Annotated in this window: 89 protein-coding genes and 1 pseudogene; 52 read left to right on the top strand and 38 right to left on the bottom strand. The window is 42.2% G+C overall.

Annotated features, from left to right (window positions below; genetic code table 11):
* Positions 1-121 precede the first annotated feature (121 nt).
* A pseudogene (locus tag HGJ91_RS02960) lies at positions 122-649 on the top strand (IS3 family transposase); the annotation flags it as partial.
* A 91-nt stretch (positions 650-740) separates the two neighbouring features.
* Here HGJ91_RS02960 and HGJ91_RS02955 read toward each other — a convergent pair.
* From HGJ91_RS02955 to HGJ91_RS02940, 4 genes are all read right to left on the bottom strand, one after another.
* The gene (locus tag HGJ91_RS02955; protein ID WP_291346203.1) at positions 741-1,889 is read right to left on the bottom strand and encodes a PLP-dependent aminotransferase family protein; all 1,149 of its coding nucleotides are present in this window, start codon (positions 1,887-1,889) and stop codon (positions 741-743) included.
* Between the two features lie 123 nt (positions 1,890-2,012).
* Positions 2,013-2,492: a YbhB/YbcL family Raf kinase inhibitor-like protein gene (locus HGJ91_RS02950; RefSeq protein WP_291346202.1), complete on the bottom strand. Its 480-nt coding sequence runs from the start codon at positions 2,490-2,492 to the stop codon at positions 2,013-2,015.
* Between the two features lie 59 nt (positions 2,493-2,551).
* Positions 2,552-2,785 (bottom strand): hypothetical protein, encoded by a 234-nt coding sequence (locus HGJ91_RS02945; protein ID WP_291346201.1) that lies wholly within the window; start codon positions 2,783-2,785, stop codon positions 2,552-2,554.
* Positions 2,757-2,948, bottom strand: a complete 192-nt coding sequence (locus HGJ91_RS02940; RefSeq protein ID WP_291346200.1) for a hypothetical protein — start codon at positions 2,946-2,948, stop codon at positions 2,757-2,759. Before HGJ91_RS02940 ends, HGJ91_RS02945 begins: the two co-directional genes overlap by 29 nt.
* 165 nt (positions 2,949-3,113) lie before the next feature.
* Between HGJ91_RS02940 and HGJ91_RS02935 the strand changes: the two genes are divergently transcribed.
* The 35 genes from HGJ91_RS02935 to HGJ91_RS02765 all read left to right on the top strand — a co-directional run bounded on the left by HGJ91_RS02935 (position 3,114) and on the right by HGJ91_RS02765 (position 41,028).
* Positions 3,114-3,572 (top strand): gamma carbonic anhydrase family protein, encoded by a 459-nt coding sequence (locus HGJ91_RS02935; RefSeq protein WP_291346199.1) that lies wholly within the window; start codon positions 3,114-3,116, stop codon positions 3,570-3,572.
* 225 nt (positions 3,573-3,797) lie between these two features.
* Complete coding sequence (locus HGJ91_RS02930) at positions 3,798-4,253, top strand: DnaJ domain-containing protein (protein WP_291346198.1); 456 nt, start codon at positions 3,798-3,800, stop codon at positions 4,251-4,253.
* 90 nt (positions 4,254-4,343) lie between these two features.
* Entirely contained in the window at positions 4,344-5,252 is a 909-nt protein-coding gene (locus HGJ91_RS02925; protein ID WP_291346197.1) for a S1-like domain-containing RNA-binding protein, read from the top strand.
* Positions 5,249-5,761 carry a DUF1456 family protein gene (locus HGJ91_RS02920; RefSeq protein ID WP_291346196.1) on the top strand — a complete coding sequence of 171 codons (513 nt, stop codon included), beginning with the start codon at positions 5,249-5,251 and terminating at the stop codon, positions 5,759-5,761. The genes HGJ91_RS02925 and HGJ91_RS02920 overlap by 4 nt, the downstream gene beginning before the upstream one ends.
* 1 nt (position 5,762) lies before the next feature.
* Positions 5,763-6,488, top strand: a complete 726-nt coding sequence (locus HGJ91_RS02915; protein ID WP_291346195.1) for a spermidine synthase — start codon at positions 5,763-5,765, stop codon at positions 6,486-6,488.
* A 49-nt stretch (positions 6,489-6,537) separates the two neighbouring features.
* Positions 6,538-7,146: a DUF2284 domain-containing protein gene (locus tag HGJ91_RS02910; RefSeq protein WP_291346194.1), complete on the top strand. Its 609-nt coding sequence runs from the start codon at positions 6,538-6,540 to the stop codon at positions 7,144-7,146.
* A 346-nt stretch (positions 7,147-7,492) separates the two neighbouring features.
* Positions 7,493-9,352, top strand: a complete 1,860-nt coding sequence (locus tag HGJ91_RS02905; RefSeq protein WP_291346193.1) for a thiamine pyrophosphate-dependent enzyme — start codon at positions 7,493-7,495, stop codon at positions 9,350-9,352.
* A gap of 21 nt (positions 9,353-9,373) precedes the next feature.
* Positions 9,374-9,961, top strand: coding sequence for an indolepyruvate oxidoreductase subunit beta (locus HGJ91_RS02900; protein ID WP_291346192.1), 588 nt, complete (start codon positions 9,374-9,376; stop codon positions 9,959-9,961).
* Complete coding sequence (locus tag HGJ91_RS02895; protein WP_291346191.1) at positions 9,948-11,138, top strand: CoA transferase; 1,191 nt, start codon at positions 9,948-9,950, stop codon at positions 11,136-11,138. Before HGJ91_RS02900 ends, HGJ91_RS02895 begins: the two co-directional genes overlap by 14 nt.
* Positions 11,139-11,153: 15 nt before the next feature.
* On the top strand, positions 11,154-11,960 hold the full coding sequence (locus HGJ91_RS02890) for an electron transfer flavoprotein subunit beta/FixA family protein (protein WP_291346190.1): 807 nt from the start codon (positions 11,154-11,156) through the stop codon (positions 11,958-11,960).
* A gap of 33 nt (positions 11,961-11,993) precedes the next feature.
* On the top strand, positions 11,994-13,187 hold the full coding sequence (locus HGJ91_RS02885; protein WP_291346189.1) for an electron transfer flavoprotein subunit alpha: 1,194 nt from the start codon (positions 11,994-11,996) through the stop codon (positions 13,185-13,187).
* Positions 13,184-14,350: an acyl-CoA dehydrogenase family protein gene (locus HGJ91_RS02880; protein ID WP_291346188.1), complete on the top strand. Its 1,167-nt coding sequence runs from the start codon at positions 13,184-13,186 to the stop codon at positions 14,348-14,350. Before HGJ91_RS02885 ends, HGJ91_RS02880 begins: the two co-directional genes overlap by 4 nt.
* On the top strand, positions 14,347-15,033 hold the full coding sequence (locus tag HGJ91_RS02875; RefSeq protein ID WP_291346187.1) for a GntR family transcriptional regulator: 687 nt from the start codon (positions 14,347-14,349) through the stop codon (positions 15,031-15,033). The genes HGJ91_RS02880 and HGJ91_RS02875 overlap by 4 nt, the downstream gene beginning before the upstream one ends.
* Complete coding sequence (gene meaB, locus HGJ91_RS02870; RefSeq protein ID WP_291346186.1) at positions 15,026-16,015, top strand: methylmalonyl Co-A mutase-associated GTPase MeaB; 990 nt, start codon at positions 15,026-15,028, stop codon at positions 16,013-16,015. Before HGJ91_RS02875 ends, meaB begins: the two co-directional genes overlap by 8 nt.
* 13 nt (positions 16,016-16,028) lie before the next feature.
* The gene (locus HGJ91_RS02865; RefSeq protein WP_291346185.1) at positions 16,029-16,430 is read left to right on the top strand and encodes a cobalamin B12-binding domain-containing protein; all 402 of its coding nucleotides are present in this window, start codon (positions 16,029-16,031) and stop codon (positions 16,428-16,430) included.
* 5 nt (positions 16,431-16,435) lie between these two features.
* A complete protein-coding gene (locus tag HGJ91_RS02860) occupies positions 16,436-18,082 on the top strand; it encodes a methylmalonyl-CoA mutase (protein ID WP_291346184.1) in 1,647 nt (548 codons plus the stop codon).
* Between the two features lie 25 nt (positions 18,083-18,107).
* On the top strand, positions 18,108-20,237 hold the full coding sequence (locus HGJ91_RS02855) for a hydantoinase/oxoprolinase family protein (RefSeq protein ID WP_291346205.1): 2,130 nt from the start codon (positions 18,108-18,110) through the stop codon (positions 20,235-20,237).
* Complete coding sequence (locus HGJ91_RS02850; protein ID WP_291346183.1) at positions 20,237-21,961, top strand: hydantoinase B/oxoprolinase family protein; 1,725 nt, start codon at positions 20,237-20,239, stop codon at positions 21,959-21,961. Before HGJ91_RS02855 ends, HGJ91_RS02850 begins: the two co-directional genes overlap by 1 nt.
* 12 nt (positions 21,962-21,973) lie before the next feature.
* Positions 21,974-23,263, top strand: a complete 1,290-nt coding sequence (locus HGJ91_RS02845) for a phenylacetate--CoA ligase (RefSeq protein WP_291346182.1) — start codon at positions 21,974-21,976, stop codon at positions 23,261-23,263.
* Between the two features lie 14 nt (positions 23,264-23,277).
* Complete coding sequence (locus HGJ91_RS02840) at positions 23,278-24,159, top strand: xanthine dehydrogenase family protein subunit M (protein ID WP_291346181.1); 882 nt, start codon at positions 23,278-23,280, stop codon at positions 24,157-24,159.
* A gap of 14 nt (positions 24,160-24,173) precedes the next feature.
* A complete protein-coding gene (locus HGJ91_RS02835) occupies positions 24,174-24,653 on the top strand; it encodes a (2Fe-2S)-binding protein (protein ID WP_291346180.1) in 480 nt (159 codons plus the stop codon).
* Complete coding sequence (locus HGJ91_RS02830; protein WP_291346179.1) at positions 24,646-26,928, top strand: xanthine dehydrogenase family protein molybdopterin-binding subunit; 2,283 nt, start codon at positions 24,646-24,648, stop codon at positions 26,926-26,928. The genes HGJ91_RS02835 and HGJ91_RS02830 overlap by 8 nt, the downstream gene beginning before the upstream one ends.
* A gap of 79 nt (positions 26,929-27,007) precedes the next feature.
* The gene (locus HGJ91_RS02825) at positions 27,008-28,018 is read left to right on the top strand and encodes a TRAP transporter substrate-binding protein (protein ID WP_291346178.1); all 1,011 of its coding nucleotides are present in this window, start codon (positions 27,008-27,010) and stop codon (positions 28,016-28,018) included.
* Between the two features lie 63 nt (positions 28,019-28,081).
* Positions 28,082-28,573 (top strand): TRAP transporter small permease, encoded by a 492-nt coding sequence (locus HGJ91_RS02820; protein ID WP_291346177.1) that lies wholly within the window; start codon positions 28,082-28,084, stop codon positions 28,571-28,573.
* Complete coding sequence (locus tag HGJ91_RS02815; RefSeq protein ID WP_291346176.1) at positions 28,570-29,874, top strand: TRAP transporter large permease; 1,305 nt, start codon at positions 28,570-28,572, stop codon at positions 29,872-29,874. The genes HGJ91_RS02820 and HGJ91_RS02815 overlap by 4 nt, the downstream gene beginning before the upstream one ends.
* A 71-nt stretch (positions 29,875-29,945) precedes the next feature.
* Positions 29,946-30,950 (top strand): FAD binding domain-containing protein, encoded by a 1,005-nt coding sequence (locus HGJ91_RS02810; RefSeq protein ID WP_291346175.1) that lies wholly within the window; start codon positions 29,946-29,948, stop codon positions 30,948-30,950.
* 22 nt (positions 30,951-30,972) lie between these two features.
* Positions 30,973-31,482 (top strand): (2Fe-2S)-binding protein, encoded by a 510-nt coding sequence (locus HGJ91_RS02805; RefSeq protein ID WP_291346174.1) that lies wholly within the window; start codon positions 30,973-30,975, stop codon positions 31,480-31,482.
* Positions 31,483-31,485: 3 nt separating this feature from the next.
* On the top strand, positions 31,486-33,831 hold the full coding sequence (locus HGJ91_RS02800; protein WP_291346173.1) for a xanthine dehydrogenase family protein molybdopterin-binding subunit: 2,346 nt from the start codon (positions 31,486-31,488) through the stop codon (positions 33,829-33,831).
* Between the two features lie 19 nt (positions 33,832-33,850).
* A complete protein-coding gene (locus tag HGJ91_RS02795; protein ID WP_291346172.1) occupies positions 33,851-34,870 on the top strand; it encodes a molybdopterin-binding protein in 1,020 nt (339 codons plus the stop codon).
* Between the two features lie 17 nt (positions 34,871-34,887).
* A complete protein-coding gene (locus HGJ91_RS02790) occupies positions 34,888-35,736 on the top strand; it encodes a sulfite exporter TauE/SafE family protein (RefSeq protein ID WP_291346171.1) in 849 nt (282 codons plus the stop codon).
* Positions 35,737-36,459: a DUF364 domain-containing protein gene (locus HGJ91_RS02785; RefSeq protein WP_291346170.1), complete on the top strand. Its 723-nt coding sequence runs from the start codon at positions 35,737-35,739 to the stop codon at positions 36,457-36,459.
* Positions 36,460-36,463: 4 nt separating this feature from the next.
* Positions 36,464-37,273 (top strand): selenium-dependent molybdenum cofactor biosynthesis protein YqeB, encoded by an 810-nt coding sequence (yqeB, locus tag HGJ91_RS02780; RefSeq protein WP_291346169.1) that lies wholly within the window; start codon positions 36,464-36,466, stop codon positions 37,271-37,273.
* A 59-nt stretch (positions 37,274-37,332) separates the two neighbouring features.
* Complete coding sequence (locus HGJ91_RS02775; RefSeq protein ID WP_291346168.1) at positions 37,333-38,520, top strand: thiolase family protein; 1,188 nt, start codon at positions 37,333-37,335, stop codon at positions 38,518-38,520.
* 90 nt (positions 38,521-38,610) lie between these two features.
* Entirely contained in the window at positions 38,611-39,753 is a 1,143-nt protein-coding gene (locus tag HGJ91_RS02770) for a saccharopine dehydrogenase family protein (RefSeq protein WP_291346167.1), read from the top strand.
* Positions 39,754-39,774: 21 nt separating this feature from the next.
* Positions 39,775-41,028 carry an aminotransferase class III-fold pyridoxal phosphate-dependent enzyme gene (locus tag HGJ91_RS02765; protein WP_291346166.1) on the top strand — a complete coding sequence of 418 codons (1,254 nt, stop codon included), beginning with the start codon at positions 39,775-39,777 and terminating at the stop codon, positions 41,026-41,028.
* A gap of 87 nt (positions 41,029-41,115) precedes the next feature.
* On the opposite strand, the gene HGJ91_RS02760 is transcribed toward HGJ91_RS02765, so the two are convergent.
* The 3 genes from HGJ91_RS02760 to HGJ91_RS02750 all read right to left on the bottom strand — a co-directional run bounded on the left by HGJ91_RS02760 (position 41,116) and on the right by HGJ91_RS02750 (position 43,061).
* Positions 41,116-41,652 carry a hypothetical protein gene (locus HGJ91_RS02760; RefSeq protein ID WP_291346165.1) on the bottom strand — a complete coding sequence of 179 codons (537 nt, stop codon included), beginning with the start codon at positions 41,650-41,652 and terminating at the stop codon, positions 41,116-41,118.
* Between the two features lie 95 nt (positions 41,653-41,747).
* Positions 41,748-42,437 (bottom strand): aspartate/glutamate racemase family protein, encoded by a 690-nt coding sequence (locus HGJ91_RS02755; RefSeq protein WP_291346164.1) that lies wholly within the window; start codon positions 42,435-42,437, stop codon positions 41,748-41,750.
* 417 nt (positions 42,438-42,854) lie between these two features.
* A complete protein-coding gene (locus HGJ91_RS02750) occupies positions 42,855-43,061 on the bottom strand; it encodes a hypothetical protein (protein WP_291346163.1) in 207 nt (68 codons plus the stop codon).
* A 71-nt stretch (positions 43,062-43,132) separates the two neighbouring features.
* Here HGJ91_RS02750 and ltrA point away from each other — a divergent pair, with 71 nt between their 5' ends.
* The gene (gene ltrA, locus HGJ91_RS02745; protein WP_291346162.1) at positions 43,133-44,473 is read left to right on the top strand and encodes a group II intron reverse transcriptase/maturase; all 1,341 of its coding nucleotides are present in this window, start codon (positions 43,133-43,135) and stop codon (positions 44,471-44,473) included.
* 85 nt (positions 44,474-44,558) lie between these two features.
* On the opposite strand, the gene HGJ91_RS02740 is transcribed toward ltrA, so the two are convergent.
* From HGJ91_RS02740 to HGJ91_RS02710, 7 genes are all read right to left on the bottom strand, one after another.
* On the bottom strand, positions 44,559-45,320 hold the full coding sequence (locus HGJ91_RS02740; RefSeq protein ID WP_291346161.1) for a hypothetical protein: 762 nt from the start codon (positions 45,318-45,320) through the stop codon (positions 44,559-44,561).
* Positions 45,317-45,748: a hypothetical protein gene (locus HGJ91_RS02735; protein WP_291346160.1), complete on the bottom strand. Its 432-nt coding sequence runs from the start codon at positions 45,746-45,748 to the stop codon at positions 45,317-45,319. The genes HGJ91_RS02740 and HGJ91_RS02735 overlap by 4 nt, the downstream gene beginning before the upstream one ends.
* A gap of 110 nt (positions 45,749-45,858) precedes the next feature.
* Positions 45,859-46,263: a hypothetical protein gene (locus HGJ91_RS02730; RefSeq protein ID WP_291346159.1), complete on the bottom strand. Its 405-nt coding sequence runs from the start codon at positions 46,261-46,263 to the stop codon at positions 45,859-45,861.
* A 129-nt stretch (positions 46,264-46,392) separates the two neighbouring features.
* Positions 46,393-46,797: a CBS domain-containing protein gene (locus HGJ91_RS02725; protein WP_291346158.1), complete on the bottom strand. Its 405-nt coding sequence runs from the start codon at positions 46,795-46,797 to the stop codon at positions 46,393-46,395.
* 34 nt (positions 46,798-46,831) lie between these two features.
* Positions 46,832-47,179 (bottom strand): P-II family nitrogen regulator, encoded by a 348-nt coding sequence (locus tag HGJ91_RS02720; protein ID WP_291346157.1) that lies wholly within the window; start codon positions 47,177-47,179, stop codon positions 46,832-46,834.
* The gene (locus HGJ91_RS02715) at positions 47,169-47,963 is read right to left on the bottom strand and encodes a DUF1538 domain-containing protein (protein WP_291346156.1); all 795 of its coding nucleotides are present in this window, start codon (positions 47,961-47,963) and stop codon (positions 47,169-47,171) included. Before HGJ91_RS02715 ends, HGJ91_RS02720 begins: the two co-directional genes overlap by 11 nt.
* A 16-nt stretch (positions 47,964-47,979) precedes the next feature.
* Complete coding sequence (locus HGJ91_RS02710; protein ID WP_291346155.1) at positions 47,980-48,714, bottom strand: DUF1538 domain-containing protein; 735 nt, start codon at positions 48,712-48,714, stop codon at positions 47,980-47,982.
* A 364-nt stretch (positions 48,715-49,078) separates the two neighbouring features.
* Between HGJ91_RS02710 and HGJ91_RS02705 the strand changes: the two genes are divergently transcribed.
* Positions 49,079-49,741 carry a small multi-drug export protein gene (locus tag HGJ91_RS02705; RefSeq protein WP_291346154.1) on the top strand — a complete coding sequence of 221 codons (663 nt, stop codon included), beginning with the start codon at positions 49,079-49,081 and terminating at the stop codon, positions 49,739-49,741.
* A 27-nt stretch (positions 49,742-49,768) separates the two neighbouring features.
* On the opposite strand, the gene HGJ91_RS02700 is transcribed toward HGJ91_RS02705, so the two are convergent.
* Positions 49,769-50,899, bottom strand: a complete 1,131-nt coding sequence (locus HGJ91_RS02700; RefSeq protein WP_291346153.1) for an iron-containing alcohol dehydrogenase — start codon at positions 50,897-50,899, stop codon at positions 49,769-49,771.
* 205 nt (positions 50,900-51,104) lie between these two features.
* On the opposite strand from HGJ91_RS02700, the gene HGJ91_RS16480 reads away from it, so the two are divergent.
* Positions 51,105-51,323, top strand: coding sequence for a SelT/SelW/SelH family protein (locus tag HGJ91_RS16480; RefSeq protein WP_367142567.1), 219 nt, complete (start codon positions 51,105-51,107; stop codon positions 51,321-51,323).
* 380 nt (positions 51,324-51,703) lie between these two features.
* On the opposite strand, the gene ahcY is transcribed toward HGJ91_RS16480, so the two are convergent.
* Both ahcY and metK read right to left on the bottom strand, forming a co-directional pair.
* On the bottom strand, positions 51,704-53,149 hold the full coding sequence (gene ahcY / locus HGJ91_RS02695) for an adenosylhomocysteinase (protein WP_291346152.1): 1,446 nt from the start codon (positions 53,147-53,149) through the stop codon (positions 51,704-51,706).
* A 163-nt stretch (positions 53,150-53,312) separates the two neighbouring features.
* Positions 53,313-54,488 (bottom strand): methionine adenosyltransferase, encoded by a 1,176-nt coding sequence (metK, locus tag HGJ91_RS02690; RefSeq protein WP_291346151.1) that lies wholly within the window; start codon positions 54,486-54,488, stop codon positions 53,313-53,315.
* A gap of 222 nt (positions 54,489-54,710) precedes the next feature.
* On the opposite strand from metK, the gene HGJ91_RS02685 reads away from it, so the two are divergent.
* Positions 54,711-55,691: an adenosine kinase gene (locus HGJ91_RS02685; protein ID WP_291346150.1), complete on the top strand. Its 981-nt coding sequence runs from the start codon at positions 54,711-54,713 to the stop codon at positions 55,689-55,691.
* 55 nt (positions 55,692-55,746) lie between these two features.
* Here HGJ91_RS02685 and lon read toward each other — a convergent pair whose 3' ends face one another.
* The 4 genes from lon to HGJ91_RS02665 form a co-directional block, all read right to left on the bottom strand.
* Positions 55,747-58,146 carry an endopeptidase La gene (lon, locus tag HGJ91_RS02680; RefSeq protein WP_291346149.1) on the bottom strand — a complete coding sequence of 800 codons (2,400 nt, stop codon included), beginning with the start codon at positions 58,144-58,146 and terminating at the stop codon, positions 55,747-55,749.
* 171 nt (positions 58,147-58,317) lie between these two features.
* Positions 58,318-58,479 (bottom strand): FeoB-associated Cys-rich membrane protein, encoded by a 162-nt coding sequence (locus tag HGJ91_RS02675; RefSeq protein WP_291346148.1) that lies wholly within the window; start codon positions 58,477-58,479, stop codon positions 58,318-58,320.
* Between the two features lie 17 nt (positions 58,480-58,496).
* On the bottom strand, positions 58,497-60,734 hold the full coding sequence (feoB, locus tag HGJ91_RS02670) for a ferrous iron transport protein B (protein WP_291346147.1): 2,238 nt from the start codon (positions 60,732-60,734) through the stop codon (positions 58,497-58,499).
* 1 nt (position 60,735) lies between these two features.
* Entirely contained in the window at positions 60,736-60,969 is a 234-nt protein-coding gene (locus HGJ91_RS02665; protein WP_291346146.1) for a FeoA family protein, read from the bottom strand.
* 171 nt (positions 60,970-61,140) lie between these two features.
* On the opposite strand from HGJ91_RS02665, the gene HGJ91_RS02660 reads away from it, so the two are divergent.
* The 7 genes from HGJ91_RS02660 (at position 61,141) to HGJ91_RS02630 (ending at position 66,450) form a co-directional block, all read left to right on the top strand.
* Positions 61,141-61,560 (top strand): metal-dependent transcriptional regulator, encoded by a 420-nt coding sequence (locus HGJ91_RS02660; RefSeq protein ID WP_291346145.1) that lies wholly within the window; start codon positions 61,141-61,143, stop codon positions 61,558-61,560.
* A 166-nt stretch (positions 61,561-61,726) separates the two neighbouring features.
* Entirely contained in the window at positions 61,727-62,332 is a 606-nt protein-coding gene (locus HGJ91_RS02655) for a DUF1007 family protein (protein ID WP_291346144.1), read from the top strand.
* Positions 62,332-63,222: a hypothetical protein gene (locus HGJ91_RS02650; RefSeq protein ID WP_291346204.1), complete on the top strand. Its 891-nt coding sequence runs from the start codon at positions 62,332-62,334 to the stop codon at positions 63,220-63,222. Before HGJ91_RS02655 ends, HGJ91_RS02650 begins: the two co-directional genes overlap by 1 nt.
* A gap of 493 nt (positions 63,223-63,715) precedes the next feature.
* Positions 63,716-64,810, top strand: a complete 1,095-nt coding sequence (gene yedE, locus HGJ91_RS02645) for a YedE family putative selenium transporter (RefSeq protein WP_291346143.1) — start codon at positions 63,716-63,718, stop codon at positions 64,808-64,810.
* Between the two features lie 2 nt (positions 64,811-64,812).
* Positions 64,813-65,031, top strand: coding sequence for a sulfurtransferase TusA family protein (locus HGJ91_RS02640; protein WP_291346142.1), 219 nt, complete (start codon positions 64,813-64,815; stop codon positions 65,029-65,031).
* Positions 65,000-65,596, top strand: coding sequence for a DUF3343 domain-containing protein (locus tag HGJ91_RS02635; protein WP_291346141.1), 597 nt, complete (start codon positions 65,000-65,002; stop codon positions 65,594-65,596). Before HGJ91_RS02640 ends, HGJ91_RS02635 begins: the two co-directional genes overlap by 32 nt.
* Positions 65,581-66,450, top strand: a complete 870-nt coding sequence (locus HGJ91_RS02630) for an NAD(P)H-hydrate dehydratase (RefSeq protein ID WP_291346140.1) — start codon at positions 65,581-65,583, stop codon at positions 66,448-66,450. Before HGJ91_RS02635 ends, HGJ91_RS02630 begins: the two co-directional genes overlap by 16 nt.
* A 34-nt stretch (positions 66,451-66,484) precedes the next feature.
* On the opposite strand, the gene HGJ91_RS02625 is transcribed toward HGJ91_RS02630, so the two are convergent.
* From HGJ91_RS02625 to ugpB, 10 genes are all read right to left on the bottom strand, one after another.
* Complete coding sequence (locus tag HGJ91_RS02625; RefSeq protein ID WP_291346139.1) at positions 66,485-67,558, bottom strand: DUF2117 domain-containing protein; 1,074 nt, start codon at positions 67,556-67,558, stop codon at positions 66,485-66,487.
* On the bottom strand, positions 67,555-68,121 hold the full coding sequence (locus HGJ91_RS02620) for a hypothetical protein (protein WP_291346138.1): 567 nt from the start codon (positions 68,119-68,121) through the stop codon (positions 67,555-67,557). Before HGJ91_RS02620 ends, HGJ91_RS02625 begins: the two co-directional genes overlap by 4 nt.
* A gap of 12 nt (positions 68,122-68,133) precedes the next feature.
* A complete protein-coding gene (locus HGJ91_RS02615) occupies positions 68,134-68,901 on the bottom strand; it encodes an ABC transporter ATP-binding protein (protein ID WP_291346137.1) in 768 nt (255 codons plus the stop codon).
* A 1-nt stretch (position 68,902) separates the two neighbouring features.
* The gene (locus HGJ91_RS02610) at positions 68,903-69,931 is read right to left on the bottom strand and encodes an iron ABC transporter permease (protein WP_291346136.1); all 1,029 of its coding nucleotides are present in this window, start codon (positions 69,929-69,931) and stop codon (positions 68,903-68,905) included.
* Positions 69,928-70,929: an ABC transporter substrate-binding protein gene (locus HGJ91_RS02605; RefSeq protein ID WP_291346135.1), complete on the bottom strand. Its 1,002-nt coding sequence runs from the start codon at positions 70,927-70,929 to the stop codon at positions 69,928-69,930. Before HGJ91_RS02605 ends, HGJ91_RS02610 begins: the two co-directional genes overlap by 4 nt.
* The gene (locus HGJ91_RS02600) at positions 70,930-73,071 is read right to left on the bottom strand and encodes a TonB-dependent receptor (RefSeq protein WP_291346134.1); all 2,142 of its coding nucleotides are present in this window, start codon (positions 73,069-73,071) and stop codon (positions 70,930-70,932) included.
* 359 nt (positions 73,072-73,430) lie between these two features.
* Positions 73,431-74,222, bottom strand: a complete 792-nt coding sequence (locus HGJ91_RS02595) for an HAD-IIB family hydrolase (protein WP_291346133.1) — start codon at positions 74,220-74,222, stop codon at positions 73,431-73,433.
* Between the two features lie 44 nt (positions 74,223-74,266).
* On the bottom strand, positions 74,267-75,187 hold the full coding sequence (locus HGJ91_RS02590; protein ID WP_291346132.1) for an ABC transporter permease subunit: 921 nt from the start codon (positions 75,185-75,187) through the stop codon (positions 74,267-74,269).
* 5 nt (positions 75,188-75,192) lie between these two features.
* Positions 75,193-76,083: an ABC transporter permease subunit gene (locus HGJ91_RS02585; RefSeq protein WP_291346131.1), complete on the bottom strand. Its 891-nt coding sequence runs from the start codon at positions 76,081-76,083 to the stop codon at positions 75,193-75,195.
* A gap of 68 nt (positions 76,084-76,151) precedes the next feature.
* The gene (ugpB, locus tag HGJ91_RS02580) at positions 76,152-77,480 is read right to left on the bottom strand and encodes a sn-glycerol-3-phosphate ABC transporter substrate-binding protein UgpB (RefSeq protein WP_291346130.1); all 1,329 of its coding nucleotides are present in this window, start codon (positions 77,478-77,480) and stop codon (positions 76,152-76,154) included.
* Positions 77,481-77,709: 229 nt separating this feature from the next.
* On the opposite strand from ugpB, the gene HGJ91_RS02575 reads away from it, so the two are divergent.
* Positions 77,710-78,807, top strand: a complete 1,098-nt coding sequence (locus HGJ91_RS02575; RefSeq protein WP_291346129.1) for an ABC transporter ATP-binding protein — start codon at positions 77,710-77,712, stop codon at positions 78,805-78,807.
* Positions 78,808-78,864: 57 nt separating this feature from the next.
* Here HGJ91_RS02575 and HGJ91_RS02570 read toward each other — a convergent pair whose 3' ends face one another.
* Positions 78,865-79,638: a DeoR/GlpR family DNA-binding transcription regulator gene (locus tag HGJ91_RS02570; protein WP_291346128.1), complete on the bottom strand. Its 774-nt coding sequence runs from the start codon at positions 79,636-79,638 to the stop codon at positions 78,865-78,867.
* Between the two features lie 157 nt (positions 79,639-79,795).
* Between HGJ91_RS02570 and glpA the strand changes: the two genes are divergently transcribed.
* From glpA to HGJ91_RS02550, 4 genes are read left to right on the top strand one after another with little or no spacing between them, the layout of a single operon-like run.
* Positions 79,796-81,406, top strand: coding sequence for an anaerobic glycerol-3-phosphate dehydrogenase subunit GlpA (gene glpA / locus HGJ91_RS02565; RefSeq protein ID WP_291346127.1), 1,611 nt, complete (start codon positions 79,796-79,798; stop codon positions 81,404-81,406).
* Complete coding sequence (gene glpB / locus HGJ91_RS02560) at positions 81,403-82,686, top strand: glycerol-3-phosphate dehydrogenase subunit GlpB (RefSeq protein WP_291346126.1); 1,284 nt, start codon at positions 81,403-81,405, stop codon at positions 82,684-82,686. Before glpA ends, glpB begins: the two co-directional genes overlap by 4 nt.
* Positions 82,686-84,302 carry a 4Fe-4S dicluster domain-containing protein gene (locus HGJ91_RS02555; RefSeq protein WP_291346125.1) on the top strand — a complete coding sequence of 539 codons (1,617 nt, stop codon included), beginning with the start codon at positions 82,686-82,688 and terminating at the stop codon, positions 84,300-84,302. The genes glpB and HGJ91_RS02555 overlap by 1 nt, the downstream gene beginning before the upstream one ends.
* Positions 84,299-85,144, top strand: a complete 846-nt coding sequence (locus HGJ91_RS02550; RefSeq protein ID WP_291346124.1) for a CoB--CoM heterodisulfide reductase iron-sulfur subunit B family protein — start codon at positions 84,299-84,301, stop codon at positions 85,142-85,144. The genes HGJ91_RS02555 and HGJ91_RS02550 overlap by 4 nt, the downstream gene beginning before the upstream one ends.
* Here the strand turns inward: HGJ91_RS02550 and HGJ91_RS02545 are convergent.
* The 6 genes from HGJ91_RS02545 to HGJ91_RS02520 form a co-directional block, all read right to left on the bottom strand.
* Positions 85,130-86,053: a bifunctional 2-polyprenyl-6-hydroxyphenol methylase/3-demethylubiquinol 3-O-methyltransferase UbiG gene (locus tag HGJ91_RS02545; RefSeq protein ID WP_291346123.1), complete on the bottom strand. Its 924-nt coding sequence runs from the start codon at positions 86,051-86,053 to the stop codon at positions 85,130-85,132. The two genes, HGJ91_RS02550 and HGJ91_RS02545, sit on opposite strands and share 15 nt — an antisense overlap.
* On the bottom strand, positions 86,010-89,249 hold the full coding sequence (locus HGJ91_RS02540) for an efflux RND transporter permease subunit (protein ID WP_291346122.1): 3,240 nt from the start codon (positions 89,247-89,249) through the stop codon (positions 86,010-86,012). The genes HGJ91_RS02545 and HGJ91_RS02540 overlap by 44 nt, the downstream gene beginning before the upstream one ends.
* Positions 89,250-89,252: 3 nt before the next feature.
* On the bottom strand, positions 89,253-90,554 hold the full coding sequence (locus HGJ91_RS02535) for an HlyD family efflux transporter periplasmic adaptor subunit (RefSeq protein WP_291346121.1): 1,302 nt from the start codon (positions 90,552-90,554) through the stop codon (positions 89,253-89,255).
* A gap of 327 nt (positions 90,555-90,881) precedes the next feature.
* Positions 90,882-91,784: a GGDEF domain-containing protein gene (locus tag HGJ91_RS02530; RefSeq protein ID WP_291346120.1), complete on the bottom strand. Its 903-nt coding sequence runs from the start codon at positions 91,782-91,784 to the stop codon at positions 90,882-90,884.
* 457 nt (positions 91,785-92,241) lie between these two features.
* A complete protein-coding gene (locus HGJ91_RS02525; RefSeq protein ID WP_291346119.1) occupies positions 92,242-93,540 on the bottom strand; it encodes a hypothetical protein in 1,299 nt (432 codons plus the stop codon).
* Positions 93,541-93,777: 237 nt separating this feature from the next.
* On the bottom strand, positions 93,778-94,530 hold the full coding sequence (locus HGJ91_RS02520; RefSeq protein ID WP_291346118.1) for a sulfite exporter TauE/SafE family protein: 753 nt from the start codon (positions 94,528-94,530) through the stop codon (positions 93,778-93,780).
* Positions 94,531-94,868: the final 338 nt, after the last annotated feature.

Raw genomic sequence — 94,868 nt, 5'->3', positions numbered from 1 at the left:
GACAATCCACTCCTATATAATTCATCAGGGTATCTCCTTTCTGGGTTGGGATTATTTTTTTTAAGCAAAAAATAATAACATATTCCAACCTGGGAGGGATACCCGTTGTTCCATAGTCTCATATCCGTATTTGCTTCGCAATTTGCGTATTGATCACCCGAACCAGGTTTGGGCCGCCGACATTACGTATCTCCCCTTAGAGAAAGGATTTATGTATCTTGTAGCCATAATGGACTGATACAGCCGCAAGTTGCTGTCCTGGAAAGTAACAAATACAATGGAAAGTAACTTTTGTGTCGAGGCCCTGGAAGAAGCGATCCACAATTATGGTCACCCTGAAATTTTCAATACAGATCAAGGCAGTCAATTCACCAGTGACAAATTTACAGGTGTCCTCAAAAACAATGACATACAAATCAGTATGGATGGTCGTGGCCGTTTTCAAGATAATATTTTTATCGAGCGATTATGGTGGACATTGAAGTATCATTATTTTTACTTAAGAACGTTTGAAAATGGCTCTGAGCTCCGTATCGAATTGAAAAAATGGTTCCAGTATTATAATCAGGAACGGTTTCACCAATCCCTGGGGGACTGGACACCGGATGAAATATATTTTATGAAACAGGAGTTAAAGAAAGTAGCATGAAAAACCCTTCGGCTTCTGGCTTACTTTTTCCAAACTGGATTAAAGTTCCAATAAAAAATAAATCCCTGTTGTTTTTCTTTCCGAGTAAGAATCAAGACAAGTGTTTTAACAGTATATTCCCGAGCCGCTTGATTCCTTCTCTTAATATTTCTTTTGGATAAAAAGCAAAGGACAAGCGTATATAATTTTTTAATCTATTCTTAGATGAAAAAAAACTACCGGGCAGAAAATCAACATTGTCTGTTTTTGCAGCCTGTCTTAAAAACTTTGTATCAATATAATCTGGTAATTCAACCCAAATAAAGTAGCCGCCTGACGGGTACTGAAATACCACTTGTTCCGGGAAACTTTTGGTACTCTGCTCTACAAAAACTTCAATCCTTTGCCTGTAGACATCTTTAAGCCTGTTTATGTGGGTGGTCAGTATTCCTGAACGAATAACTGAGTTGACAATTTCAGATGTAAACGGATTGAAACCGCCCCCGCTTTCTAAAATTCCAGCTTTTGACAATTTCTGGATCAGCTTTGAGTTTGCCTGCATCCATCCAAGGCGCAGTCCCGGTGCCAAAATTTTGGAAAATGATCCCAGAGAAATCAGTAAGCATTGGTCTGCCCAATATCCCATTGAGGGTGGCGGTTTTTCAGTATAACTTAAACAATGATATACTTCATCTGCAACCAACAGAATATTGTTTTCAGAACATATCCGGACCAGTTCTTCTCGCCTTTGTAATGAAAGGGTGACACTGGCAGGATTATGATAGGCGGGGATAGTATAAACAAATGTTGGTTTTTTACTGTTAAGAAATTTTTTGAGGGCATCTATATCAAGTCCATAGCCATCCATCGGAATGCCCACAATATTAAGTTTTCGATCTACAAAAATCTTTAAGGCCAGAAAGTAGCTTGGTTCCTCTACAAATACCGTATCTCCCGGATGGGTAAAATGAGTGCAGATAAAATCAAGAGCCTGGGAGTTTCCGTTGGTGATTAGTAATTGATCCGGTCCAACAGTATACGCATATTGTCCGGTTAAAAATTGAGCCAGAGTTTCCCTGAAATTGATATTTCCTTGTTCTTTCCCATACGCAAGAAAAAATGGGTTGTTTACTGAGAGAGCGTGGGCAGCAGCATTCTTTATGTCATTCAAGGGGAGTAAAGAATTGGTTGGCTGCCCTAATCCCAAATGAATCATATTTGCAGGAATATTAACCTGCGGAAGTAGCGTATGATCATTCATGGCATAAACCTCATACTGAGTTTAAGACAATTCTCTCATCTGTTTAATTCCATATGTTTTAATAAATATCACAACATATGCGACTTTTATAATAACAAGGAAAGTTGAAAGATAACCATTCAACTAATCTCTCATATAACGACCGACCAGTCGATTCATTCCAATGAGTTGGGGTTCAATTTTTTTCAGAAGCTGCCACATTGTTAATTCCGCTTCAAACTCAACCGATTCTTTGAGTGCCAGCACCCAAAAGTAATAGCTGTGAAGTCCATGTCCATTGGGGGGCATGGGGCCATTATATCCGGTTTGGCCGAAGTCGTTCCTGCCGCTTGTATACTGTTTAGTGTCTTCATCCAGGCTGGTGACATTACCCGGGATATTGTATAATATCCAGTGTACAAAACCATAGGTGCCGTCACCGGTCACAAGAGGAGCATCTGGATCATGACAGATAATGGCAAAAGCCTTTGCATCCTGAGGTGGATCAGTCCATGATAATGAAGGTGAAACGTCTGCGCCTTCACCAGTGAATTTAAATGGAATTAAACCGTCTTGCTCAAATGCCTCGCTTTTTAACTGCATTACAGATGGTGCAAAACCCATAATTTACCTCCTTCTTAATTTGCTCACAAATTCTTTTGTGGGATATGTTTTTTCCAGTTTCAATTATCTGGACTTAATTGATAACTCCCGTCCAATCGCTTCCACATTTCTTCAAGTTTTTTATCCAGGATACCCACTGTTGCATCATATTCATGCTGTGTTATTTCACCGATTTTTAGTTTTGATTGAATTAAATATAATTCGTTATCATACCATTTATCCGGATCAAAATTATAAGTCATGTCGGTTAAAAACCTTTTTCGGCTAAAACGGTGTAAAAACTTCTTTCCCATCCCTGGCGTCAAATAAAATCTGGGAAACTTTCCTTCCCTCGGCTGTATCTTGAAACCCTTTGATATGATTCTCTTTATTTTTTCCAGGATTGAGCCCTGAGCCGGATTGATGCTTTTCAATACATTCCCTGATCGCTGCTCGTTTCTCTTCAGATAGATACATGAAATTTCTCCCGTTTCAGGTTATGACGAATTTGGAAAATTGAATCTGTTATTGGTTTATTGCACTTGGGGAAAAAGATTTCAAGAATTTTTGAATTGAGATGAACAATGTTTTTTGATAATTCATAATCTGTAAGAATAATCGTATTTAAAAAACAGGAGAGCCATGACCCTTTACACATATAAAAACAATCAACCCGAACTCCACCCAACAGTTTATGTCGCCCCCACAGCTCAAATCATCGGAAATGTCCATATCGGTAAAAAATCTTCAATATGGTTCCAAACCGTCATTCGTGGCGATTTTGATAAAATCAGTGTGGGAGAAAGAACTAATATTCAGGATTTATGTATGTGTCATGCTGATGAAAATATTCCTTTAAAAATTGGGAATGGTGTTACTATTGGTCATCGGTGCGTGATCCATGGATGCACAATTGAAGATGAATGCCTGATTGGAATGGGAGCTGTTGTTATGAACCATTCTGTTATCGGGAAAGGATCTATTGTCGCTGCTGGTACTGTCGTGTTGGAAAAAACAATTATTCCGCCATATTCGTTAGTAACAGGTTCACCCGGGAAAATTAAAAAACATATGAAGATCATGAGGCAATTAAACGAATGATAAGAACCATGTCTGAGGATTATATGGGGATTGCTGAAAATTTTGGTTCAGATCAGATTTTTTATGAAAGAAAGGATTAATATGCCGCCAAAAAAATCACCCAGAAAACCAAAACAATAAAATAAGGTATAAACATCAATTATAGAGATAATTTTCATTTGGCATAATTGATGTCTTAAAATAGATATGTTACAGGGGTATCTTAAAATGGATGTGCTATAAAAAATGAATATATTTGCTAAAATAATATTAATAATATTTGCTTTTGCTTACTTTATCAGCCCTATTGATATTATCCCCGATTTTTTAATCCCATTTGTTGGTTGGATAGATGATACTCTTATCATTGGGGTTATTATATATTTATTAAGATATGGAAAGTTGCCCTATTTTTCCGGTAAAAATGGAAAGTATATTAACGCTTTTATAAATATGTTCAATACTAATAAAAACCAATCTGCAAATACCAAACAAAAAAATACCAAACAAAAAAATCCTTATGAAATTTTAGGCATCAGAACAAATGCAACAAAAGATGAAATCCAGGCAGCATACAGACAAAAAGTCAAACAATATCACCCTGATAAAGTTTCACATCTTGGTGAAGAATTACAAAAAGTTGCAAATGAAAAATTCATTGAAATTAAAAATGCCTATGACCATTTAATGAAATGTTCATAACTGCTATTTCCCTGTCAGGTGACGAACGTGTGGCAGTATATTCTTAAGTATGGTAGGATGGATGCATAAATTTACAGAGAGGCAAGACCAATGTCGGACATTAAAAATGCGTGGACGAATTCTCGTAAAATTGCCCAGGGTAAACAGAGAGCCCGGGGACAAAAAAACGGGCTTCAAATTGGAAGGTATAATCATCTGGTTATTGAAAGCAGGTCTGATTTTGGTTTGTATTTAAGTTCTCATGAGGAAAGAATTCTGCTTCCCAACAAATATGTTTCCAGCGAATTCAATATTGGTGATTCCATTGAAGTGTTTGTGTACACCGATTCCGAGGATCGTCTGGTTGCCACCACATTAAACCCTGCCGGTATTGTTGGAGATTTCGTTTTTCTCAAAGCAAAAGATGTGGCTTCGTTTGGAACATTTATGGAGTGGGGGCTTGAAAAAGACCTGTTAATACCCAAAAATGCACAGCAGGACTCCATGTCGCCCGGGGAAAAATATCTGACAAAGATCTGTTTGGATCAAAAGACACAACGGGTGTACGGAACAACTCAAATATCTGTGAATTGTGATCAAAATATCAAGGGTCTTAAAGTGGGTCAGCAGGTCGATCTTATTATCCATTCTATTACCAAGATTGGTATAATGGCCGTAATCAATAACCGATATTATGGTATGTTGTATCTCAATGAAATTTACCAGGATCTATCTATTGGTGATACCTGTACCGGCTATATCATGCGGGTTCGTGAAGATAAGAAAATTGACCTGACTTTGAAAAAACCAGGGTATGAATCTGTAAAAGGATCTGCTCAAAAAATTGTAACCGTTTTAAAAAAGGCAGGAGGATTTATACCCTGTTATGATAAAAGCTCGCCCGAAGATATTAAAAAATTTTTTTCCATGAGCAAAAAAGAATTTAAAAAAGCGGTGGGAGGATTGTACAAAAAAGGAATTTTAGAATTGAAAAAAGACGGGATTAGCCTAAAAAAATGAATAATAATGATATTCTACGCCGTATTCGGTATGCCTTTGACCTTAGCGATTCAAAAATGATTTCTATTTTTGATCAGGTGGATCATCAAGTCACACGAACGCAGATCAGCGACTGGTTAAAAAAAGATGATGCGCCTGCCTATCAAAAATGCAGTGATAAACAGCTGACATTTTTTTTGAACGGGCTAATCAATGATAAGCGGGGCAAAAGAGACGGGCCCCGGCTTAAGCCGGAAAAGTGTCTAAGTAACAATGCTGTTTTCATGAAACTGAAAATAGCATTAAACTTGCAAGCAGATGATGTGATAAAGATTCTATCCTTGGCTGGTGTGAAAATCAGCAAACATGAATTAAGTGCTTTTTTCCGCAGGCCGGGGCATAAGCATTACCGTGAGTGTAAAAATCAGATGTTACGTAACTTTTTAAAGGGTGTGCAACTTAAATACCGACCTGGTCCCGAGGGGATGTCTGAAGATCCTTGGAACCTTACCTCACCGAAAAGGTTTTAAAATGAGTTTGATGTACGAGGAATTAGATTTTCGGCCGACGCCTATCGGAGACCTGATGTTGCGACGGCGCCGTTTAATTCAACTCAGTGGCCTTGATATTTATGAGGTGAAGCTTGGTGAGCATTTTTTAATGACCAGCTTGTTTCATGAGGCAGAAGCCCAGCTTTCCAAGCTTAGCCTTGGCGTGTTGGAAAAAGAGAATCTCGATGTTGTGGTCGGTGGACTTGGGCTCGGGTATACGGCTGTTTCTGCATTGGAAGACACGCGTGTAACATCGCTCATCGTTGTGGAGTATTTAGAGGGGGTAATCGAATGGCACCAAAAAGGATTGGTCCCGTTGGGCAAAACGCTGATGGGAGACGAGCGGTGCCGACTGGTAAATGCTGATTTTTTTGCCCTGTCCCGGGACGCGTCGAAAAACTTTGACCCTGAATATCCTGCGAATAGACATGACGCCATTCTTTTAGATATAGATCACAGTCCGACGAACGTATTACACCAAACGAATTCACGTTTCTATACCGAGGAAGGGCTGGCAGAACTGGCACAGCATTTGAAACCTGGTGGAGTGTTTGGCCTCTGGGCAGATGGTTTCCCGGAAGACTCTTTTACCCATCTTCTGGGTAAGGTATTTAAAAGTGCTGAATCACACACGATTGAGTTTGATAATCCATTAACCGGTGGTTTGTCGGAAGGTGCTGTTTACGTAGCACGAATGAGCCTTTAATGAAAATATTACAGGACTTCTCGGAAGACGGGCCCGGTTTGAACAAAGAATGGCAAATAAATTGAGATCAAAACAGCAGCTTGAACAGTTAACCCAGAAAGCAAAAAGGCTTGGGGCAAATGCTTCCGCCATTATATCGTCTAAAGAGATTCAGGTAAAAGATAAATTAGCAGCACTTTGTAATGGAGAATATGCCTGTCCGAATTATGGCCTTGCAGCAAGTTGCCCACCCAATGTTGAAGGTCCTATCGAATTTAGGAAATGGCAGGCGAAGAGCGAATATTCAATTACCGTAAAAATAGAATTGCTCACATCCGTCATGTTTTCCAATGAGCAAAAGGGTGTGATGCAATTGCTTCATCAGATTGTAGCGGCAATAGAGCAAAAAGCCATCGAAATAGGTTTTAAAAAGTCAAAAGCTTTTGCCGGCGGGTCATGTAAAAAATTGTTTTGCGACGATCAGGAAAAATGCTGCGTTGTAGCAGAAAATAAACCCTGCCGTCATATAAAGTTTGCTCGCCCGTCAATGTCAGGTTTTGGTATCGATGTCACCCAATTGATGAAATCTTCCGGATGGTCATGCCAAAAGGCGGACAATGCTAATTCTTCGGAGAAAGATGCTATAAGCTGGGTAGCCGGCCTAATCATGCTGGCCTGAAGTTCATGAGTTTATAGATACGTTTATGTTCAAATGACAAAAAACATCCGGTTTTAAGCAAAACAGGACATTGGGGGTTTTTGTTGCTGCAGATCAATTTTACCAGGTCTTCAATTGTCAAAAATGCTCGTTGCCGTCTTGATAATTTTGAACAGAAAATATCCGTTTGGGGCAAGTTTTTAAAGAAAATAGCGCTTGACATAAATTGATTGTATACCGTATACAGTATACTAGTTATTATTGCAGTAAACTCTGATCTGTTTAAAAAATGGAGCTGTTCATGAAACCTTGCAGAATCTGCAATGTTTTAACCCTTTTGACTTAAGATTTTATTGAGGATCTTGTAATGAAAGAAGAGTTTTTATTAGGAAACGGCGCAATGGCTCTTGGACTTTTAGAAGCCGGCTGTCAGATCATGACATCATATCCGGGCACGCCAAGTTCTGAAATCCTTCCCGAGATGGTAAGGTTTTCAAAGGCAGCCAACCTGAACACCGGTATTGAATGGTCTGTAAATGAAAAAGTGGCGTTTGATAATGCCTTTGCTGCTGCCATATCCGGCAAACGGGCTGCCTGCTGCATGAAAATGGTGGGCCTGAATGTGGCTGCGGACTCGTTTATGTCAGCAGCCTATATCGGCAATATTGGCGGATTTGTTATTATTTCGTGTGATGATCCCGGTCCCCATTCATCCCAGACCGAACAGGACTCAAGAATGATGGCGCGGCTGGGCAAAGTGCCGGTGTTTGACCCGGCAAGCCCTGAAGAAGCAAGAGAAATGATAAAAGCTGCTTTTGACCTGTCCGAAGAATTCCAGGTACCCGTATTAGTAAGACCTGCCATCAGGATCTGTCATGCCCGGCAGAACATCAAATATGACAGGCTTGAAAGCAATATGACCAAAGCCGAGTTCAAACGGGAACCCTCACGATGGGCATCCACGCCCAAATTCAGATTTATGCAGCACAAGGCATTGAATGAAAAACATGTACAGATCGCGGAAAAATTCAGCACCCTGACACCCTACAATATCCACAATCTTGCAAAAGGAAAACATTATCCGTTCGGCATTGTCACCGGCGGTGTGCCGTCCAGTGTTGTCCGGGATCTGTTTGAAGAATATGAAAGAGATGATATCCCGGTTTTAAAACTCGGGGCGCCCTATCCTTTCCCGGAAAAACTCAGCGACGAATTCATGGATGCCTGCGACAAGGTTCTGGTCATTGAAGAGACCGACACGGTTATTGAATATATGTTAAGGGATAAACATAAAACACTGGGGCGCTTGTCCAGCCATGTTCCCATGGAAGGTGAACTTTTGCCTGAAAAAATTGAAGTGATGTTGAACAAGGCTCTTTTAGATTGCGCCCTGGACCCATTGTCAGGCAGCGACTGCGGCATGGAGGCCTTCGGGCTTGTGGGAAGCCTTGAACTTCCCATAAGAAAACCCACCCTTTGCCCGGGCTGTCCCCACAGGGCTTCTTTTTATTCCATCAGAAAAGCACTGCCAAAGGCCATTTTTCCGTCTGATATCGGATGCTACACCCTTGGGATCAATTTAGGTGTTGTGGATACAGTCCTTGACATGGGAGCCGGTATTACCATGGCATCGGGATTCTGGAACGCTTATATCCAGGATGATGTAAAAAAGCCCATTGTGGCCACCATGGGGGATTCCACATTTTTTCATTCCGGCACCACAGGCCTGATCAATGCGGTTTACAATGATGCAAGGTTTATCCTGGTCATCCTGGACAACCATATTACGGCCATGACCGGTATGCAGCCGGCCATTACCCAGGGAGACCGGGTGGACGGCAGGAAAGGAAATGCCATCTCCCTTGAAACCATTGTAAAAGGATGTGGCGTTGAATACTTGAAGGTGGTTGATCCCTATGATACCCGACATATGATCAAGGTGGTTAAGGAAGCTGCCGAGCATGTTAATGACCCTGACGGCGGTGTTGCAGTGGTTATTGCCCGCCATCCCTGTGTTATCGCCTTCAAGGACGAGGCCATTCCTGAAAAATTCGAGATTGAAATTTCCGATGAATGTGATGACTGCGGTTTCTGCCATCTCAGGTTTGAATGTCCTGCCATGGTCAGGAACGAAGAAACCGAAAAGACTGAAATAAATCCGGTCCTCTGCGCCCAGTGCGGTGTCTGTCTGACCATCTGCCCAAAGGATGCGATTGAAACAGTATAACCAGATATGGAGAACATCAATATGAGAACTATGAATTATGTATTAAGCGGTCTGGGCGGCCAGGGAATTTTATTCATGACCAAAATCTTTGCCACAACTGCTTTAAATAAAGGATATAATATATTGGGCGCAGAAACCCACGGCATGGCCCAGCGGGGAGGTTCTGTTGTGTCCCATCTGAGGATCGGAGATGCAGCATCCAGCCTGATCCGGGCAGGTGCAGCAGACTTTCTAATATCAATGGATGAGTCAGAAGCCTATCGGCACCTGCCCTATCTGAAGAAAGGTGGGAAGCTCTTTGCCAATGCATCGTCCGATGCCTTCCCGGATGAACGGGTGGCAGGCTATCTTGATAAAATGCAAATTGAGCCCTATGCCATGGAAGCGGGTAAAACCGCCATGGAACTCGGATCTCCCAGATCCACGAATCTTGCCATGATTGCTTTTTACTCCGCCTTTGAAGTGGGACCTCTGAGCGCAGATGATTTAAGGGGTACGGTGGATAATATCAGCCCCGGGCCGTTTAAGGAAAAGAATTTAAAAATTTTTGATACCTGCCATGACGTCGGCAGGAAAATAATTTCAGGAGACATTTATGGAACTTTTTAAAAATCTTACGGTACTATCACTTGAACAGGCAACCGTTGCCCCATATCTCACCTACAGACTGGCCCAGGACGGAATGAATGTCGTAAGACTGGAACACCCGGTATATGGAGATCCCAACCGATTCATCGGCGAAAATGTTCTGGGTGAAAAAAGGATGAACTCCTATTTTCTGTGCATCAATTCCGGGAAAAAAGCCCTGTCATTGAACCTGGCTGACCCCCAGGGCCAGGAAATATTTAAAAAACTGGTCCGGCAGCTTGAGGTCGACATCTTTGTGACCAACCAGTTACCCAAAAATTATGAGAAACTCGGCTTTGCCTATGAATTAATGAAAGAAATCAAACCCGATATTATCTGGCTGGGACTGACCGGGTTTGGCCCGGATTCCAATGAGGGCGCCTATGATCCGATTCTACAGGCAAGATCAGGCTTAATGGAACTTACCGGTGAAGCAAACGGAGATCCCCAGGTTACGGGTATTCCTTTGCCGGACATGGGAACCAGTGAACACGGATACGGACTTTTGATGAAAGCACTCTTTAAACGGGCAGCCACGGGAGTTGGCACACGGATTGACCTGTCCATGTTTGAATCCTCTGTATCCTGGCTGACTGTGCCCATTGCTCTTTCAAAAAGCTTTGGTGCGAATATTTCCAGACGCGGGAACACCCATGAATTTTTCAGCCCGGTATCGGTTTATAAAACCAGCAACGGGTTTGTATATCTCGCTGTAGGCAATGACCGGCAATGGAAATCCGTGGTATCCCAGGACATGTTCAAATCCCTTGCAAAAGAAGCGTATAAAAAAAATCAGGGCAGGATTGCCGATGTAACAAATCTGAACAATGCCATTAATGCCATAACGGAACAGCACACTTCTGAAGAAATCATTGAGTTGTTCAATTCAATTACCGTGCCCATCTCAAAGATCAAGAATGTCAATGAAGTGGTTGAAGATCCTTTGGTTGCCAAGCGGATTCTTACTTCAACAGATCCGAAAACAGGCACAAAAATAACCCTTGCCCCGCCGCCCAACATGACACCCTTTCTTGAGGAATGTGACCAAAAACTCTCCTTTCCTCCCAGGTTCGGCGAACAGAACCGGGAAATATACGGCAATCTGCTGGGGTATGATGAAGCCACGCTTGCAGAGTTTAAAGAAAAAGGGATTATTTAAGGGAGATACAAGATTATGAATATCATCGTACTTGTAAAGCAGGTTCCCAATACAACGAATATCAAGCTGGACCCCAAGACTGGTAATCTTATCAGGGAAGGCCTGGAAAGCATTATGAATCCTGATGATCTGCATGCCCTTGAAGCCGCAGTAAAGATCAAGGATAAAACAGGGGGCAAGGTGATGGCTGTTTCCATGGGGCCGCCACAGGCTGTGGATGTGTTGACCCAGGCCATGGGCATGGGTGCGGATAAGGCATTTTTGCTTTCTGACAGAGCCTTTTCAGGTGCAGATACCTGGGCGACATCTTATACCTTGAGCAAAGGGATAGAAAAAATCAAGGACTATGATCTGATTATCTGCGGTCACCAGGCCATCGACGGTGATACCGCACAGATCGGCCCCCAGGTGGCAGACTGGCTTGATATTGCCCAGGCAACCTATGTCAATGATATCGAATCTGTGGATGAAAATGAAATTGTTGTTAAAAGAAGGCTTGAACATGGCTTTGAACGACTTGCCTGTAAAATGCCGGTGCTTTTGACCGTGATTTCAGAGCTGAACGAGCCAAGATATCCCCATATGGAGCAGCTTATTTCTGCATGTGAACAAAAGGCACCCATCAAGGTATGGAATGCTGCAGATATTGGTGTAAAGACGATTGAAGTGGGCCTGGAAGGGTCTAACACCCATGTGATCAAAACTTTTACACCCAATTTCAAGCGCCAGAATGAATTATTGGAAGGTTCAAACAAAGAGGTTGTGTCAGATCTTATTGATCGGTTGAAAAAAAGTGACACGACCATTGCCTATCGTTTGTAACCTTTAAGAGAGCCGGATCTTTCGGAGGAAAAAATGACAATCTGGATTATAGAAGAGAAATGTGACGGATGCCGGAGATGCATTAAAGCGTGTCCTTATGAAGGTATTAAAATAAAGGACGGTATCGCATCTGTTACAGAACGCTGCACATCCTGCGGCGCATGTATTGAAGCCTGTAAAAAGCAAAACGCCATAGAATCTGATATTGAACCAAGAAAAATTCCCGACTTTTCCGACAGACAGGGTGTCTGGGTCTTTGCAGATCAGACCGATGGAAAACTTGCCAGGGTTTGCCTGGAACTTTTAGGAAAGGCACAGGATCTTGCCAAAGATATGGGCCATAAAGTTTCTGCTGTACTTCTTGGCAAGGATGTTTCTCATCTTATACAGACCCTGCACGACCATGGCGCCCAAAATGTCTATCTTGTTGAAGATGATCTTCTGAAAAATTTCAGGACCATAGCATATACAAATGTTATTGAAGATCTTGTTCTTACCTATAAGCCCAATATTTTATTAATGGGGGCGACGGCCCTGGGCCGTGATCTGGCGCCAAGGGTTTCAAGGCGTGTCGGCACCGGTCTTACAGCAGACTGTACCCAGCTTGCCATTGATCCTGATGAAAAACTCATGTTCCAGACAAGACCTGCCTTTGGTGGAAATGTCATGGCAACCATTGCCTGCAAATACGCAAGCCCGCAGATGGCAACGGTAAGACCGGGCGTTATGGAAGCTGCCCCCTGCAAACCTGAAAATCCAACTCTTATCAGGCATAAAATTTCTCTGAAAGAGCAGGATATCAGAACAAAAATTCTTGAAAGAGTAACTCAGAAAAAACCAGGAACCGATATCATAGATGCAAATGTAATTGTAGCAGGCGGCAGAGGGGTGAATGGCGAACAGGGCTTTGCCATGCTCAAGGAACTGGCTGATATTCTGGGAGGCGAGCTTGCCTGTACCCGATTAATTATTGAGCAGGGTATTCTTCCCCATGATGCCCAGGTAGGCCAGACAGGAAAGACTATCCGGCCGGAAATCTATATTGCATGCGGAATCTCGGGTGCTGTCCAGCATACAGCAGGTATGACGGGATCACGCTATATCATTGCCATTAACAATGACCCTTTGGCCCCTATTTTTAAACTGGCAAACTGGGGCATTGTCGGCGATGTCCATGAAATTGTACCGGAATTCATAAAGCAGCTGTCCTGTGGAGGTGCATCATGACCCAACCCAATAAAAGTAGATCTGGTAAGATCAGATCCAATGCCGAAGATATGGTAAGATTTACCATGGCCAACTTTGTTGACAAAGAAATTATTCCCGTTGCAACGGAATATGATAATAAAGGCGAATTCCCTCAGCATCTTTTTAAGAAACTGGGGAAGATGGGAGTTTTCGGTATACGATATCCTAAAAAAGCGGGGGGTTCGGGGGGGAATACAACCCTTTACTGCATTGCCATGCAGGAACTTGCAAGGGGGTTGTTGAGCCTTGCTGCCACCACTGCAATGCAATGTCTGATGGCAACCAATGGCCTATATCTTTATGGCACAAAAAAAATGCATGAAGAATTTCTCTATCCTGCCCTGAAAGGTGATAAGATGGGGGCTTTTCAGCTCACCGAGCCTAATGCCGGATCTGACTTAAGTGCGGTGCGGACAAAAGCTGAGAAAACCCGTGACGGTTATGTTATTAATGGCATGAAAACATGGTCCACCAGTGGCCCAAAAGCAGATTTTCATACGGTTTTGTGCCAGACTGACCCTTCCATCGGACTGAGAGGGCTGGCTTTTTTCCTTGTTCCTGCTTCTACTCCCGGATTTTCATACTCCAAACCATTTGACCTTTTGGGTACCAGGACCTCTGCCATATCAGAAATATATTTTAAAGACTGTCATGTGCCTGTTGAGTACAGGCTGGGAAAAGAAGGACGGGGTCTGGGCGTACTTCTGAAGATCCTCTCTGAAATCAGAATCATGACGGCATCTTTAGCCCTTGGGCTTCACAGGGCTGCCATGGACGATGCCATCAGATATTGCAAGGAACGCGAACAGTTTGGGAAACCCATCAGCAAATACCAGCTTATCCAGGCAAAAATTGCTAACATGGCGGTGAATCTTGAGGCAGGCCAGCTTATGGTGGACAAGGTTACCCATATGATCGATCAGGGTAAGGAATGTCTCAATCTTGCTTCCATGGCAAAGTACTTTACGGTTGAATCTACCTGTAGCGCCTGTGATGAAGCCATGAGAATTTTTGGCGGATATGCATACTCCATGGAGTATTCAGTTCAAAGATATTACCGGGATAACCGTTTTCTGCTTTCCGGGGGCGGAACCCATGAAGTCTTACAAACTACAATTGCAAGGGAAATTTTATCCAGATGAAATTGGACAACAATTTTAAGGAAAGAAAATCCTTGGGCCAGGACGTATTCGAGTATTTGAAAAACGCCATCATTGACCAGACCATTGAACCAGGCTCACGGCTTGTGGAAAGCAAAATTGCTGATATGCTGGGTATCAGCAGGACCCCGTTGCGTGAAGCCTTGCACAAACTTGAAAGAGAAGACTGGATTGAAAAAACTCCATCCGGCGGATTCCAGGTGGTCACCCTGACAAAAGATGATATTGAGCAGACTTTCGGCGTCAGGAGTGTTCTTGAAGCCTATGCGGCACGACTTGCTGCCGAAAACCATATGAACAAGGATCTGCTTCCTTTAGAAAAAAAGATAAAAGAATTTAAGATTTGTCTTGAATTAAAAAAAGACGGCGACAAACTTCAAAAAATTAATACCCAATTTCATGATCTTCTCTACGCTTTGAGCAAAAACCCGAAACTGATCAAAATGATCAACCAGCTCCGGGCACAGATCTCAAGATTCAGACAGATTATCTTAAAGCAGAGCGAATATGCCCATAAGAGTAATGAAGACCACATTAAAATGCTTGACGCCATTAAAAACCGTGATGGCGAAGCGGTTGAGAAGCTTGTCAGAGCGCACATCATTAAAGGGAAGAACGCTGTTTTAAGTCAATTAAAACAAGAGGAAGAAGAAAAGAGTGCTTAAGGTCAAGGAAATACTGGCCGGGAACCAGAGATCAGGAGCAAGGATGATCCGTCTTATTGAAGACAATGATCCAAACGTCTTTGAACTGCTCAAAGAGTTGTATTCCCATGCAGGCCATGCCTTTATTATTGGTATTACCGGGTCTCCCGGCGTGGGAAAATCCACCCTGATTGATGCCTTGATATCAGAATTTCGCAAACTTGACCTTATGGTTGCCGTCATTGCCGTGGACCCCACAAGCCCTTTTTCCGGCGGTGCTATTTTAGGAGATCGGCTGCGCATGCAGCGCCATGCGACAGATAAAGGAGTGTTTATCCGATCCATGGCATCAAGGGGGCAAAAGGGAGGGCTTTCACGGGCCACAAAAGATGCTGCAATTGTTTTGGATGCCATGGGATATGAAATGATTATCATTGAAACCGTAGGCGCAGGCCAGGCAGATTTTGATATCACCACCCTTGCCCATTCAACCGGGATTGTCACTATCCCGGGAACAGGAGACGGCATCCAGGCGGTCAAGGCCGGTATTCTTGAAACCGGGGATGTCTTTATTGTCAACAAGAGTGACAAACCTGATGCTGACGCCTCTGTATACGAACTTAAAATGATGATCAGCATGCGCAAACCACCTAACCTTAAGGTCACACGTGAAACAGACTGGACACCCAGGGTTCTGAAAACCATTGCACAAAATGGAACCGGGGTAAAAGAACTTGCCAATGCCTTTTTATCCCATTTTGATTTCATGAAAAAGAACAGCCTTATGGACCAAAAAAGAAAAGAACAGGAACTGCTTTATTTTAAAACCATTTTAAAAGATTTGACCCTTGAAAAACTACTTTTATTCATGGAAACATCAGAAGAATACAGGGAGGTTTTAAAAAAAATCCAGTCCTGTGCAATAGATCCTTTAAGTGCGGCCGAACTTGTGTTTAATAAAGTCTGTGCTTTTGAAAAAAAATTAATAAAGGACGAGATATAAAGGAAAAGACCAAATGGAAACAACAAACAAAATTCGGGTACTGATTGCAAAACCCGGCCTTGACGGACATGACAAGGGCGCAAAAATTGTAGCCCTGGCCTTGAGGGATGCGGGTTACGAAGTGATCTATTCAGGACTTCACCAGACCCTTGACCAGATCATACAGACTGCCGGCCAGGAAGCCGTGGATGTCATCGGGTTAAGCATCATGTCAGGGGCACACCTGCCCATATGTGAGAAACTCATCGCCATGATGAAGGAGCAGGGGCTCAACGAAATCCGTCTGACCGTGGGCGGGGTCATTCCCTTTCAGGATATTCCCAAACTCAAAGAGATGGGAGTCGCCGCAGTGTTTCCCGGCGGAACCTCTTTTGAAGAGATCACCAAAGGGATGAATAGTCTAATAGAGAGGTAAAAACAATGGGTGTAGCAAAATATATCAAGGATGAAAGAGGAGCGATAAAAGAGGTGGTCTATCAGTCCGGCATAAAGATAAAACCGGCCTATGGTCCTGAAGATCTTGAGAAAGCGGGATTTACGTATGACAAAGATCTTGGAAGTCCCGGTGAATATCCGTTTACCCGCAGCCTTCATCCGCAAAGCTATCGCAGCCGTGCCTGGACCACGAGGCAGTACACGGGATTCGGCACTCCGGAAGAAACCAACGAACGGTTCAAGCTCATGATCGCTAACGGCCAGAACGGCCTGAACGTGGCCTTTGACCTGCCCACCCAGATGGGCTATGACTCGGATCATCCCCTGGCTGAAGGTGAAGTCGGGCGGGTGGGTATGGCTATTGACTCTCTTAAAGATTTTGAAACCGCTTTTGCTGGCATTCCTTTGGACAAAATTGGCTCAGGCTTGACCATCAATGCTGTGGCAACAATTATGATGGCTATGTATCAGGCGACTGCAGAAAAATTTGGGTATAAAAAAGAACAGATTTCCACCACTCCCCAGAATGATATTTTAAAGGAAATGATTGGTCGGGGCGCCTGGATTTTCCCTGTTGAACATGGCGTAAGGCTTGTCGGGGACTCAATCGAATACGCAGTCAAGGAACTGCCCAAATCCAACCCTGTGAGCCTGTGCGGATACCATATCCGTGAATCCGGGGCCACACCGGCCCAGGAAATTGCCTATGCATTCGAGATTGCCAAAGCCTACATCGACAATGTAGTGCAAAGAGGTATCAAACCTGAAGATTTTGTAGGTCGTTTTTCCTTTAATTTTAATGTGTACGGCAACCTGTGGGAACAGATTGCCAAGTTCAGGGCAGCAAGGAAACTCTGGGCAAAAATGCTGAAAAATGAATATGGCGTTACGGAAAAGAAAAAACTCTTTTTAAGAGGACTGTTTGGCGGCGGCGGTTCCGGCCTTACTAAAGAACAGCCGGAAAATAATATCATGAGAGGCGCCTATTATGCGCTCGGTGCAGCTCTGTCCGGCGCCCAGACCACAGCTCTGTGTTCCTTTGATGAAGCCTATACCATCCCCACCCCGCGCTCTGCCCTTCTCTCGCTTCGAACCCTTGAAATGCTCATGGATGAAGTGGGTTTAAGGGATACGGTTGATCCTCTTGCAGGGTCCTATTTTATTGAAACCCTCACCCTTGAGATGGAAGAAAAAATTCTTGAGGAGATGAAAAAGGTCCAGGAACTGGGTGGCATGGTCCAATGCATATCCAGCGGCCTTATCCAGAGAAAGGTATCCAGTCAGGCCTATGAGTATGAAAAAGGACTCCAGTCAGGTGAGTATAAAAAAGTAGGCCTCACTCCCGGAAAAACAGATAATGAGGCAGAGCAAACCGACGCTGGCGCTGTGGAACTTCATGAATATAACGAAGAATGGGCCAAAAAATCCAAAGCCAATTTAAAAGAACTTCGCCGCGCCAGGAATGACAAGGAAGTGACGGATAGCCTTAAAGCTCTTGAGAAAGCAGCCAGGGGTGATGAGAATGTCATGCCCTATCTGGTGAAATGCTGCCATGCCTATGCCACGGTGGGAGAAATGGCAGGTGTATTCAGGGATACTTTTGGAGAATGGAATGAGCCTGAATTTTACTAAAAAAAGGAGGTGCTAGTTGGAGCAAGTGACTTACCGTCTGGGGTGTGATATTGGCGGCACTTTTACTGATTTTGTTCTTGTGAATAATATAACAGGAGAGTTTCATACAAATAAATGCCTGACCACCCCGTCTGATCCATCGGATGCTATTGAACAGGGCATCAGGGAACTTGCCCAAATCCTGCCCGGGTTCATGGATAATGTTGAAGAAATCATCCACGGGACAACTCTGGTTATCAATGCAATTATTGAAAGAAAAGGAGCCAGAACAGGCCTGATAACAACTAAAGGATTCCGGGATATTTTAGAACTTGGAAGAGAAAAACGCTATGATGCCTATGATATTTTCAGCGAATACCCGGAACCAATTGTTCCCAGAGCAGACAGAGCAGAAATAGATGAACGGCTGACCTTTGACGGCAGAGTACTTAAAAATGTGGATACAAATGAAGTTCTCAAAGTTCTTGAAAAATTTAAAAAGGACGGGATAGAATCCATTGCTGTCTGCTTTATCAACTCCTATGAAAACTCAGTCAATGAAAAAAAGATAAAAGAAATAATTGAAAAAGAGGCGCCAGAACTATTTCTTTCCACATCATTTGAAGTACTGCCGGAAATCAAGGAATATGAACGAACCTGTACAACAGCTGTCAATGCCTATGTAAAACCTATAACTTTTTGGTATTTAAATAAACTTATCACCCGCCTTGGAACAATCGGTTTTGATGGTAAATTTTTTATCATGCTATCCTCGGGCGGGATCACTTCTATTGAAACGGCAAAAAATTTCCCTGTCAGAATCATTGAATCAGGACCGACTGCAGCTGTTATTGCTTCCCAGCATTATGGACAGATGTTTAATATTGCGGACATGTTCTGCTTTGATATGGGTGGGACAACAGCCAAGTCATGCCTGATTCAGGATGGCCATGCAGGACTTGTGTCCACCTTTGAGGTCGGACGTGTACAGCGCTTTCAAAAAGGCAGCGGTCTCCCCATCCAGGTGCCTGTTGTGGATTTAATGGAAATTGGTGCCGGCGGAGGAAGCATTGCTAAAATCAGCAGCCTTGGCCTTTTACAGGTTGGCCCTGAAAGCGCCGGCGCTGATCCCGGACCCGCCTGTTACAAACAGGGAGGAGATAATCCGACTGTAACAGATGCTGATCTTGTCTTAGGATATCTTGATCCTGATTTTTTCCTGGGCGGCACTATGGCCCTTGATATAGAACTTTCCAAAAAAGCAATTCAAGAAAAAATTGCCAGACCATTGGGCACAACAATGGTTGAAGCAGCTTTTGGTATCCATGATCTTATCAATGAAACCATGGCATCGGCCGCCAAAACCCATATCGCGGAAAAAGGCGGCAACCCCAACATAGTTACCGTGTCAGCCTTTGGTGGCGCAGGACCGGTTCACACCTATGGGCTTGCCAAAAAAATCGGCGCTGGATCCATTCTTGTGCCTCCTCTTGCAGGAGTCGGATCAGCACTTGGTTTCTTTACAGCTCCCGTAGCATTTGATCTTTCAAGAAGCCACAGGAAAGTACTTGATGAAGCAGATTTTAAAGGGATTGAACTTCTTTTTAATGAACTTGAACAAGAGAGTGCAAAAATTCTGGAAGGCGCTCAAAGCGGTGATGAAATCATTTTCGAAAGAACGCTTTTAATGCGCTTTGTAGGTCAGGGAGCTGAGATTGATCTTGGAATTGAACTCAAAGATTTTACGATGTTTTCCAAGGATGAAATCAGAACCATGTTTGATGAGGAATATAAACGACTCTATGGCAGGACCTCTGTTGAATCACCTGTGGAATTTGTGACGTTCAAGGTACGGGCAAGTCTTCCTAAAAAGCCGTTTTCAATTTCAAAACTATCAACCCAAAACCGTAATCTTGAAACCTGTATCAAGGGTGAGCGCCAGGCATTTTCTGTAATTAAAAAAGAGTATATTCCTTTTACAGTTTATGACCGATCTAAACTATTTGCCGATGCACAATTCAACGGACCTGCCATTATTGAGGAACGTGAATCCACAATAGTCATTGGGGAGGATGCTAAAGCTAAGGTTGATGACTACGGTTTTATCTGGATCAAGATTGTTAAATCAGGCGGCCCTATTAAATCAGATATTGGTCAGGTGGGGGGGTACAAATAATGAATAAAAATAATAGCAAATTCGACCCTATTACCCTGGAGATTCTCTGGAAACGGCTTGTTTCCATAGTGGATGAATCTGACGCATCTGTTATCAGAACAGCTTTTTCAAGTCTTTTAAGGGATGCCCACGATTATACCTGCATGTTTACAGATAGCCGTGGACAGGAGCTTGTACAAGGGACATTATGTACGCCGGGTCAGGCAGGTGCCATGGCGCTTGGTATGAAAAAGATTGTCAACTCCATTCCTCTGGAAGATTACAATGAGGGTGATGTCTTTATTATCAATGACCCCTGGCTTCTGGCCGGACATCTTAATGATGTCTGCGTGTGGAGCCCTATATTTTTCAAGGGCAGGCCTGTAGCATTTACAGCATGTGTGTTCCACCATACTGATATTGGAGGAAGAACCGCTTCCGACAATCGTGATGTCTATGCAGAAGGCCTTTATATTCCTTTAACAAAGCTCTATGATGCAGGCAGACTCAATGAGAGTCTTGTGAACATGATCCGCTGGAATGTAAGAACAGCAACAGAGTTTGACGGAGATATCCGTTCCCAGGTGGCAGCAAATCATATTTGTTCCCAGAAAATTATAGAAATGATGGAAGACGAGGGCTTAGATACCCTTGATGATCTTGCTGACGAAATTATAGACAGAACTGAAATAAGCATGCGCAAAGCCATTGAAAAAATTACCGATGGTACCTATGCACACTCCGGCATTATCGAAGGCGCAGGGAACAAACCGGATATTCCCATCAAACTTACCGTTAAAGTAGATGGCTCTAACATTCATGTTGATTTTGACGGCACATCCCAACAGGTAGACTGGGGTGTGAATGTGGTTTATAATTTTACCTATGCATATGTGTTCATGGCAATTAAATCCGCTTTTGATCCTGGAATTCCTATTAATGAGGGGGCGATTCGTCCCATATCAATGACAGCCCCTGAAGGGACGATTGTCAATTGTACATTTCCGGCAGCCGTAGCTGCAAGAATGGTAGTGGGTCATTTTATGACTGAAATGGTTTTTAATGCGCTTGCCAAAGCTGCTCCCGACAATATTATTGCAGGTTCCGGCGGAACCCCAGCCCAGACCAATATTTTTCATGGCTCCTTTGCCAATGGTAAGCCATGGCACACCATGATCATCCGTGGCGGTGGAATGGGAGCTTCTTCAAGATTTGACGGCCATCACTGTGCTATTTTCCCGGCCAATGGTGCGAACACACCCGTTGAAATTCTTGAAAGTGATACAACAATGATTGTTGAATCAAGAAGCCTGATTCAAGACTCAGGAGGGCCGGGGAAACAGCGAGGCGGCATTGGCAGACAGATGGTCATACGGTCTCCGGATGATGGGGATAATTCTCCGGGAACAACTTCCATTGCAGTGCAGGCAGGACGCTATATTTATCCACCCGATGGCATATTCGGCGGGAAAGACGGCTCAAAAGCAAAATATCTTAAAAATGGAAAAAATGCTGATCCAAGTGGACTTACCTTTTGTGATCCGGGAGACCGAATTTCATTTATCAGTGCCGGCGGTGGCGGATATGGAGATCCCTTTGAGCGGGACCCCGAAGCTGTCGAACGTGATGTACAATATGGGTATGTAAGTATTAAAAAAGCAAAACAGGATTACGGTGTTATTATTGAACCTGACTCTCTCAAACTTGACCTTACAGCAACCCTGCAACTCCGTGAAAACAAATAAGGGAAGGATACAATGAAAAAAAGCTTTATGCCGCAGTTCAAAAATATTGACCACCTCTTTGAACATCAACTTGAAGGACTTAAATGGACCGTTGCCCATGCTTACAAAGGTTCACCCTTTTACAGAAAACATTTGGAAGCGGCAGGTGTGACGCCCTCGGATATAAAGTCTCTTGACGATCTATCCCGTCTTCCCTTTACCACAGGAAACGATCTCAAGGAAGGCTATCCCCTGCCCTTGCTGTCAGTACCGGAAAAAGACGTGGTTCGTATTCATGCTTCCTCCGGCACCACGGGGAAACGAAAAGTTCTCTCTTATACACAGAATGATTTAGACGTATGGTTTGACATGTTTGCCCGATGCTATGAAATGGCAGGCCTTACAAAAGAGGACAGAGTACAGATTGCCGTCGGATACGGTGTCTGGACAGCCGGCATGGGGTTTCAGCTGGGATGTGAACGCTTAGGCGCCATGGCAATTCCCGTGGGTCCCGGCAACATTGACATGCAATGCCAGTTCCTTGTTGACATGCAGTCCACGGTCTTTTGTTGCACCGCATCCATGGCGCTTCTCATGGCCGAAGAAGTCAACAAACGAGGCATTAAAGACCAGATCAATTTAAAGAAAATTATCCTGGGATCGGAACGGTGCAGTTCTGCCATGCAGACAAAAATAACAAGGCTTCTTGGACTTGAAGACATGTTTGACATCACCGGAATGACTGAACTTTACGGACCGGGAACCGGCCTTGACTGCCCTAAGCATGAAGGAATTCACTACTGGGCAGACAAATATATCCTTGAAATTTTAGACCCGGACACCCTGAAACCAGTTAAGGACGGAGAAGTCGGTGAAATGGTGGTAACAACCCTGTGCAAAGAAGCAGCCCCTCTTGTGCGGTACCGGACAAGAGACCTCACCCGCAAGATCTCCAAATCCTGTTCCTGTGGGAATATCCTTCCCATGCATGACAAAATCATGGGGCGTTCCGATGATATGATCATCTTGAGAGGGGTTAATATCTATCCCGGACAGATTGATGAGGTATTGTCTTCCATATCTGAAATGGGAAGTGAGTACCAGCTGTATCTTGACAGAAAAGAGGACGGCAAAGAGTACATGACGATCAAGGTAGAAACACGGCAGAGGATTGGTATAGCAAATTTGGAAAATATCAAGACTAAAATTAAAAAAACGATAAAGGCAAAAATCATGGTCAGTTGTGACGCTCACATCTGTGCATACGGTGAACTACCCCGATATGCGGGTAAGGCACAGCGTATCTTTGATAACCGCACCTAAAAAAAGGAAACCATATGAAAGCATTTAAATATTTATCCCCCACAACCGTTGAAGAGGCCATTGCTTTCCATAGCCGGCACAGCGAGACAGCCAAATATATTGGCGGGGGAACAGATGTGATTGTCAAAGTTAAGGAAGGCTGGATGGAACCGGACTACCTGATTTCCCTGAAAAAAATAGGCGACATGAGTGAGCTGCATAAAAATGATGCCACCGGCGAGCTTTCCATTGGTGCCATGGTCACCCATGCAACCCTGGAAAAATCTCTTATGATCCGGAACGAGTATCCCATTATCCATGATGCTGTCTCCAATATCGGATCTTTACAGGTGAGAAATGTAGGAACTATCGGCGGCAACCTGATCAATGCCGTACCATCGGCTGACGGGGCCATCCCCTTGATTGCCCTGGACGGGATGGCGCTTCTTCACGGCCCTGACGGTGAACGGTCCGTGGAAGTGAAAGATCTGTTTATTGCACCCTATAAAACTATTTTAAAACCCAGAGAAATCCTGAAAAAAATCACCATTCCGCCCCAGGCACCCCATACCGGAAGTGCGTATATAAAATTCGGTCGCAGGGCTGCCATGGAGCTTCCCTTGATCGGTATCGGGGTTTTGTTAACCCTGGATGATGATCTTCAAACATGCCCCAGGGCAAGGATCTGTTTAGGTGTTGCCGCTCCTACCCCAATGCGGGCTTTTGATGCCGAGAATTTTCTGGTCGGGAAAAAGATTGATGAGAACATCCTGATAGAAGCCGGCAAAATTGCAGCAGACGAATCCAAGGTCAGGGACAGTGTCAGGGGAAAAGCCTGGCACAGAAAAGAAATGATACTGGTCCATGTAAGACGAATGGGACTTAAATGTCTGAATATGATAAAAGACAACAATTAGGAGAAACTTTACCCATGACAACAAATATATCTTTTTTATTAAATGGTGATGAGATCTCTTATGATATCAAGGACCATTGGACCCTGTTACACCTGTTAAGGGAGGAAATGGGGCTTATCGGAACAAAAGAGGGATGCGGAAATGGTGAATGCGGTGCCTGCACTGTTATTGTTGATAAACTGGCTGTAAATTCCTGTCTTTATCTGGCTGTAGAAGCCGATGGAAAAACAATTGAAACCATTGAGGGACTTGCCTCAACCGAGGGCAGCCTTCATCCGCTGCAGCAGTCTTTTGTGGACAACGGCGGTATCCAGTGCGGATTCTGCACGCCGGGTATGATCATGTCTTCCAAAGCATTGCTGGATGAAAACCCTGATGCAGATCGAGAAGAAATAAAGCATGCCCTTGCCGGAAACATCTGCCGGTGTACGGGATATATACAAATTTTTGAATCTGTTGAGGCTGTCAAAGGCATGGGAGGACAAAATGAGTAAAAATAACAGCGAGTTCAGTGTGGTTGGAAAACGAATTCCCAAACTGGATGCAGCCCAGAAAGCTATGGGCAGAGCAGAATATATTCAGGATGTCAAACTCCCCGGCATGCTTTTCGGAAAGATTCTTTACAGTAAACATGCCCATGCAAATATTGTTAAAATTGATACATCAAAAGCAAAAGCTTTGGCCGGAGTCCATGCAGTTCTCACTGGAGAAGATGTTCCCAAGAAAATGAAAATGGGATTTATCAAGGACAATCCTCCCATAAAAAAAGGAAATGTCTGCTCCCTTAGAGATGAAGTGGCTGCTGTTGCAGCTATAAGTCCTGAAATTGCAAAAAAAGCCCTTGATCTTATTGAAATTGAGTATGAAGAACTTGAAGGTATTTTTGATCCTGAAAAAGCAATGGAAAAAGATTCTCCGCTTGTGCATGAGCACCTTAAATCAAATGTACTTAAAATGCCATGGAATATTCATTACGGAGATGTAGAAAAAGCAGAAAAAGAATCTGCCTTTGTGGTTGAAGACCGGTTTACCACCACATGGGTAACCCATTGCTGTATGGGAACAAGTGGTGCTGTCGCTTTGTTTGATGCATCGGAAAACCTGACAATTTACACCAATACACAAATTCCATCCCTTGCCCATAAAGACTTTCTTGAAGCCTTAAAAGCCATGGGGCTTGAAAACAAACGTGTCAGGGTCATTAAACCTGTTATCGGCGGTGGATTTGGCAGCAAGCTTGATACCTATGCTTATGAGCATATTGCTATTCTTCTGGCATACAAATGCCGCAAACCTGTAAAAATTGTTTTTGACCGCGTGGAAGAGTTCAAGGCAACCTCTACAAGACAGCCCACAGTGACTTACATCAAACAAGGCTGCGATAAAAACGGAAAACTGACTTTCAGAGATATGAGAATGGTATTGGACAATGGCGGGCATACCTCCTGGGGAGCAACAACGCCTTCGGTTATGTTGATGCCTATAAGTTCTCTTTACAGAGTTGAAAATGTAAAATACAATGCAAAATGTGTTTATACCAATAATACCTATTCCCAGGCCATGAGAGGGTATGGAAACCCCCAGGCCACATTTGCCATTGAAAGCAGCATGGACATGCTGGCGGAGAAAGCAGGCATTGATCGGATTGAATTCAGAAAAATAAACAAAAATCAATCTGGAGATGAAACTCCCCAGGGTCTTAAAATAACCTCCTGCGGTCTTGAAGAATGTATTGATGCCGTAAAGGAAGAACTTAAGTTTGACGGAAAAAATGAAAAAGGTATTGGAACAGGCATTGCTTCTTTAATTCATGTAGGTGGTGGAGCAAGGATTTATGGTTCAGACGGATGCGGTGCTATTTTAAAAATGGATGACTACGGCAAGGTAGATATCTTTACCGGTGGGACAGATATGGGCCAGGGACTTGACAACATTACCGCCCAGATTGTGGCAGAAGAACTCGGGCTTTTGGCTGAAGATATCAATGTGGTGCATTCAGATACGGATATCTGCCCCTGGGATGTCGGTGCCCATGCCAGCCGAAGCACCTTTGTGGCAGGAAATGCAGCGCTTGGTGCGGCTAAGAAAGTTAAGAAAAAAATTCAGGTCTTTGCTTCAAAACTTTTTGATGTACCTGCCCAGGAGATTGAATTAAAGGATAAGCTTGTATTTGTTCCAGGGGATCGGGAAAAAAGCATGCTCATCGGCAAACTTTTAAGGAAAGCCCATTTCAGGCCCGGCGGAACTATGCTCATGGCAGAGCATTTTTATGATCCTGACAATGAAAACATGGGTAAGGAACTTAAAGGAAATATGTCCATGACATACTCTTTTGGTGCCCATGGGGCAAAAGTCAAAGTGGATGAAGAAACCGGCAAAGTAGAGGTCCTTGAATATGTGGCAGCCCATGATGTGGGCCGGGCCATCAATCCCCTGCTCCTTGAAGGCCAGGTCTATGGCGGCGTTATAATGGGACTTGGTTATGCCTTGACAGAAGAAGTCACAGTCAAGGACGGAGAAATTATGAACGCTAATTTCAGGGACTACAAATTGTTTACTGCCAAAGATGCCGTAAAAATCAAAGCTCCGGTAATTGAAACCGACGATAAGGACGGTCCTTTCGGTGCCAAGGGAATTGGAGAACCCGGATGTGTTCCCACTGCTCCGGCCATTGCAAATGCGATTTATGATGCTGTTGGTGTCAGGATTAAAGATCTCCCCATTACGCCCGAAAAAGTGCTGGCTGCTTTAAAGGATAAAAACGGTTAATGTGAATAGGAACAGATTTTAAATCTGTCCCTGAAACTTATAACAGAGCAAATGTGCTCTCAATAACGGAGGTTAAACCATGGTAAAACGATCAATTTTTTCAGCAACACTTTTTTTATTTGCTATTGTCACCTGCCTTTTAATATTTCAAACTCCTGTAATGGCAGGCAAAATCAAACTCAATTATGCCAATTTCCCACCGGCTCCCACATTCCCCTGTGTTCAAATGGAAAGATGGAAAGTTGAAGTTGAAAAACGCACCAACGGACAGGTCCAGATCAATACATTCCCCGGCGGAACCCTTCTGGGTGCCAAGGGAATGATGGATGGTGTTATTGCAGGGCAGTCGGACATCGGAAATATCTGCATGGCCTATCAACCGGGAAGATTTATTGTCACCAATGCCACAAGTCTTCCGCTTGGCATCAAGGATGCCAAAAAAGGCAGCATCGCCCTTCTCAAATTATATGAAAAATATCAACCCAAAGCTTTTAAGGATGTCGTTGTTCTGGCCATGTTTACCAATGCCCCCGGAAATGTCATGTCAAAAGTTCCGGTAAGAACTCTTGCCGATATCAAGGGGCTGGATTTAAGAGCATCCGGCGGTGCCGCCCAGATTCTGAAAGCCTGGGGAGCCAATCCTGTGGGAATGCCCATGCCGGCAACTGTTGAAGCTTTGCAGAAAGGAACGGTTAAAGGCCTTTTCTCTTCGCTGGAAGTCATGAAGGACTTTAAATTCGCTGAAAACTGCAAATATGTTACCATGACCGATACGGTATTATACCCCTTTTCTGTTATTATGAATAAAACGAAATGGGCTTCATTACCTGCTGATGTACAGAAAGTCATGATGGATCTTAAAGAAGAACAGTCTCTCTGGACCGGGGCTTACATGGATGAGCAGATTAAAAAATCGATTGCCTGGTCAAAAGAGGCCAACAATGTTGAATTTATCTCTCTTTCAGCCGGAGAAAAAACCAAATGGGATGCTAAACTTGATTTTATAACTGAAAAATGGATTGCAGGTGCCAAAGAAAAGGGCCTTCCTGCAGAAGAGATTATCAAGGATATTAAAGCCTTTGCCCAATAACTTTCTTGTTTACAAATTACCTCTAACCGCCATGCGGCGGTTAGAGGGTTTCGGAGACTCCACATGGATCTTTTAATGAGAATCAATAAATTTTTGAATAAGCTGCTCACGCTGACCGGAGGTGCATTTCTCCTGGGCATGATTCTTCTGACCTGTGCCAACATCTTTATCCGGCAGTTTTATATCCCCATCAGAGGCACTTTTGAACTCATGGGATATGCCGGGGCGGTTGTAACGGCGTTTGCCCTTGGATACACCCAGTTTACCAATGGGCATATCTCCGTAGATGTTCTGGTCAATGCCTATCCTAAACCGCTTAAACGGATTGTATCCATTATTAACCACGGGGTTTGCTGTGCCTTCTTTTCCATTGCTTCCTGGCATATTGTTCAAAAGGCCTTGACACTGAAAAATGCAGGTGAACTCTCCGAAACCTTGAGAATTATCTATTATCCCTTTACCTTTGCCGTGGCATTCGGCTGTTTTGTTCTTGCCCTGGCGATCTTTACAGATTTTTTAAAGGCCATTTTGCCGCAAAAGGAGATCTCCAGATGAGCCTCACCCTGATCGGCATTATCGGTATCTTTGCTTTACTGTTTATCCTGTTTGTCTTCGGCATCCCTGTTGGATTTGCCATGGGCCTTGTGGGATTCTGCGGATTTTCCTATGTCATTTCTCTTACTGCAGGATTCAACATGCTGGCAACGGTCACATGGGATACCTTTTCCAAATACGGGCTGACAGTAATCCCGCTGTTTATCTTTATGGGCCAGATTGCCTTTTATTCCGGAGTCAATGAAAAACTTTACACTGCCGCCTATAAATGGGTGGGCCACGTCAGGGGCGGTATTGCCATGGCAACTATCCTGGCATGCTCTGCCTTTGCAGCCATCTGCGGTTCCAATGCAGCTACGGCAGCCACCATGACCACGGTTGCCCTGCCCCAGATGAACAAATACAAGTATGAACCCATGCTCAGCACAGGAGCCATTGCCTGCGGGTCAACCCTGGGAGTAGTTATTCCACCAAGTGTTGTCCTGATTATTATCGGGCTTTCCACGGAACAGTCCATTGCCAAACTCTTTTACGGCGGGCTTGGTGCCGGCATTCTGCTTGCCCTGCTTTTGACCCTCACCGTCTACGTGCTTTGTACCATCTATCCTGAATGGGGGCCTGTGGGGGGAAAAACCACATTTAAGGAAAAGATAAAATCCCTTACCGGTGCCGTTGAAATGCTCATTCTTTTCCTGGTCGTCATGATCGGACTCTACTTCGGACTGTTCACCCCGACAGAAGCAGGCGCCATTGGATCATTCTTTGCCGTTGTCATCGGCGTGGTGCAAAAAAATCTTTCCTGGAATGATTTTTATAATTCCATTTTCGACACCCTGAAAATATCCTGCATGGTCATTGTGATCATCACAGGCGCCATGATATTCGGACGGTTTCTGGCCATTACAAGAATACCCTTTGATATTGCCTCCTGGGTGGTCGCCCTTCCCTTTTCCAAACTGACCATCATGGCCATCATCTTTTTAATTTACATGATCGGTGGGGCTGTCATGGATGCCCTGGCCCTTTTGCTCATCACGATTCCCATTTTCTTTCCTGTGGCCGTAGAACTCGGGTATGATCCCATCTGGTTCGGGGTCACCATTACCATTGTCACCACACTGGGTGCTGTGACACCGCCTGTGGGGGCTACCACCTATGTGGTTGGCGGCATGGCAAAAGATGTGCCTCTTGAACGGGTGTTTAAGGGTGTTGCCTATTTTCTGCCGGCCTATATTATTTGTGTAATTTTAATGATGCTTTTCCCGAAAGTGGTCCTGTTTTTACCGAACCTCTTGAATTAATAAACGGGGTCAAGCTTGGCTTATTGATGCAATAAGCCAAGCTTGACCCCAAATAAAAAGGAGAAAAAACCGTGCGGTTACCAAGGTTTGACTATTTAGGACCTGAAACGCTTGATCAAACCCTTGACCTTTTAGCCACTCACAAGGATGATGCGAAAATCCTTGCAGGGGGAACGGATCTTCTGGTCAGGATGAAAAAAGGGTTGTTAAAACCAAAAACTCTCATCAGCCTCAAAGCCTTGAACGAATTATCCTATATTAATAAAAAAGACGGATGTATTAAAATCGGTGCCAGAACATCCATAGCAGATATTATTGCTTCGGATCTTATTCAAAAAAAAGCCAAAGCGCTGTTCCAGGCATGTGAAAAAATCGGGGCCATTACCATCCAGCATGACAGGGGTACCATTGGCGGAAACATCCTCCAGGACAATAGGTGCCATCACTACAACCAATCGGATTTCCATAGATCCGGGCGCCAGGCCTGCCACAAGGATGGTGGAAAAATCTGTTATGCTCGAGAAGAAGCAGACCGGTGCAACTCCACCTGCCAGTCAGACGGTGCCACGGCTCTCATGACCTTAAACGCCAAAATCATTTTGGCAAGAAAAGGCGGGGAGAGAACCATGGATCTTGCCGACTTTTACACCACTGACGGCATCATGCCCTTTGCCATGGAATCCCATGAACTCCTAAAAGAAATTATCATACCCATAGGGGGTGCCCAGAGTGCCTATAAGCGCCTTGCCTACCGGTCTGCCATTGATTACCCCATTGTCTGTGCCGGCGTTCTTTTAAAACTATCCGACACTCAAAAAAATGAAATAGATGACGTGCGAATCGTTGTCGGTGCCATGGGAAGGTCGCCTCTCTTCCTTGCCCAGGCATCATCTTCTTTAAAAGGAAAAAAATTATCTGATACAGTCGCCTTTAAAAGGGCAGCCGATATTGCAATGGATAATGCATCAACATTTGCCGTTCACAATGTGGGCGCAACCCTTGAGTACCGATGTGCCATGGTGTCGCAAATGGTATTCCAGGCGCTTGAGCAGGCAGCCTTGGCTGCAAGGGAATAACCGAATAACGGAGTTTTTAAACATGGAAAAAATAAAGATCACCTTAAATATAAATGATAAACCCTATGACGTCCGGGTCTTTCCCAATGACACCCTTTTGGAAGTATTGCGGGATGAGCTTGATCTGACCGGATCAAAAGAAAGTTGCGGTGAAGGCGTTTGCGGGTCCTGTACCGTTCACATGGACGGAAATCCTGTCCGGTCCTGCCTGACTCTTGCCATGGAAGCCACAGGAACAAAGATTAAAACAGTGGAAGGGCTTGCCACCGAGGATGATTTGTCAGATCTTCAGCAGTCCTTTATCGACCACGGGGCTGTCCAATGCGGATTCTGCACCCCGGGCATGCTCATGTCAGCCGATGCACTGCTGAATAAAAATTCCAAGCCCGATGAAAAAACCGTCCGAAAAGCCCTTGCCGGAAATATCTGCCGGTGTACCGGTTATGCAAAAATTGTTGAAGCCGTGGCCCATACAGGCAATCCACAGGACCATTGCCCAGACTGTAAGACTGGTGGTAAAACAAAGGAGTAAAAAATGTCTGATTATACCTCAGATTATACTATTGTTGGAAAAAGAATGCCCAGAGTTGATTCCAGAGCCAAGGTCATGGGAAAGGCAAAGTTTACTGCTGATTTGAAACTGCCCGGCATGCTGGTGGGAAAAATCAAAAGAAGCCCCTATGCCCACGCCCGTATTCTAAATATTGATACCTCAAAGGCCGAAGCACTTCCCGGAGTCAAAGCGATTGTTACCGGAAAAGAGACCAAAGGCGTTAAATGGGGAGTATTTGCTTATACCCGGGACCAACAATTTATCCAGATAGAAAAAGTCAGATATATTGGGGATGAAGTGGCAGGTGTGGCGGCTGTGGATGAAGACACCGCTCTTAAAGCCCTTGATCTCATTGAAGTTACGTACGAGGAGCTGCCGCCCGTATTTGATCCCATGGAAGCCATGGTATCGGAAACCGAACTCATCCATGAGGATTTTCCCAACAATATTAATGTCCATGTGAATATTGATACGGGAAATGTGGACGAAAACTTTGAAAAGGCCTACTATATCAGGGAAGATACCTATGTGGCACCGGAAGAATCTTATTTCCAGGCTGAGCCCTATGCAGTTGCCGCAAGATTTGACCATGAAGACTGCCTGGAGGTCTGGTGTCCTAACGGCGGACCCCATATGAAATCCAAACCGTTATCCAATGCTTTCAAACTTCCGCTTCACAAGGTAAAAGTAAAAAAAATAGCCATTGGTGGTGCATTCGGGGGCCGGTCCGAAATCTGCCCGGTAGACTATATCTGTGCCCTTCTGGCAAAAAAGACCAAACGGCCTGTCAGAATTCAGTTCACACGAGAAGAAAACACCATTGCCACCCGACAGGGGCATGCCATGATCACCACCCATAAAACAGGGGTGGACAAGGACGGAAGGGTCCTGGCAAGAGAAACCACCTGCTATATGGATGGAGGTGCCTATTCCAGTACTGGGCCCATTGCCACAAGCGTGCCCTTTCTTTCCATGGAACAGGCTTACAGGATGGAAAGCGTTCGGTACAACGGGTACAGGATTTATACCAACAAACCCATCAGGGGCATGATAAGAACCCACGGACGGGGATTTGCCTGTGGGCTCGATACCCAGCTGGACATGATAGCAGACCATCTTGGCATTGATCCCGTGGAGATGAGGTTAAGAAATTCCCGGCAGCCGGGTGAATATACCAGTACAAAATCCTATGTCGATTCCTGTGCCATGGATGAGACCATTCATAAGGCTGTTGAAAAGTCCGGGTTCAAGGAAAAATGGGGAAAACTACCCCCATATCATGGTATCGGTATCGGGACAAACTCTGTACAGACCGGATTTCCCATGGGAATCCGCGGTGGTTCCCAGTCTTTTATCAAGTTTAATGAAGACGGGGAGGCAACGGTCATGTCAGGGGTTGTGGATAACGGCCAGGGAAATGACAACATGCTGGTCCAGATAGCCGCCGAAGAGCTGGGACTTTTACCCGAAGACATCCATCTGGTTTCGGCCGACACAGAGACCACGTCTTCTGATCCGGGGTCCTATTCCCAGGTCTCCACCTTTGTGGGCGGTCATGCTGTGAAGATCGCAGCACAGAACTGTAGAGAAAAACTCTTTGAGGTGGCTTCAAAATTGTTGAAAGTGGAACCTGACAAGCTTGCGGCAAAAAACCGCCTGATTTTTGTCAAAGATGACCCTGGCTCGAAGAGATGCAAAGCATCAAAATCCATCCCTATTAAAAAGGTGGTGCGAATCAGCCTTTTGAATTTTAATTCCGTTAATGCTGAAGGCGGATACTGGCCCAAAGTGGACATGAAACGCGAATGGGTTAAAAATCCCTACGGCCAGATGTGTGAAGCCTTTTCATTCGGCACCACTATTGTTGAAGTCAAAGTGGACCCTGACACGGGTCAGGTTGAGGTGCTGGAGGCAACCGCTGCCCAGGATGTGGGATATGGTATAAATCCCCTGGTTCTGGAAGGGCAGTTTGAAGGCGCCCTTACCATGGGCGGACAGGGCGGTATGCTCACTGAATATCATGAATGGAAAGACGGCAGATGCATCAACCCCACCATGCTGGATTATAAACTGCCCCTGGCCTGTGACATGCCCAAAATCAATACTATCATTGTGGAGTCCATTGACCCCAAAGGGCCATACGGGGCCAAGGAAGCCGGCATGTCCATTGCCATGTCGGCGGCACAAGGCTACAGCGCAGCTGTCAGTAATGCCATCGGTGTCTATATGGACTCATTTCCTTTAACCCCGGACAAAATCCTTGCCGCCATTAAGGGAAAAAAAGCCCAGGCTGAAAAAAAAACATCAAAAAATAATGCGGTCAATTGATCACGACCAGGATATATAAATGAAAAAGCTCAAAGTTGAAGATGCAGTTGGAACCGTTCTCGCCCATGATATGACACGGATCATCCGGGGAAAATTCAAAGGGGTTGGATTTAAAAAAGGATATGTCATACAAAAAAAAGATATTCCGGAACTTTTAAAAATCGGGAAGCAGTATCTCTATGTCCTTGATCTTGGAAATGATCAACTCCATGAAGATGATGCTGCAAAAAGGATAGCAAGTGCTATTTCAGATCAGGACCTTGAATTTTCTGAACCCCGGGAAGGTAAAATAAATATAAGTACAAAGCATGCAGGCCTGCTAAAAATCAATGTTGATGCCCTGCTCCAGGTCAACAAAATGGAAAACATTATTGTGGCCACATTAAAAAATAATTTTCCCTGCAAAAAAGGAGAAATCATTGCAGGCACTCGGATCATTCCATTAACTATCCCGACAGAGAACATTGAAGTTTTGGAAACACTGACAAAAAAGACAGGAACCCTTCTTTCAGTCAAACCCTACAAATCCTTAAAAATTGGTGCTGTGGTAACGGGTTCTGAAGTCTTTAACGGCCTGATCACAGATGATTTTGGCCCGTCCGTCGGGAAAAAAATTACAGATGCCGGATGTACACTCATCAAAAAAATCATCGTACCCGATGAAGAGAAGGCCATTTCCAATGCCATCCTGGAATTAAAAAAACTGGGATGCGAAATGATTATTACCACGGGAGGACTTTCCGTTGACCCGGATGATGTCACCCGCCAGGGGGTTATCAGGACGGGTGCCGATGTTACATTTTACGGCAGTCCTGTTCTTCCCGGGGCCATGCTCATGGTCTCACGGCTTGCTGACATACCCATTATCAGCCTGCCGGCCTGTGTGTTTTATTACAAGCAGACCGTGTTTGACCTGATTTTCCCAAGGGTTCTGGCCGGAGAAATAATCACTGAAGATGATATTGCAGCCATGGGTCATGGCGGATTGTGCATGAATTGCAAGGTCTGTCATTATCCTGTCTGTTCATTCGGAAGATAAAATGTGAGGCGGCCATTATGTCCAGAGTAAAGACATCTAAAAATTTTCCTAAAACAGCGTTAAGACTGCTGGGCTTTTTTGTGGCACTTTTCAGTGCCGGTATCGGTATTGGCGGGGGAACCATATTTGTTTCCACATTCATATCGATTTTTAAATTTGATTTTAAGCAGGCGGCAGCAACTTCCCTTGCAACCATTATCCCCATCACATTTGTAGGGGCTGTATCTCATTTGTTTATTTTTCCCAATCCCCCTTCAGGCAAATACTTTCTTGTTTTTATTCCCATGTGTGTCATTGGTACCATCATAGGCTCAAAATATATCCATAAATGGAACAACCAGTGGCTCAAGTGGATTTTTGCCGTTTTTCTTCTCATTGCAAGCCTTCGGATTTTAAAATTTGTGGACTTTCCATTTTTAATGTTTTCAAATCTCAATGAGATCTCCTGGGCCCATGAAGCCCTTTTTATCATGGCTTTCGGCATTATTATCGGCATCATCGCCACATGGCTGGGGATTGGCTGCGGACTGCTCATTGTACCGTTTTTTGTGATTGTAATGAATTTTAACATGCACCAGGCCATCTGCCTGTCTTTAACAACCATGTTTTTTTTATCACAATCTGCCACACTCATGCACCACAAACTTGCAAACTTGAATTTCAAGGTGTTTAAGGCGTTGTTTCTCCCGTCTCTTGCAGGCGCTGTGACAGGCTCTGCCATATCCGGTCTGCTGCCGGGTTTTTATCTTAAACAAGTATTTGGCATTATCCTGATGATGATTGCCTTTACCTATCTGTTGCAACCGACTTTAAAGGCAATAAAAACTCACAAAGAAAAAAGAGATGCCCTCTATAAGGAGATATAAATGTCAGTTATCCTATATGATGCCTTAAAAAAAGCTCTAAAAGAAAAAATAATCTTTCATGATCTTGCAGACCAGCCTATCAACATCACGTGCAAGGCGCTTTCGGCTGAACAGGCCATTGGGAATCCTGATCATGATGACTACCCCATTATCAAAGGCAAAGAAGTCATGGTTGAGGCTGATTTTCTCAATGCAAAGGGCCAGAGCTTTACGGATGAATTTGAAAACAGGGCATATCGCGTTAAAGATCTCTTGACTATGGACCTTTCCACAAACAGGGAACGAGCCTCTTTTATTGCAGGGTTGAATGCTGTTTACAGACATCTTGGCCTTGCTGACAAAACCATTCACTGCAAAGATAAGGAACCAGTTTTTTGCGCCGAGAAACTGCCTGACATTATTCCGAAAGATTCAAAGGTGCTTCTGGTGGGACACCAGCCAAGATTTCTTGAGACACTCGCTTCCCATTGCCAGGTGCGGGCCGTTGATCTGGACAAGGACAATATTGGGAAAAAATTTTTCAATATTGCCATTGAACCACAAAAAAATACCCAAGAGGCGATCAAGTGGTGTACCATGATATTTGCAACCGGTTCAACCATTGTCAACAACACCATTTCAAACTTTATTAATGCGGACAAGCCTGCTGTTTTCTATGGGGTGACCATTTGCGCACCCGCAAAAATTCTTAACCTTACAACCTTTTGTGAATACGGGCATTAAAACAATGAAACAAAATATCTCAGAACTTATCATCGCAATAAAAGGTGCAGGAGAAATGGCAACCGGTCTTGCCTGCCGTCTTTTTCAATCAAATTTTAAACATATCTTCATGCTGGAGATCGAAAACCCTGTGGCTGTCAGAAGGCGGGTTTCCTTCTGCGAGGCAATCCATGATGGAAAAATCATCGTGGAAGGTGTTACGGCCAAAAAGGTCTTTCACCTTGATGACATCCAAACCGCCTGGGACAGCAATAGTATCCCTGTCATTGTTGACCCGTATTGGGAAAGTATAAAGGCGATTCGGCCCCATGTGGTGATTGATGCAATTATTGCCAAAAAAAACCTGGGGACAAACCTATCCGAAGCCCCTTTGGTTATCGGACTTGGGCCTGGATTTGAGGCAGGAAAAGATGTGCATATGGCCATAGAAACCAACCGGGGCCACAACCTTGGGCGACTCATTTTAAAGGGTTGTCCCGAACCCAATACCGGAGCCCCCGGCAATATAAACGGGTATACTATAGAAAGGGTTCTTCGCTCTCCCTGCTCCGGCATATTCACCTCTTCTTTAAGCATCGGCACCCCTGTCAAAAAAAATGATGTAGTGGGACATGTTGACGGCAAACCCGTCATTGCTCAGATTGACGGCGTTTTAAGAGGCCGGATAAGAAATAATATCAGTGTCACAGACAAGCTGAAACTTGGTGACATTGATCCCAGGGGAAACAGGCAATATTGCACCACAATCTCGGAAAAAGCACGGGCTATTGGCGGCAGTGTTCTGGAAGCTATTTTAAAAAAATATAATCATTGACCCAGTCATAGACCAAATCATGGACTTGGTGAGATGATATTCATACGGAGGATTTAATCATGTTAACAAAAGCGTTTATCCCATACAAAGGTTATTATTCAAGCCCTTTTTCCAAATGGCAGGGCAGCCTGGCCAATGAGCATTCCATTGTTCTTGGATCTGAAACTGCAAAGGCATGGCTGCAAACAAAAAAAATAGAACCCGATCTGTTCGACTATCTGATCCTTGGTGCAACTATAGGGCAGCCCTATACATTTTACGGAGGTCCATGGGCATCTGCTTTGATCGGCGCTCAAAATATTCCAGGTTGTCTTATCAGCCAGGCCTGTTCCACCTCAACCACTGTTATATTCCAGGCAGCCATGGGTATTGAGACAGGACTTTATCAAAATGTCTTCACTTTGATGACAGACCGATGTTCCAACGGTCCCCATACCATCTGGCCCAATCCAAACGGCCCCGGCGGACAGGTGATTTCAGAAAACTGGCTCATGGACCAGTTCAACAATGATCCCTGGGCAAAAAATGCCATGATCCAGACCGCTGAAAATGTTGCCAGAAAAACCGGAGTGACAAGGGAGCAATGTGATGATGTTGCCTTGCGACGATATGAACAGTACACAGACAGCCTTGCCAATGACAGAGAATTCCAGAAAAAATATATGTTTCCGGTAAGCATACGAATATCAAAAAAGAAAACCCTTTCACTGGATGCAGATGAAGGGGTTATGCCCACCACAAGACAAGGTCTTGAAAAACTCAGGCCGGTACTGCCGGACGGTTCTCATACTTTCGGGTCCCAGACCCACCCGGCTGACGGCAACTGCGGTCTGATTGTCACCTCAAGAGAAAAAGCAAAAGAACTAAGCCAGGACAGATCAAAGGATGCACAGATTATTTCCTATGGATTTTCAAGGTCAAAAAAAGGGTTCATGGCCATGGCAGTAGTACCTGCCGCCCAAATGGCCCTGGACAAGGCTGGCATCTCCATCAAGGATGTAAAAGTGATCAAGACCCACAATCCCTTTGCTGCCAATGACATCTATCTGGCCAGCCAGATGGATATCGATGTAAATTCATTCAATAATTTCGGGTCTTCTCTTATATTCGGCCACCCCCAGGCACCCACGGCAGGACGGCTGATCATTGAAGGCATAGAGGAACTGGCAGACAAGGGCGGAGGATATATGCTCTTTACCGGCTGTGCGGCCGGGGATACAGGAGCGGCTCTGGTTCTTAAAATATAAGAGGAGGGAGACCGGGAGGCAGCGGAAACAGATAATAGACAATAAATATTAATAACATTTATTATATAAAGAATAGCAGGAGAAAAAAACATGCGTGCAGTGATAATAGGCGGCGTCGGCGGTATGGGTCAGGGAGTGGCAAGGGATCTGATAAAACAGGAACAGGTTACACATGTTATTTTAGCTGACTTGTATCCGGACCCGGAAAGACTGTCAAAAAAATTACGCGAAAATGAAAAAACAACACTGATAAAAATGGACGTAAACAACCACGATGTCATGGTGACTGCATTCAAAGAGGTTGATGTGGTGATTAACTGTGCCGGACCCTTTTACAAGACTGCCGTGCCGGTCGCAAAAGCAGCGGTTGAGGCAAAGGTAAACTATATTGATATCTGTGACGATTATGAAGGGACCGAGATTCTTTTCAACTCCGACATTGATAAAATGGCAAAAGAAGCAGGCATCACCGTTCTCACTGGCATGGGCTCTGATCCCGGAACCAATAATATCCTGGTAAAATGGTATGCAGACAAATTGGACAGTGTTGATGATATTTATCTTTACTGGGTGGTCAGCATTGCCGAACTTGCAGGCGCTGCATGGGACCACAGCCTTCATATGACCCTGGGGAAAATCCCCCAGTATATTGATGGAAAACTGGTCCATGTGGAAGGCGGAACCGAAGAAACGGCAGAACAGTTTCTTGACCCCCTTGGCACCTGCCATGTCCGCTACGTGGGACATCCCCAGCCATTAACCCTTCCAAGATATATTAAAGGGGTTAAAAATGTCATCATCAAAGGCGCTCTTATTCCTTTATGGGTGGATGAACTGATACAGGAGCAGAAAAATACGGGTTTATTAAGCACCGAACCTATGGATATCAAGGGAACCAAGGTCACTCCCTATGATATTGCATTAAAACTTTGGGAGACCATCCCTGAAGGAAGGGATAACGGCCCCCAGTCTTCGGGCCTTAAAGTCATTGTCAAAGGAAAAAAAGATGGTAAAAAAGTTACTTACACCGCCGATATGGTGGGAAGAATGGCTCCCGGAACAGGACTCCCCGCCTCCATAGCATCACTTATGATGGATGCCGGTGATGTGAGCGTAAAAGGGGTTGTGGCCCCGGAAGGCTGTATTGACCCTGCCAAATTCATTGGTGCGTTTTTAAAGAGGGGTGCCAGAATCCACCAGACCCAAAAAATTTCATCCATGTTTGAAATTTAAGTTTAGCACAGGAGGTATTCCATGAAAGAGACAGAAAAACTAAATATCACGAAAAGCCGGGAATTATTTGAAGAGGCAACCACACTTATCCCCGGTGGGGTTTTGGGTGCCAGAAAGCCGGGCGATTTTATTGACGGAGAATATCCCATCTTTCTTGATGAGGGCAAAGGCTGCCATCTGACTGATGTTGACGGCAATGAATTTATTGATTTTCTCTGCGGTTACGGCCCCATCATCCTGGGTTACCGGGAAGAAGAGGTGGATGCAGCGGTTTACAAACAAATAAAAGAAAAAGGTTTTTGTTTCACCCTGACCCAGAAGTTTCAGAACAAACTTGCCAGAAAGCTGACCCAGATTGTTCCCTCTTCTGAAATGAGCATTTTTTTAAAAACAGGTTCTGACGCCACCACCGCCAGCATCCGTATTGCAAGGGCCCATACAAATAAACTCAAGGTGATGCGGTGCGGTTACCATGGCTGGCACGACTGGTGTATTGAGATGAAAGGGGGGATTCCGTCAAAATTTTATGAAGACGTTTTTGAATTCCAGTACAATAAGCTTGAACAGTTAGAAGAGCTGATGGCCACTCATGGAGGTGATACCGCCGCCATCATTATGACCCCATTCGGCCATCCCAACCATCAAAAAATGGAGACCCCGACCCCGGGATTCCTTGAAGGGGTCAGGAAAATTTCAGACAAGTATGGAGCAGTCCTTATCTATGATGAAATCCGTACCTGCTTCAGGCTTAGAATGGGCGGCGCCCAGGAACTTTATAATGTAACCCCTGATTTAACAGTCCTTGGAAAGGCCATGGGCAACGGATATCCCATCTCTGTTGTGACCGGAAAAAAAGAGGTCATGATGGCGGCTGAATCCAAGCTGTTTATTTCTTCCACATTCTTTCCCAACAGCGAGGCCTTTATTGCCGCGCTGAAAACTATAGAAATCCTGGAGCGGGACAATGTGCTGGAGAACATATGGGAAAAAGGTGAACGGTTCATGAAAAATATCCAGACCGTGATTGACAAACATGGTGTGGGTGCCGAACTGACGGGTGTTGCCCCCATGTTCTACATCACCTTTAAAAAGGATGAAACCGGTGCATACAAAGGCAAGCGCAGGGATTTTTATACCCAGCTCATCCGGAAAGGTTTCTTTTTCACCCCCTTTCACCATGCCTATATCAGCTACAGACACACCGAAGAAGACCTGGATCTCACCTTGACCGCGATCGATGAATCCCTTGCCTTTATAAAGAATAAGTATCCATAAAACAATACACTCTGCCCTGATCCACAGGGCAGATTTAAAATTTATTTTAACATCCAAACTTGAAAGCGAACAAAAGCCGATCCCATATCAATCTTGCTGCTTCTGAAGCAACTTCTCTATCTGTATAAAAAATTCATTTCGTATCTTTTCTATATTCAATGCTTCCTTGTAATCAAATTTAGCTCTGTCTTCCTGCTTGAATCTGTCAGGTTCAACCTGCAGCACATAAGAATTGACCTGTCTTTTCCAAAACCACTCTGCGCAACAGAACTGGATGTTTTCCGGATCAATAACCACGATTTTCTTCAGAGCCTCTAAGAGGCACCTTCCCGAATCACTGTTCTCAATGCAAAAAGCAATGTAGGATATCTTGTACTCCACCCTGGCAATAGTATTTGTAGCCGGCAAGGGGCGAAAGTTATATGGATCCTTCTGACCGTTGTAAAGAAAATGTCCATAGCAGCTTTGCATGGTAAAACAATACGGCAGTTTATTAAAAAAGTTGATCAGTTTGACTATGGGCACATCAATCATATCATCACTGAGCCCGGCCAGGCTTTTCTGCCTTTGCTCTTGATAATGCAGATTTTCCACCAACGCTTTAGGGTTTGTGAAGGTCTTCACCTATACCATCCTTCTCTAAGATCGCTAATATTTGTACCATAAAAACCGGGCCCGCCACTAAGACCCATAAATTCACCGAGGGTGGGGCCGATGCGTTATATTGCATATGCGACTGCCTTTTCTGCATGAACAGCAGTGGTATCAAACAGCTTTACAGTGGTATCGCTCTGGTTCACAAGCATCCCTATTTCAGTACAGCCGAGAATCACTGCTTCGGCTCCCTGGTCAGCCAGGGAATCAATGATATGAAGATATGTTGCCTTGGAATCGATTCTTATTTTCCCCAGACAAAGCTCTTGAAAAATTATTTTGTGGACAGCCTTTCTGTCTTCTTTATTGGGCACCAAAACAGTGAGTCCGTATTTCTGAATCAACCGACCTTTGTAAAAATCTTGCTCCATTGTAAACGCTGTACCCAGCAGGCCCACTTTTTTTATACCGTTGTGCACAAGCGATTCGGCTGTCGCATCAGCAATATGCAGCAAGGGTATATCAATTGTATCCTCTATCTGGGGAGCAACCTTATGCATAGTGTTTGTGCAGATAACCAAAAAATCAGCACCGGCAGACTGAACGCTCAAGGCTGCTTCTGAAAGTATTTCAGCTGTACCTTCCCAATCGCCTTTTCGCTGCAGCTTCTCAATAGGGTCAAAGTCAACACTGTACAATACGATCCTGGCGGAGTGCAAACCGCCAAGAGCATTTTTTACCCCCTCGTTTATCGCTCGATAATAACTCACCGTGCTTTCCCAACTCATTCCACCCAAAAGACCAATTGTTTTCATGCTACCTCTTTGTACTTTTGCAATATGTTAATATTCAGTAACCCAAACGACTTTTTCCAACCCACTGCGCATTGATTCACGATTTTATTTTTTTCTAACGTGGCGTTCACTGGCCCGCGCTGTTTGCGGGTCCAGTGGAACAGTTGGCGTACGCCCGGCATGGGCGTGAACTTATGGGGTGCAAGTCCCCTATACGTGAGTCCTGTTAGCATATGTTTTTGTTAACACAAGTATTAGCCGAAAACAAGGGCGGAACTGTGAGGAACCGTCCGAAGGAAGTTGGAGTGCAAAACTATGAGCCGACGAACAGAAACAGCATATAAGGCCTGGTCTCCGGGTAAGTCAGCACAACATGACAAAGCCCAGGATTCAAGAGACAGGGTAAATGCTGCGGTTGTGTAGTGACAGTTCACGCTCTTATCCGGGGAGATCTGCCTTGCATGCATTGAGCATCTTTTGCAACAACTCCCGGCTCGGACCATACCGGGAAACCAAGGTCCAGGCATCACCGGCTGTTGCCGACGGTGATGAGACACGAACAATGGGCAACACCTGCAAAAGAAGTTTCATTGCGCTGGTCAGGGTAACCTGATTAGTGATGAAGCAGAAGTCAGCAGACGTCATAGTAGCCAAACGCCGGGAGTAATGCCCCGGACAGGGTGAAGGACAGAACATCAAACGAAAAGGAGGTATCCATGAGCTTTGTATATACCGTGAATCCGAATGGAGGAGTAATTTACAAGCGCGCTGTGGAAGTACCTTTTTCAAAGAATCATCTACTGGAACGTATTCTTTCGGCAGAGAATATACGTCGTGCCTGGAAACAGGTGCGGGCCAACAAGGGTGCCCCTGGAATCGACGGTGTAACCGTTGAGCAATTTCCGGACGCCTTTCGTGAGTTATGGCCTAAGATACGTTCAGACCTTTTTGAAGGGACATATATCCCTTCTCCTGTTCTAAGGGTTGAAATACCAAAACCGGATGGAAGTAAACGTCCCCTGGGTATCCCAACCGTGCTGGATAGAACGATCCAACAAGCCATTGCCCAGGTTATGGGGTTAATATTTGATCCCTTGTTTTCGGAATCAAGTTGCGGTTTCAGGCCTGGCAGATCGGCCCATGATGGTGTCCGGCAGGTAAAACAATTCATAGGGCAGGGCTACAAAGTGGCCGTTGATACTGATTTGTCGAAATTTTTCGATAAAGTTAATCACGATGTCTTGATGAATAGAGTATCCCGCCAGATACAAGATAAGCGAGTACTGAAGCTTATCGGTAAATATCTCAGGGCCGGTGTTGTGGTCAAAGGCCGCCTTCAGGCAACTCCTACGGGTGTTCCCCAGGGAGGCCCACTTTCACCTTTGCTCGCTAATATCCTTCTTGATGACCTTGACAAGGAACTGGAAAAACGAGGCCACCATTTTGTCCGGTATGCAGATGATTTCATCATTATGGTGAAAAGCCTGAGTGCCGGCAAACGGGTGATGGCAAGTATACGTCGGTTCCTTGAGCTAAAGCTTCAACTCAAAGTCAACGAGAAGAAGAGCAAGGTGGCACCAGTGGAAGAATGCGGTTTTCTTGGTTTTGTATTTGTAAATGGCAAAATCAGATGGAGTGATAAATCCTTTCTGGAATTTAAGCGGCGGTTACGCCTGTTTACCGGAAGGAGCTGGTTTGTCTCTATGGAGCACCGATACAAGAAGTTAGCGGAATATATCCGGGGTTGGATGAACTATTACGGGATATCGGAATACTACCGACCAATTCCGGGAATAGACGAATGGCTTCGCCGCCGGACACGGATGTGCTACTGGAAACAATGGCGGTATACCCGTACCAAAGTCCGAAATCTTCTCAAATTAGGCACCTACAAAAGAGAGGCAATCATGACATCCCTCAGCCGAAGAGGGCCATGGCATCTGTCCAGAACCATGGCAACACAGGCCGGTATGACAAACAAATGGCTATCTGAACAAGGGTTAATATCTGTCAAAGAACAGTGGGTGAAAATACATTACCCGGCCACAGCCCGGTAATCTTGATGAAACGCCCTGTGCGGACCCGCATGCAGGGTGTTGTGGGGGCTGGGGGATTAAAACCCCCGGCTACCCGATTAGCTTTTTATAATCTAATTTTTTCTTTAAGTTCGCTTAGTTTCACTTTTCCATTTGTTGTAAATTTTTCAATTAGACTTTCAACAATAATTTGCTCAGGATATTGACAACTTGGGCCAAGAGTAACTTCCATTTTATTGAATATATTTTTGTCTATTCTGATATCAAAATAGTTATCTTTAGTCTTTGAATAATATGGTTCCTGCTTAAGTTCAAATTGTTTTGTACTGCTATTCCATTCATGATTTGCCAGAGCTAAAAAACGGGATTCATTTTCGAATTTCCAATGTTCTAGTTTTTGAGTTCCAATTTTTTCTACAATTAAAGAATTATTATTTCCTATTACATAAACAGCAACATTTTTTGCATAATTTACTTTAATTGGTCCGAATAGATACTTTACCCATTCATGATCCCCATCTCTTTTTATAAAATTGCTGATATTTTTTAAATTCATAATGTTGCAGTGGTGATTCTCAACATTGTATGCAACAGATGCACCTTCAAAAATCGGATATCTCAGCTTTATTCTAACTCCTTTTGATATACCACCATATAAATTCCACATCGGTATTGATTCATTATTTTGGCTTGTCCAGCATGAAATAAAGGCAGATTTTTTTATCTCAGGTTTATCGATAATATTTATTTCCTCTAAATCATTAACTAAATCAGCTCTGGTGAATCGAATATTTTGACTGTTTAATATTAATGTAAGTTTTTCGATTGAAGTGTAGTGATAAAAAAATCCCCGTATTAATTCATTCAACTTTTTTGACTCCAATTGTCACAAGTTTCAAAAGTATCTGTTTTGTTTTTAGTTAATTTACATTTATACCCCGAAAAGCCATGGTATCTATTATTTGAACAATTATGACAAAATTTTGTTTCTTTATTTGTTTCTTTAGTTGATACTGGCAATTCTTCCTGATCTGATGGTAGCTCTCTGCTACAGTATCGACATACAGTTGCTTTGGGCTTTATCAATTCATCACAATAGGGACAATGTTTCTTTCCTTCTCTAATTAGTTGTTCTTCGTTTGGTTTTAATACAATTGCATGAATCATAGCAAAGACAAACAATGATGTGCCATAAATCCACCAAAGAACAAAATCTCTCCCTTTACTTGATGCAATAAAGGCAGGAATGATACCAATAATAACAGCAACAATTAAAATTATACCAAAACTATCCATTTGTTCTTTCTCCTTTTATCCAGCTGAGAACTGGACAAGCTAACGCTGCAAATAACCGGTGCAAATGGAGCGCAACGGAATTTGCATCCGAGTTAATTTGCCTTCTGTGTTTACTTATTTTTAAAAGATATAATTCCATCAAAATTTTTAATTGCCACATACTCACCTTTTTTTTCCATACTGCGAAGATGTGAATTGATTTTATTCATTTTTGTTCCAGCAAGAATTTTTATTTGATCTTTTGTAAAAATACCAAGCTGAACACAATAATCAATGGTATTGCCAATCGTTCCTTCAGAATGTCCCCAAGGATTTATCTCTCCGGGTGTTCCAACTATACTATGTTGGTTCCGATTGCGCCCGTGCACAATTGCCTTGGTTCCTGTATCTCGTACAGAAATGGTTTTTTCCAATTGCTTCCATTTACTCCATTGCTCCAAACTTAAGCAAGCTTTTCTTTCTTCTTTGGTGGAGTAAAAACCACTAATAATTCTTCTGCCATCTTCTGTTTCCATTCGTAAAACCTTTTTTTTAAACAAAAAAATGCTTTGGGTTCATCATATTTACACAGAACCATTTATTATCACGTCTAATTGCCTTGATAATTTGAAAAAATATCAAGGGGAAAAAATAAAAACTTAGCACTAAAAAAGCTCATTATCGAGAATCAACGAAGAAAGAGAAATCATTCCGATAAGCTCCCCTCCATCTTCGACGGAAGCTCTTCGTATGCCGGCCCGGTTAATCAGGCGGGCAACATAGCGGATGTCCATGTCAGCCGGTACAGTGATAACAGGCTTTGTCATGATTTCATAGACATGTACATTTTCCGGAGAGCGGCCCGGTATTATCACCCCTTTAAGAAAATCCTGAACAACTACTATGCCCCAGGCATCATCATTATCCCTTCTTTTGACGATAAGACAGGAAACTTTTTCAGCCCGCATTTTAGCGGCCGCCTCTTTGGCCGTGGCCATGCCGTCAATGGTAATGATTCCCTTACGCATCACATCCCTTGCCCTTATTATTGAGGTGTTGTCAGGTACCATGATTTTTTCTCCCAGTAAAAATAAATGTTATTGTTTAAAAATAAGATTTCCGAACGTCTTCTTTAAATTTTTCCATTTGACTTTCCAGGCCCACAACATGCTCAACGGGAAGCACAAAGGCGATGCCTGTTCCAGGTTTATGGAATTTCCCTGCTTTCTTTATAGCTTCCAAAATCTGGGTAATAAGATGTTCTTCAACAAGGAGCAGGACAATATCGGTCTGTGCTTCCAGAGAAAGTCCAAAAAAGGTTTTTGCCTCCTTGATGCCGGTTCCTCTGGCCGGTATGATGGTTGCCCCTGTGGCTCCTGCCTCTTTTGCAGCATCAACAATGCCGTCCGTGATATCTGCCTTTACCGAGGCTAAAATAAGTTTAAAGCGCATTTTTTTTCTCCATAAATTTTGTTTTGTATATAGTACGCCAGTGCATTAACTGTGCATAGCCCATAACGGCTATAATCGGAAAAAGACTGGCAAAGGCAATAAGGCCGAAACCGTCCAGGGCGGGATTTCGTCCTGGTACTGTTGAAGCAAGTCCTATACCAAGGGCTGCCACCAAAGGTACTGTGACTGTTGAAGTTGTGACCCCGCCTGAATCATACGCCAGAGCGATGATGCTTTTGGGGGCAGATAAGGTCTGTATTATAACAATCATATAACCGGCAAGAATGTACAGATAAAGCGGGGTGCCGGTGATAATACGAAAGGTTCCAAGGCTTATGCCAAATGCGACCCCTATGGCAACGGTGATTCTTAAACCCCATTTACTGATCGTCCCGGCTGATACCTCATTGGCTTTATACGCCACGGCAATAAGAGAGGGTTCGGCAATGGTGGTTGCAAAACCGATCATGGCCGCAAAAAGGTACACCCAGCCATAGGCCTTCCAGTCAGCAACAGCGACAACATCCCCTGTTCCATAAATAAAAACAGGATCGGACAGCTGGGCTGCCATAATTTTCCCCAGGGGGAAAAGTGCTTTTTCAAGCCCTGCCAGAAACAGGGCAAGACCAATGACAACGTAGATACCACCGACAACGACACGACGCAGATGGGGAATTGGCTGGCGCAGGACCAGGAGCTGAAAAACAGTAATAAGAATAAGAATTGGCAGCACATCTCTACAGGTGGCAAGTAATATTTTGCTGAAATCATATATGAATTCCACAAATACAGGTCCTTTTTTATCCAAAAATTATAAGGCCATACCCCATGACAAACATCATAGGGAGAAGAGATGCAAAAGCAATAAGACCAAACCCATCCACAAGAGGGCTTCGCCCTTTGATGGATGAGGCCAACCCTACTCCCAAAGCTGCAACCAGAGGTACAGTGATGGTGGAGGTGGTGACGCCGCCGGCATCATAGGCTATACCAATGATCTCTTTGGGCGCAATGATGGTCATCAGCATCACAACACCATAACCGCCGATGATCAGATAATGAATTGGCCAACCGCGGATGATACGCATGACACCGATAAGAATGGCAAGTCCCACGGAAAAAGCCACAGACATACGAAGCCCAAAGGCATATTGCTTTAAAGATTCCTGGCTTGGCTCAATAAGGCCCCCCTGGCCGGCAATCTCTGCTGCTTCCCAGGCCACTGCTATAAGGGCAGGCTCTGCCACAGTGGTTGAAAAACCCAGAGAAAAAGCAAAGCTAAGGAGCCAGAAAAGACTGCCCTTTCTGGCTAAGGCATGGGCCATTGCCTCACCAATGGGAAACAGGCCCATTTCCAGTCCCTGAACAAACAGGGTAAGACCGGCCACCACGAGAAGCACGCCAAAAAGGACTTCTCCCATCTGCGGCAACGCCTGCTTTAAAACAAAAATTTGAAAAAAGGCAATTACCAGAACAATGGGTAGCAGATCAGTAAATGCCTGTTTGAGTTTTTTCAGGATTATGGTGGTGATCATTATTTTCTCTTGTTTTTGTAAAATGTCATGACACCACTTTCCGGTTTTGAAAAACTTTGTCTTGATCCGAAAAGAGGCTCGCCAAAAGCACTGAGCCAAACATAAAAATATGTTTGTACAATAAATTAGGATGTTGCTTTTTGTCAAGCGAATCCGGTGGTCCGATAATTTATGGTAAATTGTAATAAAAACGTAATACCTCAAATTCAAGCAATCGGCCACGGCAGGCCCGGAGACCCTGATTTTATGAAGATTATAAAAATAGATCCGGTTTCAGGAAACTCACGTACTTCTTGACAATTTTCCCATCTTGCTCTATAAATTTTTGGGCTGAAATGATAACTTTTAAGATGATAAAATAAAGATGAAGCATACCCTGTTAAATACCATTGAGGGCAGACTGCTGTTAAGCGGATTTTTTTTAAGTGCTCTGCTCATGGTTTTTATCGGATTCTATGGTATCACCGATCTTCACATAGCAAAAACCCTTGTCCTTGTTTTTATTGCCCATACCGTCGGTGGCCGGGCCGCCGGCATTGGCTTGTGCATTCTCAATGGATTTGGTGCCTTTCCCACCATTTTATATAATTTTTATATTGAGGTGCTTATCGTCTGTTTCACCTATGCCGGATTTGTATTAAGCACCACCAATTATCTAAGGAACGAATGGATAATTAAATTCATGGCCCGGCTGACTGGAAAAGCTATTGAACAAAAAGACAAAATAAAACCCTTTGGATGGATCGGCATTTTTATCTTTGTCATGGCCCCCCTCCCGGTAACCGGACCTGTGGTGGGATCTATTATCGGATATATGCTCAGGTTAAGCCTGTTCAAAAATTTTACCGCCACATTTCTGGGTACTCTGACGGCCATCGCTGTCTGGTTTTACTGCTTTGATTTTTTAGAACAGCGCTTCCACATGATCCAGTATCTGTTTGCTGCCATTGTCATTATTGTATTGATCCCATATCTAAAAAAAATAAAAGAGTTTGTTGTCGGTAACACGAATAGACGGGATAATTAAAAATCAAACCCTCCATATATTTATTTTCTATTCATACGCATTTTCAAGTATTTTAAGGTAATCCTCCCATCCAAGTTCTCTTGGATTTGATAGATTGGAATTATTTTCAAACGACATCTCTGCAATCTTCTCAAATTGATCTTTTCCAATTTTCAAATCCTTAAACAAAGGAATCCCAAGTCTCTTTGACAAATCCTTTATCAATTGAATAAAGGCCATGGATGCTCTCATGTCGTCAGTTTCGTTAATCCCTGCCTGCCTTGCCAGTGTTGCCATTTTTTCAAAGCATTCGGGCAGGTTATAGGAAAGCACATATGGCAAAAAGATTGAATTTGCCACACCATGGGGAATATCATACAAAGCGCCAATGGATTCGGAGATACAATGGACGGCTGTTACATCAGAGTTGCCAAATGCAAATCCTGCGATGGTTGAGCCAAACATCAGGTCCTCACGGTCTGCATGATGATTTTCAATATCATCATATGCTCCTTCAATGGCGCCTAATATTAATTTAACCGCCCTGGCTGCATGATTATCCGTAATAAGGGTGGCCGGTTTGGACAGATAGGCTTCCACTGCATGGGTCAATGCATCAAGGCCTGTGGAGGCAATAATTGACGGCGGCAGGGTTTTAATCAAATCCGGATCGACAATGGAAACGGAAGGATACATTTTGGGACCCTTGATGCTCATTTTAAATTTCCTATTCACATCCGTAATCACCGAAACCCAGGTCACCTCACTTCCGGTACCGCAGGTTGTGGGAATGGCAAGAAACGGCAAGGGATCATTCTTATATTTCTCTTTCCCTTCATAATCTTCAATATTGCCGTCATTTGTCCCAAGCAGGGCAAGGGCCTTTCCTGCATCAAGGGGGCTTCCGCCGCCAAATCCAATAACCAGGTCGGGGGCAAGCTTTCGCATCTCCCTTGCAATGTTATTAATGGTATCGGATTTCGGGTTTGCTTCAATCTCATCAAATATTTTGATCTCTGGAAGCTGTGGCAATATTTTTTCCAGCAAACCAGACTGAACGATTCCTTTATCGGTCACAAGAACCGGATTGTCTGCCTTCAAGTATTCATCAACGATTAATTTTAAACTGCCAATTTCTCCTGACCCGAAATAGAGTCTTGACGGCATATGAAAAAGCATGTGGATGGCCTCCCTTAAAAACAAATTTATTTTTACTTTTTGCATTAGAACAAAATTGAGTGAATGTCGAGCTTTTTTTAAACAAAATCACCCAAGAATAAAACCTGTTGTGAACCATGCGATTCTAAATTATAGTAAAGATCTGATTTGACTATTTTAATTTTTGAACATGATCCACACTATCAGACAAATAAAGGGGAAACACATGGATATCAAAATTAATTATTGTGCCGTCTGAAACTATGAACCACGGGCTGCCGGTCTGGCAGACATTATAAAAAAGGAATTCGGCATAACGCCCAGATTGGTCCCGGGCTCAAAAGGCATCTATGACATTATTGTGGATGAAAAAACTGTTTTTTCAAAACATCAGACAAAACGATTTCCCGATAACGATGAAATCATTAAACTGATAAAAAAATAGACTTGCTGATACTGATTTTGCACTTTGACCAGGATTAAAACTTAAAAAGGCTGCTTTTTGGGAAGCAGCCTTTTTAAGAAAAGGAAAAAAAGATGAAAAAATTAATCTTCTTATATGTTAAAGAGTTATAAAGCAATTCCCATGCCATTTCCTTCAATCAAACTATATCAAACCGCAAAACGATTGCTAATCAACCCATTCAACAAATTATTTTTTTTGCTTTATAAAAATTACAAAGACATCATTTGCTTTTCCATACATAAAAAGTTCAAAATTTTGAACCCCTGTGGCCCTTCATTTTTCAATAAAACTACAACATACTGAAATAATTGAATAAACAAATAACGACAAGAGATTCAAAATTTTAAACTGATAAAAAATCAATACTTGTAAATCTCCGCTTTAAACGGGCCGTTGATGGGAATCCCAAGATAATCCGCCTGCTCCTGGGTCAACCGGGTCAGGTTTACGGAAAGGTTTTTCAAGTGGAATCTTGCCACTTCTTCGTCAAGCTCCTTTGGCAGTGTGTAGACTTTGTTTTCAAAATCTTCTCTGGCCAGTTTGATCTGGGCCAGAATCTGGTTTGAAAAACTGCTGCTCATCACAAAGCTTGGGTGTCCCGTTGCACAACCCAGGTTCACAAGTCTTCCTTCAGCAAGAACTATGACGGACCGGCCAGACTCCAGCGTCCACTTATCCACCTGGGGTTTAATAGTTATTTTTACAGCCTTTGGATTGTTCTCCAGATAACTCATCTCTATTTCACTATCAAAATGCCCAATATTACAGATAATGGATTCATCCTTCATCTGTTCAATATGTTCGCCTGCAATAACATGGTAATTCCCGGTGGCTGTCACAAAAATATCCCCATGGGGAGCCGCCTCTTCCATTGTCACTACCCTGTAGCCTTCCATGGCCGCCTGAAGTGCGCAGATCGGATCAATTTCAGTGACCCAGACAATAGCGCCATATCCTTTCATGGATGCGGCACACCCTTTACCGACATCCCCATATCCGGCCACAACAATAGTTTTGCCTGCGAGCATGACATCGGTCGCCCTTTTGATCCCGTCTGCGAGGGATTCTCTACATCCGTAAAGATTATCAAATTTGGATTTGGTCACGGAATCATTAACATTAATGGCAGGAAACAGCAGTTCATTTTTTTCAGCCAGCTGATACAGTCTGTGAACACCGGTTGTTGTCTCTTCTGATACACCCCGGATCTTTTTGGCAATATTAGTCCATTTTTTTGGATCTTCCATAACGCTTACCTTCATCCGGTCCATCAGGCATTTCTCATCCAGGCTGTTGGTTTTATTCTCCAGCAAAGAAGGCTTTTTTTCCACTTTCACACCCTGGTGGACATAAAGGGTTGCATCCCCCCCATCGTCAACGATCAGGTCGGGTCCTGAACCATCCGGCCAGATCAGCGCCTGCTCTGTACACCACCAGAATTCTTCAAGGGTTTCTCCTTTCCATGCAAATACGGCAGCAGATCCTTTTTGTGCAATGGCTGCCGCAGCGTGATCCTGGGTAGAAAAAATATTGCAGGAGGCCCATCGAATATCAGCCCCCAGCTCATAAAGGGTATCAATGAGCATGGCGGTCTGAATCGTCATATGAAGACTGCCCATGATTTTCAAACCCTTAAGAGGTTTTTCAGGTCCATATTTTTCCCTGATCGCCATGAGTCCCGGCATCTCTTTCTCTGAAAGCTGCATATCTTTGTATCCCTCTTCTGCAAGGGCGATGTCCTTAATTTTGTATTTCAAGCTAATGTCAAGATCGATATAAGAAGGGTCTTTACTTAATTGTAACATTTTAAAATTCCTTGTTAAATTTATTAGATATCAAAATATATTGATACGTTGTTTTATATCTAAAATACAAGTATCTGTTTTTAAAGTCAATAAAAAAAGCCGCCTGAACTTAACTATAAAATTCAGGCGGCTTTTAAAAAAACAAAATCGTTGGGAAGTTGGACTATAGTCCGGCCAGATCCTTTATTTGATTTGCCTTGTCTGTTCTTTCCCAGTAAAAATCAGGATCTTTTCTTCCAAAATGTCCGTACGCTGATGTCTTCCTGTAAATCGGGCGAAGAAGATCAAGGGTACTAATGATTGCAGCAGGTCGCAGATCAAACACCTCTTTAACGATTTCAATTGCTTTGGATTCCGTTATTTTCCCGGTTCCCATGAAATCGACAAAAAGGGAGACTGGCTGGGCAACACCTATTGCATAGGCCACCTGAACCTCGCATTTGTCTGTAATTCCTGATGCTACAAGGTTCTTTGCAATATATCTTCCCATGTAGGATGCGCTCCTGTCAACTTTTGAAGGATCTTTTCCGGAAAAACAACCACCTCCATGACTGCCCTTGCCTCCATAGGTATCCACAATGATTTTCCGGCCGGTCACGCCACAGTCTCCCATGGGACCGCCCACAACAAACCGCCCTGTGGGGTTAATAAAAAATCGTGTGTCCCCGTCTATCATCTCTTCGGGTATCACCTTTTGAATAACTTCTTTTATAATGGCAGTTTTTAAATCACCATAAGACACATCAGGGGAATGCTGAGTGGAAACAACAATCGTATCCACCCTCTTAGGCTGACCCCCGTTCATATATTCAATGGTCACCTGAGATTTTCCGTCTGGCCTTAGAAAATCAAGAGCACCGTTTTTTCTAACCTGAGCCAGCCGCTTGGTCAATTTATGGGCATAAATAATGGGCATGGGCATAAGTTCCGGGGTTTCATTTGTGGCAAACCCGAACATTATTCCCTGATCACCGGCACCCTGTTCTTTGTAAAGACCTGCGCCTTCATCAACGCCCTGAGCAATATCAACTGATTGCTGATCAATACTGGTAACAACAGAGCAGGTCTGCCAGTCAAATCCCATATTAGAGGAGTTATATCCAATATCTTTGATGGTACTTCTGACAACTTCGGGAATATCCACATAGCAATCCGTGGTAATTTCTCCTGCAACCATTGCAAGACCCGTGGTCACCAAAGTCTCACAGGCAACTCTGCATTTTTTGTCTTGCGCCATGATGGCATCAAGAATACCATCTGATATGGCATCAGCTACTTTATCAGGATGACCTTCTGTTACAGATTCAGATGTAAACATATAAGATTGTTTTTCTGACATTACGAACTCCTTTTATATTAGGATAACTATTTTATTCATACATAATTTACATTTACGGCTATAATTAATAAGTTTTTATTCTCTCTTTGTCAACGATACCGGCTCCTTCTTGTGCCATATTTTTTCATTTTCGAAAAAATCACAAATTACTTGACAATTATCTCACAATTTTTATTCTTTGATTAAATTTAAACACTAAATAATATAGACCTTGGAGAAAACATGCCGGAAAACAGAGTAACAAGAATTACAGGTATCGGTTCTGCACTTGTTGATATTTTAATCAATGAATCTGACCGATTTTTAACAAACCTTGAAAAAGAAAAAGGGGGGATGACCCTTGTAGAGGACAGGGATATCGAAATAATTTTATCTGAATCAGATCAAACGCCTGTTGTTGTTCCCGGCGGTGCGGCATGCAATACAATCGTGGGTGTCGGCAGTCTTGGCGGGGATGCCAGATTTATCGGCAAAAGGGGAAATGATGCATATGGTGAAATTTTTGAAAAACAGGTGGTTAAATGTAATGTTGAACCCGTTGTTTCAATCTCCAGCTCTCCGACAGGCAAAGTTCTATCTGTTATCACACCGGATGCCCAGCGCTCCATGTTCACTTTTCTTGGCGCATCCACAGAACTTGATCCTGAACTTATCACTTCTGACATATTTAAAGGGACTGCCATTTCCATGATTGAAGGATATCTTTTGTTCAACAAGGATTTAATGATGGCTGCGCTAGAAGCTGCCAGGGCTGCCGGATCTCTTATTGCTCTCGATCTTGCAAGTTTTGAAGTGGTCAATTCGTCCAGCGATATTCTTGAAGATATCATAAAAAACTTTGTTGATATTCTTATTGCCAATGAAGATGAAGCAAAGGCATATACCGGTTACGATAATGAACAAAAAGCCATTGAAAAAATGTCTCGGCATGTCACATATGCTGTCCTGAAAGTTGGCAAAAGAGGCAGTTATGTCTCATACAATAACACTATCACAAGAATACAACCCCAATCGGGAAATACCCCCATCGACACAACCGGGGCAGGAGATCTCTGGGCAGCCGGATTTCTTTTTGGAATTGCCCATGGATTTTCCATTGAAAAAAGCGGCCGAATCGCGTCTGCCTGCGGCTATGAGGTTTGCCAGATCATGGGGGCTCAGCTCCCTGAAGATGCATGGGCACGGATAAAAAAGCTGATATAAAACCAAAGCACCTGAAACAATACTCTTTGCAGTTTCTTAAAAAATGATGTCGGCCTTAAAGATCATTAAACACGATCTTGAACACGTCTTTATATTTTTTAGCAAAATGAAACGTGATGCCGTCTTTAATGTACTCCGGAAGTTTTTTGAAGTCAGGCTTACACCCTTCGGGCAAAATAATCTCTTTAATACCGGATCGTCGGGCAGCAATAATTTTCTCTTTAATGCCGCCAACAGGAAGGACTTCACCTGTCAAAGTCATTTCTCCCGTCATGGCAAGGGGATGGTCGATTGCCTTTCTAATCGCAAGGGAAACCAAAGCTGTTGTAATAGTAATCCCGGCACTTGGGCCATCCTTTGGAGTTGCCCCTTCCGGCACATGGATATGGATAAAGGCATTATCAAAATATTTTTTATCAATTTCAAATGATGCAAGATTTGCCCTCACATGGCTGTAGGCAATGGCTGCCGACTCCTGCATCACTTCCCCAAGCTTTCCGGTCAGCTTAAATCCCGGATTTTTCCCATGAACCTTTACCGCCTCAATGGGAAGCGTTACCCCGCCAAGCTGGGTCCAGGCAAGGCCGGTTACTACGCCAACGCCTGATATTTGTTTTTCATCTTTGAAAACCGGCGGCCCCAGATAATCTTCCAGGGATTTAATATTGATCCTGATTTTCTTTTTCTTTCCTTTTAACAGGGTCACAATGCTTTTTCTGATAATTTTATTGAAAAGTTTTTCAATATTTCTGACCCCGGCTTCCCTGGCAAAGCCTTCAATAAGAAGACGGATAGTAGGATCTGTGATAGTGATCTCTTTGGATGTCAGCTTATTTCTTTTTAAAAGTTTTGGCCAGAGATGCTTTCTGGCAATTTGAATTTTTTCTTCCGTAATATAACCGGACAGGTTAATCCGGTCCATCCTGTCCAAAAGTGGCCTGGGAATCGTATCAAGCTGATTGGCTGTGCAGATAAACAACACTTTGGACAAATCAATCCGAAGATCCATATAATGATCGAGAAATTCAGAATTTTGTTCAGGATCAAGCACTTCAAGTAAAGCAGATGCGGGGTCCCCCTGGTAAGATGATCCGATTTTATCCACCTCATCCAGCATGATCACAGGATTTGCCACTTGGGTATCTTTTAAGGCCTGGACCAGTTTCCCGGGCAATGCTCCCACATAGGTTCTTCTATGCCCTTTGATCTCAGCCTCATCCCTCATTCCGCCAAGACTGAACCTGTAAAATTTTCTTCCAAGGGCCTCGGCAATTGATTTCCCAATAGAAGTTTTACCGACACCCGGAGGTCCGACAAACAAAATAATGGAGCCGGAAAAATCTTTTTTATAAATTCCGGCTGCAAAAAACTCTACAATCCTTTCTTTTACATCTAAAAGTCCTGCATGATCCCGGTCAAGGATTTTTTCAGCCCGTTTAATATCAATATTATCCCTGGAATAGACTCCCCATGGGAAGGATGTGATCCAGTCCAGATAGTTTCGGGTCACTCCATATTCTGAAGATCCTGTCTCAAGTACGGCTAATTTTTCAATCTCCTCTTCAAACCGCTTGACCACATGTTCGGGTGGATTCAATTTTTCAAACTTATCTTTAAATTTATCCACATCCGACGTTTTGTCATCTTTTTTCAATCCAAGCTCTTTCTGGATTGCTTTAAGCTGTTCTTTTAAAAAGAATTTGCGTTTGCTTTCATCCATCTGGATGTTGAGGTCTTTTTGTATTTTACTTTGGAGCTTTGCAATTTCTATCTCTTTTTGCAACAGCAACATGACTTTCTTCATCCGGTCCAGAACAGAGGAGAGTTCCAAAACTTCCTGTAAATCATCACCGGATGCCGTAGTAATTCCGGCTGCAAAATCAGTCAGAGGCGACGGTTGATCCGGGCTGAACATGCCTAAGTATTGCCTTAAATCTTCAGAGTATAAGGGGTTCAGCGTGAGCAATTTCTTGATGGCATTAATAATGGCAATGGCATAGGCCTTAAGTTCATCTTCATTCTCTTTTGTTTTTTCGAAATACTCCACCCGAACCACAAAGGGTGGTTTGTCCGAAAGAAACTGCTTGATCCGAAATCTTTCAAGCCCCTGGGCAATAAACTGGATATTTTCCTGAACATCCACGATATTCATCATCCTGACAATACAACCCACTTCAGGAAAATTTTCTTTATACACGTATTTTCCCTTCACTTCTTTCAGATATGAAAGGCCCAAAAGATTCTTAGAATCTTTGGATGCCTTCCTCAACGTTTCTTCCCATCTTTTCTTGCTGACCATAAGGGGTTGAACCTGTGCAGGCAAATGAGGACGGCCCGTGATGGGGATAAGATATAAAATATCCGGTTTGACGCTTTGCTGAACCAGTTGACCGTCTTTTTTCCCATTATCGGCTTCGACTATTTCCGGTGTAATCGGCGTGTTGTCATCCGTCATAAATCACCTCTTTAAAAAATTGATGTTATATTAACGATGAATATTACCCTTATTATAATAGTATTTTAATTCTGACAACCTAATAAAAGCAAAATCCATACCAACCTTGATACTGATACACATCAGACAAAGCTGAGGGATGATATAACTATTTTTTACAAAACTTATTTTTTATTTGTCTTTCAAAAATCCAGGGGGACATGATTTTTTTGACGCGCATGAGCATCCGGTGCCACAATCACACGATTTCTTTCCCTGATACGTATTTATAAAACTTTTAATCGTGAAAGCGACTGCCCCGGCCACGATAATGCCAACGATAATTTCATCCATGATGTATCCTCCTATCTTTATGTCAAGACAATAGACCCAACCTGGTAAAAGAGTACTGACAACCCAAAGGCAAGTACCGTATTAAACACAACAGAAAAAGCCGCCCATTTCCATGAGCCAGCCTCTTTTGCAATACAGACCACCGTAACAAAACAAGGAGCATAAAAAATGGTAAATATGATCAGACTGAATGCCGTCAAGGGACCCCAACCTTCTGCTACTTTTAATCTGTCAGAAAGGGAGGTGGTTTCTTCCGGATCTACTTCACCAATGGAATAGGCCGTTCCAAGTGTTGATACCACGATCTCCTTTGCTGCAAACCCGCCCACAAGGGCAATATTTGTTCTCCAGTCAAACCCTGCAAACTTTGTTATCCCTTCAAGGGAAGAACCGATACGGCCTGCAATGGAATTCTTCAATCCTGCATGGGCTTCATCAAAATCAACCTGGGCAAGGCTTTTCTTTACCACCATTGCCTTTGCAGACAATTTACGTGTGACCTTCAGGTTATCTCCTTTTATGGTTTCAGTTTCAAGGGTTTCAATCTCACTCAAAACCCGAGCCGGCACACCCGACATAATAAATAATCGCAGGCTTTCAAACTCTTGAGTTTTTGTCTCAGGAAGGCCCGGGAATGTCATCATGGCCCATAGAACAATGGAAATGCCTAAAATAACAGTGCCTGCTTTTTTAATATACTGCCAGGTTCTTTCCCAGGTATGAATCAAAATGCCTTTAATTGTCGGCATCCTGTATGGAGGAAGTTCCATGACAAAGGGCGTTGATTCTCCTTTTATAACGGTAGACCGCAAAAGCCTGGCCACCAACAATGCGCCAACCCAGGAGATCAATGTAATGAGCAGCATCACCGTTGCTTCATTTTTTGAAAAAAATGCAGCAACCAGCAATGCATACACTGGAAGTTTGGCACCGCAATTCATAAATGGAACGGTTAAAAGCGTTGTAAGCCTTTCTTTAGGAGATTTAAGGGTTCTTGTGGCCATAACACCGGGGACTGCACAACCGCCTGCAATACCGCCTGATACAATAAATGCCATTACTGAACTTCCATGGAGTCCAAACATTCTGAACACCCTGTCCAGCATAAATGCCATTCGTGCCAGGTATCCCGAGTCTTCAAGAAAAGCAATCCCTAAAAACATGAACATAATCAAAGGCACAAATCCGAGAACCCCGCCCACTCCGTCAATTATCCCCGAAATAACAAGGGATTTTAAATGCCCTTCAGGCAAGGCATTATCTGCAATTCCTCCAATCCACCCGAAAAAACTTTCAAACCATCCCACTGGGATTTCGCTATAGGTAAATGTAAATTTATAGAGCCCCATCAAAATGCCAACCATGATGATGGGTCCCAGGAATCGGTTAGTCACTGCTTTATCAATTTTATCTGACAATTGCAGCCTGTTTTTGTCCTGGAAATAGCCGATCACGTTCTGTTTTAGAACTGAATTGATAAATCCATACCTGTGATCTGCAATGATTCCTTCAGGATGGGTATCAAGGGTTGCCAAAAGATGGCCAGTAACTTTTTTAACAATCCCTTCCAGTTGCAAAGCAACCTTCATATCTTCCTTTTTGCCGGACTCAACAATCTGTTGATCCTTTTCAAGATATTTGATGGCCGTCCACCTTGCCCTGTATCTTGCTGTTAAAAAAGTAGAAGATTGGATAATTTCTTCCATTTCATCAAGGGCAGTATCAATGTCGCGTCCATAGGAAATCGTTAAAGGCTCGGCTTTACCGTTTACATTTGAAGCAATGGTCTGCAGCAGTTCTTTTTTCCCTTCACCACTTCGGGCAATGGTCGGAACAACAGGAACATTCAATAATTTTGACAATTTTTTAATGTCAATCTTAATACCCCGCTTTTTTGCCACATCCATCATATTTAATGCAATGGTTACAGGAATCCCCATTTCCATAAACTGGACCGAAAGATAAAGATTTCTTTCAAGATTGGATGCATCAACAATATTGACAATCATGGAAGGTTTTTCATTTACAAGGAAATCTCTTGCAACCACTTCTTCCAGGGAATAGGCTGTCAAAGAATAGGTTCCGGGAAGATCAACTATGTCAAATTTCCCGGAATCACTTACGCATGTTCCCTGTTTTTTTTCAACAGTCACACCGGGATAGTTGCCAACATGCTGCCGTGCGCCTGTTAATTCATTAAAAAGAGTTGTTTTGCCTGAATTCGGGTTCCCTGCCAGTGCGATTGCTGTACTCATCTTATTGCACCTCTACTTCAATATGGTCGGCTTCATTGTTCCGAAGCGTTAGTGTAAATCCCATGATTCTGAGGGAAACCGGATCATGGAGAGGTGCTCGCCCCTGAACTTTAATCTTCTTGCCGGGAATGAGTCCCATGTCCCTGATCCGCCTGCCAAGCTCTCCTGTACCTTTAACAGAAATAATCGTACCGGTTTGATCAACCTGCATTTGCCTTAAACTTATTCTTCCCATATAGCCTCCTTGTTTTGAATATATAATTAAGTTTTTCGATAAATAAAAAGTTTATTATACCTAACTTTTATTGTTGTCAATAAAAAAATGAGCTGTCTATATAAAATAAATATTTGACTTACTAAATATTTAAATATAAACATATGACAATAAACTTAAGGGAGAAGAGACATGGCTAAAAAAAATCAACTTTCAGAAAGCCTTGAAGATTATCTTGAAATCATACTTGAATTGCAGAGAACAAAAACCGTGGCCCGGTCCAAGGATATTGCCGAAAAGATGGGCATTAAAAGAGGGTCTGTTACAGGGATGTTAAAAAAGCTTGCTATCAACAAACTTATCAACTATGAGCCCTATGGATATGTCACCTTAACTCCTGAAGGCAAAAAAATTGCTTTGGAAATAGAACGCCGTCATATTTTCCTAAAGGATTTTCTTTTCAGGATATTGGAGGTTGATGAGAAAACAGCCGACCGCACAGCCTGCCAGATGGAACATGCAATGAATAAACAGACTTTTAGTAAATTTAAAAAATTTGTAAAAAAAATCGATACCTGCCCCCATTGTGACATTGAGCCGATCACAAATTGACCTCATCAATCCAATAAAAGTAAGCCCCCTCCTAACTTTTTTCCCGCCTGATTGCCGCGTTCCAGGAATAAGAGAACATCTTTTTTTCTATTTCAATTTTATATTACCCATACTATATAAGGGGTCAAAAAACACAAAGGCTATAAAAAATATTGGCGCAAAATATATGAAACATATGGTTATTAAATCTGTTCTTATGATTTCCTGGCTCCTGTTTATCCTCATCGAAATCACCTGGGGGCATCCCCATGTTTTTATTGCCCAGAACCTGACGGTCGTGTTTGATGAAAAAGGAGTAGCAGGTTTTAATGTATACTGGAAATTTGATGACATGTTTTCAAACATGATCTGCGAAGATCATGACCTGAATAAAAATGGAACTCTTGAAAAAACCGAGGTGACATCCATCAGGGAAAAAGCTTTTTCCTATATTGCCGAATTCAATTATTTTATTTATGTAAAAATTGACGGTACTCCTTTTAAAGTTAAATATGTGACTGACTTTTCTGCAAAACTTGAAAACGGAAAATTGATTTATGATTTTTTCATCCCCTGCCATGTCAGTGCCATAAAAAATTTTAAACACATCAACATTGCTTTTTATGACCCAAATTACTACTCTGCCATTTATTTTACAGAACAACGTCCTTTTGCAATTGAAAACAATAACAAATTTAAAGTCAATGCTCACATAAAAAGAGACAAAGCTACCTTGATATACTATGACATGGTGAACCCTTGGGCATTATTTCTGGATTTCAAGTTAAAGTGATGAACAAAATATCCATAGTCGTCTTTTTGCTGTGTGCAGTCTTTTTATCCACTTCAATAACAAATGCCGATAACCCTTTTACAACAAAACCTGAAAAGCATCACATGACGTCTAAGCCATTGGTAAAAAGCAAATTCTTTGTTAAAATAATTTACTGGCAGCAGAAGTTAAGAGAAAAGATGTCCAGTTTGATACGTGAGGCCAAAACAAAAAAAAGTCCGGCACCCTTTTTTGTTCTTATCGCTTCAGCCTTTGCCTATGGCGTTATCCATTCAGCCGGCCCAGGCCATGGAAAGGCCGTCGCCCTATCCTATATTCTGTCTTGTAAACCAAGTTTTCCTCAGGGTTTAATTTTCGGCAACCTTGTGGCATTAACCCATGGATTCTCAGGTATTTTCTTTGTTCTATCCGTAAAATACTTATTGCAAACAAGCATTTCGACCTCACTTGAAACCATGACAAATATCACTCAAATCATCAGCTATTCCTTAATCACCTGCCTTGGACTCATCATATTTTCCAGAACCATTTATAAATGGAACAAAAATAAAACAGCACATCATGAACCCCGTACAAAACTGTTTGCCAATCCATTTATAACAGCAATCGCAGTGGGTATCATCCCATGTCCCGGTGTGGTTATGGTGATGTTGTTTGCCATATCTTTGGATTTAACCTGGCTGGGAATTTTATTGGGCACAACCATTTCTTTCGGCATGGCTTCAACCATTACTTTGATTGTCATAGCAGGCATGTCAGGCAAAGCCGCTGTCCTCTCTCTGGTTTCCAATCACAGCAGGATATTAATCCTACTTGAACATATGATTGAAGCCATGGCAGGCTTATTAGTGGCTTGTTTAGGCTTTATCCTTTTAAGCACCAGTCTTTAAATCAAAAAACATAAAATACCTGGCCAACAAAATTTTTGATAAAATTATAACAAGTGATAAAGAGGACACTAACCCCTGTTAAGCCAGAGATGCTGGAAGCCAGACAAATTAAGACAGTAAAAAAACAAAATTTTAAAGATCAACCAGCAACCTTGAAAAAAATAAGTTTTCAAAAAAAAGAAAATGTGATCCCGGTAAAAAAATGATACCCCCCCCAGGAAATGTGGGTTAAAATTCCTGTGAAATGAATTAAACTGACAAAATATACAGACTGGTGGGAAAGTATGGGAACTTAACCATGGACGTAATAGGGCAACTGAATAGTTTAACAAAACAAAAAGATATTATAGCCTGTATTGACTTGTTCTATGAATACCGGGTTTCATATTTTAATTATCAATTGGATTTTCCAGACAATTTATGAAAAAAAATAATCCACTAAAAAATGGGTGGTGAGTTGAACAATACTAATGCTTTGAAAGGATGATATAAAATGACTAAGAACTTTTTTGCTGGTCGTTGGGGAATTATCTGTGTTGGCGCGGTTATCGGTATTTTTGCAGGCATTTTGCAGAAAATGGGAAATCCGGGAAACATGGGGATCTGTGTGGCATGCTTTGAAAGGGATATTGCAGGAGCCTTAGGGCTTCACAGGGTAGGCGTGGTGCAATATATACGTCCGGAGATTATTGGCTTTGTTTTAGGCTCTTTAATTGCGGCATTAACTTTTAAGGAATTTAAACCCCGTAGCGGATCTGCACCCATTGCCAGGTTTATTCTGGGTGTTTTTGCCATGATCGGAGCCCTGGTTTTTTTAGGCTGCCCCTGGCGTGCCCTGCTTCGCCTTGCCGGTGGGGATGGCAATGCCATTATTGGCCTGCTGGGACTAGCAGGGGGGATCTGGATCGGTGTTCTATTTTTAAAAAACGGGTACAACCTGGGCAGAAGCCAGGCAACCCATAAAAGTGTCGGCCTGTTGTTCCCGCTTATCATGCTGGGTTTTTTATGCCTGATGTTTCTTTACCCCCAGGTGGCAGGAGAAAATAAAAGCGGGGTTTTGTTATACAGCCTTAAAGGTCCCGGGGCCATGCATGCACCATTATTTATATCCCTTGTGATCGGGCTTGTGATCGGGTTTGCAGCCCAGAGAAGCCGGTTCTGTACCATGGGTGCTTTTCGTGACCTGATCCTGTTTCGCCATGTTCATCTTTTAACGGGATTGATTTCTCTTGCACTGTTCGCATTTGCTGCAAATCTTGTTCTGGGCCAGTTCAATCCCGGCTTTGAAGGACAGCCGGTTGCTCATACCATGCAGGTCTGGAATTTTGCAGGAATGGTGCTTGCAGGCCTTGCTTTTGCCCTGGCAGGAGGATGTCCCGGACGTCAGTTGTTTCTTTCCGGTGAAGGGGATGGTGATGCAGCCGTCTTTGTCCTTGGGATGATTACGGGCGCAGCCTTTGCGCATAATTTCGGACTGGCAAGTTCACCCAAAGGTGTCGGTCCCCATGGAATTGCTGCTGTAGCAGTCGGTCTTGTCGTCTGCCTGTTTATCGGATTTACAATGAGAAAAAATATCAAAGGAGTATAACCGTGAGTATAACGATTGATGCAAGAGGGCTTTCATGTCCTCAGCCAGTGTTAATGTTTATGGAAGCCGTTAAATCAGGGAATGAAAGCACGATAATTGTGCTGGTGGATACGGATGCTTCAAAAGAGAATGTCTCAAGGGCTGCGGAAAGCAAAAAATACACTGTCACGGATATCCAGCAGCAGGGGGATGAATACCAAATTACCATTGCAAAGGACTAATGACGTAAGGGGCATTTTGTTTAAATTAAAGCTGTTCAAAGAAAAAAAACAGGATAATCTTTCCCGGGCAGAACTGGGTATCCTTGTGTTTGAAAATACAAGCGAGGTCATTGCCGCTCAAAGAATTTTATTGGCAAATGACTGGGAAATCAGGGTGATGGGTCCGCCACCGGAGATCCAAAGCGGGTGTGATCTCGTGATTGAGTTTCCCCTGATCCAGGAGCTCAATATCCTTCGACTCCTTGAAAAGGCAGGAATTCCGCCCATAGAGACAGTTCCGGTTACCGATCCCCTGCTCCAGCCGGTGGACCTTTTTCATATAAAGGATTTTGGCCGGTTCCTCATGATCAGGGCTGCCAATATGAAAATTACTGTGGAAAAAAGGACCCAGTTGATCGTTAATGTTTCCGGAGGCGGTTGCCCGGATGTGCCGTATCTTGCTTTCAAACTGGTGGGCAAAACTATGGCACAGGCCCCCAATCCACTGGATATCGGACATACCCTCTGCGGCTATGCCCTTGGCCTTGCTTTTAAGGAGATGCAGAAAAAATGCTTGCAGTGGTAGGAACAGTCCCTGACCCCAATTTTCCCTTGACTGTGGGCCGGGTGGATATGGTTGAAAACAGGCTCACTATTGATGGAAAACATGTCCTGGTGAACCGGGGAACCCCAGCGCTTTTAGGCGCTATGGTCAATACTTTGAAAGTACTGGGCCCAACGGATATAACCGGGTTTATCGCAGGGGATATAGAGCTTGGCCACGGCAGCAGCAAACTGTATCAATACCTGATTGAAAACGGGCCCCAAATTGATTTTAATACCATTGTATTTCATTATCTTCAGCCGGATGTAGACTGGCATAACCGGATTATGTTCATGCTCGATGATTTGGAAAAAAAACCGGTGTTGATAGCAGATGCCGGTTTTATGTATGCTGCCAAAATGAGCGGTCAGGCACAAGCCTATGACCTTTTTACACCGGATGTGGGAGAACTTTCGTTTCTTGCTGATGAAACCGCGCCTCATCCGTTTTACACTCGTGGGTTTATCCTGCACGATGACAATAGTGTTCCTGATCTTATCAGCCGGGCATACCTGCATGGAAATGCTGCAAAAAATTTGCTTGTTAAAGGAGCAATAGACTCTATTGCAGATAAAAGTGGTATTGTTTTTTCTGTAGACAGTCCTGTAGCGGAAGCCATGGAGGCAATGGGGGGGACAGGGGATACGATTACAGGCATTGTTACTGCGCTTGCAGGGACAGGAATGCAAATTTTAAAAGCAGCAAAAATTGCAGCAAAAGTTAACCGCCTTGCCGGGTTTTTTGCCAAGCCCACCCCTGCAACCCAGGTTGGCGAAATTATCCAACATATCCCCCAGGCTCTGGAAAACGTATTAAAGGAATCATATGTACAATAAGAAAAATAGTGGTCAGCAACGAATCAATCAAATTTTAATAATGCTGGATTTTTACTAAATCTTTTTTTGCCATTTTAATTATTTGATCTTTCAGCGCTTTGAAATCCATTTCTATATTTTTTTTGTTATTAAATATCTCTTTAAAAACTTTTAAGCCGAATATGTCGTCTGCCTTGACTGTTAATTTTATTGAACCGGGTGTGATGTGCGCGTTATTGTGAATAATATCTTCATCGCCATCAATAATACCAATGACAGGAATTTGAAACCGATACATAATATCACCAACGATGGAAGTGGTATCATCTCCAACGGTTACAACCCCTTTTGTGTCATTTATTAAATTATACACATACATTCCCGCATGATCTATAAATGTGATTTTTGTGCCGTTTGTCTTTTTTATTCGCGGTATATGCTCTGTTCGTCTGAGAAAAGATGATGTTGTAAGTTTAATTGTTTCTAGATTAATACCCCCAAATCTTTCTAATTTTTCTATTCCATGCGCTTTGATTTGAGCACCTTGAATCTCAATAAGATGTTTTCCTTTAGATATCAATACAATTTCTGTTTTCAATGCCGTGCCGACTATAATGCCATCTACAAGAATAAAATCATTTATGTTTGCTGTTGTTATTTTCCGGTATGTTTTTTTGTTTTCTTTCCACACCAGAGGAGAGGTGGTATCAATTTTCTTTTGCGGTTTTTTTTGTTTAATCCCCATTTTTTGTAAAATAGAAATAATAACAGGATTATTGGTGTCGTTCCACTCTACAAAACAGGGATGGCTGCATTCAATTTGAAGAACAGGTGTTTTTAAACCCGCACGCTCAATAATCATATTGCCAAAAGTTAACCCTGAATGAAGCGTCTTGCCGTAATTAACAATAATGATATTTTTTAGTTTTAAAGCCATGCGAGAAAGACAACTGCTTGGCGTTTCATCCCAGAATTCAATATTTTCAAGCCCACTGTCTATAACAGCAGTCCGTCCCATGGTACCGGCTAAGACGCACTTAACAGAATCTGTTTTTTTTATGGCAGTAATAATTTTTTGGGCCCAGTTAGAATCAAAAACTTCGGGGCCGTGAAACAATAAACCGATCATTTTTTTATCCCAAACAGTTTTTTATAAAGTTCAATATGCTCTCTGCTCCATACTGCATCGTGAATATGGTCTTCTTCTTCCCAATGGGTAATATTTCTTTTCCACAAATCAATTGGTTTTGTATAATTCGCCGCATCTTTTCCTGATAAAGCTATCATTTCTGCGGCATGCTCATACGCATCTGCTGATAGAAAATGTTCTCCCTGCATATCACAAAATCCTGCAACTTCTTCATATATGTCTATACAGTCCGTCCATTTTTTTTCCTGTTCATAAAGTTGTGCCATTTTGTAGCCTGAAATAACAATAAGCTCTTTGTAGTTAGCTTTAACAGCAAGTTTAAAGGCTTTTTTATAATAAAAGATTGCTTCATCACTCTTTTTTTTGACTTCTGATAAAGATGCCGCATTCATATATCCATAAATTCCCAGGACATAACTGCCTTTAATACTTTTAATATCTGCATATTCTTCCCATTTGTCCGGATCTGCATCATTTCTGGCATCACTTTCCAGTTTCCTGCATTTATAATACGTATCTTCTTTTACTTTATCCCAATCCATTTTATTCCTCCTTTAATCAATCACCTTGATTGGCGATATCTGTAAAAAATCATTATCGTTATTTATTACAGTTTGAACTTTATAAACTGTTTTAATATTTTCTTTGGTTAATACTTTTTCCGGACGGTCAAAGCAAAAAACCTTGCCTGAATTTAACATTATAATTTTATTTGAATACCGTGCCGCCATGTTTAAATCGTGTATGGCGATAACAGCTGATTTTTTTTGTGTTTTAACCAGATTTTTAATCATTTCCATAATTTGAATTTGATATTTCAAATCCAGACTGCTTGTTGGCTCGTCCAGGATTAAACAATCCGTGTTTTGTACAAACAGCCTTGCCAGTAAAACTTTTTGTTTTTGTCCGCCGCTTAAATGATCAAAATTTTTTAATGCAATGTCTTCAAAATTCATAGACTTGATAATTTCTGAAGTTGCATTTATATCTCGTTCTGATGGCTTCCATTTGATATAAGGCATTCTTCCCATTAAAATAACATCAAAAACAGTAATGGGAAATTTAAAAGGAATATTTTGAGGAAGATAGGAAATATACTTTGCTCTTTCTAATCTGCTTATTTTCGAACTGTCTCTGCCTTTAATTAAAACCCTGCCCCTGGTTGGTTTTATTATGTTAACAATACTTTTTAAAAGTGTTGTTTTTCCCGAACCATTAATCCCTATTACGCTTAGGATCTCACCTTTGTTTATGCTTAATGTAATATCATTAAGAACAAATTTTTTTTTGTATTTAAAAAAGAGATTTTGAATATCTAACAATTTATCTCCAATAGTCTTTTGTTCTTTTCATTAATAAATAGAAGAAAAAAGGTACCCCGATAAAAGAGGTAACAATTCCTATTGGTATTACTTGCGGGGGTAATATTATTCTCCCGACCGTATCTGCTGTCAATACAAGTGATGCCCCGACAAGTGCGGCACCGGGCAATAGAAATCTGTGGTTGTATCCAATAAGCATCCTAACGATATGTGGAGAGACGATTCCAATAAACCCTATTACGCCGGTAAAACATATTGCTCCTGCTGTAATTAAAGAGGCACACACGATTCCAAATATTTTTACTTTTTCAACATCTATTCCCAGAGCTTTTGCAGATTCATCATCTGCCGCAATAAGATTAAAACTCCAGGACCATTTAAAAAGCAAGGGCATGGGAAGAAGTATCATAACAGATGCTATCCCTATTTCATTCCATCCAACCTTAGATAAGCTTCCAAAAAACCAGAATACGATTTCATTAACCTGCTCCATAGTTCCCAGATATTGAAAAAGAGAGCTGAGGGATGAAAAAAGAAACATTATGGCTATGCCGGCAAGTATCATGGTTTCATTTGTAAAAATTTTTATTTTTGCAATGCTTAAAATAATAAGAGATGAAAGCATCGTAAAAAAGAAAGCACTGCCGGCAACAAAATAGTCTTTGTACAAAAAATCGGCATCAAGCAAAAAAATGGCAATAACAGCCCCGAATCCGGCACCGGATGCTGTCCCAAGCGTGTATGGCGAGGCAAGGGGGTTTTTAAGAATGGCCTGGAAAACAGTTCCTGCAACCGCAAGCCCGCTTCCTGTTAAAATTGCCATAACGATACGAGGGACTCTTAATTCCCAGATAATCTTATGCTGCAACCCGGCATCTGAAAAAAAGGCGATAAACGATTTTTTAAAATCAAAAGATTCAATACCATTGGAAATGCCGGTTAATGCGGCGATAACCATAACGAGCAAAAGAAAAGATAATAACAGAATCTTCTTTTTAATATTTTTTTTGTATTTATTGCTGATATTCAATAAATGTATGTCCCATAAAATTTAATCCCCTGAAATTTTTCAAAATATTCTTTGTGCAGTTTTTCAGGGTCAAAATCTTTAAAAAGTTTTGGATAAAACCATTTTGCCATATAGCTTAAACCGATAAGCGTTCTTGAGCCTGTCCATATTTCGTTTGAAATTAAAAACACCTTGTTATTATGCACCGCCTCAATGTTGTCCCAGAGTATTCTTGATTGTATTTTTTTTGAGAGCTGTTTTAAGGAGCTTAAATCATCTGCCGAAGTGCGGCTGTTCTTTCCAACCGCTTTAATAATAATATCCGGATTGTTTGATAAAACCCATTCTGACGTTATTTTAGGATATGGCACTAAAATATTTGAAGCTATATTGTTTCCACCTGCAAGCAGACACATTTCATTGCCCCCGGAATTTTTCCCAACAGTATTATAATTCAGATAGCCTTCTATATAAACGCTTGGGCGCGATTCAATATGTTTCAATTTTTCCTGTACAAAATTTAAATTTTCCCTGTACCATACGATAAGCTTCTCCGCATCTTGCTCTCTTTCTAAAATATGCCCGAGTGTTTTTATCTCTTTTTCAATGGTGTTCAGTTTATAAAAATTGAGCCGTATGATTTTAATACCGAAAGGGTTTAATTTTTTTTCTAGAGTTCGGCCTGGATAATCTGTATAACAGATAACAATATCGGGTTTTAATTTTGCAATCAGTTCATAATTAACCTCTCTCCAACTGCCGACTTTTGTTCTGTTTTTTAAATCTTGCCAGAATAGAGGCTTTTTTGAAACTTCAAAATAAACGCCTATGACAGACTCTTCTGCTTTAATGGCGCGAACAATTTCCAGAGCATCGGATGTTAAAACCACTATTTTTTTAACAGGTGAGTTGAGAGTGATAAATTTGCCGGTAGAATCTTGAATAATTTCACCAAACAGCTCACCTGTTAAAAAAAATAGAGATAGAATGAGGAATGTTATAATAGTGCTTTTTTTCATTTAAAAAGTAAAACTAATGCCTGCTTCTATGTATCTGCCATCTAATGGGTAATAATTATGAGCAGGGGAACCATCTGACAATCTTTTTCCTTGCTCATTAAACATATTTTCTTCTTTTGTGTCTAAGAGGTTAAAGGCAGATAACCATATTTTATAATTTTTGCGATCGTATGAAAGCCTTAAATCAAGAGTTGCATAGGCATCTGTTTGATAACGATTAAGAACATCAATTTCCTGCTCTCCATAATAATTTGCATCAGCACTGAGTTTGAAAAATTCTAAAAAATAGAAATCCAAACCAAGTGTAGAAGTGAATTTGGGGACATGCGGGACTGTTTTTCCTGAGATATCAAAATTTTCCAAACTGTCATCGCTTTGAGTCGCTCCCCATTCATAAGCCCTGAAACTAGCATTATCCCATTTTGCACTTTGATATGTTCCTTGAAAACGATAGCCGAAAAAAGAAGAAAGTTTTCCGTTCGCTTCTAATTCAACACCTTTATGATCTGAATCGCCAATGTTTTTATATCCTTTCCAGGAGCTTCCATCATAAAGAGACATATATTTATCTTTTACATTCATAAAATAAATCGACAAAGCCAGATTTAGTTTTGAATTAAACGCAGCTTTATAACCAAACTCGTAAGTAAGGTACTCTTCCGATTTTAAATCTTCCGGTTTATTTAAAGGGGAATCCTTTTCCATAGCGTATTTATAATATATCAAGGCCGGATGCCAATATGATTTGGAAGCTGAAAAATATAGTGATGAGGAAGGTGTTAAATAATAAAGAGGCGTTATATCCCAACTGTAATCGGTTATGTCATTACTTATTTTTTGCGACACTTGATTTTCTATGTCATATTTTACTTTGTCAGCACGTATGGCAAAATTGAATTCGAAATTTTCAAACGCTATTTCATTATCAAAAAAGAGACCAAACCGCTTTTTTTGGGAATCTATGTTTGCTTTATTAACAGCAGTTGTTTGAGAAGAAGAAAGCGGTGTCGGCGACCACGGATATGTCCGCAATTGATCAAATGAATTTTTTTCATAATCCATTCCAAAAGTTGGTGTGTATCTTGCGCCATTATCAAAATCTAAATAATAGCCGCCTGATGCCTTAAAAACTGATCTGTCACTGTCTCTATCCTCTTTGTAATCATAATACGAGCTTGTTTTGCTTGCAGCAGCATCTAAACACTTTGGCAGATATTGATAAATATGATCAGTCTTATCATAAGAGATTAAGCTGTTTACAAAATATTTATCCTTTTTATGAGTAAAATCAATACTGAAAGCCGAATTTTCATTCTCATTTTCTCTAAAATGAACAAGCGCTGAATTCGTTTCCGATTTTGGGAATATGCTTTCTTCTCTATAATTATCAATCTGCCACTTTGTTTTTGCATATATTGTGTCATATTCTGTATCTTGATGTGAAAAACTAAACCCCACCCTGCTATCGTTTGAAAAATTATAGCCTGTATTTAATCTAACGGCACTTCTCTTTTTTTCATCATTTTCATAACCGTCTGTATTGAAAAATGATCCCCCCAAACGATAATCCCAATTTTTCACCATTCCATCTATGCTTGCAGATACTTTTTTACTATTCCACGAGCCATAAGATATTGCTGTTTTAATTTGCGGTTTTTCCGATTTTCCTTTTTTTGTGATAATATTAATAGCGCCACGTGCTGCATCCGGTCCAAAAATCATTGCAGCCGATGAACGAAGAACCTCAATTTGTTTGATGTCTGAAACAGGAATGGCATCAAATTCCACATAATTACTAAGGCCTGAATTCAATGGCACACCATCTACAAGCACCAGAACTCCGGCAGATTGCACTGACCTATTGCCGCGAATCGTCACTCTCTCCTTACTATCACTATCTTTAGTTACTCCCGGTATGGTTTTAACAATATCAATTATGTTTTTTGCTCCCATATCTTTTATTTGTTTAGCTGTAATGATAGAGATGCTGGCAGGAGTCGCACCTAATTTTTTATCAATACGATTAGCTGAAACAACAATTTCGTCAAGAGCAATTATTCCAGCCCCTTCTTCTGTTGCATTAGCACTTGCAACAAGAAAAAAACAAAAAAGTATATTTATCACGAAGTTTAATCTTTTCATTGTAACCCTCCAAGGTCATAAACAAAAAAACCGCTCCCACATTAGTATTTTCTTAATACTATTGTTGTTGCGGTTTAGTTTTTAAATAAATTTTATATTAATTGCAATTAGACTTCGTGTCTAAATTTATTAAATTCAAGTATACATATTATGATAAATTTTATTTTTCAAGTATTTTTCATAATTTTGTGATGGGTGTTAAAAAAACAAAGGACGAACAGATGTTTGTTTCTTTGAAGTATGAGTATGGGCCCGGGTTCAATTTCCTCCATCTGATTCATGGCAGCTAAGAAAAAAAATGTCCAAGTTGATACATGATATCAAAACAAAAAAATCAACAGGACACCTGAAAATTATCTTCACGGGACAAGAATTTTGGCCAGCTGTGCAAATCCGATCCCTCCTTTTCCTTTTGTTATCCAGGCAGGTTTAAATGCAAGCCTGTCAAAAAATTCAAGCACATTGGCAACACCAACTGAGTTGGGGAAATATTCAAACATGGGTTCATCATTGGGAGAATCCCCGACAAAGACAACCTTTTCCTTTATTACGTCCAGATCTGTTTTAAATACTTCCCTGAACATTATTTTGGTCATGGAAAGCTTGTCATAGCTACCAAACCAGCCGTTCACATGGATAGAACTGACTTTTGCGGTTGCGCCGCATTGTTCAAACATGTCAACAATCCTGTCAATGTCAGTTTGGGAAAGAGGAGGGACATCTTCAGCAAAATCAATGGCAAGATCAGCCTCCCTGTATGGTTGATCAGCCGAGATCACACAGCCTGGAATTGAGCGCAGGATTCTTTGTTTTACAGCAAGCAGTTTTATTTGATCCTGTTCTCGTTCCTGATCTGTTTTGAAATATCTGCGTATCATCTTTTTTGTGTGGATATCATAAACAAAATAAAATGCGCCGTTTTCACCGACAACACCTTTAACGGGCCACATTCTGGCGATATGATCGCACCATCCCCCAGGTCTGCCCGTGATGGGAATCACCTTTATACCGGCCTTGTCAAGATCTTCCATGGCCTTAAAAGCACAGGCCGGTATTCTGCCTTTATGGGTTATGGTATCATCAATATCTGTAAGCAGATACGTGATGGCAGATCTTTTTCCCTGTGGAAAGTCTTTTATTGATTTCATCATTATTTTATTTTCCGGAAAAGATAGCGGCAAATGTCTGAACTATGCTATTTTTCTTTCTCAATCAGGCCTTTTACAAACCATCTTTGCATGAACAGTACAACCAGAACAGGGGGCAGCATAACAAGGACGGCAGCGCCAAGGGCGAGATTCCACTCGGGCAGATCATCTGCCTGGGGTATAAGATTCTGAAGGCCGATGACAGCCGTTGTCATTTTTGGGTTGGTCGTAACAAGCAGGGGCCAGAGGTATTGATTATACCCATATACAAATTCAATGACCACAAGGGCGGCAATATTAGTTTTGGACAGGGGAAAAAGGATTTTCCTGAAAAAGGTCATGGGAGAAGCCCCGTCCATTTTTGCTGCCTCGCATAGTTCTTCCGGAACGGTCAGGAAAAACTGCCTGAACAAAAAAGTACAGGTTGCCGATGCCACCAGGGGTAAGATGAGTCCGGTATGACTGTCAAGCAGACTCCAATTGAGGTCAATCGTTATGTCATTACCAGTAAACCATGACAAAAGTCCATCCAGGTGCAGAAAATCGCACAGGGCCTGGATTGGATTCAGAAGATTGGCAGCCATTTCATAGGTGGGAAGAATCCTGACTTCCACAGGCAGCATCAAAGTACAGAAAACCGATGCAAAAGCCAAAACCCTGAATTTGTAATCAAAATAAACAATTGAAAAAGCGCCGATCATGGACACGGTAATTTTGCCAATGGTTATACCCGATGCCATAATAACGGAATTTAAGATCTGGGTTCCAAGATCTCCCCTTGACCAGGCTTCTTTCATATTGACAATAAACTGATCCCCGGGGATAAGCGGCATGGGCACTTTAACTACATCTTCCAGGGGCAGGGTAGCCGCAATCAAGCTGTAAAGTATTGGAAATCCTACTATAAATATTCCCAGTATTAAAAATGCATAGGTAAAAAAATCAAGTATCGGGGTTTTTTCAACCATAATATTTATCCACCATACTGTACCTTTTTCTCGAGAAATCTGAACTGAAGAAAAGTAATAACAATGATAAGAGACATGAGCACAACCGACTGGGCGGAGGAAGATCCTAAGTTCAATCCCACAAATCCATCCTGGTACACCTTGTAAACCAGAATATTTGTAGAACCGCCAGGGCCCCCCTGGGTCACTGTATGAATAATTCCAAATGTTTCAAAAAAAGAATAAATAATATTCATCACAGTTAAAAAGAAAAAAGTCGGTGATAACAAAGGAAAGGTGATATACCAGAATCTTTTGAAGGGACTTGCGCCATCAATGGCTGCGGCCTCAGTCAGGGATTTGGGTACGGCCTGCAAACCTGCCATAAAAAACACGAAGTTGTAGCTGACTTGCTTCCAGGCACTGGCCATGACAATCATTACCATGGCATCGCTTCCATAGAGAACCGGGTTCCAGTCAACCCCCAGCCATTTTTTGATGCCCAGGGCAACAATGCCATAGGAAGGATGGAGCAGAAAAAGCCACATAATCCCAGAGATTGCCGGTGCTACCGCATAGGGCCAGATAAGAAGGGTTCTGGTCAATGCCTTTGCTTTCAGTGCTCTATTGGCCATGGAGGCAATAAAAAGTCCCAGGGATAAGGAAACAGCGGCAACAGCAAGGCTGAAAAAAAAAGTGGTGAAAATCGATTTCAGATATAGGGGATCTGTAAAAAGTTCAATATAATTATAAAACCATACAAATTTAGAGTGTCTTCCAAAGGGATCACTTAAAAGAAAAGACTGGGAAAGCCCCTGGATAGCCGGCCAATAGAAAAAAGTCAGGGTGACAAGTATCTGTGGAAAAATCAACAGATAGGGCAAATATCTTGATTTGAAGAATGAGCGTTTTATCATGGTTTTATCAAGGGCAAAAAAAGGAGTCAGATAAATATCAAGTCTATTTATCTGACTCCTTGTACATCTTATTTATAGGTTTTTTCAAAGGTTCTCAACTGGATATTACTTCTTGCAGCTGCATTGTCCAAAGCTTCCTTGGGAGATTTTTTCCCATTCCAGACAAGCTCTAATTCTTCATTGATAATGTTTCTGATCTGAACAAAATAGCCCAGCCTCAATCCTCTTGATATTTTAGTGGGAATAGCCCGGTTGAGCTGATTGATACCCACTTCCTGGAGGGGATCAGTATTATAATACCCTTTGGATTTCAAAGATTCATAGGCATCAATAGTAATGGGGAAATATCCTGTTTCCTTGTGCCAGTATTCCTGCATCTCATTTCCGGCCAGAAATTTTAAGAAAGCTGCAACCCCCTTATATTCTTTTTTTGAGTGACCATTGAGTACCCATAGAGATGCCCCGCCAATGATAGAGTTCTGGAGTTTTGCTGTGCCTGCTTCCACTGGAAGAGGTGCTGCATCCCATTTAAAATCCTTGACTCCTTTTTTTAATTTTGCAATCCCGCTGATGGAATCAATATAAATGGCCACGTTCTGAGCCATAAATTCTGATTTAGGGCCCTGGTATTTTTGTCCGCCATACATGAAGCGTTTGTCATCTGCCCATGATTTAAGTCTTGTGATATGTTTTACTACCAGGGGATTATTAATTTCAAGCTGGCAGTCAAGCCCCTCATATCCGTTGGATTTGCTGGCAAACGCAACATTGTGAATGGCGCTGTAATTTTCAATCTGGGTCCAGGACTGCCAAGCTGTAACCATACCTGCCGAAGCAATTCCGGTACTGACAAGTTTTTTTGTAATGTCTCCCAGTTCATCCCAGGTAATGGGTTCAGATTTTGATAAAGGCGCAATACCTGCTTTTTTAAACATATCTGCATTGTAATACATAATGGGTGTGGAAGAGTTAAACGGCATGGACATGAGATTTCCGTCGGCATTCATATAATAGGAAAGAACCGCCTGAAGATATCTTGACCAGTCCACATCAATGCCTGCATCCTTCATGAGTTCAAACACCGGATAGATAGCTCCTGAAAGCATCATGGTCTGGGTTCCCACTTCAAAAACCTGGAGGAGATGGGGCTGTTTTTTAGCCCTGAAGGCTGCAACGCCGGCATTCATTGTTTCATCATAGTTGCCTTTGTTGGTTCCGACAACTTCATACTCTGACTGAGATGCGTTGAATTCATTGATCATGTTCTTGACCACTTCACCCCTTGCACTTCTCATGGCATGCCACCAGTTAATGGTAACGGGTTTGGCAAAAACGGAAACCGGGAAGGCAATACAAACTGCAACAACTAAAAATACAAACAATTTCGATAATTTCATCTTACTTTCCTCCTTACCTGATTATGTTGAATTTTTCATTTTGTCGAACCTGCCAATAAAAAAATCTGTTTATTTTTATTGCATTGCGTTAAAATTATTAGAATATTGGCAGAGAGTCAAGATTAAAGTGATTTTTAAAAAAAGATTTGCATAATGATATTTTTTGTAGTTTTATGATCACTAATGGAAATGGCAGAAATTTAATAAAATATAAGAATCAGGATAGTAAATGGCTGAGCTAAAATTCAAAGATGTCATTAAAAAATATGGTAAAATAGAGGTAATCCATGAGTTAAACCTTGATATAAAGGACAAAGAATTCATTGTTCTTGTCGGACCTTCAGGGTGCGGTAAATCAACCTTGCTTAGAATGGTCGCAGGGTTGGAGGAGATAACCAATGGCACGATTTCCATTGATGATAAAATAGTCAATGATATTGCGCCAAAGGACCGGGGCCTTGCCATGGTGTTTCAGAATTACGCGCTTTATCCCCATATGAATGTGTTTGATAATATGTCCTTTGGGTTAACATTGATGAAAACGCCCAAAAAAGAGATCAAGCAAAGAGTTGAGGAAGTTGGGCTTATTCTGGGTCTTGAAGACCTGCTGTTTAGAAAACCCCATGAACTTTCCGGTGGCCAGCGGCAACGGGTGGCCATGGGTCGGGCCATGGTCAGAAAACCTTCCATTTTTCTTTTTGATGAACCCTTGTCAAACCTGGATGCCAAGCTTCGTATCCAGATGAGAGCGGAAATAAAAATGCTGCACCAGAGGGTTAACTCCACTATGATTTATGTGACCCATGACCAGGTGGAAGCCATGACCCTGGCTGATCGGATCGTTGTCCTCAGGGATGGGTACATTGAACAGGTCGGCACCCCCATTGAACTTTTTTCAAACCCTGCAAATACATTTGTCGCAGGATTTATCGGCACCCCTCCCATGAATCTTGTTGACTGCAAAATCAATAAAGACAAGAATCAAACCTTTGTCCAGTTTGAAGATGGGCTCAAGATTCCTGTTCCAGATAAAGAAGGAATCCAGCTGGTTCATGATCAAAAAGTTGTCTTCGGACTTCGGGCAGAGGAGATCACACCCATAAATAGCCATACACAGCTTCCTGAAGACTGGATATTTAGCGCCAATGTCATGGTTGTTGAACCATTGGGAAATGAAACCCAGCTTCATGTGGATATTATGGGTATTAAAGTTTTATCAAGAAGTGAAGGGAGGAAGATTGTCAGGACAAATGAAGAAATTAATCTGGGCATGAACCTCAATGAAATGCATTTGTTTGATGCCAAAACCACCCAGGTGATTTACTGATTCGCACCTGAAGATTAAGGAATATTTCAAGTTAGAAAACAATAGGAAGTCTGCTCTTTATTTTGCAATAATAACGGTTATACCCATTTCCTCCAGTTCTTTTTTAACGCCTGTCTTGATTCCTGCATCAGTAACCAGGATATTGACCTTATCTATGGACGCTGTCACAAAATTTGATACCACGCCCATCTTGCTGCTGTCGGCAACTACAATAACCGGACCCAGCGTCTGATCAATCATCAGGCGAGCCACTGCGGCTTCTTCCTGAATAGGGGTTGTCAAGCCGAATCTTATGCTGACCCCGTCAACACCGATAATGGCCTTGCTGCCGCAGACATTTTTAAGCAGGGTATGGGTAAAATTTCCAATCAAAGAGTTTGATTGCCTGCGGAACAGTCCACCGGTTAAAACCACCTCAATTTCAGGATTCTCAATTTCCGTAAGGGCATTTGCATTACTGGTAATGACACGAAGATTTTTCCCTGACAAATGTCTTAAAACCTGTGTGTTAGTAGAACCGGTGTTGATAAGAAGTGTATCGCCGGGCTCAATGATCTTGGCGACGGCAATGCCTATTTTTTCTTTCTGTGTCCGGTGTTTCTGGTTTTTTTCCACATAAAGGGGTTCGACTTTTAAACGGCGGCGCAAAATAGCCCCCCCATGGGTTCGTTCCAGCACCCCCCTTTTTTCCAACACATCAAAATCCCGACGGATGGTCAGTTCCGTCACACCAAACAATTTGCTTAACTCGGAAACCCTTACAATCCCTTTTTCTTCAATCAATTTCTGGATCCGCGCCTGCCTGTCAACCGGTATTAAAGTCTGGGCCATCTTTTTTTACCTCCGAATTAAAAATAATGAATATTTTATAGCAGGATTAGAAAGTCAGATCAATTCATCAAAAAAATAAACAATAAAACTTGTAAAAAAACAATAAAAAATATATAAAAACAATAAAAAAGGAACATATTAATTCAGGACTTCGGGCTTGAATTTTAAAAACCAACATCCAGTAAAAACACCCTTTCTGGTTGCAACTGGAGACGATATTGTGGAAACAGATGTATTAATCATAGGCGGGGGCGTGACAGGCACCGGGATTGCCAGAGACCTGACACTTAGAGGGCTCAACGTGATTCTGATTGAAAAAAGCGACCTGAATGCCGGTGCATCCGGTGGGAATCACGGCCTTTTGCACAGTGGTGCCAGATATGTCTGTTCTGACCCCGAGGCAGCGGTTGAGTGCAGTACTGAATCGGAAATATTAAAAAAAAATGTCGGCCATTGCATCGAGGAAACCGGGGGACTGTTTGTTGCTGTTAAGGGAGATAAAGAAAATTACATTGCTGATTTTCCTGATATGTGTAAAAAATACGGAATTCCATCTGAAAAGATAGATCCGAAAGAAGCCCGGGAAATGGAACCGTCATTGTCGGATGAAACAATCGCTGTGTATAAAGTGAATGATGCTTCCATTAACCCGTTTAAACTGTCCATTGAAAATATAAACGATGCCGTTTCCAGAGGGGCCTGCTACCTCAGCCACACCCGGATTGAAGCGTTCAAGATTGAAAACAAGGCCATCGTTTATGCCCGGGTTCGAAATCAAATCAGCGGCAAAACCCATAAAATAAAAGCAAAAACCTATGTCAATGCAACCGGAGCGTGGGCCGGAAGCATTGCTGCCATGGCCGGGATTCACATCAATATGGTTTTTTCCAAGGGAAGTCTTCTGGTCACAAGTAAACGAATCACAAAAAGAGCGATTAACCGCCTGAGAAAACCCACTGATGGAGATATTCTGGTTCCGGGCGGCGTTGTTTCAATCCTTGGAACCACTTCCGTAAGAATCAAGTCCCCGGACAACATCTATCCCACGGTCAAAGAAGTGGATTATATTATCAGTGAGGGTGAAAAAATGATACCTGAACTGAAAACCTGCCGGTATATCCGGGCATATGCAGGTGTAAGACCCCTGGTCAGCATGGGAAAAGACAATGACAGAGATGTGAGCCGAGGATTTACCCTGCTGGATCATGAAAAAGACCAGGTGAATAATCTTATCACAATTACAGGGGGCAAACTGTCTACATACCGGTTAATGGCAGAAAAGACATCTGATATTGTCTGTAAAAAACATCAAGTTTCAGTGGAATGCCGGACAAAAATGATCCCATTGCCATCCACCCATAGCGGAGAATGGTCGGAACCGGGGGTTCTGGTCAATGATCCGTTCAAACCCGATACGCTGGAAGACCCTTTTCTCTGCGAATGTGAAATGGTTCCGGCCAGTGCGATAAATACAGTGATTGATTCAATTAAAAAAAATGGTGGAAAACCTGACCTTTCATCCATTGCCCTTAGAACCAGGATTGGAAAGGGGCCCTGCCAGGGGGCTTTTTGCAGCATGCGGATACTGTCACATCTCTATGCCAGGGGGGAAATTATGGATCAAACCGGTATAAACGATCTGAAATATTTTTTAAATGAACGATGGAAAGGGGAACAATCCTTGTTATGGGGCCAGGCACTTGTTCAGTCCTCTTTAAAGGAAATGATACATTGCGGCTTATTCGGCCTTGAACTTGTTAAAAAATGAAAGATAAAAAATATATCACATGTGACATAACAGTGATTGGGGCCGGTTTTGCAGGCATGGTTGCTGCGGCTCGCGCTTCTGCTCTCGGCTTGAAAACGGTTCAGACGGGTAATTCATCACACCTTTATTTTGCAAGCGGTTTGTTTGATTTTCTGGGTGTCTATCCGCTTCATTCACGAACAGTCTTGCAGGACCCTCTAACAGGCCTGAGCTTATTGCAAAAAGAAATGCCCGGACATCCGTATTCAAAGACCAGCCTGGAAGCCATATTGAAAAGTTTTGATTTTTTAACCCGGTTTTTACAATCAGCCGGACTTAATTATATTAAACCAGAGAAAGGGAACAGATCTGTTCTCACCTCTGCCGGTACGTTCAAACCAACCTGTATGATTCCTGAAACCATTTCAAAAAGCCGTCTGCTTAAAAATGATACAAACTTATTGCTTGTAGACTTTAAAGGGCTAAAGGGGTTTTGTGCCAGACAAATAGCGGATATTTTAAAAAAGAACTATCCCAATATTCTTACGTTAAGTGTGGAGGTTCCGGGAAAAAATGGCGATTTAAATCCAACACATTTGGCAACACTGTTTGAAGATTCTTCCTTTCTCAAAGAGCTTGCCACACAGATTTCTCCTTTCCTGGATAAAGTTGAACTGATGGGGATACCTGCAGTATGCGGTGTAAATAAAAGCCTTGAGGCACTGACCCGTCTGGAAAAAATGACCGGTCTTGATATATTTGAAATTCCGATGATGCCGCCTTCCATTCCAGGGTTACGACTGAAAAATGCATTTGAAAAAAAACTGGCCAAAAATAAGGTTCATTTTTTGAGTCAGGCAAAAATCAAGCCACCGCGATTTAACGGATCTGAATTTGTTTTAGATGTAATGAATCAGAATATGGAAACTCAAATAAGATCCAGGGGGGGTATTCTTGCCACGGGAAGATTCCCGGGAGGAGGACTCCATGCCCAAAGAGGACGTATACAGGAAACCGTATTCAACCTGCCGGTTTATCAGCCAGACGAAAGAAGCCTTTGGCATCACCTTGATTTTTTTGAAAAACAGGGACACCTGATTAACACGGCAGGCGTGGAAACAGACAGTGTTTTCAGGCCGGTGGATACACATGGCGCTATTATTTATGAAAATCTTTATGCCATTGGGACAATTCTTGCCCACAATGACTGGGTCAGACTCAAATCAGGTTCCGGAGTCTCGGCCTTAAGCGCATTTACAGCGGTTAATGATTTTTATAAAAAAAGCACAACAGGACACTGATGTTTCAAATTACTTTATATACATCATTAATCCTGTCAACAGCAGGTCTTTTATTTCAGGTTTACCGGTTTCAAAAAAAAGGTGCCTCAGGGGTCCCGAAATTAAAATTGAGTTTAAATTTAAAGCTGGTCCTTTTCAACACGATTTTTCAATCAAAACTGTTTCGCGCATCAAAAACAAGGTGGGCAGTTCATTTTCTTGTGTTATCCGGTTTTAGCTATCTGGTTTTTTTCCATGCTTTGGACGAATTGACTGCATTTAACCTGTTTCAATACTATCAACCCACTCTTGATCCCTTTCAATTCCTGAGAAATTTTGCCGGTTTTCTGGTACTGGCCGGATGTATTGGATTTTTGTTTAGAAGAAGTTTCAATACTCGAATCAAGCCGGATAACAAATTAAAATATAAAGGAATTTTTTCCATTATCCTGATCCTTTTGGTGATTGGTTCAGGGTTTATGCTTGAAACGGTAAAAATCATCTCAGAACCTGCGTTTTTAGAAATGGTTGAAGACTATTCCGATCTGGATGAGGGCACAGACCTTGATCACCTGAAAATTTACTGGGAAAAAAATTATCATGTTGTATTTAAAGAAACGCTCCTCATTACCGAAGATGCACTTGAACAAGGCAGACGTTTAAACAATGACTACTGCCTTGACTGTCACTCAAAAATAAATAGTGCCTTTGTATCAAAGGCATTTGCCACGCATCTTGGAAAACCTGCAAATTTTTTAAACCATTACCGTGCAGACAACTGGCTGTATCCGATTCACTACCTGCTTTCATTTTTAATGCTGATCAGTCTTCCTTTTTCACGATTTTTCCATATGTTATTGATTCCGTTTGCAAGTGCACAGCATAAAGTGACGAACAAACACTTTCAAAAAGAAGCGGTATTCATTCACCCGGCAACCTTTGCTGCATGCACAAACTGCGGTATCTGTTCTGAGGTCTGCAGTGTTTATCCAAACTTTCTAATCACAGGGAATAAACAGATCCTGCCCCATTCCAAAATCGAATCTGCCAGAAAAATGATATTTACGGGACATCTGAACCCGGAAGCGCTGAATCAGCTTCAGCTTGGCAATGATGAGTGTACAATGTGCAATAATTGTACAAATATCTGTCCGTCGGGAATTGACCTTCAGGGATTATGGAAAACACTTCCGAAAACACTGCATAAAATGGGGTATCCGGATAATTATACCTTTGTAAAAGACAAGGCACTTCAGGACTGGGGAAATAAAGAGTTGGAAAAAGATCGGGCCGCCGGAACATATGGCTTGACCCAAAATCTTACCGGCCGTGTTTATTCTTTTGAAAATTGTGTTCAGTGTACCATTTGCACCAATGTCTGCCCCGTCGTTGCTTATAGTGGAAACGATAACGACATGACACCCCAGCAAATCATGAACCTGTTAAGGCTGGGAAAAAAACAGACGGCTGCAGAAACCCGGATGGTCTGGAACTGCCTGACCTGTTATTTATGCCAGGAGCATTGTCCCAGTGAGATAAAAGTTGCAGATATCATTATAGAACTCCGAAACATCTCAAACCAGACAGCTGAAAGGTTAAAAATCATGACCACAGCGGATAAGGCGAACACATTATGAAACTTGCATATTTCCCGGGATGTAAAATAAATTTTTATTTAAAAGACTATGACACCTCTTTTAAATCTTTAATGGAAAAACTGGGCGTGGACCTGGTTCAACTTCCATTCAATTGCTGCGGTTATCCTGCCCGGAGCACCAGTTTTGAAGTTTCTGTTTTCTCTTCCATAAGAAATTTTGCCCTGGCCCGAAAATATGATCTGGATATCATCACCCCCTGTAAATGCTGTTTCGGGCAACTCAAATACGCCTCTTACCAATGGCATGAAAATAAAGAATTAAAACAAAAAATGGATTGCCTTCTTGCAGATGAAAATCTTTTCTGGGACGGAAAAACAAAAATCAAGCACCTTCTTTCGTTTCTTTATGACGACATTGGCGTTCTTGAAATTAAAAAGAAAATTAATCATAAACTGCCTGAAAAGAAAATTGTCACCCAATACGGCTGTCACGCGTTGAGGCCATTTACTATCACCGGATTTGATAATCCGCACGCACCCCAAATTTTTGAAGAACTGATAAATATCACCGGATTTAAGACCGTTGAATGGTCAAAAAGCACTGAGTGCTGCGGAAATCCCATTTATGAAACCAATAAAAACCTGTCTTTAAAAATACTGAATTCCAAATTAAACGCCGCATTAGAATCGGGGGCAGACCATATTTGTACTGCCTGTACCCATTGCCAGATACAATATACTGATTTGTCATTTCAAAATGAATGCCAAAAACACCATATCACTCCGGTCCTTTTTACACAAATCCTGGGTGCTGCATTGGGAATCAAAAAAGAAAAACTGGGTGAAGACAGGCTGCCGATATTTGATTTAAGGGTATCGTGAATCCATCTCCCAGACTGCCGTGGCTGTCAAGCCTTTATGCTTCCTGACAATATAATTGTCTTTCGACATGCTCTCAAGATAAGGACGAATAATTTTTTCAAGCTCAGTATCAGTTTGTTTGCTCACTTTTTTAAAAAAAGCCATTTGGCTGTCAAATTCTTCTTTAATCGAAACTGTCTGGTCCCATTCAATTGCATCAAAGGTAATCTCCGGGAAAAAGCCCAAAGAAAACAAGAGATTTATTTTATATAAAATACTCTGTGGCTTGTCTTCAAGAACTGTTCCCACAATTTTTTCCCATAAATCAGACAGAATCGGGTGATTTCTTTTTGCGGCCCATCCCCGGATAGCACATCCTTTTTTTGAACAGCTCATCATTTTAAAAAAGGATTCCGGGCTTGCAACTCCCGGAGACATAAAGGCAATGACAAGATCGAATTTCTTTTTCCATCCTTTTTTTTCACTATCTATTTTATACCAGTCTTCATGAAGAACAGTGATGTTTTTTTTTATATCAGGCGTGATACCCTGTTTAAATTGTTCCAGCATCCCCTTTGAAAAATCAAGGGCTGTCACCTGTGCGCCGTGTTTTGCCAACTCTATTGCAACCATTCCAGTTCCGCATCCGATTTCAAGGACAGTCATTCCGTCAAACAGAAGACCACTTTTTTTAAAAAACGACATTGTCTTTTTAAGCCGGCGGCCCTTAATTTCTTTTTTATTCTGATTGTATGTAGCAGCCGCACTGTCCCAGTATTCCCGGGTGGAAAACCCCTTATGAACGCTGTAAGTATCACTCTTTTTATCTTTTTCCCACTCGTTGAGCCAAAAATTTTTATTAAATATATTATCCATTTTGCTGATCTTAATCTCTATTTTTCCCCTGGGGTATTGATGATTTGATTTCATTAAATGCAGTTTCATCATCTCCGGCAATAAAAATCCCTACCGTATCATTGATAACCACATACAAAGACGGGACAAAAACAAGGGTTAAAACAGTGGCTGCCATCAGACCGAAACTGATACTGACTGCCATTGGAATTAAAAACTGTGCCTGAAAACTGGTTTCCAGAAGAAGCGGGAAAAGACCTGCAACCGTTGTCACCGAGGTCAGAAGAACCGGCCTGAACCTGTTCTGCCCTGCTTCAATGACAGCATCAAAAACCGGAATGCCTTTCCTGACCTTTGAATTGATAAAATCGATTAAAATCAAAGCGTCATTTACTACAATTCCGGACAGGGCAACAATTCCGAATATACTGATCATAGTGATATCAAGGTTCATAAAATAGTGCCCGGCAATCGCGCCGATGAGTCCAAAGGGAATGGCGGTCATGATGATGACCGGCTGGATATAGGATCTAAACTGGCTGGCCAGGAGCAAAAATATAATCATTCCTGCAAGAGAAAATCCTAACTTAAGGCTATCAATGGATTCTTCAGTTCTTTTGGCCTGGCCTTCCAGGTCATAGGTCACCCCTGGGAATCGATTAACAAGGGTATCAAGGTAATTCTTTTTTAAATCTTCAACGATTTCCCGGGCATTGGCAATATCTTCATTAATATCGGAAATGACGGTAATGATCCTTTTCCGGTCTACCCGCTGAATGGTTGAATACCCTCTTTTCATTTCAATATCAGCCACCTGGTTCAAAGGCACCTGCCTTCCGTCTCGGGTTCTGATCCTTAACGCATCAATACTGGCTTCGGATTCCCTCTCTTTTTGAGAATATCGTACCATTACTTTGATATCATCTTTGCCTCTCTGGATCTTCAAAGCTTCATCTCCATAATAGGCCTGCCGGATCTGTGTGGCAATATCTGCCATTGTAATGCCTAAAGATTTAGCCCCTTTTTTGATGTGAATCCGTTTTTCCATTTTACCCGGCCTAAAAGTGTCCGTGATATCAAAGGTTCCCGGGTATTTTTCAATTTCCTGTTTCAACTCATCTGCGGCAAGTTCAAGCTGATCAAGATCCTTGCCCTTCAGTTGAATTTCTATGGGGTTCCCACCGGGCCCGCCGCCGATAATGGAAAAGGTGAGCTGTTCAGCACCCAGAATATCCCCTGTCAGTTCCCGCCATTTTGCTGTTACTTCAGGCGCAGGAATATCGGGCCGTTTTGACGCCGATTGGATCTCTATCCAAGCCTCCCCGCAATGTCCGCCATACACACCCGGTTTCCAGTCTCTTCTGGGAATAACACCCACCTGTGAAAAATTATTAACAATCAAATCATCACCCCCCGCCACCCTGTCCCTGAAAAACGCATTGAGCTCAAAAGCCCCTTTTTCAATTTGTTTTATGGTCTTTTCTGTGGCTTCAAAGGGAGTTCCCAAAGGATATATGATCTCTGAAACAATCCAGTTGCTGTCGGTTTTCGGAAAAAACACAAACGGCACATGTCCGCCTGCCAAAACCCCGATGCTGACAATCAATATCCCAAACCCCATGGCAAGCGTAAAATACCGATTCTTAACACAATATTTCAAAACAGGGGTATAAATCGAGCGGATAACAACCGTTAAGACGCTTTCAATTCTGTCCCGAACCCATCCATGGCCATCCAAAATATCTTTTTTCAACCATTCCAGCCAGAAAAAACAAATCCGGTAAATCAGACTTTTATTTTTTTTTGGCGGGGTAAGTGCATGATCAAGGTGAGCCGGTAGAATAACAAAGGCCTCTATAAGAGAAAAGGCAAGAATACAAATCACTGTCTGGGGCATGATGAAGATGAACTTTCCCATAATTCCTTCAATATGCATCAAAGGTGTGAATGCGACAATGGTCGTGGTAACCGCCATCACAACCGGCGCCCCGATCTGGGCAACACTGTCAATCACCGCCTCTTTGGCGGATTTGCCTGTTTTATAATGGGTATAAACATTTTCCCCGACAATAATCGCATCATCCACCAGAATACCCAATGTCATGATAAACCCGAACAGGGATAGCATGTTAATGGATGCGCCGAAATAGTTCAGGACAAGAAAGGCGCCCATAAATGAAATGGGAATCCCGGATGCCACCCAGAAAGCAAGTCCAAGATCAAGGAACAGGGCCAATACGATAAATACCAGCAATATTCCCTGGACACCGTTTTTCAGCAAAAGATCAATCCTGTCCTGGACCATTTCCGCCATATCAAACCAATAGCCCAGGGTGATGCCTTTGGGAAGAGAATCCTTATGCGTTTTAATATACTCTTTGACTGTTTTTGAGATGGCAATGGTATCCTGGCTGTCCGTACGCCGGACAACAACAAGCGCTGCCGGTTTTCCATTAAACCTTGCCTTGATATCCGTATCTTCAAATCCGTCGATAACCGTTGCCACATCCCCAAGTTTAATGGTGGTTCCATCTTCCCTTGTCACCACGGGAATCTGTTCAAACTCTTCGCCCGTATAAAGCTTCCCCTTGGTCCGGACCAGAAATTCACCGCCTTTTGTCTTAATTTTACCACCCGGCAAATCAAGACTTCCTGTCTTTACAGCTATTGCAACCTGTTCAAAAGACAGATTAAATCGTCTCAAATTTTCTTCAGACACTTCAATGGAAATTTCATAGTCTCTGACACCAATGAGGCTTGCAAGGGAGATATCATCCGTATCCACAAGATCATCCCTTATTCTCTCGGCAGTATCCCGCAACACCTTTTCATCAACATCACCATAGATAGCCAGATAGATGGCCGGATCATTGTTTTTGATCTCAATGATAACCGGCTCTTCTGCCTGGTCGGGAAATGTATCAATCAGGTCTATCTCAGTTCTTATTTCATCGAGTTTTTCATTAATATCTGTCCCGGCCGCAAGTTCCAATGTTAGCGACCCGTGTCCTTCAAGGGCGGTTGAGTACATTGTTTTGACATCTTCAAGGCTTTTGAGCTGCTCTTCGATCTTGATACAAATCCCTTCTTCAACTTCCTCTGGGGATGCGCCAGGGTATGTTACGGAAATATTGATCATATCAAGGGAAAATTGAGGAAACATTTCCCGTTTCATGGTTAAAACCGTGTACAGCCCTGCCACAATCAGAAAGACCATTATGAGATTCACAGAAACCCTGTGTTCAACAGACCATTTGCCCAACGCTTTCATGTTTTATTTTCCATTTTGTTTGATATTAAGCTTCATTCCCTCAATGGCGCCTGGAAGGGGGGAAGAAATAATTTTATCACCCGGGTTCAGCCCGCTGTCAATATACATTTCTTCTTCAAACTTTCTTAAAATATTCACCTTTTTCATTTTTAAATGATTGTCATTCACTGTAAAAAGAATATTATCACTCTTTAACAGATACCTTGGCAGCACATAAATATTCTTGTAAGCTTCTCCAATAATACTGCACTTAACAAATGTACCCGGTTTTAAATTGAAAATATCTTTTATTTTTACATCCGTCTTCAGTATTTCAAGCGTCATGGGCAAGGTTCTCGTCTTTTCATCAATCTTTGCTTTTAACCGGACGACTTTGGCATCCCAAGCATAGGGTTTCATCGAGTCAAAGTTGGCCATCATTACTCTTGCATCCGGTGTTTTCCCGTTTTTAAAAAAAGATTCAATCCATTTCATTTTTTCCAAAGGGATTCTCACATCCACATCCAGGCTGCCTTTTTGATATATTGACCCTAAGATCTGACCGGGATTGACATATTCCCCTTTTTCAGCAAATTTATCCAGAATTAAACCATCAAACTCATATTTTATCCGGGTCTTCTGAAGCGCGAGGTCTGCTTTTTGGAAATCAACACGGGCCATGGCAAGAGCCGTATTCTTCTGTTCCATTAACGTATCCGTCAAAGACAGTCTGTTGCTGATACTCTGCAGGGCAATCTTTGCCTGTAAATATTGCTGTTCGGCCTTATCAAGACTGTTTTTTGAAGCAAATTGATTTTTACTCAACGCTTTGATTCTCTTCAGTTCTTTTTTGGCAATCTCTACATTGTCTTTGGAAAGCAGGATGTCATTTTTCAAGTTTTCAATATCCTGCTTTAAGCTTTCAATATCAGTTTTTGCCTGCCTGATCCGCACCTGTCCTGCCTGCTGGTCCAGTTTATAAGATCTTTGATCAATCCTGATCAGAACCTCCCCCTTATGAATCACCCCGCCCTCAATAAAAGAGGGGTGGATATAATCGATTCTCCCCGGCACTTCCATGGCAATCTTTACCAATTTCCTTGGTTTTACCGTGCCATATGCATCCACGGTCATGATTTTTGAAACAGGCGTTACGACCATTATCTTGACGCTGGGGGGCGTTTTGATAATTTCTGTTTTTTCAGGTTCCTCTTTTAAAGATATCAGCAATTTTGCTAATGCAATGGCAATAGCCAGAACAATAACAACTCTTAAAAATCTTAAAAAAAACGAAGAGATTTTTCTACTCCCTGATAATTTTCCCATAATCGGTATTCTTCTCCTTGATGACATGAACAAATCGATTTTCTGCATCCATTTAATTTATTTTATATACCAAGATTTTTATTTTGAAAAGAAATTTGAATAGTATCAAATGGAACATTTTAAAACGATGGCCATGATCAAGGTAGAAATAAAGGTAAAACTGCTCACATCATTCTCAATACTTTGGTTGGTTTTAGTGAGTGACATATTTATTAATTCTCATAATAGCAACATCTTTTTTGGAAAAAATGCTTTTTCAAAATAAGGTAAATATATAAAGCACACTTTGGGAAAATGCTTTTGATTATAATTGTTCGGCAATAATATTCAACCTATTGTCAAACGATTTCTTCCCGCTGCCTTGCTTTTATACAAAAGAGTATCAGCTCTTTTTATCAGGCTATCAATAGTGTCATTTTTATTAATGAGTGTTGCTCCAATTGAAATTGTTACATATAGCTTTTCGTTTTCCAGAATTAAATATGAATTTTCAATCAGTAAACGAAGCCTGTCCCCCAACAGCTCAAGTTCTTTGTCGTTTATGTCACGTATAATACCAATAAACTCTTCGCCGCCCCAGCGTCCATAAAGATCAAATGGTCTGGCGTTGGCAACAAAAGTATTCGAAACAAATTTAAGAACATCATCACCCACATTATGACCATAAATGTCATTAAAATTTTTGAAATGGTCAATATCTATGAATAAAATACCAAATGGGACATTTAAACGTTTTTTCTCTTCGAATCTACTTTGGATTTCTTTCTCTATGTAATTTCTGTTTGCTAATTGAGTAAGGTTGTCAAGAAGAGCCAATTTTTCAAGTTCTTTTACCCTCAATTCATTGGTTGCCTGATTGCTAATATCTGTAAATAACTCTATCCCGCCAAGTATCTTGCCGTCTGTGTCGGTCAATGTACTGACACGGATAGAAACCGGTATTCTGTGACCATCCTTGTGGTGCATGTATACTTCAGCTTCGCGAGGTTTTTCATCAGCAATGGTTACAGCAAGAGGGCACATCCCAGTGCAAAGGCTATTACCTTCACTATCGACGTGGGTGAGTATATTATCAGAACAAGATGTACCAACGACCTCATTAGCAGTAAATCCGGAAATCTTTTCAGCGGCTTTATTCCAGTATGTTATAACCCTATCTCGGTCTACAAAATATAAACCGTCATGGAGGTTTTCAATAATCCTTTCAAAAGAATCTTTGACTAAATGCATAGGGCCTTCCTCGCAATTTTTTGATTACTGTTTATTCCGCCGAATGTTGAGTTCACAGGCTTGTCCAAGTGCAACGGTTTGTTCAACGGCCCGGGGAGTGGGGTGGTAAATTCACCTTGACTGCTGCTGAAGTTTTTCTTCGCCTGTCCGTCATAACTCCGTTATGCGGCTGAGTGAAGTAAAGCTTCAGCAGTAGCATATAATCGGATAATTTTCCAGCCCGCCGGCGGTGTCCAAGCAATTCTCGGTCACATAATATATTCAAGTTTAGGGTATCTATCTTTTCATCGGATTTTACCGTCTTCAAGGTTAACAGTCTACATGAACCGGATATTAATAAAAAATATGGAAAAAATACAAGAACTGATTTCAAAAGACAGCTTTGGGACATTTTTTGAAAACAGATATCTCTGGATGTATGGCGGTTAAAACTGTTTTTTAGGTAAGCAGAGTCATATCATGGCGGCATAAAGTCCGGAGGGCCTATGATTTTTTCAAGCATCGTTTCCCAGCTTTCAAATATCATGAATCTGAAAGTGCATCGAAGCTGGTTCCAGAACTCTTTGCGGGAGCTGAAGTCCTGTCTGCATTTTTGATAAAGAGGATCAGTCAGTTCCAAGATTTGATGGGTATAAAAGGCAAGTAAATTTAATATAAAAAATACCATGGACAAATTCTTCTTGCCATGACCAAAGTTATGTTCAAGATGATACCCTTGATTTTTTAAAGTATTGAACGTCTCGTTCTCCACTTTCCATCGGGCACGCCCCCCTTTGACAAGATTTTTGATATTCCCCTTGTCAATTGCTATGTCTGTTACCCAGCTGTTTTTATAGGTCGTTTTGTCTTTGTTTATTATTTTAAATTTGAAAAAATTTACCGGGTCGGCATCTGCTGTTCCATTTAAGGGAACCTGATTGATCCATTCATAAACATGTTTCTTCCCTTTAGGAAGTTTTATCTCAAGCTTTTTGGCACCACCTAGTCCTGTAAGCTCATCAACCCACTCAAACAAGACCTTGTGATCTGTTGGTTTGGCTACAAGGATATAGGACATATTAGATTTTTTTAATTCATCAACAAATGGCTGCTTTGAATACAGTCCATCCCCTGCAATGGTAATTTTTAATTTAGGATGGGCTTTTCTTATCTTTGCTATGATCCTTTTGCCGGCATTCATCTCACAGTCCTGCTTAGTTGATCCGTCTTTGTTTTGAATCGATTCGGGCGCAAGTGGTAATACCTGTTTCATATCCGGATGAACGATAACTGCTTGAAGAATTTGATGGTGATATCGAATTTTCCCCTTGGACTTTTTGGTAAGACATCCCGGACAGCTAAGCTTCTTAGAAGAAAAGTATTGAGACCCATCTATGGGGATAAGATATGCACCATTAAGAAATTGATAGTGTTCAAGATGCTTGTTTCTTTGAAGCTGGTATAAATAATCTGAAAAAATTGCTTCGAGTTCATCTGTTGGCGCTTGATCCAGAATATCCCGCAGCTGGGTATCTTTGGGAATGGATTCTATGTTAAACATGGTTTTTAAATTGTTCAAATTCCAGGCTTTTTGTAATCTGCGTTGGAAAGTCAGTAGTGAGGGGTCTTGAAAATACATCATGGCAAAACCGGTCATGAAAAAATCATGCAGTCTATATTTAACCTTGTCTGCTTCACGGCTGTCTTCGACTTGAAGGAATCGTTTTGACAGTATTTTTCTCAAGCCTGTAAAGCCCAGGTATTTTTTAATATGCACTGGTATTTGCCTTGTCATATTGTAACATGCTGAAAATATACAACATTTTTAAAACAAAATCTAGATTTATTTTTTCTCCTGTAATATCAACAAGTTACGTAAGATTTGAGCAATAGTGTACGAAAAAAATATTTACTTTTAAATGGAAAACCCTACTGATGCATGAAAAAAATAGTGACCGAGAATTGCTGGTCACAACAAAAGTTTTTAATTTTCTAAGCACCATTATGTTATGCATCATATAAATGCTTTGTATAAAAGCTTTGCACACATGAACAACAGAATAATCCCAAAAAGGACTCGAATGGTTTTTCCCTTAAGTTTTTCTGCCATGATTCGGGAACCGATCTGTCCTCCGGCAAAAGAGCAGACGGATGCCAGAAGGATAAATTGCCAGTCAAGTGAGGCTGTCGTGGCATGGGCAGCAAATCCTGAAAAAGATGAAAAGCAGACAATAAAAATTGAAGAGGCTGCTGCGGTCTTGGTTGGCACTTTGATCAAATATATCAGCAAGGGTACGATAAAAACACCACCGCCAATCCCTAAGAGACCGCCCATAAATCCGATGATCAACCCGATCAAACCACCGCCGAAAACCCTCACCTGCCAGCTTACGTTTTCTCCCTGACTTTGAACTTTTTTAGAAAATAACATCCGCAGGGCTGCCAGAAAAAGAACCATGGCCAGAATAATAATAAAAACTTGGATATTTACTTTCTGAGTCATCAGCGCCCCAATTGGAGCTCCCAAAAGAGAGGTCACAACCAAAGGTATAGACACAGAGTAATCCACCATTTTCTTTTGCATATAGACAATAAGAGCGGAAAGTGCAGCTATGCCGTTCAAAAAAAGGGATGCCGCAACCGCTGTGGAGATAGGAAACCCAATGAGGACAAAAAAGGGAGAAAAAACCAATCCGCCGCCAAGCCCGATCATGGTAAGAATTAACGAAGAGCCAAAGATAACAGGTAGAAGAATAAAAAGGCTCATAGTCAATCTTTTTTTTATTAAAGTGTTGAGTTAAGAAAACCGTCTAAACAGTTCATATCTAAGCTTTTTATTTTTGTCAACAAAATGCCGGAATACAAAATATCAGAATGCTAAATGAGCCGCGGTGTTACACAGATCAAATCAGGATTTTATCTTTCAAAAAGAATTATTGATACATTGCAAAATGACCATGCAATTTTTTATTCACGAATATACATACTCAAGTAGAGTCAAAATCTTAAACTGATATTCAACCTTATTGGAGATATGGTAGAATGACAAGAATTTTGACAGAATATTCTCACGATTCATGCTGTTATATAAAAAATTAAATTTAC

It is taken from the genome of Desulfobacula sp. (assembly GCF_014237455.1).
Classification (GTDB): domain Bacteria; phylum Desulfobacterota; class Desulfobacteria; order Desulfobacterales; family Desulfobacteraceae; genus Desulfobacula.
Note: the sequence above shows the minus strand (reverse complement) of the source record. Positions and strands in the feature narration are given on the sequence as shown.

Bases quoted from the DNA above. Each gene is read 5' to 3' on its own strand.
- HGJ91_RS02955 (WP_291346203.1), bottom strand. From the start codon at position 1,889: ATGAATGATCATACGCTACTTCCGCAGGTTAATATTCCTGCAAATATG.
- HGJ91_RS02950 (WP_291346202.1), bottom strand. From the start codon at position 2,492: ATGGGTTTTGCACCATCTGTAATGCAGTTAAAAAGCGAGGCATTTGAG.
- HGJ91_RS02945 (WP_291346201.1), bottom strand. From the start codon at position 2,785: ATGGGAAAGAAGTTTTTACACCGTTTTAGCCGAAAAAGGTTTTTAACC.
- HGJ91_RS02940 (WP_291346200.1), bottom strand. From the start codon at position 2,948: ATGTATCTATCTGAAGAGAAACGAGCAGCGATCAGGGAATGTATTGAA.
- HGJ91_RS02935 (WP_291346199.1), top strand. From the start codon at position 3,114: ATGACCCTTTACACATATAAAAACAATCAACCCGAACTCCACCCAACA.
- HGJ91_RS02930 (WP_291346198.1), top strand. From the start codon at position 3,798: ATGAATATATTTGCTAAAATAATATTAATAATATTTGCTTTTGCTTAC.
- HGJ91_RS02925 (WP_291346197.1), top strand. From the start codon at position 4,344: ATGTCGGACATTAAAAATGCGTGGACGAATTCTCGTAAAATTGCCCAG.
- HGJ91_RS02920 (WP_291346196.1), top strand. From the start codon at position 5,249: ATGAATAATAATGATATTCTACGCCGTATTCGGTATGCCTTTGACCTT.
- HGJ91_RS02915 (WP_291346195.1), top strand. From the start codon at position 5,763: ATGAGTTTGATGTACGAGGAATTAGATTTTCGGCCGACGCCTATCGGA.
- HGJ91_RS02910 (WP_291346194.1), top strand. From the start codon at position 6,538: ATGGCAAATAAATTGAGATCAAAACAGCAGCTTGAACAGTTAACCCAG.
- HGJ91_RS02905 (WP_291346193.1), top strand. From the start codon at position 7,493: ATGAAAGAAGAGTTTTTATTAGGAAACGGCGCAATGGCTCTTGGACTT.
- HGJ91_RS02900 (WP_291346192.1), top strand. From the start codon at position 9,374: ATGAGAACTATGAATTATGTATTAAGCGGTCTGGGCGGCCAGGGAATT.
- HGJ91_RS02895 (WP_291346191.1), top strand. From the start codon at position 9,948: ATGGAACTTTTTAAAAATCTTACGGTACTATCACTTGAACAGGCAACC.
- HGJ91_RS02890 (WP_291346190.1), top strand. From the start codon at position 11,154: ATGAATATCATCGTACTTGTAAAGCAGGTTCCCAATACAACGAATATC.
- HGJ91_RS02885 (WP_291346189.1), top strand. From the start codon at position 11,994: ATGACAATCTGGATTATAGAAGAGAAATGTGACGGATGCCGGAGATGC.
- HGJ91_RS02880 (WP_291346188.1), top strand. From the start codon at position 13,184: ATGACCCAACCCAATAAAAGTAGATCTGGTAAGATCAGATCCAATGCC.
- HGJ91_RS02875 (WP_291346187.1), top strand. From the start codon at position 14,347: ATGAAATTGGACAACAATTTTAAGGAAAGAAAATCCTTGGGCCAGGAC.
- HGJ91_RS02865 (WP_291346185.1), top strand. From the start codon at position 16,029: ATGGAAACAACAAACAAAATTCGGGTACTGATTGCAAAACCCGGCCTT.
- HGJ91_RS02860 (WP_291346184.1), top strand. From the start codon at position 16,436: ATGGGTGTAGCAAAATATATCAAGGATGAAAGAGGAGCGATAAAAGAG.
- HGJ91_RS02850 (WP_291346183.1), top strand. From the start codon at position 20,237: ATGAATAAAAATAATAGCAAATTCGACCCTATTACCCTGGAGATTCTC.
- HGJ91_RS02845 (WP_291346182.1), top strand. From the start codon at position 21,974: ATGAAAAAAAGCTTTATGCCGCAGTTCAAAAATATTGACCACCTCTTT.
- HGJ91_RS02840 (WP_291346181.1), top strand. From the start codon at position 23,278: ATGAAAGCATTTAAATATTTATCCCCCACAACCGTTGAAGAGGCCATT.
- HGJ91_RS02835 (WP_291346180.1), top strand. From the start codon at position 24,174: ATGACAACAAATATATCTTTTTTATTAAATGGTGATGAGATCTCTTAT.
- HGJ91_RS02830 (WP_291346179.1), top strand. From the start codon at position 24,646: ATGAGTAAAAATAACAGCGAGTTCAGTGTGGTTGGAAAACGAATTCCC.
- HGJ91_RS02825 (WP_291346178.1), top strand. From the start codon at position 27,008: ATGGTAAAACGATCAATTTTTTCAGCAACACTTTTTTTATTTGCTATT.
- HGJ91_RS02820 (WP_291346177.1), top strand. From the start codon at position 28,082: ATGGATCTTTTAATGAGAATCAATAAATTTTTGAATAAGCTGCTCACG.
- HGJ91_RS02815 (WP_291346176.1), top strand. From the start codon at position 28,570: ATGAGCCTCACCCTGATCGGCATTATCGGTATCTTTGCTTTACTGTTT.
- HGJ91_RS02805 (WP_291346174.1), top strand. From the start codon at position 30,973: ATGGAAAAAATAAAGATCACCTTAAATATAAATGATAAACCCTATGAC.
- HGJ91_RS02800 (WP_291346173.1), top strand. From the start codon at position 31,486: ATGTCTGATTATACCTCAGATTATACTATTGTTGGAAAAAGAATGCCC.
- HGJ91_RS02795 (WP_291346172.1), top strand. From the start codon at position 33,851: ATGAAAAAGCTCAAAGTTGAAGATGCAGTTGGAACCGTTCTCGCCCAT.
- HGJ91_RS02790 (WP_291346171.1), top strand. From the start codon at position 34,888: ATGTCCAGAGTAAAGACATCTAAAAATTTTCCTAAAACAGCGTTAAGA.
- HGJ91_RS02785 (WP_291346170.1), top strand. From the start codon at position 35,737: ATGTCAGTTATCCTATATGATGCCTTAAAAAAAGCTCTAAAAGAAAAA.
- yqeB (WP_291346169.1), top strand. From the start codon at position 36,464: ATGAAACAAAATATCTCAGAACTTATCATCGCAATAAAAGGTGCAGGA.
- HGJ91_RS02775 (WP_291346168.1), top strand. From the start codon at position 37,333: ATGTTAACAAAAGCGTTTATCCCATACAAAGGTTATTATTCAAGCCCT.
- HGJ91_RS02770 (WP_291346167.1), top strand. From the start codon at position 38,611: ATGCGTGCAGTGATAATAGGCGGCGTCGGCGGTATGGGTCAGGGAGTG.
- HGJ91_RS02765 (WP_291346166.1), top strand. From the start codon at position 39,775: ATGAAAGAGACAGAAAAACTAAATATCACGAAAAGCCGGGAATTATTT.
- HGJ91_RS02755 (WP_291346164.1), bottom strand. From the start codon at position 42,437: ATGAAAACAATTGGTCTTTTGGGTGGAATGAGTTGGGAAAGCACGGTG.
- HGJ91_RS02750 (WP_291346163.1), bottom strand. From the start codon at position 43,061: ATGACGTCTGCTGACTTCTGCTTCATCACTAATCAGGTTACCCTGACC.
- ltrA (WP_291346162.1), top strand. From the start codon at position 43,133: ATGAGCTTTGTATATACCGTGAATCCGAATGGAGGAGTAATTTACAAG.
- HGJ91_RS02735 (WP_291346160.1), bottom strand. From the start codon at position 45,748: ATGGATAGTTTTGGTATAATTTTAATTGTTGCTGTTATTATTGGTATC.
- HGJ91_RS02730 (WP_291346159.1), bottom strand. From the start codon at position 46,263: ATGGAAACAGAAGATGGCAGAAGAATTATTAGTGGTTTTTACTCCACC.
- HGJ91_RS02725 (WP_291346158.1), bottom strand. From the start codon at position 46,797: ATGGTACCTGACAACACCTCAATAATAAGGGCAAGGGATGTGATGCGT.
- HGJ91_RS02720 (WP_291346157.1), bottom strand. From the start codon at position 47,179: ATGCGCTTTAAACTTATTTTAGCCTCGGTAAAGGCAGATATCACGGAC.
- HGJ91_RS02710 (WP_291346155.1), bottom strand. From the start codon at position 48,714: ATGATCACCACCATAATCCTGAAAAAACTCAAACAGGCATTTACTGAT.
- HGJ91_RS02705 (WP_291346154.1), top strand. From the start codon at position 49,079: ATGAAGCATACCCTGTTAAATACCATTGAGGGCAGACTGCTGTTAAGC.
- HGJ91_RS02700 (WP_291346153.1), bottom strand. From the start codon at position 50,899: ATGCTTTTTCATATGCCGTCAAGACTCTATTTCGGGTCAGGAGAAATT.
- ahcY (WP_291346152.1), bottom strand. From the start codon at position 53,149: ATGTTACAATTAAGTAAAGACCCTTCTTATATCGATCTTGACATTAGC.
- metK (WP_291346151.1), bottom strand. From the start codon at position 54,488: ATGTCAGAAAAACAATCTTATATGTTTACATCTGAATCTGTAACAGAA.
- HGJ91_RS02685 (WP_291346150.1), top strand. From the start codon at position 54,711: ATGCCGGAAAACAGAGTAACAAGAATTACAGGTATCGGTTCTGCACTT.
- lon (WP_291346149.1), bottom strand. From the start codon at position 58,146: ATGACGGATGACAACACGCCGATTACACCGGAAATAGTCGAAGCCGAT.
- HGJ91_RS02675 (WP_291346148.1), bottom strand. From the start codon at position 58,479: ATGGATGAAATTATCGTTGGCATTATCGTGGCCGGGGCAGTCGCTTTC.
- feoB (WP_291346147.1), bottom strand. From the start codon at position 60,734: ATGAGTACAGCAATCGCACTGGCAGGGAACCCGAATTCAGGCAAAACA.
- HGJ91_RS02665 (WP_291346146.1), bottom strand. From the start codon at position 60,969: ATGGGAAGAATAAGTTTAAGGCAAATGCAGGTTGATCAAACCGGTACG.
- HGJ91_RS02660 (WP_291346145.1), top strand. From the start codon at position 61,141: ATGGCTAAAAAAAATCAACTTTCAGAAAGCCTTGAAGATTATCTTGAA.
- HGJ91_RS02655 (WP_291346144.1), top strand. From the start codon at position 61,727: ATGAAACATATGGTTATTAAATCTGTTCTTATGATTTCCTGGCTCCTG.
- HGJ91_RS02650 (WP_291346204.1), top strand. From the start codon at position 62,332: ATGAACAAAATATCCATAGTCGTCTTTTTGCTGTGTGCAGTCTTTTTA.
- yedE (WP_291346143.1), top strand. From the start codon at position 63,716: ATGACTAAGAACTTTTTTGCTGGTCGTTGGGGAATTATCTGTGTTGGC.
- HGJ91_RS02635 (WP_291346141.1), top strand. From the start codon at position 65,000: ATGAATACCAAATTACCATTGCAAAGGACTAATGACGTAAGGGGCATT.
- HGJ91_RS02630 (WP_291346140.1), top strand. From the start codon at position 65,581: ATGCTTGCAGTGGTAGGAACAGTCCCTGACCCCAATTTTCCCTTGACT.
- HGJ91_RS02625 (WP_291346139.1), bottom strand. From the start codon at position 67,558: ATGATCGGTTTATTGTTTCACGGCCCCGAAGTTTTTGATTCTAACTGG.
- HGJ91_RS02620 (WP_291346138.1), bottom strand. From the start codon at position 68,121: ATGGATTGGGATAAAGTAAAAGAAGATACGTATTATAAATGCAGGAAA.
- HGJ91_RS02605 (WP_291346135.1), bottom strand. From the start codon at position 70,929: ATGAAAAAAAGCACTATTATAACATTCCTCATTCTATCTCTATTTTTT.
- HGJ91_RS02600 (WP_291346134.1), bottom strand. From the start codon at position 73,071: ATGAAAAGATTAAACTTCGTGATAAATATACTTTTTTGTTTTTTTCTT.
- HGJ91_RS02595 (WP_291346133.1), bottom strand. From the start codon at position 74,222: ATGATGAAATCAATAAAAGACTTTCCACAGGGAAAAAGATCTGCCATC.
- HGJ91_RS02590 (WP_291346132.1), bottom strand. From the start codon at position 75,187: ATGGTTGAAAAAACCCCGATACTTGATTTTTTTACCTATGCATTTTTA.
- HGJ91_RS02585 (WP_291346131.1), bottom strand. From the start codon at position 76,083: ATGATAAAACGCTCATTCTTCAAATCAAGATATTTGCCCTATCTGTTG.
- ugpB (WP_291346130.1), bottom strand. From the start codon at position 77,480: ATGAAATTATCGAAATTGTTTGTATTTTTAGTTGTTGCAGTTTGTATT.
- HGJ91_RS02575 (WP_291346129.1), top strand. From the start codon at position 77,710: ATGGCTGAGCTAAAATTCAAAGATGTCATTAAAAAATATGGTAAAATA.
- HGJ91_RS02570 (WP_291346128.1), bottom strand. From the start codon at position 79,638: ATGGCCCAGACTTTAATACCGGTTGACAGGCAGGCGCGGATCCAGAAA.
- glpB (WP_291346126.1), top strand. From the start codon at position 81,403: ATGAAAGATAAAAAATATATCACATGTGACATAACAGTGATTGGGGCC.
- HGJ91_RS02555 (WP_291346125.1), top strand. From the start codon at position 82,686: ATGTTTCAAATTACTTTATATACATCATTAATCCTGTCAACAGCAGGT.
- HGJ91_RS02550 (WP_291346124.1), top strand. From the start codon at position 84,299: ATGAAACTTGCATATTTCCCGGGATGTAAAATAAATTTTTATTTAAAA.
- HGJ91_RS02545 (WP_291346123.1), bottom strand. From the start codon at position 86,053: ATGAAATCAAATCATCAATACCCCAGGGGAAAAATAGAGATTAAGATC.
- HGJ91_RS02540 (WP_291346122.1), bottom strand. From the start codon at position 89,249: ATGAAAGCGTTGGGCAAATGGTCTGTTGAACACAGGGTTTCTGTGAAT.
- HGJ91_RS02535 (WP_291346121.1), bottom strand. From the start codon at position 90,554: ATGGGAAAATTATCAGGGAGTAGAAAAATCTCTTCGTTTTTTTTAAGA.
- HGJ91_RS02530 (WP_291346120.1), bottom strand. From the start codon at position 91,784: ATGCATTTAGTCAAAGATTCTTTTGAAAGGATTATTGAAAACCTCCAT.
- HGJ91_RS02520 (WP_291346118.1), bottom strand. From the start codon at position 94,530: ATGAGCCTTTTTATTCTTCTACCTGTTATCTTTGGCTCTTCGTTAATT.